Here is a 113853-nt window from a genome sequence, read left to right on the forward strand (position 1 = left end):
CCTACTCGCTGTCCCGGTGGACGGTCGGCTTCGCGCTGCTCGGGGCGATGCTGTTGATCCTGCTCGGCCGGATGATCGCCCGGGCCACGCTGCACGCGCTCCGCCGCCGGGTCGGCCAGGCCGGGCACCGGATGGTGCTGGTCGGCACCCTGCCGGAGTGCCTGGAGGTCTTCACCGCGGTCACCCGCAACCCGGGAGCCGGCCTGGTCCCGGTGGCCATCCACCTCACCGACGGGTACGCCGCCGCCCGGGGCATCGAGACGCCGGTGCCGGTCTACGCCGGCCGGGACGTGCTCGCGCTCGTGCGGGAGGTCGGCGGGGACACCATCGCGGTCTGCGGCTCGGCCAGCGCCGAGCCGGGCGAGCTGCGCCGGATGGCCTGGCAGCTGGAGGGCTCCGGCGTCGACCTGGTGGTCGCTCCCCAGCTCACCGACATCGCGGGCCCCCGGGTGCACATCCGCCCCATCGAGGGCCTGCCGCTGCTGCACGTCGAGGAGCCGACCCTGTCCGGGCCGGCCCTGCTCGCCAAGAGCCTGATGGACCGGGTCGGCGCCGGGCTGGGCCTGCTGCTGCTGGCCCCGCTCTTCGCCGCGGTCGCCATCGCCATCCGGATCTCCGACCGCGGGCCGGTCTTCTTCCGGCAGCCCCGGGTCGGGCACGAGGGCCGGACCTTCCGGGTCTGGAAGTTCCGCACCATGTACGTCGACGCCGAGGAGCGGCTGGCCGGCCTGGTCGACCAGAACGAGACCGACGGCATGCTGTTCAAGATGAAGCAGGATCCCCGGGTCTTCCCGGTGGGCCGCTTCCTGCGCGCCTCCTCGCTGGACGAGCTGCCCCAGCTCATCAACGTGCTCTGGGGCGAGATGTCGCTGGTCGGCCCGCGCCCGCTCCCCGCCGACGACGGCGACTTCCTGGGCGACGTCCGGCGCCGGCTGCTGGTCCGCCCGGGCATGACCGGGCTGTGGCAGGTTTCCGGCCGCTCCGACCTCTCCTGGGACGAGGCGGTCCGGCTCGACCTCTACTACGTCGACAACTGGTCGCTGGCGTACGACCTGAGCATCCTGTGGCGGACCGTCGGGGTGGTGCTCGCCCGCAAGGGCGCCTACTAGGCGGACCGGCCGGAGCGACCGACGCGGGAGGTCACGTTGCTCCAGGAGGAGATCCGCCGGCGCAACCTCGGCACCCTGCTCCGGCACGTCCATCTCGACGGTTCGGTCTCCCGGGCGGCGCTGGCCGAGCGGATGGGCCTGAACCGCAGCACGATCATGGCCCTGACCCTGGAGCTCACCGCCGCGGGACTGGTCCGCGAGGAGGCGCCGACGGACACCGGCCGGACCGGCCGGCCGTCGCTGGTCGTGCGACCGGAGACCACCGGGGTGTACGTGCTGGCGTTCGACGTCGCCGTGGACTGGCTGACCGCCGCGCGCGTCGGGCTGGGCGGCGTCATCCTGGACCGCCGGTGGGCGGCCCGCCCCCGCGCCGGCGCCGACCTCGACCGGGTGGTCGAGGTCCTCGCCGGGTTCGGCCGCCAACTGCACGAGGCGGCGCCGCCGGAGGCGGTGTGTGTCGGGCTCGGCGCGTCGTACTGCGGCATGATCCGGCCGGGCGACGGGATGGTCCGGTTCGGTCCGGACATGGGATGGGTGGACCAGGCGTTCGGTCCGGAACTCGGCCGCCGGCTGGGCCTGGCCCGGCCGGTGCCGGTGGGCAACGAGGCCCATCTCGGGGCGCTCGCCGAGCAGCGACGCGGCGCGGGCCTCGGCTTCCAGAACATGATCTACCTACATGGCGATGTCGGCGTGGGAGGCGGGATCATCGTCGGCGGCAAGCTGCTCGACGGTGACGGCGGCTACGCCTGCGAGCTGGGGCACATGGTGGTCAACCCGCATCACGGGCGGCCCTGCGGGTGCGGCTCCCACGGCTGCCTGGAGGCGGAGGTCGGCGAGCGGGCCCTGCTCGACGCCGCCGGGCGGCCCGCCGACCTGTTCGGCCGCGACGCCCTGCGGGAGGTGGTGTCCGACGCCGGCCGCGGCGATCCGGCAGCTCGCGAGGCGCTGCACCGCATCGGTGACTGGCTCGGAGTCGGCGTGGCCAATCTGATCAACCTCTTCAACCCGGGCATCGTGATCTTCGGCGGAATGCTGCGCGACGTCTACCCCGGCGCGGCGGACCAGGTCCGTACCCGCATCGCCGACAACGTGCTGCCCGTGGCGAAGGAGCGGGTACGGCTGGGCACCTCGGCGCTCGGCGACGACGCCACCCTGGTCGGTGCCGCCGAGCTGGGCTTCGTGGAGCTGCTGGCGGACCCGCTGGGCGGTGTCGTCCCGGCGCTGCCACCCCGCCGCTAGGCGACCGGCGGACGACGCCGGGTTGGCGTAGCGGGCGGCACCGGCCAGGATCTGTGTCGTGGGTGGCAACCTCTCGGCCGTGTTCGGCGTCGTCTCGCTGGTCACCGCGCTGGCCGCGGCGCTCTGGGCGGTGCTGCGGCTGCGCGCCCGCCGGGGCATCGCCACGGCCACCCAGCGGGCCACGTACGAGGTGCTGCACACCGCCGGGCTCGCCGCCGAGCCGCTGCGGGGCGGCCTGAGCGCGGCGGGCGCGGCGAAGGCCGTACGCCATCTGCGGGCACTGGTGGGTGCGGCCGGGCTGGCCCTCACGGACCGGGAGGTCCTGCTCGCCCTCGACGGGCAGGGCGCGCACCACGGCGACCAGCTGCTCGCGGCGGCCCGGAAGGCCGTCGGCGTCGGGCGCTCGACCGTGCTGCGCGAGTCGGAGCTGCACTGCGACCTGGTCGACTGCCCGGTCCGGGGCGCCGTGGTGGCCCCGCTGAGCGCCGACGGCCGGGTGGTCGGGGCGCTGGTGGCGGTGGCCGACGAGCAGCCGGCCCCGGGCCTCGTGCAGGCGACCCTGGAGACCGCGCACTGGGCCGGCGACCAGCTCGCCCTGGCCGAGCTGGACTCCTCCCGGGAGCGCCTGGCCCGGGCCGAGGTACGCGCGCTGCGCGCCCAGATCAGCCCGCACTTCATCTACAACGCGCTGACCGCGATCGGCTCGTTCGTCCGGACCGACCCGGAGCGGGCCCGCGAGCTGATCCTGGAGTTCGCCGAGTTCACGCGGTACTCGTTCCGGGCGCACGGGGAGTTCACCACGCTCGCCGAGGAGCTGCGCTCGATCGACCGCTACCTGACCATCGAGCGGGCCCGCTTCGGCGAGCGGCTCCAGGTGCGCCTGCAGATCGCGCCGGAGGTGCTGCCGGTGACCCTGCCGTTCCTCTGCCTCCAGCCGTTGGTGGAGAACGCGGTCCGCCACGGGTTGTCCCGCAAGCCGGGCACCGGCATGGTGAGCATCGAGGCCCGGGACGCGGGCGCCGAGTGCCACATCACGGTGGAGGACGACGGGGTGGGGATGGATCCGACGACGCTGACCGCCGGCATGGCCGAGGTCTCCGGCGCCGGCAGCGACCCGGCCGACGACCCGGGCCAGCACGTCGGCCTCTCGAACGTCGACGAGCGGCTCCGGTCGGCCTTCGGGGACCGCTTCGGCCTGGTCGTCGAGACCGGCCTGGGCTCGGGTACGAAGGTCAGCATGCGGGTGCCGAAGTTCCACCCCGGGGTACGGGCGACGTCATGAACGCGGCGACCGGGTTTCTCCGCGTGCTGGCGGTCGACGACGAGCCGCCGGCGCTGGACGAGCTGGCGTACCACCTGCGGGCCGATCCCCGGGTGGCCCGGCTGGACACCGCCGGCGACGCTACCGAGGCGCTGCGGGTGCTGCGCGACAGCGACGTGGACGTGGTCTTCCTGGACATCCGGATGCCCGGTCTGGACGGCATGGAGCTGGCCCGGGTGCTCCGCCGGTTCGCCCGGCCGCCGGCGATCGTCTTCGTGACGGCGTACGACGACGGCGCGGTGGACGCCTTCGACCTGGGCGCCACGGACTACGTGCGCAAGCCGGTCCGCGCCGAGCGGCTGGCCGAGTCGCTGCGCCGGGTGATCGGCGCGCGGGTGGTCCCCTCGCACCCGGCGGCGCTTGCGCGGGCCGAGGAGGACCCGACCATCCCGATCGAGCTGGCCGGCACCACCCGGATGCTGCCCCGCTCGGCGGTGCGCTGGGTGGAGGCGCAGGGCGACTACGCCCGGCTGCACACGTCGGACGGTTCGCACCTGGTCCGGGTCTCGCTGGCCACCCTGGCCGAGCGGTGGGCCGACGCCGGGTTCGTCCGGATCCACCGGTCCTACCTGGTGCAGCTCAAGCTGATCGCCGAGCTGCGGCTGGTCAACTCCGGCTACGTGGTGGTGATCGACGGGACCGAGCTGCCGGTGAGCCGCCGGCACACCCGGGAGCTGAAGGACAAGCTGGTCCGCGCGGCCAAGCAGGACTGGAACCGCTGATCAAGAATTCTTTCCGTCGGACGGGAATACGCGCCCGTTGTCGTACGCTGTACGGGACGCCGTACGACAAGTGGAGGCCGCATGTCCGACAGCCGCTACGACGCCGCGACCGAATTCGACCGTCAACTCGACCGCCTGGTGCTGCTCGGCTACCCCGCCCTGGCCGGGCTGACCGAGCACGCCTTCCGTGACCTGCTCGACCCGCTGCGCGGGGCCGCCGTCGAAGGGACGGCAGAGCTGGCCGCACCCACCGACGGGCGGGTGCCGTTCCTGCTGGTGACCACCCGCGAGCTGGTGCCCGTCCAGGAGCGGATCGCGCTGACCACGCTCGCCGGCAAACGGAAGCCCGGCATCCTCGACCGGAACTTCCCCGCCGACGACCTGCCGACATTCGACCCGATCAAGGAGCTGGAGGTGCCGGCCGGGCCGGCGTACCTGCTCTTCGACGTCGACCGGGGCGAGGAGTACCGGAACCAGCCGCCCTCGACCGCCCTGGCCGACATGACCGAGCGGGGCCGGCTGCCGATCACCATCGACGAGGGCCTCGCCTTCGTCACCCTGCACCCGCCGGCACTGGCCAGCAACCGGTGCTTCTCGCTGGTCGGCTCCCGCTGCGGCGACAAGCGGGTGCCGGCGCTCTGGATCAGCCAGGGCGCGCCGAAGCTGGGCTGGTGCTGGTTCGGCAACCCACACACCTGGCTCGGCTCGGCCACCGCCGACCCGGTACGGGTCGGACTGGAGTGAGGAGGTGTCGGCGCGGTCTCCCAGGGCCGCGCCGACACCATCAGAAGATGTCGCCGACCGGCAGCGCCAGCGGGAAGGGCTCGTCGGTCCGGAGGACGTCGGTCGCGGTGAGCACGGCGGCCTCGCGGTAGGCCCCGCCGACCTGCTCCAGCACGGTCAGGGTCTGCTTGCGCGGCTCGACCAGCCAGTAGCAGGGGATGCCGGCCACCCCATACTCGTGCCGCTTCAGGACCAGGTCACGGCCGGCGTTGCCGGGCGAGACGACCTCGACCACGAGGAGGACGTCGGCCGGGGCCAGCGCGGGGCCGCCCCGGTCGAGGGCGTCCTCCCGGGCCACGAAGAGATCCGGGACGAAGTACGACGAGCGCTTCGCGCTGACGCCGATGTCCTGCCCGACGAGCAGGCCGGGTGGGGCCTGCCGGTCGAGGAGGCGGCGGAGGCGGTTGGCGATCGCGCCGTGGAAGACGTCCGCGTGGGGGGACACGAGCAGGCTCCCGTCGAAGATCTCGTAGTCCTGGCCGTCCTCCGGGAGATCCTGGAGGTCGTCCACCGTCCAGGCGCCGCCGCCGGGACGAGCTGGGCTGGTCACCGTCACACCTCCTCTCTACCGGATCACCCTGGCATCCCGCTCCGTCGTCCACAACGAGGCGGACGTCATCCACCGGGTTGTCCACAGGAGTGAAGCGTTATCCACAAGTTGTGCACAGCTCCCTCCCGGTGCCCTTGACATTCCCGCTGATCAGGCGAGACTGCCGTGGATGACCGGAGCGGAGGAGCGGGACGTTCCGGGGCGGCCCGCGCAGGCGGCTCCGGTGCCCGTTCCGCGCGCCCCGCAGCCGGCCCGGACCCGCGTCGTGCTGGCCGAGGTCTCCCGGCCGGCCAGCCGCGCCGACCGCACCCGCTCCGAGCTGACCCAGCAGACCCGGGTGGGCGAGACGCTGGTGCGGGGCCTCATGCGGGCCCAGCTCTCGCTCGCCCTGCGGCTGAGCCTGCTGGTGCTGATCGGGCTGGGCGGCCTGCCGTGGCTCTTCGCCATCGCGCCGTCGGTCGGCCGGGTCACCCTGCTGGGCGTCAACCTGCCCTGGCTGCTGCTCGGGGTGGTCGCCTTCCCGTTCCTCATCGGGGTCGGCTGGGCGTACGTGCGGCTGGCGGAACGGAACGAGCAGGACTTCACCGACCTGGTCCAGCGGCCGGAGCGCTGATGTCCAACGGCTACGTGGTCCCCGCGATCGTGGCGGTCACCCTGGTCACCGTCGGGATCGGCTTCTACGGGCTGCGGCTGGCCCGGACCACCTCCGACTTCCTGGTCGCCTCCCGCGCGATCAGCCCGACCTGGAACGCCGCCGCCATCGGCGGGGAGTACCTGTCGGCGGCGAGCTTCCTGGGCGTGGCCGGGCTGATCCTCAAGTACGGCGTCGACGTGCTCTGGTACCCGGTCGGCTTCGCCGCCGGCTACCTGGCGCTGCTGCTCTTCGTGGCCGCCCCGCTGCGCCGCTCCGGCGCGTTCACCCTGCCCGACTTCTGCGAGGTGCGGCTCGGCTCGCGGCGGCTGCGGAAGCTGGCCACCGTCTTCGTGATCTTCATCGGCTGGCTCTACCTGGTGCCACAGCTCCAGGGCGCCGGGCTGACCCTGGCCACGGTGGCCGGTTCGCCCTACCCGGTGGGGGCGCTGCTGGTCGCCGTGGTGGTCACCGCGAACGTGGCGCTGGGCGGGATGCGGGCGATCACCTTCGTGCAGGCTTTCCAATACTGGTTGAAGCTCACGGCGCTGGCCGTACCCGCGATCTTCCTGGCGTTGCAGTGGCAGGCCGACGCCCGCCCGGCGGTGACCCCGCCCGACGGGCCGATGTTCCGGACCGCGACCACCGTGGTGGTCGAGCACCGCGCGACGCTCACCCTGCCCGACGGCGACATCCGGGAGGTACGCCCCGGCGACCGTCTCGACTTCGCCGCCGGCGACCCGGTGCCGGAGGTCTCCGGCACGGCCACCGACGCCACCGACTGGCTGCTGCCGGACACGGCCGGCGACGACGACCGGGGCCTGTTCGGGACGTACTCGCTGATCCTGGCCACCTTCCTCGGCACCATGGGCCTGCCACACGTGCTGGTGCGCTTCTACACGAACCCCGACGGCGCCGCCGCCCGGCGCACCACGCTGGTGGTGCTCGCCCTGGTCGGCGTGTTCTACCTGCTGCCCACGATCTACGGCGTGCTGGGCCGGATCTACACGCCGCAACTGCTGGTCACCGGGCAGACCGACGCCGTGGTGGTGCTGCTGCCCGGTGCGACGCTGGGCGACGGCACCACCGGCCGGCTGCTCGCCGCGCTGGTGGCCGCGGGCGCGTTCGCGGCCTTCCTCTCCACCTCGTCCGGCCTGCTCACGAGCGTGGCCGGGGTGATCTCCACGGACGTCCTCGGCCGCGGCTCGGTTCGCGGCTTCCGGCTGGCCACGGTGATCGCCGGCGGGGTGCCGGCGGTGCTCGCGCTCAACGTCTCCGGGCTGGACGTCTCCCAGGTGGTGGGGCTGGCCTTCGCGGTGGCCGCGTCGAGTTTCTGCCCGCTGCTGGTCCTCGGCATCTGGTGGCGCGGCCTGACCGACCTGGGCGCCGCCGCCGGGGTGCTGGTGGGCGGCGGCGCCGCGATCGGCGCGGTGCTGCTCACGGTGCTCGGCCCGCCGCTGTCCGGCTGGCCGGCCACGCTCACCACCCAGCCGGCCGCGTGGACGGTGCCGCTCGCGTTCACCGTGATGGTGGCGGTGTCGATGGCCACCCGTCGGCGGCTGCCCCGGGACGTCGGCGTCACGATGCTCCGCCTGCACACCCCGGAGTCGCTGCGCCTCTAGCGGTCGGCCGTACGGCTCAGGGAGGACGGGAAGATCATCCTTCGGCCGGAGCGACCGCTGGTGGCGGCGGGCTACGGTCGGGGGCATGACCGATCAGCACCCGGCGCTGTCCCTCCGTGGCCTGGCCAAGCGGTTCGACACCAAGGTGGCGGTCGCCGGCGTCGACCTCGACGTGCCGACGGGCTCGTTCTACGGGCTGCTCGGCCCGAACGGGGCCGGCAAGACGACCACCCTCTCCATGGCCGTCGGCCTGCTGCGGCCCGACGCCGGACAGGCCCGGGTCCTCGGGTACGACGTCTGGGCCGACCCGGTGCGCGCCAAGGGGCTGCTCGGCGTGATGCCCGACGGGGTACGCCTCTTCGACCGGCTCAGCGGGGCGGAGCTGCTGGCGTACCAGGGTCTGCTGCGCGGCATGGACCCGGCGGTGGTCGACCAGCGGGCGGCGGAGCTGCTCGACGTGCTGGCGCTCAGCGACGCCGGCCGCACCCTGGTGGTCGACTACTCGGCCGGCATGAAGAAGAAGATCGGCCTGGCCTGCGCGCTGCTGCACGGCCCCCGGCTGCTGGTGCTGGACGAGCCGTTCGAGGCCGTCGACCCGGTGTCCGCGGCGCTGATCCGGGACATCCTGCACCGCTACGTCGTGGGCGGCGGCACGGTGGTCTTCTCCAGCCACGTCATGGAGGTGGTCGAGCGGCTCTGCTCGCACGTGGCGATCCTGGCCGACGGCCGGATCAAGCGGGTCGGCACGCTCACCGAGGTGCGCGGCGACCGGTCGCTGGAGGAGGTCTTCGTCGAGGTGGTCGGCGGGCGTACGGCGACGGGCGAGGAGCTGTCGTGGCTGTCCCGGTGACCGCGGCCGAGCGGCCGGCCCGGGCCGTCTCGCCCCGGCACTTCGTCCGTCTCAAGCTGCGGGTGCTGCGCAACAACTTCCGCGGCCAGGCGTGGCGGATCGCGCTGTTCGTGGGCGGCGTGCTGTTCGGGCTCTGGTTCGCCGCCGGGGGCTTCTTCCTGCTCGCCGCGCCCGGCCTGGCCGGCGAGTCCCGGTACGCGCTGATGACCGCCGCGTTCGGCGGCGGTTTGCTGACCCTCGGCTGGCTGCTGCTGCCGCTGGTCTTCTTCGGCGTGGACGAGACCCTGGACCCGGCCCGGTTCGCGCTGCTCCCGCTCTCCCGCCGCACCCTGGTCACCGGGCTGTTCGCGGCCGCCCTGGTCAGCGTCCCGGTGCTGGCGACCCTGGTCACGGTCGCCGGGCTGGTGGTCACCGCCGGCGCGCTGGGCGGCTGGTTCGCCGCGCTGGTCGCGGTGCTCGGGGTGCTCCTCGGCCTGCTGCTCTGCGTGGCCGCCGCGCGCGCGGTGACCAGCGCCTTCGCCACCATGCTCCGCTCCCGCCGGGTACGCGACCTGGCCGCCGTGCTGCTCGCGGTGCTCGCCGCGCTGCTCGGCCCGTTGCAGCTGCTGGTGCTCGGCGCGGTTCAGCAGGCCGACTGGGACCGGTTGACCGGGGTGGCCCGGGTGGTCGGCTGGACCCCGTTCGGGGCGCCCTGGACGGCCGGCGTCGACGTGGCCGAGGGCCGGGCCTGGGCCGCCGTGCTGAAGCTGCTGATCACCGTGGCGGCGATCGGCGTACTCCTTCTCTGGTGGTCGCGGTCGCTGGAGTCGGCCATGGTGGGCGCGGCGAGCGCCGGGCCGGCCCGGGACCGGCGTGGCGCGGCGGCCGCCGGCGCGGTCGGGCAGCTCTTCCCCCGGGCCGTCGGCTGGGCGCGGCGGGACCGGTTCGGCGCGCTGGTCGCCCGGGAGTGCCGCTACTGGTGGCGGGACGCCCGGCGGCGGGCCAACCTGATCACCGTGGCGGTGGTCGGCATCTTCGTGCCGCTGATGGTCAACCTGGGCGGCTCCCGGTTCGCCACCGAGGGCGGGGCCGCGTTCGGTCAGGCCACCGCCGATGCGTCCCCGGTCGTGGTCAGCCTCTCGATGCTCTTCGTCGGGGTGCTCGCCTCGGTGACCCTGGCCAACCAGTTCGGCTTCGACGGCAGCGCGTACGCGGCCAACGTGGTGGCGGGCGTGCCGGGGCGGGTGGAGCTGCGGGCCCGGATGGTCGCGTTCTCGCTCTACGTGGTGCCGATCCTCGGCACGGTCGCCGTGGTGCTGGCCGTCGTGCTCGGGCGACCCGGCTGGCTGGGCCTGATGGCCGGCGGGCTGTTCGCCGCGTACGGCTGCGGGCTGGCGATCAACGCGACGGTCTCGGTGCTCGGCGGCTACGCGCTGCCGGAGACCAGCAACCCGTTCGCCATGAACACCGGCGCCGGGATCGCGAAGAGCCTGTACGCCCTGGTGTCGATGGTGGCCTCGGCGGTGGCGGGGCTACCCGTGGTGGTGGCCGCCGCGCTGCTCGGCGACGTCTGGCTCTGGCTGGCCCTGCCGGTCGGCCTGGCGTACGGGCTGGGCGCCGCGCTGCTCGGCGCGTACCTGGCCGGGGACGTGCTGGACCACCGGCAGCCGGAGCTGCTGGCCGCCGTCACGCCGAGGCGCTGATGCCGGTCGTCGAGGCGGTGACCACCGTGCCGGTCCCCCCGGAGCTGGCCTTCGCGGTGTCGCAGACCGTGGCGCCGGTCCGCTACCGCTGGGACCCGTTCGTCCGCGAGCAGCACTTCGTCGACGGGGCGACCCGCCCCGGCCGGGGCGTGCGCACCTTCACCCGCTCCCGGCACGGCCTCGTGATGGTCAGCGAATACGTCTCCTGGGCACCGCCGACAAACGTGGGCATGAAGATGGTCCGCGGGCCCTGGTTCTTCGAGCGGTTCGGCGGCGGGTGGCGGTTCGCCCCGGGCCCGGAGCCGGGCACGACCCTGGCCACCTGGCGGTACAACTTCCGGTGCCGGCCGGCGTTCCTGCGCCCGGTCGCCGAGCGGATCGGGGTCTGGCTGCTGCGCCGCGACATCCGCCGCCGGATCGCCGGGTACGCCGCGGGCTGCGCCGACCCCGAGGTGCTGGCCGCCGCCCGCCGCTCCCTCGCCGCGTAGTCCGGTCAGGCCGTGCGGCGCATGGCCGCGTAGAGGTGGTGCCCGTCGCCGACGCTTGTCACGTTGACCAGCTCCCAGCCGTAGTTCGACAGGTGCTCGACCGCCTCCATGAGCGGCCGGAACCCGCTGCGTCCCCAGGAGTGCTTCGCGGTGACCACGAGGTGCCGGTGCGGGTAGGCACGCAGGTCGACCTGACCCCCGAGGATGGCGTCGGCGCTGACGACGCGCTCCTGGGCGAGCTGCTGCGGCGAGACGAGAGACATGCCCGGCACGGTACGGCCCTCAGTCGAGCCCGGGCCGCCGCAGGCTCGTGACCAGGGAACGCCAGGCGTCCGGGGTGAAGGCGAGCGTGGGCCCGGACGGGTCCTTGCTGTCCCGCACCAGCACCACCCCGGGCAGGTTGTCCGCCACCTCGACGCAGTTGCCGCCGGAGTCCGTCGATCGCGACGACGTGCGCCAGCGGGGCTCGGCGGTGGTCATGGCGTCACCTTCAACTTCCGGATCAGATCCAGTGAGGCTCCCGTGGACAGCGCTTCGCCGAGGAGGCTATCCCACTTCCGCTCGATCAAGCCGATGGTCCCGGGGTCGTCGATGACGTGTCCCCGCGCGGCATTCTCCAGGTAGAGCACCCGCTCGGAGTCCGGCAACTCGGCCAGCACGAAGCCGCCACCGAGCCCGGCATGCTCGCCGACGGCGAGCGGGACGACATGCAGCCGCACAGCCGGCAGCTCGGCCACCTCCAGCAGGCGCGCGAGCTGAGCATCGAGGACCGCCGGCCCACCGACCGGCCGTCGGACGGCGGTTTCGTCCAGCAGGAACACACAGTGCGGCGGCTCGTCGCGGTGCAGCAGTTGTTGCCGCTCCAGTCGAACGGCCACCAGTTCGTCAACGGTGCCGGGCGGATGCAGGCCGCCGGTCGAGATCACCGCACGGGCGTAGTCCTCGGTCTGCAACAGCCCCGGGACCAGGCACGCCTCGAAGGCGCGGAGCCTGACCGCCTGCTGCTCGTAGCCACGCCACGGCACGAACCATGACGGGCCGCGCTCCTGGTCGGCGGTCTTCAGAAGTTGGGTGAGGAGGCCGCCGGTGCCGAGGGCCTGGTCGGCGGCGACGGCGAACTCCATGGTCGGCCGGCGTCGCCCCGTCTCGATGGCGGCCACCGTGGACGGGCTCCACCTGATCGTGGCCGCCAGCCCTTCCTGGGAGACGTCCGCACCGGCCCGGGCGGCCTTCAACGCCCGGACCCATACCTCGATGTTCATCCTTACGTCCCCGGTAAGTACGTGGTCGCGCTTGGTAGTAAGCCCTGGCATCCTCCCGCGCTGATCCCGCCGAGTCCAGGGTGGAGGGGCGCGGCCCGGCTGGTGGAGGCGACGACCCGGCGGCCGGTCCTGCGGCAGGTCGCCCCGGCCATCCCCCGGCCGGGGCGACCCCTTCCCGGGGAGGTGCTCATGCGGAATGACCGCCGAGATCTTGGACGGAAACGGCCCTTCGAGGGGCCGAATTCGTCCAAGATCTGGAAGGGGCCGGGTCCGGCGCACGTGGCGATGCGGCCGGCGTGGCGGTGCCGGTCGTGCGGGGCGCACTGGCCGTGCCAGCCGGCCCGGCTCGCGCTGCTGGTGGAGTACCGGCACGACCGGACCGCACTGCTGCTCTACCTGGGTGGCCTGATGGCGGAGGCCACCGGGCAGCTTCCCGGCGCCCGGGACCTGCATCGGCGCTTCCTGGGCTGGGTGCGGGGCCGGGGCGGCACAATGTTTCACGTGAATCATGAGCCGGGCGCCGAGATCCACCACACCGACCCGTTCGCCGTGCCGGCCGGGCAACGCTCGCCGGTCCGCCGGCTGCGCGGCCGGCTGGCCGCTCCGGTGACGCTCTGGACCGCGCCCGGCCCGGCGGGGCTGACCGTCTCGTCCACCCTGGTGGCCGAGGGGGAGCCGGACCGGCTGCTCGGTCTGGTCGACCCGGAGTCGGACCTGTGGGCGGCGGTGGAGGAGGCGGGCCGGTTCGCGGTCGCGCCGCTCGGCCCGCAGCACCGGCAGCTCGCCGACCGGTTCGCCGGCCTCTTCCCGTCGCCGGGCGGCCTGTTCGCCCTGGACTCCTGGACCGACACGCCGTACGGGCCGGTGCCCGCGGACGCCGGCGGGTGGGCCGGGTGCCGCCTCGACACCACCCGGGAGTACGGCTGGGGCCTGCTGGTCGAGGCGACCATCGAGGCGGTCGACCTGGCCGAGGACACCGCGCCGCTGCTGCACTACCGCGGCCGCTACCGGGGGCTGACCGACTGACCACCGACCGGTGAGCGGAGTGACCTGGGTCACTCGGCGCAGCCGGACCGCCGTTCGGCGCAGCCGTCGACCGTCGCCGATCCGAGCCTTCCCCGGCGGGGAGCGCGCTCTCTACCGTGCGCGAAAACTCCCCACGCCTGCGAAGGTGGTGATCCACAGATGTCCACGGACACACCCGCGTCCGCACCCGCCGAGTCGGCGGCGGAACGGTACCTCGCCGTCCAGCGGTCGGACGAGTTCGCCGGGTTGCGGCGCGCGCTGCGCGGCTTCGTCTTCCCGATGACCGTCGCGTTCTTCCTGTGGTACGCGCTCTACGTCATCCTCTCCGCGTACGCGCGGGGTTTCATGGGCACGAAGCTGGTCGGCAACATCAACGTCGCCCTGGTCTTCGGCCTGCTCCAGTTCGTCTCCACGTTCGTCATCGCCTGGCTCTACTCGCGGTTCGCCGACCGGAAGATCGACCCGGTGGCCGACCGGCTCCGCGCCGAGGTGGGGGAGGTGACCCATGAACACGGTCCTCGCGGCTGAGGCGGGCGGCACCACGGCCCGCAACCTAACCATCACGCTGTTCCTGGTCTTCGTGGCGATCACGCTGGCGATCACCGTCTGGGCCAGCCGGCAGACCAAGACCGCCACCGACTTCTACGCCGGCGGCCGGTCCTTCTCCGGCTTCCAGAACGGCATGGCGATCGGCGGCGACTACATGTCCGCCGCGTCCTTCCTGGGCATCGCCGGCATCATCGCCCTGTACGGCTACGACGGCTTCCTCTACTCGATCGGCTTCCTGGTCGCCTGGCTGGTGGCGCTGCTGCTCGTCGCCGAACTGCTGCGCAACTCCGGCCGGTACACGATGGCCGACGTGCTGGCCTTCCGGATGCGCCAGCGCCCGGTCCGGACCGCGGCCGCGGTCTCCACCATCACGGTGTCGATCTTCTACCTGCTGGCCCAGATGGTCGGTGCGGGCGCGCTGGTCGCCCTGCTGCTCGGCATCAAGCCGGGCACCACCTTCCTCGGCATGGACGCCGACACCGCGAAGGTCGCCACCATCATCATGGTGGGCGCCCTGATGATCATCTACGTCACCGTGGGCGGCATGAAGGGCACCACGTACGTACAGATCGTCAAGGCGTTCCTGCTCATGACCGGTGCGCTCGTGATGACCCTGCTGGTGCTGGCCAAGTACAAGTTCAACCTGTCCTCGCTGCTCGGCGACGCGGCCGACGCCTCCGGCAAGGGAGCGGCCTTCCTCGAACCCGGGTTGCGCTACGGCGTGGAGACACCCGGCGACGCGCTGAAGACCTTCTACAGCAAGATGGACCTGCTCTCGCTGGGCATCGCGCTGGTGCTCGGCACGGCCGGCCTGCCACACATCCTGATCCGCTTCTACACCGTGCCGACCGCGAAGGCGGCCCGGAAGAGCGTGCTCTGGGCGATCGGCATCATCGGCACCTTCTACCTGCTCACCCTCGCCCTCGGCTTCGGCGCGGCGGCGCTGGTCGGCGGCAAGGCGATCACCGCGCAGGACAAGGCCGGCAACACGGCCGCCCCGCAGCTTGCCGAGGCGCTCGGCAAGGACTTCTTCGGCGGGAACCTGGGCGGGGCGACCCTGCTGGCGATCATCGCGGCGGTGGCCTTCGCCACGATCCTGGCGGTGGTCGCCGGGCTCACCCTGGCCTCGTCGTCCAGCCTGGCGCACGACTTCTACGCCAACGTCATGCGGAACGGTCAGGCGTCCGAGCGGCAGGAGGTGAACGTCGCCCGGATCTCCGCCCTGGTGATCGGCGCGATCTCCATCGTGCTGTCGATCTTCGCGCAGAGCCTCAACGTGGCGTTCCTGGTGGCGCTGGCCTTCGCGGTCGCCGCCTCGGGCAACCTGCCGGCGATCCTCTACAGCCTGTTCTGGAAGCGGTTCAACACCTCCGGGGCGGTCTGGGCCATCTACGGCGGCCTGCTCGCCGCCGTGGTGCTGGTCTTCTTCTCCCCGGTGGTCTCCGGGGCGCCGACGGCCATGTTCCCCGACCACGACTGGCACTGGTTCCCGCTGTCGAACCCGGGCATCATCTCGATCCCGTTCGGCTTCCTCTGCGGCTGGATCGGCACGCTGCTGTCGAAGGAGCACGACGAGGACAAGTACGCCGAACTGGAGGTGCGCTCGCTGACCGGCGCGGGCGCGCACTGACCACACCCCCCACCCCGGTGGGCCGGAGCCGTCGTCGGCTCCGGCCCACCGGCTTGAGTAGGCTGGCCGGCATGAAGGTCGCTCCCCGCTTCGGCTCCGGACATCGCATCCTCGTCACCGGCGGCGCCGGCTTCGTCCCGTCGCACCTGGTCGACCGGCTCATCGAGCGCGACTGCACGGTGGTGGTGCTGGACAACTTCGTCACCGGCTCCAAGGACAACATCGCGCACCTACTCGAGAAGCCGACCTTCTCGCTGATCGAGGCGGACATCTCCGAGGGGCTGCCGACCGACCACCCGGCGATGGCCGAGCGGTTCGACGCGATCCTGCACATGGCCTCCCCGGCCAGCCCCACCGACTTCGAGAAGCTGCCGGTGGAGATCCTGCGGGTCGGCTCGGTGGGCACCCTGCACCTGCTGGAGCGGGCCACCGCCGACGGCGCCCGGTTCCTGATGGCCTCCACCTCCGAGGCGTACGGGGACCCGAAGGAGCACCCGCAGCGCGAGACGTACTGGGGCAACGTCAACCCGATCGGCATCCGGAGCGTCTACGACGAGGCGAAGCGCTTCTCGGAGGCGGCCACCATGGCCTACCACCGCAGCCGGGGCACCGACACCGCGATCGTGCGGATCTTCAACACCTACGGCCCCCGGATGCGGCCGGACGACGGCCGGGCCATCCCGACCTTCATCTCCCAGGCGCTGCGCGGCGAGCCGATCACCGTGCACGGCACCGGCAACCAGACCCGGTCGATCTGCTACGTCGACGACCTGGTGCGGGGCATCCTGCTGCTGCTCGACTCGACCGAGACCGGCCCGATCAACTGCGGCACCGAGCACGAGATGTCGATGCGGCAACTGGCCGAGACGATCGTGTCACTCACCGGAAGCAGCTCCGAGGTGAGCTACATCACCCGCTCCGCCGACGACCCGGAGATGCGCCGCCCCGATCTGACCCTCGCCCGCGAGCTGCTCGGATACGAGCCCGCCGTGGCGCCCGAAGACGGTCTCCGACGCACGATCGAGTACTTCCGCGGCCGGCTAGGGTACTGAGTCCCGCTGGGAGGAGGCTGACACCTCGCTGCGCCTCAGGGCGCGGGTGGCTCGACCGACCTACCCTCGGTTACATGTCAGCGACCTCGTCTGCCGGCGTCCCGTTCCGCGCACCCCTGAGCCGGAGCGCGGGCCGCGCCCAGGTTCCCGGCTCCGGCCGGGGCACCAGCGGGCGTGCCCGCGCGACCGACGCCCGCTGGTACCCCTCGTATGACGAGGAGCCGCGCTCGGGCGGGCCCGGCGGCCCGGGTGGACCGACCGGCCCGGACGGGCCTGGTGGTGGCGGCGGCGGTCCCGGCCGGCGCGGCCCCCGTCCGCGCTGGGGACGGATCGGCCTGGTGGCCGGCGTCGCCGTGCTGGTGCTGGCGCTGCTCGGCGCCACCGGCGCCTGGCTCTACGCCCGCAACCTCAACGGCGACCTGGCCCGCACCGACCCCTTCTCCCAGATCACCGGGGGGCGGCCGGCCAAGCAGGTCGAGGGCGCGTTGAACATCCTGCTGGTGGGCAGCGACTCGCGGGACCCGGACGCCGAGGTGGACGCCGCCGGCAAGTGGCGGGCGGACACGCTGATCGTCATGCACATCCCGGCCGACCACAAGCACGCCTACCTGGTCTCGATCCCGCGTGACCTGTACGTGCCGATCCCGGAGAACGCCGGCGCGTCCTGCGACTCGGGTTCCCGCAACAAGATCAACGCTGCCTTCGCGTTCGGCGGCCTGCCGCTCGCCGTGAAGACCGTGGAGTGCTTCAGCGACGTCCGGATCGACCACGTGATGGCCATCGACTTCGCCGGCTTCAAGGAGGTCACCGACGCCCTCGGCGGGGTGGACCTCAAGGTGGAGCGGACCATCAACTCGATCCACAAGCCGTACCGGACGTTCACCAAGGGCGTGAACCACATGAACGGCGCCGAGGCGCTGGACTGGGTCCGGCAGCGCAAGCAGTTCCCGGACGGCGACTTCGCCCGGATGCGCCACCAGCAGGAGTTCCTCAAGGCGCTCATGGACAAGGCGGCCAGCACCGGGACATTGACCAACCCCAGGAAGCTCAACGATTTCCTCAAGGCGGTCACCGCCGCCGTCACGGTCGACCAGGGATTCTCGTTGACCGACATGGCGCTGCAGTTCCGGAGCCTGCGCGGGGAGAACCTGACCTTCGTCACGAGCCCCAACCTGGGCGGCCAGACCATCGACGGCCAGTCGGTGGTGGTCTCCGACCGGGAGAAGGCGCTGGCGATGTACAAGGCCATCGCCGCGGACACCATGGCCGACTGGCTGAAGGCCAACCAGAAGACGGACACCGACGGGAGCGGCGGCTGACGCCACCCCGCGACGGTGGTGCATCCGGTCGGTGGTCAAGGCTCGTCCCGCAGTGAGCCAACCGCCGACCGGATCCTTTCAATTGGCCGTTCGGCCACAACCCTGAGCCATTGGCCGAGATTGACGGGAATAGCCCTCGCACGAGGTCGCGAGAACGGGAACAGATACGTACAGTGGTCCCGCCCCCGATCACCGAGCTGGAGCACGCATGCCGGTCCAGACCAGCCGTCGCCCTCAGTCACTGGAGCCCGGATCACCCGGGCGGGTTCCCCCGATCATCCCGACGCAGCCCGGCCCCGGCGGCCCCGGCGGCGGGAAGAAGCGCACCAAGCGCAAGGACCCGCTCTGGGCCAAGCTCACGGTGATCTTCGGCGCCGTCCTGATGATGACGAGCGGCCTCGCGATCGTCGGCAGCAAGGCGGTGATCGGCCAGGCGACCAACAGCATCGACCAGGGCAACCTGCTCGGTGAGGCGGGCAAGAGCGACGCCGAGGGCGGCAACAGCCTCGACGGCCCCATCGACATGCTGCTGCTCGGCGTCGACGCCCGGCAGCGCTGGGCCGCCGACGACGTCCGGTCGGACACGATCATCATCCTGCACATCCCGGCCACCCACGACCAGGCCTACCTGATCTCCATCCCCCGGGACACCGAGGCACAGATCCCGGCCTTCGGGAAGAGCGGCTACGGGGGCGGCACCGACAAGATCAATGCCGCCTTCTTCCACGGGGCGCAGAACGGTGGCGGCTGGGAGGGCGGTGCCCAGCTGATGGCCAAGACCATCAAGAACATGACCGGGATCAGCTTCGACGGCGCCGCGATCATCAACTTCGGCGGCTTCAAGAACGTGATCGACGCGCTCGGCACGGTGCGGATCTGCGTGAGTCACGAGGTCAAGTCGCACCACATGTCGATGGTCGACGGCAAGCCCATGTGGAACGCGGACGCGAAGAAGACCGGCAAGTCGTACACCCCGGTGGTCCACAAGAAGGGCTGCAAGGAGATGGAGGGCTGGGAGGCGCTCGACTACGCCCGCCAGCGCTACGGCCTGCCGAACAGCGACTACGACCGCCAGCAGAACCAGCAGCAGCTGATCAAGGCGATGGCGAAGAAGGCCACCGACAAGGGCATGCTGACCAACCCGCTCAAGCTGAACGCGTTGATCAAGGCGGCGGGCAAGGCCTTCATCCTGGACACCGGCGGCGTGCCGATCGCGGACTTCATCTTCACGCTCAAGGGCGTCAGCGGGAACGACCTGGTCACCCTCCGGACCAACGGCGGCACCTACAGCACCGCCGGCAACGGCCGGGAGAAGTTCAACGAGACGACCATGGAGATGTTCCAGGCCGTGAAGAAGGACAAGCTCGCGGACTTCGTGGTGTCGAACCCGAGCGTCCTGTCCACCCGCAAATGACCTGGTGACCTGCCGGTAGCCGGCGAAAGCGGCACCGCCCGGCGGTTCCCCCCGTAGCCTGACGTGAGCGGGTCTCATGTCGCGGCTACGGGGGGAACGTCACGTCCAGGCCAGCACGGAACGCACGCGGGCGGACGCGATCCGCCCGCTGGTCCCGGTTCCTGCTCGGCGCGGGTCTCGCCCTGCTCCTGCTCGCCAGCCTCGGCGTGGCCGGCCTGCACTGGCTCACCAACCGCTACGACCGCACGGTCACCAAGGAACAGCTGCTGGACGCGTCGGCCCGGCAGAGGCGCACCGACCTCTCCGGTCCGCTCAACTACCTGCTGATCGGCTCCGACCACCGGCTCGGCGCGAACCCCGAGGACCAGCGCTCGGACAGCATCCTGATCGTGCACGTGCCGGCCGGGCTGCGGCAGGCGTACCTGATCTCCGTGCCGCGCGACCTGCTGGTCGCCATCCCGGCGGCGCCCGGCTACGGGGGCGGCCAGGACAAGGTCAACGCGGCGTACGAGCACGGCGGCGGGGGCGAGGCCGGGGCCCGGCTGCTCAGCGCCACCCTGACCCGGCTCACCGGGGTGCGCTTCGACGGTGCCGCGCTTGTCGACTTCTCCGGCTTCAAGCAGGTCATCGACCTGCTCGGCGGCATCCGCATGTGCGTCGACACCCCGGTCCGGTCGATCCACACGAAGACCCAGTTCGACCCCGGCTGCCAGCAGATGAACGGCGCCCGGACGCTGGACTACGTGCGGCAGCGCTACGACCTGCCCGGGGGCGACTACGACCGGCAGCGCCACCAGCAGCAGATGCTCCGGGCGGTGCTCGACAAGGCCGGCGAGACCCACCTGCGCAGCGACCCGGTGAAGCTGGACCGGGTGCTCCGGGCGGTGGGCGGCGCGCTGACCCTGGACAGCAACGGCGTACCCCTGGAGGACCTGCTCTTCGCGCTGCGCGGGCTGCCCGCGAACGCCCTGCACGGCGTCCAGGTGCCCTCCTACCCGCAGACCATCGACCAGGTCTCGTACGTGGTGCTCGACAACGGCGGCGGCGGGCTCTTCGACGCGCTGCGCGGCACCCGGATGCCGGAATGGGCGGTCGCCCACCCCCGCTGGGTCAACCAGCTCTGACCGGAGCGGGCCGCTAGGCTTGGTAGCCGTGTTCGGACCCCAGGTTCCCAGCGTGCCCGCGTCGGCCGTGCCCGACGACATCTACCTCCTCGACGTCCGTGAGGACGACGAGTGGGGCGCCGGCCACGCGCCGACCGCCCACCACCTGCCGATGACCGAGTTGCCCGCCCGGATCGCCGAGGTGCCGGACGACCGCGAGGTGGCGGTGATCTGCCGCTCGGGCGGGCGGTCCGCGCAGGTCGTCGCGTACCTGATGCGCAACGGCTGGGACCAGGTGCGCAACGTCGAGGGCGGGATGGGCGACTGGGCCGCCGCCGGCCGTCCCGTGGTCACCGACGACGGGCAGCCGGGCCGGGTCGCCTGAGGCGCGACCCGGCCATGGCCACCCCCCTGGTCTTCGCGCACCGCGGCGCCTCCCACGACCTGCCGGAGCACACGCTCGCCGCCTACCTGCGCGCCCTCGACGAGGGCGCGGACGGGCTGGAGTGCGACGTCCGGCTGACCCGGGACGGGCACCTGGTCTGCGTCCACGACCGCCGGCTGGACCGGACCAGCAACGGTCACGGGCTGGTCAGCGCGCGCACCCTCGCCGAGCTGGAGGCGCTCGACTTCGGCTCGTGGCACCCCGGCGGGTCGGCGGCCGACGGGGACGAACCGCTCGACGCGTCGCACACCCGGCTGCTCACGCTGGAGCGGCTGCTCGACGCGGTGCTCGCCGCCGGGCGGCCGGTCCGGCTGCTCATCGAGACCAAGCACCCCTCCCGCTACGGCCGCGACGTCGAGCGCCGGCTGGTCACCCTGCTGCGCCGGTACGGCCTGGCCGAACCCGGCCCGGACGACCCGGTCCGGGTCACCGTGATGTCCTTCTCCCCGCTGGCCGTACGCCGGATCCGCGACCTCGCGCCGGCGCTGCCCACCGTGCTGCTGCTGGAGGTGCTGCCGCGCTGGCTGCGGCTGGGCCGGCTGCCGTTCGGCACCCGGATCGCCGGGCCGGGGATCGGCCTGGTCCGGGCCCGCCCGCAGCTCGTCCCCGCGCTCCGGGCCGCCGGCAACCAGGTCTACGTCTGGACGGTGAACGAGCCGGCGGACCTGGAGCTGGTGCTGGCCGCCGGGGTGGACGGCGTGATCACCGACCGGCCCGCCCGGGCGTTGGCCCGGTTGGGCCGATGAGCCCCCCGGTCCGACCGGTGGGCGGTCGCCCGGCCAGGGGGTGTCCTCGGGCCGGGCGGCGCGGCACACTCGGGACATGCCGGAGCGAACCGACTTCACCGCCCTCATCGCCGGCCACACCAGCGTGATCAAAATGATCAACTCGGGTGAGTCGGGCCTGCCCGTGCTCACCAGGCTGCTCCGCGAGGTCGAACCGGCCGTCGGCGCGGCCGGCCTGGTGTTCGTGGAGTTCGCCCCCGCCGGCGGCCGGGTGATCGCGGCGACCGGCAGCGCGGAGTTCGTCACCGGCCGCCCGCTGCCGGCCACCGACCCGGCCACCGTCTGCCTGCTCTCCGGGCCGCCCGTCCGCGAGGTCCGGGTCGACGCGATCCCCGGCGCGCTCGCCGACGAGGTCGCCGCGCGCGGGCTGTGCCGGATGATCCTGGCGCGCGCCGAGATCGGCGGACTGACCGTGGGCAGCCTGCACGCCCTCTACCCGGAGGGCGCGCCGCTGGACGCCTCCCAGCGCGCCGTGGTCGGCTACGTGGCCGCCTGCATCGCCCACATGTACGGCGACCAGACCGGCCTGCCGGTGCACGGCGACGGCCCGGTGGTGGCGGCGCTCGCCGACGGCCTGGCGGTGGTCGACCGCGACCACCACGTCCGGCTCTGGAACCCGGCCGCGGCCCAGGTGACCGGCCGGCCGGCCGGCGAGGCGCTGAGCCGGCCGCTGCCGTTCCCGCTCCCCCCGTCCGGCCAGGTGCTCGACCACCGGCTGCCGGACGGCCGCTGGCTGCGGATCACCTCCGGTGAGCTGCCCGGGCCGGGCGCGCTGCGGGTGGTCACCTTCCGCGACATCACCGACCAGCAGCGGCGCGACCACGACCGGGACCTCTTCGTCGCGGTGACCAGCCACGAGCTGCGCACCCCGGTCACCGTGATCAAGGGGTACGCGGACACCCTCACCGACCACTGGGAGTCGCTCAGCGACGACGACCGGCGGCAGGCCGCCCGGATCATCGGGCAGCGCGCCAACGAGCTGGCCCGGCTGGTCGACCGGCTGCTCACCGCCGCCACCGAGAACCGCCCCGGCGGCGAGCCGGCCGCCCCGTTCGACCTGGGCGACGCGCTGCGGGCGGCCGTGCCCGACCTGCCGGCGGACGTCCGCCACCGGATCGTCCTCGACCTGCCGGCCGACCTCCCCAAGGCGCTCGGCGACCGGCACAGCCTGGCCACCGTGCTCACCGAACTGAGCACCAACGCCGGCAAGTACTCGCTGCCGGACACCCCGATCGAGGTCTGCGCCGAGGCCAACGAGCGGACCGTCTCCTTCCGGGTCGCCGACCGGGGCATCGGCATCCGGCCGGAGCACGTGGAGCGGGCGTTCGACCGGTTCTGGCAGGGGGAGTCCGGTGACCGGCGGCGCTACCCGGGGGCCGGTCTGGGGCTCTATCTCGTCCGGCAGATCGTTGAACAACAGAATGGATGGGTATCCCTTCGACCGAGAGCTGGTGGGGGTACGGTCGCAGAGGTGCGGCTGCCACGGGGGTGAACCCGGCCCGCACGGGGGAAGGAACGACGGTGTCGACGGGTTCGGCCGAACGAGCGTGGTGCGTGGTGGTGCCCCACCACGTCACCGGCACGCGCCTGGCCCGGCACCGGCTCGCCGACGAGCTGGCCGACGTCGTACCCCCGACCCTGCTGGCCGACCTGGTCGCGGTCCTCGCCGAGCTGGTCGGCAACGCCGTGCGGCACGCCGACCCGCTGCCCGGGGGCGTGGTCCGGGTGGCCTGGCGGCTGCGGGCGACGGTTGGCGGGCCGGCCGTCCAGCTCCGGGTCACCGACGGCGGTGGCGCCTCCGGCCCGCTGATGCGGGTCGCCGCCCCGGACGCCGCCGACGGGCGCGGCCTGCACATCATCTCCGGCCTGGCGAGCCGCTGGGGGGTCGAGCGGGACGGCCTGGGTCAGAGCGTCTGGGCGGAGTTCGACCCGGCCGCCGTGACCACCCGGCCGGACCTGGTCGTGGCCGGTTGAGCCGACCGGTGAGGCGGGTTGCGCCCACGGCGGTCGGGCCCGGCATCTAGGCTGTGTCGCCGTGAGCAAGCGTCGAAAGAGCCAGCGGCCCGCCGAAGCCACCCCGAAGCGGGAGAAGGTGCGCGACGTCTTCGTGCCCCGACCGTTCGAGGGCCTGGTCGACGAGCCGGAGTGGATCGCCCTGCGCGAGCTGGTGCCGGCCGCCTCCGCGCCGCTGCGGCTGACCCCCGAACTGGTCGAGGAGTACGGCGACCGCCCGGTGACCCTGGCCACCGTGCTGCCGATGGCCGCCCCGGCGATGACCAAGCCGGACGGGCGGGTCTTCATCGGCCTCCAGCGGCACCAGCAGTCCGGCGACGTCTCCCGGGACCTGGCCGACGCGCTGCTCTGCGCGCTGCGGACCGAGCCGGGCGGCCAGGTGAGCGTGCCGCCGCTGCCGGGGCCGGGCCCCCGCCTCCAGGACATCCTGGTGGACGGCCCGCTGGAGATCAGCATGCACGAGGGGTTCGAGTTCTGGCTCGACCCGGGCGCCGCGGACGACCCGAACGTGCAGGCGTCCCTGGAGCGGGCCAACGCGGCGATCTACCCGACCGTGAAGCTGGCCGCGGCGCGGGCCGCGTACTGGTGCCAGGTGCCGGAGAAGGCACACGTGCGCTGGGTCCTGCCGGAGGACGAGGATGTGGCGCTGGACGCGCTGTCCCGGCTGAGCGTGGCCGGCACGCTGACCCTGGGCGACAACACCCGGTTCGCCGGCATGTTCCGGGCGCACGGCCGCCTCGTGCCGGTGTGGGACCTGCCCGAGGACGCGCCGGCCGCCGACTGGGAGGAGCCGGTGACCGGGTTCGCCAAGCGGTACGCCGAGGCGCTGGAGGAGCGGGAGCCGCTGGACGCCGCCGGGCGCCGGGCCCGCCAGGGCCTGCTCGGCCGCCAGCTCACCCTGCGCTGACCCGATCGTCGCCGCGGGCCCCGGTCACCGGCCGGGGCCCGTCGCCGTTCAGCGGCGCAGCGGTTCGCGGACCAGCGGGCAGGACATGCAGCGCGGTCCGCCCCGGCCGGAGCCCAGCTCCGATCCGGCGATGGCGATGACCTCGATGCCGGCCCGCTCCAGCTGGGCGTTGGTCTCCACGTTCCGCTCATAACCGACGCAGAGGCGCGGCGCCAGGGCGAGGGTGTTGTTGCCGTCGTCCCACTGCTCCCGTTCGGCGGTGACCGGGTCGAGACCGGTGTCGATCACCCGCAGCTGGTCGAGGTCCATGGCGTCGGCGGCGGCCCGCAGGAACGGCGCCGGGCCGTCGACCCGCGGATCCTCGCCGTCCGTGCCGGCGATGACCGTGTACGCGGACAGCTCGCTGGCGATGTTCGGGTACATCAGCACGGCGTCGACGTCGACCATCGTGCAGACCGTGTCCAGGTGCATGGTGGCCCGCTCCTGGGCGATCGGCACCACCAGGATGGTGTGCGCGAGCCGGGCGGCGAAGACCTGCCGGGCCAGCCGCTCCGCGCCGGCCGGCGTGGTCCGCTCGCCCACGCCGACGGCGAGCACCCCCGGCGCGAGCAGCAGCACGTCCCCGCCCTCCAGGTGCTCCAGCTCGGGGTGGTAGACGAACTCGGTGCCGACGAATCGCGGGTGGTAGCGGTAGATCGCGTCGGTGAGCGTGGTCTCGCGGCGGCGGGCCGGCATGGCCAGGCTGGTCACACCGACCCGGTCCCCGATCCAGACCGACGAGTCGCGGGTGAAGAGCAGGTTGGGCAGCGGGTCGATGACGAAGTCGTGCCGGTCCATCAGCGTCCAGACCAGACCGCCGGGACGGTCCGGGCCGATCCGCACCTCCTCGTGGGCGAGCCCGGCCACGAACACGTCGGCCAGTGCGGCCGGGTCGAGGTAGGTGAGGTGGTCGGCGACCCGGCGGCGCAGGGTGTCGCCCAGCCGGGGCGAGCGGAGCACCAGGTCGGTCAGCTCGGCCCGCGCGTCCGGCACGGCGAGGGTCTCGGCCAGCAGGGTGGCCAGGTAGAGCACCTCCACCCCGCGGGACCGCAGGGCCGCCGCGAAGGCGTCGTGCTCCTCCTGCGCCCTGCCCACCCATGGGATAGCGTCGAACAGCAGGGAGTCGTTGTTGCGTGGGGTGAGGCGGGCGAGTTCCGGCCCCGGGCGGTGCAGCAGCACCGTGCCGAGCCGAGCGACCTCGCTGTCCACGTAGTGGGTCACCTTCGCAGCGTAGGGCAGGCTTCCGCACCATCCGGGAAAAGAAGTGTGAATGAATATGGCATTCATCCGCACTCATTCCGGCGCTCCAACTTGCCGAGCACCGGGGTGCGCAACGTAGGGTAGTGGAGACATAACTTCGAGAGACCTTTTGCCGGAGGTCGCGATGACTGTCTTTCCCGCTCGCCGAGCCGTACCGACCCGGGCACTGCCGCCCGTCTCGGTGCCGCATCCCCGGGTCGAGTCCACTTCGGTGCTCGAGCCGGCCCGACCCACTCCGCTGGAGTGGGCCCGCCGCCGCCGGGCCGAGCGGGGTGCCCGCAGGTTGGAGGCGGCCGGGGCCCGCGCCCTCGGCCAACTCGACCACCTCGGCCCCGCCTGGCACGTCATCGAGTGGCCCCGCACGGACGCCGCGGACGTGCTCCTCGACCGCACCCAGGACGAGCGGGCCGGTTTCCTCGCCATCGGGCCGAGCGGGCTCTTCGCGGTCACCGTCGCCGACCACGGCCGGGCCCGGGTGCTCGTCGCGGGCGACGTCGTGCAGATCAACGGCAAGCGTCCGCCCTATGTGGCCGAGGCCCGCCGCGACGCCAAGCGGGCCGCCAAGGCCCTCTCCGACGCCGTCGGCCTGCCGATCCCGGTGACCCCCGTGCTGACCTTCGTCGGCTCCGGGGTCATCAGCGTCTACGGCCTGCCCAAGGACTGCCTCATGGCCACCCACCGGGAGCTGGACCGCCTGCTCGTGGCGGGCGGCAACCGGATCAGTCCGGCCACCGCCGAGAAGCTCTCCCGTGTCGCCCAGGCCCCGTCGACGTGGCTCAACGGCACGTACCGTCCAGCCGCCGACTACCGGTGGTACGAGGAGGGCCGAACGGCCGCTGACAAGCGGGCCGCCCGCCGGTAACGTCTCCGGCGACGCCACGCGGTCCGCGGCTCCGCCCCGTTGGTCCGTCGGCCCGCGCCGTCGCCGGCCGCCCGACACCGGGCACCCGTCGCACCGACCCCTGTCCCCGGTCCCCTTCGAGCGCTCGGATATTCGTGCGGCTCCGGTGACCGGACGCAGCGCGGTCGGGCGGCCGCCGAGACGACCGGCTAGCGTGGACAGACCGTCGGTGTACATAGGAGGCGCGGTGGCCCACGTCGAACTCTCGCTCTCGGAAGTGTTCGTGCCCGCGGCGGGGACACCGACCGAGCAGGAGTCCGACAACTTCGGGCAGTGGTCCGGCACGGTCTCCCGGGCCGCCGAGCCCTGCCTGCTCATCGACGCCGACACCACCGTGGTGGCGATCTCCTCGTCCGGCTGCGACCTGCTCTGCCTCGGCGCCCCCGAGGACGTCATCGGCCGGCCGCTGCTGGAGGGCGGCCTGCGCCTGGTCGACTTCACCGCCAGCCCGAGCGAGCTGACCGAGCAGGAGACCGACAAGATCCCGCCGCTGCTCGCGCTGCTCTCCGGCCGGCTGGCCCGGGGCCTGCTCCGGGTCCAGGGGCCCGGCGCCGACGCCGGCACGACGGTGGACGCCATCTCCACGCCGGTGCTCACCGACGGCGAGGTGGCCGGCTCACTCACCTTCTTCTCAGCCGTCTGACCTGCGACGACGTGTGGCGATCGCCGCACCGGGCGGTGCTGGGGCCCCGCCGCGCCGAGGCCGTAGGGTGCCCTCATGCTCGATGTCGCTCTGTTGCCGGGCGAGTACGCCGTGTGCCGCCTGTCGGCCGGCACCGTGCTGCCCCCACGGCTCTGGGGCGCGCTGGCCGGGCGCGACGTGGTGACGGTGAGCTGGACCGCCGACGGCGTCTCGGTGATCTGCCCCGCCGAACGGGCGCCCGCCGGGGCGGACGTGGAGACCGAGTGGCGCTGCCTGCGGCTGGTCGGCCCGCTGGACGCGGCGGTCACCGGCACCCTCGCCGCCCTGGTCGACCCGCTCACCCGGGCCCGGGTCGACGTGGTGGCCTTCTCCACGTACGACACCGACCACGTGCTGGTGCCCACCGTGCGGCTGGCCGAGGCGACCAGCGCGCTGGAGCGCGCCGGGCACCGGGTCCACAAGTGACCTTCACCCGATCGGGTGATCCTCCTACGATGGGCTCGGCCGCCCGGCCGTGACGACGTCCCTCGATGCCGAGGATCGACCCGTGCCCTGCACCCCGCCCCGCCCCGCCCGCCGACACCTCCCGGTGGCGCTGGCCGCCCTGCTCGCCCTCGCCGGCTGCGGGGCGCCGCCCGAGCTGCGCCACCCCACCGCGTCCGCGACCACCGCGCCGACCGCCTCCGCCACCTCCACCGCCAGCCCGACGCCGGCCGCACCGGCGACCCCGACCCGGCCGGCCCGCACGGCACCGCCGCCGGACCCGACCGCCACGCCGTGCCGGTCCGGCCCCTCCGGCGACCGGGTGGTCGCCCTGCTGCGCGGTTCGGCCCGGGTGCTGCCCCGGGACCTCCGGGTCACGGTGCGGAGCGGGCCGCTCTGCGCGGAGGACTGGCAGTACACGGTGCTGGCGGTGAGCGGGCACGAGGAGCTCCAGGTGGTCACCCGGGGCCGGCCCGCCGCGCTGGAGCTGGTGACCGCCGGCACGGACGTGTGCGGCGTGGAGGTACGCGCCGCCGCCCCGTCCGGCATCCGGACCCTGGCCTGCGACGGCACCCCGGGTGCGTAGTCTGGTCGACATGCCGGGAACACCGCCGACCCGCTTCGTCTACCTCGGTCCCGAGGGCACCTTCGCCGAGCAGGCGCTGCGCACCGTCCCCGCCGCCGAGCGGGGTGACCGGACGCCGGCGCGCAGCGTCGGCGAGGCGCTGGACGCCGTACGGGCCGGGGAGGCGGACGCGGCGCTCGTGCCGCTGGAGAACTCCATCGGCGGCGCGGTCGGGGTGACCCTGGACGAGCTGGCCGAGGGGGAGCCGCTGGTGATCACCCGCGAGGTGATCCTGCCGGTCGAGTTCGTGCTCGCCGCCCGCACCGGGATCGCGCTGGCCGAGGTGCGCAGCGTGGCCGCCCACCCGCAGGCGTCCACCCAGTGCCGGGGCTGGCTCCGCGACCACCTGCCCGACGCCACCGTGGTCGACGTGCTCTCCAACGGCGCCGCCGCGGCGGGCGCCGCGAGCGGGGAGTACGACGCCGCCATCTGCGCCCCGATCGGCGCCACCCGGCACCGGCTGACCGTGCTCGCCGACAAGATCGCCGACCACCCGGACGCGGTCACCCGGTTCGCGCTGGTCTCCCGCCCCGGCCCGCCCCCGCCGCCGACCGGCGACGACGTCACCTCGCTGGCCGTCTACATCGCGCACGACCGGGTCGGCGCGCTGCTGTCGGTGCTCACGGAGTTCGCCACCCGCGGGGTGAACCTGAGCCGGATCGAGTCCCGCCCGACCGGCGAGGCGCTCGGCCGGTACGTGTTCTTCCTCGACTGCACCGGGCACGTCGCCGACGTACGCCTCGGCGAGGCGTTGCAGGGGCTGCGCCGGGTCTGCGCCGACGTGCGCTTCCTCGGCTCGTACCCCCGGCACCGCTGGAACCCGGCGGCGAGCGACCGGCCGGTCCCCGCGCCGGCCGGCCTCTCCGACGCCGACTACGCGGACGCGGCGGCCTGGCTGTCCCGGCTGCGCGCCGGCGAGCTGAACTGACGGTGGGCAGGGCGTCCGAACGGGCGCCCCGCCCACCGGACGGTCACTGCAGCAGGCCGCCGAGCAGGCCGCCCTGCTGCTGCTGAGCGCCGCTGCCCTGCACCGGAGGCTCCTCCGAGGGCTGGACCACGACGAAGCCCTGCCCGGCGAAGCTCATCGTGAACGCCTCGCCGGTGCTGCGGCCGAGCAGCGTGCCCAGGCCGAGCTGCTCGGCCCGGTGGTAGCCGGTCTGGAGGTTGGCCGACCAGCAGACCGCGGCCTGCGGGTCGACGTAGGTGGGCTGGTCGACGTTGAGCACGACCGGGGTGCCCTTGGTGGTGATCGCGATCCGGCCGTAGCCGGTGAAGACGCAGTTGAACAGGCCGGACGAGGACGCCATCCCGGCGCCGCCGACCATCTTGATGTCGTACTGCAGGGTGGAGTCGAAGGCCAGCACGCTGGACCCGTTGATCGACAGGGCGTCGCCGGGCTCCAGGTCGATGATGTGCACGTCCTTCGCCAGCTCGGCGAGGAAGACGTCGCCCCGGCCGGACAGCTTCATCAGCGGCACGCCCTCACCGGTGAGCCGCTGCTTGATGAACTTGCCGATGCCGCCGGAGCCGAGCGCCTGGAACTGCACCTGACCCTGGTACGCGACCATGGACCCGACCCGGGCCATGGCCTCGCCGTTCAGCTCGATCTTCAGCATCTTGGAGTTCTGCAGCCGCATGCCCGGCTGCTGGGACTCCTTCTCAAGGTTCTCCGCGGAGAACAGCGCGCTGCGCATGGGTTTCCTCCTGCATCGGGGTGTGCCTGCACCGGAGGTTAGGGGACCCGCGCAACAGCGGGGATCGGCCGAGCGGGGCGCGACGCGGACCCGGTCAGCCCCAGCCGAGGGCGTGCAGTCGGTCGTCGTCGATGCCGAAGTGATGGGCGATCTCGTGCACCACCGTCACCGCCACCTCGTCCACGACGTCGTCCTCGGTGTCGCAGATCGCCAGGATGGGGTTCCGGAAGATGAGGATGCGGTCGGGCAGCACACCGGCGTAGTCCCAGCCCCGCGACGTGAGCGCGTGCCCCTCGTAGAGCCCGAGCAGGTCCTCGCCGGGCGGCGGGTCGTCCTCGACCAGGATGACCACGTTGCTCATCAGCCCGAGCAACTCCTCGGGCACCTCGTCGAGCGCCTCGCCGACGAGCTCCTCGAACCGCTCCCGGCTCATCTGCACGGCCACGCCGCCCGGTCACCCCTTCACGATCGGCACACAGCACGGCAAGGGCGCCCGACGGGGCACCCTCGCCGTGTCGCGCGTGGTCAGGCCAGGCGGGCGTTCAGCGTGATCTGCGCGCCCGGGGAGAGCAGCCGGGAGATCGGGCAGTTCTCCTTGGCCGCCTCGGCCAGCTTGGTGAACTCAGCCTCGTCCAGGCTCGGAGCCTGGCCGACGGTCTCCAGGTCGATCCGGGTCACGGTCATGCCCGCGTCGGTCTTGTCGAAGTGGACCTTGGCGGTGGTCTCCACCGTCGTGTCGGTGGCGCCCGCGTCGGCGAGCTGCTTGGAGAGGGCCATCGAGAAGCAGCTGGCGTGCGCGGCGCCGATCAACTCCTCGGGGTTGGTGCCCTCGCCCTCCTCGAAGCGGGACTTGAAGGAGTAGTTGCCGGTCAGGCCGCCCTTGCCGGTGCGGACGGTGCCGGACCCCTCGGTGAGGTTGCCCTGCCAACGAGCGGAAGCGGTACGGATAGGCATGGCACCGACGCTAACCGAAAGCGGCCCGCCCCGCACCGGGCCGCGCGCTTGCGGTCCCCTGTCACCGGTGCCGGCTGTGTCATGATTCGACGCAGGCCCGCGTACGGGAAGGGTGGCCCATGTCCCAGGATCTCCCCATCCCCCGGCAGGACAACCGGTCCGACGGCACCACAGTGGTGGAGTGGGGCGACGCCGAACCGGCCCCGTCCGGCCGGGTCGGGCGGAGCCTGGCCGGCCTGGGCCGCGACCACCGCCTCCCGCCGGTGCTCACCGGGCTCGGCGCGGTGGCCGCGGTCGCCTCCCTCATCGGGGAGTGGCTGGTGATGACCGTGCCGAACGACGACCCGCCGGCGAACAGCCCGCTCCGGCTGCCGAGCGGGGTGGCGGAGATCGGCGGCTTCGGCGTGGCGTACCTGGTGGGGCTGCTCGGCCTGGCCGCCGCCGTGGCCCTGGCGCTGCGCGGTGCCCCGGCGGTGCGGCAGCACGCCCGGCTCGCCGGCCTCGGCATCGCGGCGGCCCTGCTCGCCGTGCTGACCGCGACCGCCTTCTCGCTCCAGGAGCTGGGCCAGCGCGCCCTCTTCTTCCCCACCGAACAGCGGTTCCAGGTGGAGCACGGGCGGGGCCTGGTCACCGCCTTCCTGGCCACCCTGCTGCTGGCCGCCGCGCTGCACCTGTCCGGCCGGGCCGGCGCCGAGCCGGCCGACCGGGCGGACGAGCCCGGGGCGGAGCCGGCCACCCGGCCTGCGGACGGCCGGCCCGGCCGGGGCCGGCGCCGGGCGACCGAGGACGAGCTGCCATCCGCGCCGGCGGACCTGAGCGTCCAGCCCACGACGCCCTTCGCCCACCCCGAACCGCCCCGCTGATCGGGCGCGGCCGGGGGGCCTCCGGCCGCCTCCGGACCGCCCGGAACCGCCCGCGCGCCGCCGCGCCGGACCGGCCGTCCTGAGGACACCGGACGGCCCCCGCGGGTTGGTGTCCGATTCGCCGAAAAGCCATGGTTGCGACCCGTTCCGCGAGATACGGTTGCTGCCCGCCGTCCGGTGGCCGCGGCACCGAGGACCTGGACGGCCGACGCGACGGCGGCGGGCGAAGGAGGAACCATGACCCGCCCGGGACTGCCCAAGCTGATCGCCACCGACCTCGACGGCACGCTCGTCCGCAGCGACGAGACCGTCTCCGCGTACACCCACGAGGTGCTGGACCGGGTGCGGGCCGCGGGAATCCCGGTGGTCGGCGCCACCGGCCGGGGGCCGCGCCTCACCGAGCTGACCCGCAACGACATCCGCGCCGCCGATTTCCTGGTGATGGCCGGCGGGGGTCGGGTGGTCGACCAGAGCGACCCGGCGGGACCGCTGGTGCTGCGTGACGAACGCCTCCCCGGCGCGGTGCTGGCCCGGCTCCTGGCCGACCTGGAGGCCGCCGTCGGCCCGCTCACCGTGATGGTGGAGGCGTCCGACGAGCACGACGCGCCGCTCTGGGGCGACTACCACCCGAGCTGGCCGTACCAGGACCGGTTCGAGGCGCGCAGCCGCGCCGAGTGCCTGTCCGGCGACGTGCTCAAGGCGTTCGCGCGGACCGCCGACCACCACGTGGACGAGCTGCTGGCGGTGGCCCGCCGGATCGTCCCGGCCGAGCTGGCCACGCTCACCCAGGCGGGGCTCGGCTTCGTCGAGATCTGCCCGCCCGGGGTGGACAAGTCCACCGGGCTCACCGTGGTCGCCGAGCGGCTCGGCGTCGACCCGGCCGAGGTGCTGGTCTTCGGCGACCAGCCGAACGACCTGCCGATGTTCGGCTGGGCCGGCTGGGGCCGGGTGGCGGTGGCCAACGCACACCCGGACGTGCGCGCCGCGGCCGACGAGATCACCCTGCGCAACGACGACGACGGCGTCGCGGTCTACCTGGACCGACTACTGTCCCGGTGATGGGAGAGGCACCTCGGCTCGTCGCGACCGACATCGACGGCACGCTGCTCCGGGACGACCGGACGCTCAGCCCGCATACGGCGGGGGTGCTGGCCCGGATCTCCGCCGCGGGCACGCCGGTCGTGCTGGTCACCGGCCGTCCCATCCGCTGGCTCCAGCTCGTGTACGACCAGCTCGCCGAGCCGCTGCCGGCGATCTGCGCGAACGGCGCCGTCGTGTACGACCCGGTCGCCGACGAGGTGCTCCGCGCCGACCCGCTCGCCCCGGAACTGCTGGCCGAGGTGGCCCGGCGGCTGCGGGCCGCGGTGCCCGACGTGAGCTTCGCCGTGGAGATCGTGGACAGCCGGCAGATGCGGCACGAGGCGCACTACCCGCTGCGCTGGGACGCGGACGCCGAGGCGATCCGCGCCATCGAGTCGCCGGAGGAACTGCTCGCCGTGCCGGCGGTGAAGCTGCTGGCCCGGGCCGGCGAGCAGGACCCCGACTTGTTCGTCCGGGTGGTGGCCGGCGCCCTCCAGGGGCTGGCCGAGGCGACCCACTCGTCGTACAGCGGGCTCGTGGAGATCTCCGCCGCCGGGGTGACCAAGGCGGCCGGCCTGGCCTGGTACGCCGCGCGGCTCGGCATCGACGAGCGCGACGTGCTGGCCTTCGGTGACATGCCGAACGACGTGCCGATGCTGACCTGGGCCGGCCGGGCGGTGGCGGTCGCCAACGCGCACCCGGCCGTCCTGGCGATCGCCGACGAGGTGGCCGGCGCGAACACCGAGGACGGCGTGGCCGCGTACCTGGAGCAGGTCTTCGGGGTGGCCTGACCGGCCGGGCGTGCTGGCCGGCGGGGTGTGCCGGCCGGCCAGCGTTCGCCGGCGTGGGTCAGAGGTACTGGCCGGGGGCGTGGCCCTCGTTGGTCTGCGGCATGCCCGGCATGCCCGGCAGCACCCCGCCCGGGCCGCTGGGCAGCGCCTGCCGGCCGGAGCGCATCTGCTCCAGCTGGACGCGGGCGGCCATCTGCTGGGCGACCAGCGCGGCCTGGATGCCGTGGAACAGCCCCTCCAGCCAGCCCACCAGCTGGGCGTGGGCGATCCGCAGCTCGCCCTCGCTGGGCGCCTGGTCCTCGGTGAAGGGCAGCGAGATCCGCTCCAGCTCCTCGCGCAGCTCGGGGGCGAGGCCCTCCTTCAGCTCGACGATCGAGCGCTCGTGGATCTCGCGCATCCGGTGCCGGCTGGCGTCGTCCAGCGGGGCCGCCTTGACCTCCTCCAGCAGCTGCTTGATCATGCTGCCGATCCGCATCACCTTGGCGGGCTGCTCGACCAGGCGGGTCGGATCCTCCCCCTGGCCCTCGTCGGTCTGGACGGTGCCGACCGGCCGGCCGTCCGGCCCGACCACCACCACGGTGCCGGGGATGCCATCGTTGCCCTGTTCGTCGTCCTGTCCGGCGGAGCGCGCTTCGGTCATGGGACCCATCTTTACCCACCCCCACCACGCGCACGCGCCCGGACCGGCTGCCGGCGCGGAACCACCCGGCCGGGGCGCGCTACCGTCGCCCTCATGCCCGCAGACCCGCGCGACGTGCTGACCCGGCCGGCCCCGCCGCCGGACGCCACCGTCGCCTACGGCGACCACCCGGACCAGTGTGCCGATCTGCGCCGGCCGGCCGGCGACGGACCGCCCCGGCGGCTGGTGGTCGTGGTGCACGGCGGATTCTGGCGGGCCGAGTACGACCGCACCCACACCGGTCCGATGGCGGCGGCGCTGGCCGCGCTCGGCCACCCGGTCGCCCAGGTCGAGTACCGGCGCACCGGCCAGCCGGGCGGGGGCTGGCCGCACACCCTCACCGACGTCCTGGCCGGGGTGGCGGCGCTGCCCGGGCTGGCCGCGGCCGCGCTGCCCGGGCTCGTGGCGGCCGCCCCACCGATCCTGGTCGGTCACTCGGCGGGCGGGCACCTGGCCCTGTACGTGGCCGCGCAGGCCCCGAGCACGGTCGGCGGCGTGCTGGCGCTGGCGCCGGTCGCGGACCTCGCCGAGGCGTACCGGCTGGACCTGGACTCCGGCGCGGTGGCCGCGCTGCTCGGCGGTGGCCCGGCCGAGTTCCCCGACCGGTACGCGGCGAGCGATCCATCGTCGTTGGTGCCGATCCAAACACGCACAGTAGTCATGCACGGGACGCTGGATGAGCAGGTTCCGGTCGCCCTCAGCCGCTCCTGGGTGGCGGCGGCTCGGGCCGTCGGCAGCCCCGCTACGCTGGTTGAGCTGCCCCAATGCGAACATTTCGGGCTGATCGCACCGGACTCTGCCGCCTGGCCGCAGGTGGTCACCGCATTGCGGTCCCTGCACGATGATCTTCAGGGCATTGACGCAGCGTCGCCAAGCAGGTAGAACGCCGAAGGGGCGTTGCACCCTGGCCGCTCCATCGGGAAGGAAATCGGTGTCGCAGATGAACCGCAGGCGGGCGCTACAACTGCTGGCCGCGCTGGGTACCACCGGACTGGCGGCGGGCTGCGGCTCCGGTACCGACACCGCGGAGGAGGCCCAGCCCGGCAGCCCGATCAAGATCGGTCTGATCGTTCCGGGCAGCGGCCCGAACAAGGTCATCGGTGACGAGATCACCAACGGGTTCCAACTCTTCCTCGCCCTCAACGACGGGCAGCTCGGCGGCCACCCGGTGACGGTGGTGCCGGCCGAGGAGGGCGACACCGCGAAGACCGGCCAGGCCGCCGTCGACAAGCTGCTCAAGGAGGGCGTGCTGGCGCTCACCGGCGTGGTCAGCTCCGTCGTGATGTCCGGCATCCGCGACGCCGTGGAGCAGGCGCGGGTGCCGCTGATCGGCTCCAACGCCTCCCCCATCAGCCTCCAGAGCGTCGTCTACATCTGGCGCACCTCGTACGTGCTGAACGAGCCGGGCGAGGCGCTCGGGCAGTACCTGCGGCAGACCCTCGACGCGTCCAGCACCATCGCCATCTTCGGCACCCAGGGCCAGAGCAGCCGGGACGTCATCGACGGCCTCCGGAACGGGTACGAGCAGGCCGGCCGGCGGCTGACCGGGGATCCGATCTTCACCCCCGACTACCCCAACCCCGGCAAGAACGCCTACGCCGACCCGATCATCAAGGCCCTGGGCCGGCGCCCCGCCCCCGACGCGGTCTTCTGCCACTACTCCGGGGTGCAGGCCGTGCAGTTCATCAAGCAGCTCTACGCCCAGGGCTACCGGGGCCCGATCTACGCGCCGGGCTTCCTCACCGAGGGCACCGTGCTCAGCCAGCTCGACGACGGGGAGAAGGGCGAGGAGCGGGCGCTGATCCAGAAGTACGGCATCGAGACCGCGCTGAACTACTCGGCCGACCTCAACAACACGGCCAACCGGGTGTTCGCCTCGGCGTACCGCAAGGCGCACAACGCCTCGCCGACCACCTTCGCGATGGCCTCGTACGACGCCGCGCAGGTGCTGGACAAGGCGATCCGGCTCGTCGGCGGCAACCCGACCCCGCAGCAGGTCAACCTGGCGCTCGGCAAGATCGGCCAGATCGACAGCCCGCGCGGCGCCTGGCAGTTCAACCAGCCGCGTACGCCGCAGCAGAAGTGGTACCTGCGCAAGGTGCAGCTCGACGGCCGGCTGCTCTCCAACGTCGTGATGAGCGAGCTGGCCACGCTCGGCTGATCCTCCCCCGCGTACGCGAAACGGGCGGCCTCCCCTCGGGGAGACCGCCCGTTCCCGTGCGTCAGTGGCGCAGCTCGGCGATGCAGCACTTCACGCTGCCGCCGCCCTTCTTCAGCTCGGCCAGCTCCACCGGAACCGGGTGGTAGCCGGACGCCTTGAGCTTGCCGGCCAGCCGGGTCGCCTCGCTGTTCAGCACCACGTTCAGCCCGTCGCTGACCAGGTTGAGACCGAAGGCCAGGGCGTCCTCGTCGTCGGCGATCACCGCGTCCGGGAAGAGCTGGGTGAGCACCCGCTGGCTGGCCGCCGAGAAGGCGCCCGGGTAGTAGACGACGTTCTCGTCGTCGATCGAGGCGAGCGCCACGTCCAGGTGGTAGAAGCGCGGGTCGACCAGGCGCAGCGAGACCACCGGACGGGCGAGCGCCTCCTGCGCCTCGGCGTGCGCGGCCGTCTCGGTGCGGAAGCCGTGCCCGGCGAGGATCAGCCCGCCGTGCGCCTCCGGCAGGTAGGCGAAGTCGCCCTCGCCCTCGTTGGTCTCGCTCGGCGCGATGAACCGCCAGCCGTTCGCCTCGTAGAACGCCCGGTGCGCGGCGGCCTCGGCGTGCCGCTGCTCGTGCTTGAACTGGGCGCCGTAAACCGTGCCGTCCACCACGAACGCGCCGTTCGCGGCGAAGACCATGTCCGGCAGCCCGCGCTCGGGAGTGAGCAGGTGCACCTCGTGGCCGAGACCGACCAGGGTCTCGCGCAGGCGGTCCCACTGCTTGACCGCCAGCTCGGCGTCGACCGGGGCGGTCACGTCCATCCACGGGTTGATGGCGTACTCGACCGCGAAGTGCTCGGGCGAGCACATGAGATATGTCCGCTTTCGCGGGACTCGCTGCTGGTTCACGGTCACCAAGAGTAGGTACGGTACAACTTTGGTAACAGCCACAACCATTGCTTCCCAGAGGCGGAACGTTGCAGATCGACGCGGTCGACCAGCGAATCATTGCGTTGCTCGTGGCAGATGCCCGCGCCTCGTACGCGGACATCGGCACCCGGGTGTCACTCTCCGCCCCCGCGGTCAAGCGCCGGGTCGACCGGCTCCGGTCGGCGGGGGTCATCCGGGGGTTCACCGCGGTCGTCGACCCGGCCGCCGTCGGGTGGACCACCGAGGCGTTCGTCGAGCTGTTCTGCGCCGGCCGGACCACCCCCGCCCAGATCGGCGCCGCCGCCCGGCGGCACCCCGAGGTGGTCGGGGCGTACACCGTCTCCGGCGAGGCGGACGCGCTCGTGCACCTGCGGGCCGCCGACATCGCGCACCTCGAGGAGGCGCTGGAGCGGCTGCGGGCCGAATCCTTCGTCACCTCGTCGCGCAGCACCATCGTCCTCTCCCGGCTGGTCGAGTCCCCCGGCGTCGGGCCCTCCTCGACTTGACCTCAACCGCACTTCAGGTCGTTGACTGGACCGCGGGTGTGCGACAGGGACAGCGGGGAGGCGACGTGCGGGCGGTGTGGCTACGGGAGTTCGGCGGGCCGGAGGTGCTGGTCCCGGGACCGGCGCCCGATCCGGTGCCCGGTCCGGGGCAGGTGCTCGTCGAGGTGGCGCACGCGAACATCACCTTCGTCGAGACGATGTTCCGGGCGACCGGGTTCGGCCCGTTCGCCGCGACCCTGCCGGTGATCCCCGGTAACGGGGTGGGCGGGACGATCACCGGGGTCGGCCCCGGGGTGGACCCGGCGCTTGTCGGCCGGCGGGTGGTCAGCGCCACCGGCGGCTCCGGCGGGTACGCCGAGCGCGTGGTGGTGGACCAGGGCGCGCCGATCCCCGTACCGGACGGGCTGCCGCTGGACGCGGCCGTGGCGCTGCTCGCGGACGGCCGCACCGCGCTGATGCTGGCCCGGGCGGCCGCGCTGCGGCCCGGCGAGCGGGTGCTGGTCGAGGCGGCGGCCGGCGGGGTGGGCGGCCTGCTCACCCAGCTCGCCACGTCGGCCGGGGCGCGGGTGGTCGCCGCGGCCGGCGGTCCCCGCAAGGTCGCCCTGCTCCGGGGGCGCGGCCTCGACCCGGTGGTCGACTACCGCGAGCCGGACTGGACCGACCGCGTCCGGGCCGCCGTGGGCGGAGTGGACGTGGTCTTCGACGGGGTCGGCGGGCCGCTCGCCCGGGCGGCCTTCGACCTGCTCGACCGGGGCGGGCGGATGCTCAGCTTCGGGCTGGCCAGCGGCGCCTGGGCGGACCTGCCCGAGGAGGAGGCCACCGTCCGTGGGGTGGCCCTGGTCCGCGCCGGCGGCACGCCCGACGAGCTGCGCGCCCTCACCGAACAGGCTCTCGCCGAGGGGGCCGCCGGCCGGCTCCGGCCGCTCATCGGGCAGCGCTTCCCGCTGGACCGGGCCGCCGACGCGCACGCCGCCATCGAGTCCCGGGCCACGGTCGGCAAGACCCTCCTCGACGTCCGCTGACGGGCGGCGTCAGAGGTACATGCCGGTGCGGTGCTCCTGGGGCCGGGCCGGCTTGTCCCCCTCGCCGAAGAAGCGCTTGCCGCCGAACTCCCCGTGCAGCCGGTCGTCCAGCTCGTCGGCCAGCCCGGTCATCACCTGCACGGCGAGCATCAGGTGGGTGGCCTGGAAGTTGCGGCCGAAGACCGGGATCGAGGCCCACACCGTGTCGTCGGCGCAGTAGAGCCGGCCGATCGGCATCCGGTTGGTCAGCTCGGAGAGCTTCACGTAGAGACGCTCGGTCGGCTCGACCTCGGTGAGCACCGGGGAGAAGACGTCGACAAGCGGCGGGTTGTCGCGCACCCGCACGAAGACCATCGCCGAGCCGGCGCGGATGTTGATGTCGCCGTCCGAGTCGACCTGCACCTGGTCGGCCTTGGACTTCAGCATCGTGGAGACGACCGTGCGTACCCGCTCCTCCAGGGCCAGCACGTCGTTCTCCCCGGCCTGGGCGGCAGCGGCGGCCGCCAGCGCCTCGTCGAGGTCGGCCTCCACGTCGCGGTCCGGGCCGAACTCGCTGCGCGCGGTGCCGAGCGGCTCCACCGGCAGCGGCTCCCCCTCGGCGTCGTGCACCAGGTAGACCAGGAAGGCGGGGTGCGGAGCGCCGTAGACGTCGCGCAGGGTCCGGGACAGCACGGCCGACAACCGGGTGGCCTCGTCGGCGACGCAGTCCAGGCCGAACTGCTCGCCGGAGCCCTGCACCACGCCGGGCGGCGACCAGCCGAGCGCGATCATGTCGGCCACCGCGGCCCGGTCCAGCCGGTAGCCCTGCGGCAGGGTGGCGTTGCCGACCGCCCGGGCCGACAGGCTGCCCTCCTCGCCGGCGTCCACGCTCACCGAGTAGACGGCGTCGCCGGTGCCGGAGGCGGTCGGGTCGAGGGTGACCTCCAGGTGCGCGCCGGCGGGCAGGCCGCGCAGCCGTTCGGCCAGCGCCCGGGCGAACTCCCGCCAGGCCTCGGTCACCTTGGCCCGCAGGTCGGCCGTGGTCGGCTCGTCCAGCAGGACCGACTCGTGCTGCTCCGGCATCGCGCCGGCGGGCTCACCAGCCGGCGCCGAGGGGTGGTCTGCCGTCATGATCGCCTCCGTCCGTCCTCGCCACCCTACCCACGGGCGGTGGGGGTCGAATCACCCCGACCGGGATCGGACAGCGGCCCGCGGAGTGCTACCCGGCGGGAGCCGTCCCGTCCAGCTCCACCGGCCAGGTGCCGGCCAACGCGCTGAGCCGGGCGGCCGCCGCGGCCGGATCCGCGCCACGCCCCACGGCCACCCCCAGGAGGTACGCGCTCACCGGCGCCCCCGGCCGCAGCACCTGGTGCGCCACGTCCTTGGCCAGGTCGAGCACGGTCGGCACCGGCACCTCGGCCGGGTCCAGCCCCAGCTCCGCGCAGGCCGCCGTGACCCAGTCGTCCATCACCGTCATCTCGTCCACTCCTCGACCCGGCGTACGTCCTCGTCAGTGTCGCAGTCGAACCAGGGCGGCGGCCCGGACCCGGACCAGGACACCTCCCGCACGGTCGTGCCGGCCAGCAGCCCCCGTACCGGCGCCCCGTCGACGGTGCCGCCGCGCTCGGCGGCCAGCCGGTCGAGGGCGGACCGCAGCGCGCTCACCCGCCACACCGCGCAGAGTTGCTGCCGGCGGCCGTCGCCGTCGACGTAGCAGGCCGTTCCGGCGGTCGAGCCGTCGAGCGCGCGCCGCAACTCGGCCACCGCCGCCGGGGTGAGCAGCGGCAGGTCGGCCGCGAGCAGGGCGACCGTGTCCGTGCCGGGGTCGAGTAGGGCCAGCCCCGCCGCGGTCGCGGCCACCGGACCGCCGCCGGGCGGCTCCTCGCGGGTCACCCGGACCCCCTCGGGCACGGGCCCGGCCGGGCCGACCACGATCCGCGTGCCCGCGTCGGCCACCGCCGCCAGCACCCGGTGCAGCATCGGCCGGCCGCCGACCGGGCGGGCCGGCTTGTCCACCCCGCCCATCCGGCGGGCCGCGCCACCGGAGAGCACCACCGCCGCGTACGCCGTCACCGGGCCACGGTAACCGCGGCGGCGTCGTGCCGGCAGTCGGGATCGCGGGGGCATCGCCACCCGGCAGTCGGGGCCGTGCGCGCCGCCACCCAGGCGGTTGAGACCGCGGCGGCGACGCCACCGGGGCAGTCGGCACCGTGGCGGCGTGCCGTGCCGGCAGTCGGGGCCGTGCGGCGTCGCCGTGCGGGTGTCGCGGGGGGCGGGGCAGGATGGCGGCATGGGACGGGCGACTGACCGACGCGGCGTGCTCCGGATCGACCTCGACGCGGGGGCCGACGGGCGGGCGCGGCTGCGCCGGCAGGACACCCTGGTCGTGGAGGAGCCCCTGGAGATCCGGGTCGGCGCGGCCGGGCCCGGCCGGCGCAGGCCGCTCGCGGTGACCATGCGCACCCCCGGCGACGACCTGGACCTGGCGATCGGCTTCCTGCTCACCGAGGGGCTGATCCGGTCGGCTGACGACGTGCGCACCGCGCAGCTCTGCGCCGGGGCGGAGACCCCGAACACCTACAACGTGGTCGACGTGGTCCTGGCGCCCGGCGTGCCGGAGCCGGCCACCGACCCGGCCCGCAACTTCTACACCACCAGCTCGTGCGGGGTCTGCGGCAAGGCGAGCATCGACTCCGTCCGGACCCGCTCGCGGTTCACGGTGGGCGAGGACCCGCTGGCGGTCAGCGCCGAACTTCTCGCCGCGCTGCCCGACCGGCTGCGCGCGGCCCAGCGCACCTTCGACCGCACCGGCGGCCTGCACGCGGCCGGCCTCTTCACCGCCGACGGCGAGCTGGTCGTGTTGCGCGAGGACGTCGGCCGGCACAACGCGGTGGACAAGGTGGTGGGCTGGGCGGTCCGGGAGGGCCGGCTCCCGCTGGCCGGGCACCTGCTGCTGGTGTCCGGCCGCGCGAGTTTCGAGCTGACCCAGAAGGCGTGGATGGCTGGCGTGCCGCTGCTGGCCGCGGTCTCGGCGCCCAGCACGCTCGCGGCCGACCTGGCCGAGGAGGCCGGGATGACGCTGGTCGGCTTCCTGCGCGGCGGGACCATGAACGTCTACACGGGGGCGCAGCGCGTGCGCGGGTGACCCGGTCACCGGCGGGGACGGCGCTTGCGGCGGCGCAGCACCGGGCCGGCGGTCGCCGGCCAGCCGTCCAGCTCGGCGGGGGACAGCCCGCGGCGGAGCGCGTCGTCGAGGAGCACGGCCAGCGAGTAGCCGGGGTGCGTGGCGAGCACCCGTTCCAGGGCGACGGCGGCCACCGCGCCGTGCCCGGCCCGCCAGGCGGCGAAGGCCAGGAGGCTGCCCGGTGCGGCGATCAGCTCCGGCTCGGAGCGGCGCAGCACGTCGGTCCAGAGGCTGATGTCGGCGTCCCGGCCGTCGGTGCGGGACCAGGCGTGGTCGCGTACGGGGAGGTGGGTGAGGAGCACGGTCAGCCAGGCCACCTCGTCGTCGCCGAGCCGCTCACCGCGCCGGTGCCGGCGGAACGCGGTGCGCACCGCCGCCACCCCCGACGAGCGGACCGGGTCCGAGGTCAGCCCCGTCCCGGCCGCCTCACCGGTCAGCCCGGCCAGTCGGCGGTGGGCCCGGGCGGTGGCCCGGCGCATGGCCACCCGGACCGGCCCGCCGAGCGGGGACACCTGCGCGGCCAGCGCGGCCCGGTCGGGCAGCGCGACCTGACCGGCGAAGACGGCCGCGGCGCTGACCTCGCTGGCCGCCGGGTCGTACGGGGTGCCCTCGGGCGGGCAGCAGACCGGCTCGGCGCAGAGGTAGGACCACCAGCGCCCGTCGGTGACCCGGAGCGCGTCGAGGACGAGCAGGCCGGTCCGGTCCAGCGCCTCGCCGACCGCGTCCACGGCGGCCGTGACCCGGGCGGCCGGACCGTAGCCGATCACGGTGGCCGCGTCGGTGCCCTGCCGGGCGACCACCTCGGCCAGGTGCCGGGCGGCCGGACGCGGGTCGGCGCCCGGCTCGGGCAGGTCACCCCGGGCGGCGAAGACGACCCGCCGGCCGCGTACCGCCACCACCACGACGCTGTCGGCGGGATGGAAGCCGAGCAGGTACGGCACGGCGGCGGCGAGGTCGCCGGGCGAGCGGACGGCGAGGCGGGGACGCTCGGTGGAGTTCATGTCGGGAGCCTGCGGCGGACGGGCGCCACCGCGACAGGCCCTGTGGACGACACGCAGGTTGTCCACAGACACGCAGAGTATCGGCCCAGGTCGGCGAGGAGCGGCACGCCCCGGAGCCGGGCACGGCCCGCGCGGGGTCCGCGGACCGGCTACGTTGCGCTCATGGACCTGGCGTACCTGCGGGCACACCCGGAGCACCTGCCGACCTTCCTCACCCACCAGCGGATCCGGGAGACGCCGGTCTCCGGCGGGGACAGCTGCGCCGCGTCCCGGCTCACCCTGGACGACGGGCACTCGGTCTTCACCAAGACCTGGCCGGAGCAGGCGGAGCGGGCCGTGCCCGAGGGCTTCTTCGCCACCGAGGCGGCCGGGCTGCGCTGGCTGCGCGAGGCGGGCACGGTCGCCGTGCCGGAGGTGGTGGTGGCGCTGCCGGATCTGCTGGCGCTCGACTGGGTCGAGCCCGACGAGCCCACCCCGGAGGCGGCCGAGCTGTTCGGCCGCGAGCTGGCCGGGCTGCACCGGGCCGGGGCGCCCGCCTTCGGCGCCGAGTGGCCGGGGTTCATCGGCCTGCTGCCGCAGGACAACACCCCCGATCCGGGCCCGTGGTCGGAGTGGTTCGCCCGGCGGCGGCTCCTGCCGTACCTGCGGATGTCGGTCGACAACGGCGCGCTCGCCCGCGCGGAGGCCGGCCTGGTCGAGGACCTGGTCGACCGGATCGCCGAGTTCGGCGGCGACGAGCCGCCGGCCCGGATCCACGGCGACCTCTGGCCCGGCAACCTGCTCTGGGCCGCCGACGACCGGGTCTGGCTGGTCGACCCCGCCGCGCACGGCGGCCACCGGGAGACCGACCTGGCCCAGCTCGCCCTCTTCGGCGGCCCGCCGCACCTCGACCGGATCACGGCCGCCTACCGGGAGGCGTGGCCGCTGGCCGACGGCTGGCGGGAGCGGGTGCCGCTGCACCAGCTCCACCTGCTGCTGGTGCACACCGCGCTGTTCGGCGCGGCGTACCGGTCGGCCGTGGACTCCGCCGCCCGCGCCGCGCTGCGCGGCACCGGACGCGCTACGGTCGACGGGTGACCGCCGCGCCGAAGACGACCGACGGGGTCCTCGTCGACCGGTACGGCCGGATCGCCCGGGACCTGCGGGTCTCGCTGACCGACAAGTGCAACCTGCGCTGCACCTACTGCATGCCCGCGGAGGGGCTGCCCTGGCTGGCCGGGCCGCAGCTGCTCGACGACGACGAGATCGTCCGGCTCATCCGGGTGGCGGTGGAGCGGCTCGGCGTCACCGAGGTCCGCTTCACCGGCGGCGAGCCGCTGATCCGACCGGGCCTGGCCCGCATCGTGTCGGCGGTGGCCGCGTTGGAGCCGCGCCCGCGCATCTCGCTGACCACCAACGGCATCGGCCTGGACCGCCTGGCGCCCACCCTGAGCGCGGCCGGGCTGGACCGGGTCAACGTCTCGCTGGACACCCTGGACCCGTCCCGGTTCGCCGAGCTGACCCGGCGGGACCGGCACGGCGACGTGCTGGCCGGGCTGGCCGGCGCGGCGGCGGCCGGGCTGACCCCGGTGAAGATCAACGCCGTGCTGATGCGCGGGGTCAACGACGACGAGGCGCCCGCACTGCTCCGGTTCGCCCTGGCCCACGGCTACGAGCTGCGGTTCATCGAGCAGATGCCGCTGGACGCCCAGCACGGCTGGGACCGGTCCACCATGGTCACCGCCGAGGAGATCCTCGCCGCCCTACGCGCCGAGTTCGCCCTGACCGCCGACCCGGGCGAGCGGGGCGCGGCCCCGGCCGAGACCTGGCTGGTGGACGGCGGGCCGGCGCGGGTCGGGGTGATCGCGAGCGTGACCCGGCCGTTCTGCGGCGACTGCGACCGGACCCGGCTCACCGCGGACGGTCAGGTCCGCAACTGCCTCTTCGCCACGGACGAGTCCGACCTGCGGGGCGCGCTGCGCGCCGGTGCGGACGACGAGGAGCTGGCCCGGCGCTGGCGAGCCGCGACCTGGGGCAAGCGGGCCGGGCACGACATCGACGACCCCACCTTCCTGCAACCCACCCGCCCCATGTCGGCGATCGGAGGCTGACCGGTGCAGCTCACCGTCCGCTATTTCGCCGGCGCGCGGGCCGCGGCCGGCCGCGCCGAGGAGACCGCGCCCGCCGGCCGGTCGCTCGACGAACTCCTCGACGAGCTGACCGAGCGGCACGGCGAGCGGCTGGCCGTGGTGCTGAAGGCGGCGAGTTTCCTGGTCGACGGGTTGGCCTGCCATGATCGTCAGGCACCGCTGCCGGCCGGGGCGACGGTGGACGTGCTGCCGCCCTTCGCGGGCGGCTGAGGAGGCTCCCGTGCTGGCGATGGCGACTTTCGTGGGCTTCGCCGTGCTCGTCACCGCCCTGATCCACCTCTACCTGTGGAAGCGGCTGGTCCGTGACACCACCCGGCCGGGCCGCTGGCGGAAGGCCGGCGGGGTGGCGGCGCTGCTGCTGGCGCTGCTGGTGCCGGCGACCATGGTGGGCACCCGCAACGGCTCGTACTGGCTGGCCTGGCCCGGCTACCTGTGGCTGGCCCTGATGTTCTACCTGCTCGTGCTGCTGCTGGTGCTGGAAGTGCCCGTGGCGGTGACGAAGCTGGTGCTGCGTCGCCGCGAGCGGCCCGCGACCGGCGCGGTCGGGGAGCCGGCCCCGGTGCCGGCGGGCGGCGGCGGCTGGGCGGACACTACCGCCACCGGCCACGTCGCGGAACCGGGGGCGACCGGCCCCACCGCCACGTCGCCCGTCGCGCTCGCGGAGCCGCCCGCCGCGCCTGTGGAGGCGGGGTCGACCGAGCCGCCGGCCGGCGGGGACAGTGGGCCGCGGGACGGCCGCGACCCCGCCGGGGACCGGCCGGACCACGACCCGTCCCGCCGGTTGCTGCTCGCCCGGGGGGCCGCGATCTTCGCCGGGCTCACCGCCGCGGGTGTCACCGGGTACGGCGTACGCACCGCGATGGGGCCGCCCCGACTGGACCGGGTGCGGATCCCGCTGGCCAAGCTGCCCCGCGGCATGGACGGGCTGCGTATCGCCACCGTCTCGGACATCCACCTCGGGCCGCTGCGCGGCCGGGCGCACACCGAGCGGATCGTCGCGATGATCAACCGGCTCGACGCCGACCTGGTGGCGGTCGTCGGTGACCTGGTCGACGGCTCGGTGGCCGAGCTGGGCACGGCCGCGGAACCGCTGCGCGACCTGCGCTCCCGCTACGGGAGCTTCTTCGTCACCGGCAACCACGAGTACTACTCCGGCGTGGAGGAGTGGGTGCGGGAGGTGGACCGGCTCGGCCTGCGGGTGCTCCAGAACGAGCGCCAGGAGATCCGGGCCCGGGGCGGCGTGCTGGACCTGGCCGGGGTCAACGACGTGACCGCCGCCGGCACCGGGCTGGCCGCCCCCGCCGACTACGCCGCCGCCCTCGGCGACCGCGACCCGAGCCGCCCCGTGGTGCTGCTGGCCCACCAGCCGGTGGCCGCGCAGGAGGCGGCGAAGTTCGGCGTGGACCTCCAGCTCTCCGGGCACACCCACGGCGGCCAGATGGTGCCGTTCAACCTGCTGGTGAAGCTCCAGCAGCCGGTGGTCTCCGGGCTGGGCGAGGTGGACGGCACCAAGGTCTACGTGACCAACGGCGCCGGCTTCTGGGGGCCGCCGGTCCGGGTGGGCGCGCCGCCGCAGGTGACCCTGGTCGAGCTGCGCGCCCCATAGCGCGTCCCGGCCGCCGGGTCCAGCACCGCATTGCTCAGGTCACGCGTACGCGTGGCGGCGGGCGGGCAGGGGACCGGCCGTGACAGGATGCGGCGTGCCTCCGTTCAGCGCCGCACCCCCCGGTGGCCTCCCGCCATTCGTCGCGGATCTGCACATCCACTCGAAGTACTCGCGCGCGTGCAGCCGTGACCTCACCCTGCCGAACCTCGGCTGGTGGGCCCGACGCAAGGGCATCGGCGTGCTCGGCACCGGTGACTTCACCCACCCGGCCTGGTACGACCACCTGCGCGAGACCCTGCACCCGGCCGAGCCGGGCCTCTACCGGCTGAGCCCGGAGGCGGAGCGGGACATCGCCCGGCGGCTGCCGCCCCGGCTGGCGAGCGAGGCGGAGGCGGACCCGGTCCGGTTCATGCTCAGCGTGGAGATCTCCACGATCTACAAGCGGGACGACCGGACCCGGAAGGTGCACCACCTCATCTACCTGCCGGACCTGGACGCGGTGGCCCGGTTCAACGCCGCGCTGGGGCGGATCGGCAATCTGGGCTCGGACGGTCGCCCGATCCTCGGGCTGGACTCCCGGGACCTGCTGGAGATCACCCTGGAGGCCAGCCCGGACGGCTACCTGGTGCCGGCGCACATCTGGACGCCCTGGTTCTCCGCGCTCGGCTCGAAGTCCGGCTTCGACGCGATCGCCGACTGCTACGCCGACCTGGCCGAGCACATCTTCGCCGTGGAGACCGGCCTGTCCTCGGACCCGGAGATGAACTGGCGGGTCGCCAGCCTGGACCGCTACCAGCTGGTGTCGAACTCGGACGCGCACTCGCCGCCGGCGCTGGCCCGCGAGGCCACCGTCCTGAACTCGGCCCGCGACTACTTCGCGATCCGCGAGGCGCTGCGCACCGGCGACGGGCTGGCCGGCACCATCGAGTTCTTCCCCGAGGAGGGCAAGTACCACGCCGACGGGCACCGGCTCTGCGGGGTGAACTGGTCCCCGGAGCGCACCCGGGAGGCCGGCGGGCGCTGCCCGGAGTGCGGCAAGCCGCTGACGGTGGGCGTACTGAGCCGGGTGGCGGAGCTGGCCGACCGGCCCGAGGGGCACCGGCCGGCGCACGCCCGGGAGGTGACCCACCTCGTGCCGCTGGCCGAGATCCTCGGCGAGCTCAACCAGGTCGGCGCGCGTTCCAAGAAGGTGGAGGGGAAGCTCCACGAGTTGATCGCCGCGCTCGGCCCGGAGCTGGACATCCTCACCCGTACCCCGCTGGACGAGATCGGCCGGGTCGGCGGCGAACTGCTCGCCGAGGGCATCGGCCGGCTGCGCCGCGGCGAGGTGCGCCGGGTTCCCGGCTACGACGGCGAGTACGGCGTGATCACCCTCTTCGACCCGGCCGAGCTGGGCGCGTCGGCCGGGGGCGCCGGCCAGGACGCGCTCTTCGACGTACCCGTGCCCGCGCAGCGGAAGCCCGCGGAGCCGGCGCCGAAGCCGAAGGCCCGGCGCCCGGCGGCGGCCAGGGCGGAGCCGAAGCGCAAGCCGACCCCGCCGCCCCCGCCACCGATCGCGCCGGCGCCCTCCCCGCACGAGCCGTTCGAGCCGATGCTCGCCGGGATGGAGGAGGTCGGCACCGGCCTGCTGGACCGGCTCGACGCGATGCAGCGGGTGGCGGCCTCCGCGCCGGGCGGTCCGCTGCTCATCGTGGCCGGTCCGGGCACGGGAAAGACCCGCACGCTGACCCACCGGATCGCCTACCTCTGCGCGGAGCTGAACGTCTTCCCGGAGCAGTGCCTGGCGATCACCTTCACCCGGCGGGCCGCCGAGGAGCTGCGGCACCGGCTGGACGGGTTGCTCGGCCCGGTGGCCGAGGACGTCACGGTCGGCACCTTCCACTCGCTGGGCCTGACCATCCTGCGGGAGAACGCGCAGGCGGCCGGGCTGCCGGCTGACCTCCGGATCGCCGACGACGCCGACCGGGCCGCCGCCCGCGCGGAGGCCGGCGACGACGACGAGCGGTACGCCGCGCTGCTGCGCAAGCGGGACCTGGTCGACCTGGACGAGCTGCTCACCCTGCCGGTGGCGCTGCTGAAGGGCGACAAGAAGCTGGTCCGCGAGTACCGCGAGCGCTGGAAGTGGATCTTCGTCGACGAGTACCAGGACGTCGACGCCGTCCAGTACGACCTGCTCCGGCTGCTCAGCCCGGCCGACGGCAACCTCTGCGCGATCGGGGACCCCGACCAGGCGATCTACTCGTTCCGGGGCGCGGACGTCGGCTACTTCCTGCGCTTCTCCCAGGACTTCACCGACGCCCGGCTGGTCCGGCTGAACCGCAACTACCGCTCGTCGGCGCCGATCCTGGCCGCCGCCGTGCAGGCCATCGCGCCGTCGTCGCTGGTCCGCGGCCGCCGGCTCGACCCGGCCCGGCTCGACCCGGAGGCCCCGCTGGTCGGTCGCTACGCCGCGGCCTCCGTCGCGGACGAGGCCGACTTCCTGGTACGCACCATCGACGACCTGGTCGGCGGCCTCTCCCACCGCTCGCTCGACTCGGGCCGGATCGACGGGCGGGCCACGTCGCTGTCCTTCTCCGACATCGCGGTGCTCTACCGCACCGACTCGCAGGCCGCGCCCATCGTGGACGCGCTGGCCAGGGCGAACATCCCGGTGCAGAAGCGCTCGCACGACCGGCTGCGCGACCGGCCGGGCGTGACGGCCATCGCCCGCGAGCTGCGGCACGCCGGCCTCGACGGCTCCCTGCCTGCCCGGGTACGGCTGGCCGGCCAGCTCGTGGCGGAGCGCTTCGCCGTGCCGACCCTCGACGGCTCCGGCGCGGTACGCCCCGAGGACGTCCGCGCCGCGGTCGACCTGCTCACCCCGCTGGCCCGGCGCTGCGGCGACGACCTCGGGCTGTTCCTCGCCCAGCTCGCGACCGGGGCGGAGGTGGACGCCCTCGACCCGCGCGCCGAGGCGGTCACCCTGCTCACCCTGCACGCGGCCAAGGGGCTGGAGTTCCCCGTGGTCTTCCTGGTCGGCGCCGAGGACGGGCTGCTGCCGCTGCGCTGGCCGGGCCAGGAGCCGGACGACGACGCGGTGGCCGAGGAGCGGCGGCTGTTCTTCGTCGGGCTGACCCGGGCCCAGGACCGGCTCTACGTGAGTCACGCCGCCCGGCGCACCCGGCACGGATCCGAGCGCGAGTGCCGCCCCTCCCCGTTCCTCGACGTGATCGACCCGGGGCTGTTCGAGCGCTTCGGCGACACCGAACCCCGCCGCCCCAAGGACCGCCAGCTCCGGCTGATCTGAGCCCTCGACGCCGACTCGCCGAGGTGGTCGGCGTTCCGACCCGCCTGGCCGAGCCGCTTGCGTCCCGACCCGCCTCGCCGAGCCGGCGCGGCCGGATCGGCCCGGGTCACGCGAGCAGGACCGCCAGCCAGGCGCCCGCGAGGATCGCCGGACCGAACGGGAGCGGGGTGTCCCGGCGGACCCGGCGGGCGGCGAGCAGGACGAGGACGACGACCCCGTTCAACAGGTGCGGGAGGAGCAGCCCGAGGCCCAGGGTCGGCCAGCCGAGCCAGCCGAGCGGCAGGCCGAGCGCGGCGGCGAGCTTGACGTCGCCGAAGCCGAGCCGCGAGTGGGGAAGCAGGGCGAGCAGCACGTAGCCGGCGAAGGAGACGGCCGAGCCGGCCAGGGCGGGCAGCAGTCGGCCCGGCGTGCCGGTGACCAGCGCCGCCCCGACCAGACCGGTCCCGCCCGCTCCCGCCGCGGCGGCCACCAGCCGGTCGGGCAGCCGCAGGCAGGCCAGGTCCACGAGACCGAGCGCCAGCCCGACCGCAGCCATCGCCAGGAACGCCGGCAGCGCCGGGTCACCGCCGCGCGCGGCAGCGAGGCCGCCGAACACCGCCGCCCCGGCCAGCGTCGCGCCGAGCTGGTTTCCGCGGCGGCCCGCGCCGGCATCGGACGCCGCGTCCCGACGGCGGGTGGCGGGATCGCCGGGCATGTCGGGCCGGGCGGCCGAAACCCAGAAGTCGACGAAACGACGGGCGAGCGGGACGGCGGCCCGGCCGGCCAGCGCGCCGAGGAGCGCCACACCCGTCACCAGCCCGGCCGACACGGGCCGGAACGTTACCGGCGGGCCACCTCCGGGGCCGCCCCGTCGACGGCTGGTGCCGCGGACCGGCGTGGGCGCTCGGTGCTCACCACCACCGCGACGCCGGCCACGATCACCGCGCCGCCGAGCAGCACCTGCGCGGTCACCGGCTCGGCGACGAACAGCGCGCCGAGCGCCACCGCGACCGCCGGGTTCACGTACGCGTAGGTGGAGACCAGGGAGATCGGGGCGTGGGCCAGCAGCCAGACGTACGCCGTGAAGGCCACCAGCGAGCCCGCCACCATGAGGTAGACCAGCGCCGCCCACGAGCGGCCGGTCACCTCGGCCGGGGAGAAGCCGTGCAACTCGCCCCGGACCGTGGCGATCACGGCGAGCGCCGCCGCGCCGGCGACCATCTCGTAGACCGTGGCCACGAACGGGTCGTCCGGCATCCGGATCCGGCCCGAAAGGTACGAGCCGACCGACCAGCTGACCGCCCCCGCGACAACGGTCAGCGCGCCGACCAGCGGCACGCTCCCCGACCCGCCGCTCGGCAGCACGAGCAGCACGAGACCGGCGAAGCCGAGGGCCACTCCGGCGAAGGTCCACGGCCGGGGCCGGTCGCCGCCGGCCGTCCGCAGCAGCACCACGAGGAGCGGGACGGTGGCCACCAGCAGCGCGGCGATGCCGGAGGGCAGCGCCGTGCCCTCGGGGCCGGACTCGGCGAGCACCACGAGACCGTTGCCGCCGGCCAGCAGCAGCACGCCGACCAGCGCGGCCGAGCCGAGCTGCCGCCGGTCGACGCGGAGCGCGCCGGGCCCCCGGCGCAGCCGCAGCGCCAGGGCGAGCACCGCCGCGGCGGCGGCGAACCGCATGGCGGCGGAGGTGAGCGGCGGCAGGGACTCGACCGCGACCCGGATGCCCAGGTAGGTCGAGCCCCAGAGCACGTAGACGAGGACCAGCGCGGTCCAGATCAGGGCCGGGCGGATCGGGGCGGCGGGGCGGTCGGGTGCGGGCGTCGCACTCGTGGGGCGTGAGCTCATCGGTGGACCACGCTACGGTGACCACGGCGTCGGCGTCCCCCGTTGGTGGCCGGCCTCTCAGCACTGGCGTACGCAGGAGGGCGTTCATGTCGAACTTCGGACCACCGGGCGGCGGCTCCCCCGAGCCGTGGGGTGGGCGGCGCCCCGACGACGGGTACGCTCCACCGGCCGATCCGCGCTACGACCCCGGGTACGGCGGGCAGCCGGGCGGCTGGGGCGAGCCACCGACGCAGCACTACGAGCCGCCCGCCCAGCGTTACGACCAGCCGACCCAGGGCTACGAGCCGGTGCCCGCCTGGAACGCCGGCCCGCCGCCCGCCGCCCCGCCCTACCAGGCCTACCCGGCCGACCCCGGCTACGGCGGGCAGCCGCCGTACGCCGAGCCGACGCCGCCGAAGCGCGGCAAGGGACCGCTGCTCGTGGTGCTGGTCGTGCTGGCGGTGCTGCTGCTCGGCGGCGCCGGCGCGTACTGGGTGCTCGGCCGGGACGACGCGACCCCGACGGGCGGGACGGCGTCCTCCTCCGCGCCGGGCGCCGAGCCGACCGGGGCGGCGAGCGAGCCCGCCGACGCGGCGACCACCCCGCCGGCGCCGGCGTCCTCGACCGACCCGCGGTTCGTGAAGGCGGGCCAGTGCGTCGCCAACGAGGGCGGCTCCGCCCAGCCGAAGCTGGTGATCACCGAGTGCGGCGCGAAGACCTACCAGGTGCTGCGCCGCATCGACGGGTCGACCAGCGGCAAGAAGGACGCCGAGTCGAAGTGCGCCAAGGTCGAGGGCTACACCGACTGGTACTTCTTCGACAGCCAGCTCGACACGCTCGACTTCGTGCTCTGCCTCAAGCGGCGGTAGGACCGGTAGGCAAAACTAGGGCTGTCTAGCGTTCAGGCTAGACAGCCCTAGTTTTGTCTCGACGCCCGACACGCGGTAGTCGCATCTACGCATGTCTAGCCCCGCCGCTAGACGGCCCGATACTGTGCGATTCGTGGATCCGGTCCGCAACCCGTACGCCCCCGGCGCCGGCCAGCGCCCGCCCGAACTCGCCGGGCGGGGGCGGGAACTGGACGTCTTCGACGTGGTGCTGGAGCGGATCGCCCGCGGCCGGCCGGAACGCAGCCTCATGCTCACCGGGCTGCGCGGCGTCGGCAAGACCGTCCTGCTCAACACGCTGCGCTCGCAGGCCATCAACCACCTCTGGGGCACCGGCAAGATCGAGGCCCGGCCGGACCAGTCGCTGCGCCGGCCGGTCGCCGCCGCCCTGCACATGGCGGTCCGCGAGCTGGCCCCCCGGCACCGCGCCCCCGACCGGATCGACGCCTTCCTCGGCGTGCTCAAGGCGTTCGCCCAGCGGGCCGCGCCGGCCGGGCGCGGCGGGGCCGCCCCGAAGCTGCGCGACCGCTGGCAACCCGGCATCGACGTGCCGGCCAGCAGCGGGCGCGCCGACTCCGGGGACATCGAGATCGACCTGGTCGAGCTGCTCACCGACGCCGCCGCGGTGGCCACCGACGTGGGCACCGGCATCGCGATCTTCATCGACGAGATGCAGGACCTCGGCGCGGAGGACGTCTCCGCGCTCTGCGCCGCCTGCCACGAGCTGTCCCAGCTCGGCGCGCCGCTCATCGTGGTGGGCGCCGGGCTGCCGCACCTGCCGGCCGTGCTGAGCGCCGCGAAGTCGTACTCCGAGCGGCTCTTCCGCTACCAACGGATCGACCGGCTGGACCGGATCGCCGCCGACCAGGCGCTCTGCGCCCCGGCCGAGCGGGAGGAGGTCGAGTACGAGCAGAAGGCCCTCGACCTGCTCTATGAGAAGTCCGGCGGCTACCCGTACTTCGTCCAGGCGTACGGGAAGGCCACCTGGGACCACGCGCCCCGCTCGCCCATCACCGCGGCGGACGTGCGGGTCGCCGCGCCCGAGGCGGAGGCCGAGCTGGCGGTGGGCTTCTTCGGCTCCCGGTTCGAACGGGCCACCCCGGCCGAGCGCGAGTACATGCGCGCCATGGCGACGCTCGCGCTCGTGGACGGGGAGGAGAGCGGCCGCGACGACATGGACGCGGCGGTGCCCACCGCGGAGATCGCCCGGGCGCTCGGCCGCAAGCCCGCCAGCCTCTCGCCGGCCCGGGACGCGCTGATCAAGAAGGGGCTCATCTACTCCGGCGAGCGGGGGACGGTCGCCTTCACCGTCCCGCACTTCGGCCGCTACCTGCGCACCCAGCCGGCCTGACCGCCGGTCAGACCTTGGACCAGGGCGGCGGGAAGACCACCTCGCCGGACGGGGGCGGCGGCTCGTCGCTGGTGGACGGCGGCAGCACCAGGGCCTGCCACGGCTCCCCCAGGCCCGACCACGGGCTGGTCAGCCCCAGCCGGTCCGCCCGGCCGAACCCGAACCGGCGGTAGTACGCCGGGTCGCCCAGCACCACCACGAGCCGCTCGCCCAGCTCGGTCGCGGCGTCGAGAGCAGCCTGCACCGCCGCCGCGCCGTGCCCGATCCGCTGCCGGTGCGGGGCGACCGCCACCGGGCCGAGCGCCAGCGCCGGCCAGGTGCCGCCGTCGGTGCGCACCTGCACCCGGGTGAGCAGGGCGTAGCCCACCACCTCGCCGCCGTACTCGGCGACCATGGCCAGCTCCGGGATCCAGGCGTCGCTGCGCCGCAGGTCCTCGACCAGCCCCACCTCGGGCGGGGTGGTCACCTCGGGGCGGGCGAACGCGGCGGCCAGCACCCGGGCGACCGGCGCCTCGTCCGCCGGGTCCTCGGGTCGGAGTCGCAGGGTCGTCACCCGCGCGACCTTACCGCCCGGAGCCGGTCCATCCGCGACGGTCGCTGAAATCGATACGCTCCGGACGTCCACGTCGGCCGATCCCTTTCGAGTGTTGCGGGGGTGGCGGGGGCCGCAACGGGGTATGACTGAGCCATGAAGCCCGTGCGCTCCCTCGCCCGCGTCATGTTGAGCGGCATCTTCGTGGTCAGCGGCGCCCGCAACCTGCGGAACCCGGGACGGCTGGTCCCGGCCGCGCAGCCGATCACCGACAAGGTCACGCCGCTGCTCCAGAACATCAACCCCCGCATCCCCACCGACACCGCGACGCTGGTCCGGGCGAACTCGGCCACCCAACTGGTCGCCGGGCTCATGCTGGCGACCGGCAGGTTCACCCGGCCGGCCGCGCTCGTCCTCGCCGCCACCCTGGTGCCGACCACCGCCGCCGGCCATCCCTTCTGGAGCACCGAGGACCCGGCCGCGCGGAACAACAACCAGATCCACTTCCTGAAGAACCTCGGCCTCTTCGGCGGTCTCCTCCTCGCCGCCGCCGACACCGAGGGCAAGCCGGGGCTCCGTTGGCGCACCGGCCACCGGATCGACCACTCACGCCGCTCGGTGAAGCGCGCGGTCCGGACCGCCCGCCGCGAGGCGAAGATCGCCGTACGCTCGGCGGCCACCGCCCGTCGAATCCCAGGCTGACCTGCATCTATACGGCCACCACCCCCGCAAGGCCACCAATCACCTGAACCGTCCGAGACCCGTTAACCCGGCGGAAATGTCAAAAACACGTGTGGGATCGGACACGGTCGCATAACGCGGGAGGCAGTGACGTGAGGCGCCGTTCTAGGCTCCGTGCTGGACCTGGACGGGCAGGACGATCTTGGTACGGGGGTGGCCACGCCATGCCGACGACAGTCGGTAGACGGACGGACCGCCTCGCTCCCCTCCAGCGCGCGACGCGGGGGATCGACCGCAGGACGGTCACACGGACCGGCATCGTGGCCGCCGTGGCCTACGCCGCCTGGCTCGCCATCGGCGCCTTCGGGCGGCCGTACAACTTCTTCGACATGAAGATCTACCACGGTGCCGTCGTGTACTGGGCGAGCGGCAACGAGCTGTACGACTTCATCGCCCCGTCGACCACCCTGGGCTTCACGTACCCACCCTTCGCCGGCCTGGCCATGCTGCCGATGTCCTGGCTGCCGGTCGACGCCGCCGGCTGCCTCAACGCCCTGGCCAGCATCGCCGCGCTCGCCGTCGTGCTGGCCGCGCTGCTGCGCCCGATCGTCGACCGGCTCGGCTGGTCACTCTGGTTCACCGTCGGCATCGCCACCCCGCTGGCCGCGGCCATCGAGCCGTCCCGGGAGACCCTCGGCTACGGCCAGGTCAACCTGCTGCTCTTCGCGCTGATCATGGCGGACCTGATCGGCCTCCGCTGGCGGGCCCGGCGCGGCACCCACTACGAGACCGCCGACTCGGCGCTGGCCCGGTTCGTCTACAGCGGCGCCTGGGCCGGGGTCGGCATCGGGTTGGCCACCGCGGTCAAGCTCACCCCGGCACTGTTCGTGGGCTATCTCGTGATCACCCGGCAGTGGCGGGCCGCGCTCACCGCGGTCGGCACCGCCGTCGGCGTGACCATCGCGACGTTCGGGCTCGTGGGCGCCGAGTCGCGGACGTACTTCACCAGCGTGCTCTGGCAGACCGAGCGGGTGGGCGCCGCCGACATGACCGCCAACCAGTCGCTCGCCGGCCTGCTGGCCCGGCTCTACGACTCGATCGACACGCCCGGCCTGCTCTGGCTGGCCTTCTCGGTGCTGATGCTGGCCCTCGGGCTGTCCCGGGCGGCCAGTGCCCGCGCCGACGGCGACGAGCTGACCGCGTTCACCCTGGTCGGGCTCACCGCCAACGTGATCAGCCCGATCTCCTGGTCGCACCACCTGGTCTGGGTCATCCCGGCCATCATCGTGCTGGCCGACGCCGCCGTACGCCGCCGCGAGGCCAGCCGCGGCGTGCTGCCCCGGGCCACCGGCACGCCACCGGCCACCGGGGTGCCGGCCCTGCGCCCGCCCATCTGGTACCCGACCCTGACCGGGCTCCGGCACGGAGTCGGCGCGCTCGGGCTCTACCTGCTCTTCCTGATCTCACCGATCTGGCCGTACGAGCACCAGCTCCCCGAGGTGTCGCACTACCAGGACGGCCTGTTCGGCGCGCTCATGGAGAACTCCCTGGCGATCGCCCTGATCGTGCTGGTCGCGGCGCTGCCCTGGCGGCCCGGCGCCGAGCCGGCGTTCTACCACGACCGGCTCGCCCGGACGGCCCAGCTCGCCGCCCGGCGCTGACCGTCAGGGGCAGTTCACCCACTCCTCGGTGCCGTCGGCGAACACCTGCCGCTTCCAGATCGGCAGCCGCGCCTTCACCTCGTCGACAAGCCGCGCGCAGGCCGCGAAGGCCGCCGCCCGGTGCGCCGTGCTGACCGCCGCCACCAGGGCCACGTCGCCGATCTCCAGCGGGCCGATCCGGTGCGACACGGCCACCGCGTACACCTCGGGGTCCGCGGCGACCTCGGCCGCCACCTCGCGCAGCACGGCCTCGGCGGTCGGGTGGCCCTCGTACTCCAGCAGGTCGACCGTGCGGCCGTGGTCGTGGTCGCGGACCACGCCCTGGAACGAGACCACGGCGCCGGCCCGGCGGTCGGCGACCGCCGCCTCGTGCGCGGCCAGGTCCAGCGGCCGGTCGGTCACGGCGCCGAGGACCACACCCACCTTCCCCGGCTCACTCCTCGCGCTCACAGAGTTGCCTTCCGTTCGCGACTGCGGGGCTCGCAACCCCGACTCACTCCTCGCGCTCACCGAGTTGCCTTCCGTTCGCGACTGCGGGGCTCGCAACCCCGGCTCACTCCTCGCGCTCACAGCGCCGCCTTCGTTCGCGACTGCGGGGCTCGCAACCCCGACTCACTCCTCGCGCTCACCGAGTCGCCTTCGTTCGCGACTGCGGCGCTCGCAACCCCGACTCACTCCTCGCGCTCACCACGACCGCTCCCCGGGGGTCAGCGGCAGCGGCACCACCGGCACCCGGTCGCCGGCCGCGCCGCTCGTGCCCGGCCGGATCACCGCGAAGCCGTCCGCGCCGGCCAGGCCGCGCAGCATCGCCGAGCCGACGTGCCGGACCGGGTGCGCGGTGCCCGCGACCCGGTCCCAACGCACCAGCGCGAGGTGGGTGTAATCGCCCCGCCCCGGAACCGGCTCGGCCAACGTGACCTGCGGCAGCACCGGCATCGGCCGACCCTGCAGGCCGGCGAGCAACGGCGCGACCAGCGAGACCAGCGCGACGACCGCGGACTGCGGGTTGCCCGGCAGTCCGGCCACGAAGCGCACCCGGCCGTCGTCGTCGACCAGCCGGGCCAGCAGCATGGGGAAACCCGGCCGGACCGCCACGGTGTTCACCACGTAGTCGGCGCCGAGCGCCTCCAGCGTCGGATGCAGGTGGTCGACCGGGCCGTGCATGGTGCCGCCGGTGGTGCAGACCAGGTCGGCGTCGGCCAGCGCGGCGCGCAGCGCGGCCACGTGGGCGGGCAGGGTGTCGGCCACCGGACCCACCACGTCGGCGGGACGCACCTGGCAGCCGTACCGGCGCAGCCAGGCGGGCACCGACGGGCCGAGCGCGTCGCGGACCCGGCCGGCCCCCGGCGGGCCCGAGGTCAGCAGCTCGTCACCGAAGACCAGCAGCGCGGCCCGGGGCCGGCGGCGGACCCGCAGGGTGTCGTGCCCGCAGGAGGCGGCCAGGCCGAGCACCGCCGGGTCCACCGGCGTGCCGGCGGGCAAGAGCTCCTCCCCGGCGTACGCCTCCTCGCCCGGCTCCCGCCACTCCGGCGCCGGACGCGGCGTGCCGGCCACCCGGTCGTCGGCCGTCCGGGTCGACTCCTCGATCCGCAGGATCGCCGTCGCGCCCTCGGGGACCATCGCGCCGGTGGCGATCTCCACCGTGCTGCCGTCGGCCTCCAGCGGGGGCGGGGTGTGCCCCGCGAGCACCCGGCCGACCACCTTCCACGGGCCTTCCCCGCGCACCGCCCAGCCGTCCACGCTGGAGGTCGGGAAGGCCGGCAGGTCGGTCCGCGGGGTCAGCGGCTCGGCCAGGGTGTGCCCGTCGGCGTCGGCGAGCGGCCGGCTGACCGCCGGGAGCGCGGCGGCGAGACCCACCGCGTACACCCGGGAGCGGGCCTCCTCCCACCCGGCCGGCGGCGGCGCGACGACCTCGGCCGCGGCGGCTGCGGTTTCCGTGCTCATCGACCGAGCCTATCCCCGGGGCGGTCCGCCGACGCTCCAGGGCGCGTGGTCAGTGGTCGCCGCCGCGTAGCTGGTCGACGGTGTGCCGCAGGATCGGCCCGAGCACGGCCAGCCCGTCCTTCGCCCCGCCGCGCGAACCCGGCAGGTTCACCACCAGCATCCGGCCGGCCACCCCGGCCAGCCCGCGGGACAGCGCGGCCGTCGGCACCGCGTCGCGGCTGTACGCCCGGATCGCCTCGGCGATGCCGGGGACCTCGTAGTCGAGCACGGCGCGGGTCACCTCGGGGGTGCGGTCGGTCGGGGTGACGCCCGTGCCGCCGCTGGTCAGCACCACGTCCACGCCCTCGTCGCGGGCCTCCCGCAGCGCCTCACCGACCGGCTCGCCGTCGGGCACGACCACCGGGTCGTCGACCTCGCAGCCCAGCTCCCGCAGGCCGGCGACGAGCAGCGGGCCGCTGGTGTCGGCGTAGACCCCGGCGGCGGCCCGGTTGGAGGCCACGATCACCCGGGCCCGGATCACGGCCGGTCCTCCGGCCGGACCCACTCGCCGGTCTTGCCGCCCTCCTTGCGCAGCACCCGGACGCCGTCCACCGAGGCGGCCGGGTCGACCGCCTTGACCATGTCGACCAGGGCGAGGCCGGCGACGGCCACCGCGGTGAGCGCCTCCATCTCGACCCCCGTCCGGTCGGCGGTCCGCGCCGTGGCGGTGATCTCGACCGTGTCGTCGGTGAGACGCAGGTCGACCGTGACGCCGTGCAGGGCGATCGGGTGGCAGAGCGGGATCAGGTCAGGCGTCCGCTTGGCTCCCATGATCCCGGCGAGCCGGCCGACCGCCAGCGCGTCCCCCTTGGGCAGGCCGTCGCGACGCAGCAGCTCGACCACCTCGGCGGTGGTGCGGAGCCGGCCGGCGGCGACCGCGAGCCGGCCGGACACCGGCTTGGCGGAGACGTCGACCATCCGGGCCGCGCCGGCCGGGTCGACGTGGGTGAGCTGCGCGGGTTCGGTCACGGCGCGAGCCTATCCGTCGGGTACGACCGGGCGCGCGTTCCGGGCCGTCGGCGGGGAGGGGCGTCGCGTCTGGTGCCGATCAGCCGACACGACACCCCTCCCTCACCTGCCCACCGTCGATTCGCTGGGGGGAAATCCGACGGCGGGGGCCTCGTCGACCGGGTCCTTCGTGGAGTGGACCGCCCCCGTTGGTCGACATGCCGGCGACGCTAACGTGCCCGGCGATAAGAAATCGATAAACCGGTTCAGGCCGGGTCCGACACGCCCTCTGCCAGCAGCCGGCGGATCTCGTACTGCTCGGGGACACCCATCCGCTCGAAGATCGCCAGGGCCCGCTGCCGGTACCGGCGCGCTTCCCCCGGCTCGGTGTCCGTCAGGTGCTCGGCGAGGCCGCTGAGGGCCCGGGCCTGCTCATAGGGGTGGGCGATCCGGGTGGCGATGTCGAGCGCCTGGCGGAACATCGCCGCCGACTCCTCCTGCCGCCCCACGACCCGCAGTGTCACGGCCAGTTCGTTGCGGGCCTCGGCCTGGACGTGGCGTTCGCCGGAATCGGCCGCCGCCTCGATCGCGGCGTCGTGATGCCGCAGGGCCTCGTCATGCCGTCCGAGCTGCCGGTAGGTCCCGGCCAGGTCGCTCAGAATCTCGGCTCGGGCGTATCCGTTGCCGGTGCGGTCCCGCAGCGCGAGGGAGGCCCGGAGCAGTCGTTCCGCCTGTGCGTTCTGGCCGAGGCGGTAGCGGACTCCGCCGAGGTGACCGAGCGCGTTGGACATGTGGAACTGGTCCCCCTTGACCCGGGCGACGAAGAGATGCAGCCGGTGAACCGCCATGGACTCGTCGTACCGGCCGAGGAAGCGCAGGGTGAGGCCCAGGTTGGGGAGCACCGGCAGGCTTTCCAGACTGTTGGCCCGCACCGCCGCCTGGTTGATGTCGAGCGCCTCCTGGATGCGGCCGGTGAGCCAGTAGAGGACGCCCAGGTTCACCCGCGCGCGATCCGTGCCCTCGACGTCGCCGAGTTCCGCGCGGATCGACACCACCTCGTGCAGGTGCGCCGACGCCTCCTGGTAAGCGCCGGTGCGCACGCAGGCCGAGGCGAGGTAGTTGTGCATCAGGGCGACGGCGTGCCGATCCCCCGACCGGCGTGCCGCGACCAGTCCCTCGCCATGGGTGGTCGAGATGTCGTCGAAGTAGCTGCGCAGGTAGAAGAAGCGCCAGGCGGCCCGGGCCAACCGCCACGCCAGCGCCTCATGCCCCTCTCGCGCGGCCTGACGGACGAGGGCGTCCAGATTGAGGCGCTGCTCCTCCAGCCACCCCAGGTCGCCGGGAAGCCGTGCCAGGAGCAGATCAGGACGCAGTGGTGGCTTCAGGCGGAGATGCAGGTCGACCAGGCGCTTTTCCTCGATCGAGGCGGACGCCACCACGACCGAATGCAGGAGATGGTCCAAGAGAGCTTCCACCGCCGCTTTCCGCGCCGGTGCCGAATCGGCCTGCACGGACAGTTCGTAGGCGTACTGCCGCATCAGGTCGTGCAGGCGATAGCGCCCGTCGGCGATCTCCTCCACCAGGTGACGGTCGACCAGTTCCTCGATGAGTTCGGCGGCCTGGTCAAGCGGCAGACCGGTGAGCGCGCCCACCATCGCGGTATCGAGATGGTTTCCCGCAGCGAGCCCGAAGGAGCGGAAGACACGCTTGGCGGAGTCACCGAGCGGTTCGTATGACGCGGCGAACGCCTCCACCACGGTCCGCGCCTCCGCCTGCAGCCGGGGGAGGAACGTGGGCTTCCCGGCCAGCCTGCGAACCATGTCGGACATGCTCCAGGCCGGGCGATGGGCCAGGCGGGTGCCGGCCAGCCTGATGGCGAGCGGGAGGCCGCCACAGATGCGGACGACCTCCGACGCGCCGTCCGGGTCGGCCTCGACCCGTCGCTCGCCGACGAGAGCCCTGAGCAGGGCCAGCGCGTCGGGCTCAGGGAGTACGGAGAGCGAGACGGGGGGCCGCTCGGTGAGCGCCAGGAGGCGGCGCCGGCTCGTCACGAGGACCACGGCGCGACCGGAGATGGGCAGCAGCGGCTCGACCTGGGCGCTGTCCGCGGCGTTGTCGAGCACCACCACAACTCTGCGGAGCGCGAGTTCCCGCCGCCACATCTCGATCCGCTCGGGCAGGTCCCCGGGGATCCGACCTGCCGACAGGCCCAACTGGCGGAGCAGGGTGACCAGCGCCGAAGCGGGGTGGACCGGCGCTCCCTCGGCGTGGCCGCCCAGGTCGATGAAGAGCTGCCCACCGGGAAACCGGTCGGCGAGACGCTTGGCCAGGTGAACGGCGAGGGTGGTCTTGCCGCACCCCGCCATGCCGTCGATCACGCGCACTACCGGCCCTGCCTCGTCACCGATGGCGATCTCGTCGAGCATCCGGTCGACGATCTCCCGCCGCCCGACGAAGTCCGTCACCACCCGGGGCAACCAGTTCGCGCCTCGATCGCCATCGGGATTCCATCCGGTCGAACCGGCTACCGGCCGGTCGCCGCCGGCCCTCCGCCTTGTCCGGCGGGCGTCGAGCGCAGCCCGACGCAGCCGTTGCAATTCGGGCCCGGGCGGGACACCGAGCTGCTGGGCGAGCCCGTCGTGGGTGGCCTGGTAGACGGCGAGCGCTCCGCTCAGGTCGTCGCTCCGGATGAGTGCCCGCATGAGCAGAGCCTGCGCGGGTTCCCGCAGGGGATGCCGCGATGCGTGGGCGCGCAGGAGCGGGAGGGCGAGGTCGGCACGATCGGTCCGGAGTCGCAGCTCGCCGAGCAGCTCCACGGCCAGTTGCCGGTCGCGCTCCACCGCCTCTCGCCGCGCCGTCAGGTGCGGGCCCAGCGGCAGTCCGGCGAGCAGCGGACCTGGCCACGCTTCGATCACCTCGGCGAGCAGCGGGACAGCCTCGGCCGGCCTGCCCCGGTCGGCCAGGTTCCGAGCGTCGCGCCAGCCGGCCGCCAGGCGGTTCAGGTCGATCCGGTCCTCGTCGACGACGAGCCGGTAGCCGCCCTGTTCCCGGACGACCGTAACTCGCTCGTCGACAATCGAGTTGAGGCTCCGCCGCAGATTGGCGGCGTAGGTGCGGACGTTGGGTACGGCCGAACGGGGTGGGTCCTCCGGCCACAACTCGTCCACCAACTCGTCCACCGTGACCAGCCGGTCGACGTGTAGGGCGAGCATCGCCAGCACCAACTGCTGCTTGGGAGTTCCGAGTGCCAGACTCTTCCCGCCGAGCCTTACCGCCAGGCCGCCGATGACTCGAATTTCCACGAGGGTCTGCTCCGCTTTGATACGCCTCGTCCAGGCCGAATCGACAGCCTAATTCATGAAACCAATGGTCGGAGCCCCACTGGGGAGCGACCACTTCCCAGCTTCCGATCGCCGGTTCATCCGACTCGCCGACCGAAGCCGACCGAACCACGGTTGAAATGTTTCTCGCATGCGGCAAGGCTGGCAGACAGCGCTCCCACCGCGCCATTCCACATGGCAGTCAGCAACCACGCCGACACGAGAAGATACGACCGGCTCCGCTCCGCACACTCCACGTGGACACAACGTCATATAGCGGTGGCTAGTTACTTATATTGCGCATACCGACATCCATTCTTGGATATCGCCCATCTCCTCCTTTAATCTGCTCTTCACCGAGCAGGCGCCATTACGCGCAGGAGATACCGGAGGAGGTCGAGACGATGCGTAGCACCGAATGGACCTGACAGCTCCTCTGTTCACGTATCCGTTTCCGACCACCCGAAATGCAGAGGAGGGCTGAACAGTGCGTAGCACCGAATGGACCTGACCGGTGTCCCTCGCCCAACCCGAGCGGTAGGCTGCCTGTCATCGCATGGTGAGTGCAAGCGACAGGTGATGCCGGTTGAGCCGAACGGCGGATGGTCGAAGGGCTACCGAAGCGCGCCTGCGTGCGCTCGTGTTCACCTTGGTCGCGTGCGCGGCAGCGGTCGCGCTCGTCGCCCTCTTCGCCACCCGGAACCGGCTCCCGAGTTCCGTCGGCAACATCGTCACCATCACGTCCCTGGTGGTGACGGTCGCGCTGGCCACCGTCATCAAAACCCCCCTACGCATCCGGTCGACCACTCTGGCCTTCGCCTGGGTCGAGACCGCGATCGTGATCGGGCTCGCCGTCGCACCACCCTCCTGGGTGATCCTCGTGACCGGTATCGGGGTCACCTGCGGGTCAGTGACCCGTCTGGCCCCCATCAAGACCGCCTTCGCGGTCGCGAAGCACACCCTGGTGGCCGGAGGCGCCACCGTCGTCGTCCTGCTGATGGGAGACTCCTGGCCACCACGCGATCCGCTGGGCATCGTCCTGTTGCTGGGCATCGTCTACCTGGTCGCGGCACTGCTGGATGACGTGCTCGCGATCCCGGTCATCGCGCTCGCCTCAGGCACGCCGATCTCCCGGCAGTTCCGCAACGACCTCGACCTGCGGGTCGCAGGCTTCGCCCTCCGGTTCCTCGTGGCCGCCTGCACGGTACTCATCCTCCGAGCCGACCCCCGGCTGCTGCTCGCCGTGCCGCCGCTGGTGCTCAGCCTGCACCTGGCCTACTCGACCCGGATCCGCACCCGCACCGAGCAGCACGCCTGGCAGCGACTCGCCCGGGCCACCGACGCGCTCAACGTGGTCGACCTCGACCAGGTGCTGACCACCGCCGTCACCGAGGCCGCCGAACTCTTCTCGGCCGACGAGGTGGAGATCGAGCTGCGCGACCGGCGACGCACGGTCCGCGGCAGCGCCGGCGGCATCGCGTACGACGGGGCGGCCCCCGAGCCCAGCACGGTGGACGGCAGGGTCATGCCGGTCGCGCTGGAGGGACACGACCGGGCGGTGGACCTCGGGGTGCTGCGGCTGCGGTTCGCCGGGCCGGTCGAGCTGTCCGAGCGGGAGCAGTACACCCTGCGTACCTTCGCCTCGGCGCTGTGCACCGCGGTCCGCAACGCGCAGGCGTACGCCGAGCTGGCCCGGATCGCCGACGAGCACGCGTACGCTGCCACCCACGACGCCCTCACCGGGCTCTCCAACCGCCGGCACCTGCTCGACGAGGGCACCGAGCAGCTCACCAACCGGCACGCCGACGGCGTCACCGCCCTGGTGCTGATCGACCTCAACCATTTCAAGGAGGTCAACGACACCCTCGGGCACGGCGCCGGCGACCGCGTGCTGACGCAGGTTGCCGACCGGCTGCGCGACGCGGCCCGCTCCGACGACCTGGTGGCCCGGCTCGGCGGTGACGAGTTCGCCGTCCTGCTGCGCGGCCTGCCCGCCCCGGCGATCGCCGCGCACCGCGCCGAGGCGCTGCTGGCCGCGCTGCACGAGCCGCTCGACCTGGACGGCATGCGGATCAGTGTGGAGGCCAGCGGCGGCATCGCGGTCGCCCCGGCCAGCGGCGGGATGCCCGAGCTGCTGCGCCGCGCCGACGTGGCCATGTACCAGGCCAAGCGGGCCGGCCAGCGCATCGCCACGTACGCCCCGACCCGCGACACCGCCGACCTGGGCCGGCTCACCCTCGGCGGCGAACTGCCCCGGGCGGTCGCCGACCACGAGTTCACCGTCAACTTCCAGCCGATCGTCGACCTGGGCAGCGGCGAGGTGATCGGCGCGGAGGCGCTGGCCCGCTGGCACCACCCGACGCACGGCATGATCGACCCGCTGCGGTTCCTGGAGGCGGTCGAGCGCTCCGGGCTGCTGCCCGCCTTCGCTGAGGCGATCCTCGACCAGGCCCTGATCGCCGCCGGCTCCTGGCGGGACGCCGGCTTCGACCTGCCCGTATCGGTGAACGTGTCGCCGCGCAGTCTCCTCGACGCCCGCTTCCCCGGGGCGGTGCTGGCCCGGCTGCGGGCGCACGACCTGCCGCCGGACCGGCTCGTGCTGGAGCTGACCGAGACCCTGACGCTCAGCCAGCTCGACGTGGTCGACCGGGTGCTCAGCCGGCTGCGCGACTCCGGCGTACGGCTGGCCCTGGACGACTTCGGCACCGGCTACTCCTCCCTCTCCCTGCTCTCCCGGATCCCGGTGCACGAGCTGAAGATCGACCGGAGCTTCGTCACCGCGATGGAGAGCACGGCCGAGGCCGCGGCGGTGATCCGCTCCACCCTCGACCTGGGCCGCAGCCTCGACCTGACCGTGGTGGCCGAGGGCGTGGAGAGCGAGCCGCAGCGGCGGGCCCTCTGGGAGCTGGGCTGCGCCGCCGGGCAGGGCCACCTGTTCGCCCGGCCGCTGCCGTCCGGCACGCTGCTCGCCGCCCTCCAGCGGGGCGCCGGCGGCCGCCCGGGAGCCCTCGCGGCGCCGCTGCACGACGCGGGCGCGGTGATCCGCCTCCCCGGCCGCCGCACCGGCGGCGGCCGCAACCGCACCGCCACCCCCGCTCCCTGACCACGCCGACCCACCAAGATCCGCGGGTCTGCCAGACTGGCCGGCGTGACCGCCGACGCCGACCGGACCGCCCCCGCCTCCCGCCGCTGGCAGGCGGTCGACACGGCCGGCGGCGGCCTCCCCCTCGACCTGGGCCTCTACGCCGTCTCCGCGGTGTTCGCCGCGGTCACCGCCGCCACCTCCACGCTGCTGCCGCACCGGGCCTGGGGCACGCTCGCCACCATCGGGTACGCGCTGGCGGCCCTCGCCGCCGCCGGTCAACTCCTGGCCCGACGCCGGCGCCCCGGCACCCCCCTCGCCGGCCTGCCCGCCCGCTGGGCGGTCACCGGCTTCGCCTGGGCCACCACCGCCCTCCTGCCGGTCGTCGCGCAGAGCATCCAGCGGGCCGGTGGGCGGACCGACCGGGCGCAGGAGGAGGTGGTCGTGGTCGAACACGCCGGGGCGCGGCTCGCCGAGCACGGCACCCCCTACCTCGGGCACGACGCGATCGCCGCCCTGCCCCCCGGCGAGCAACTGCTCGGCTACACCCCCTACCAGCCCGGGATGGCGCTGTTCGGGCTGCCCCGGGCCGCTGCCGACGCCTGGTGGACCGACGCGCGGGTCTGGTTCGCCCTGGTCACCGCGCTGGCACTGGCCGCCGCCGTAATCACCCTGCGGACCACCGCCGGCCCCGCCGCACCCCGGCGGAACGCCGCCGTCCTGCGCGCCGTGCAGGCCGCGACCGTCCTGCCGATCTGCGCGCTCACCCTGGCCACCGGTGGCGACGACCTGCCCGTACTCGCGCTCTGCCTGCTCGCCCTGGCCCTCGCCGCCGCCGGCCGGCCCGGCCGCGCGGGCCTCGCGGTCGGCGCGGCCGGCGCGCTGAAGCTCTTCGCCTGGCCCGTGGCCGTCGTGCTGGTCTGCTGGGCCGTCACCCGCCGGGCGGGCCTGCGCACCGCCCTGGGCGCCCTCGGCCTGCCGGTCCTCGCGCTCCTCCCCGTGCTGCTGGTCGACCGCGACGCCCTGGTGGAGAACGTGGTGCGCTTCCCGCTCGGGCACGGGCTGGTGACCAGCCCCGCGCAGTCCCCGTTTCCCGGCCACCTGATCGCGACCACGCTGCCCGCCGGTCGGCTGATCGCCGCCGCGCTGCTCGCCGCCGTCGCGGTGGCGATCGCCGTCCGGCTGCTGCGCCGCCCGCCGCGCACCGCCGCCGCCGCCGCGCTGATCTGCGGGTACGGGCTGCTCGCCGCGATCCTGCTGATGCCCTCGACCCGATTCGGCTACCTGCTCTACCCCCTCGCCCTGCTGGTCATCGCCCCCGCCCTGGCGCTCGCCGAGCGCCGCCCCGACGTCGCACCCTGACCGGCTTTCCGGGGAACTGGCCGGCACGGCCCGGCCGGAGGGCGTAGACCTGAGGCATGACCACCTACCGCGACCGGGCCGAGGCGGGACGGATGCTCGCCGACCGGCTCGGCGACCTCGCCGGCCGACCCGACGTCATCGTCCTCGGGCTGGTCCGCGGCGGCGTACCCGTCGCCCGGGTGATCGCCGAACGGCTCGGCGCGCCACTGGACGTGCTCGTGGTCCGCAAGCTCGGCGTGCCCTGGGCCCCCGAGGTGGCGTACGGGGCGCTCGGCCCCGGCGGGGTGCAGGTCCTCAACGACATGGTCGCCGGCCGGATCGGGGAGGACGAGCGGGCCGAGGTACGCCGGAACGAACAGACCGAACTCGACCGCCGCGAACGGCTCTACCGGGGCGGCCGCCCGCAGCTCGACCTGACCGGACGCACCGCCGTCATCGTCGACGACGGACTGGCCACCGGCGCCACCGCCCGCGCCGCCGTGCAGGTCGCCCGGCACCTGGGCGCCGCCCGCGTGGTGGTGGCCGTCCCGGTCGGCTCCGACCAGGCGTACGAGATGCTCGCCGCCGAAGCCGACCAGGTGGTCTGCGCCCAGATCCCACCCGACTTCGCCGCGGTCGGGGCGTACTACGACGACTTCCACGAGGTCTCCGACGACGAGGTGACGCAGGCGCTCACCGCCACCGCGTGATTTCACCGGGTACCTTCGGTGTCATGCAGCTCACCTGTCCCAAATGCCACGGAGAGATGCGCCAGTACGAGCGCAGCGGAGTAGTCATCGACCAGTGCGGCGAATGCCGCGGCATCTTCCTCGACCGCGGCGAGCTCGAGAAGCTGTTCGAGGCCGAGGCGAACTGGAACCAGCAGCACGGCGCGCGGCAGGCCGCCCCGGCCGGCGGCGGCTACACCCCGCCCCCTCCGCCCCCGCCCGCAGCGGCTCCGCACCAGCCCGGCTACGGCGCCGTCCCCCCGCCCCCTCCGCCGCCGCCCGGCCACGGCTACCCGCAGCCGGCCTACGGTCAGCAGCACTACGGCTACCACGGCCACTACCGCCGGAAGAAGAAGCACCACGGCTTCCTCGGCGAACTGTTCGACTGACCGCCGCCGCGCCGGGCCGGCGACCCACCGGCCCGGCGTCGCCGTCGTGCCGACTCCGCCACGCCGTGGCAGGCTGCACGACATGACCGCGATCCGGCAGCACGAGGCGCTGGCGCAGGCGTATGACGGCATCACCGCCGTCGTGACCCCACTGGACGACGCCGCCCTGCAACGACCCACCCGCTGCCGGGGCTGGCTCGTCGCCGACCTGCTCTTCCACGTGCTCTGCGACGCGCAACGGGCACTGGTCGCCCTCGCCAGCCCCGCACCCGGCCCGGCCGACGTCGACGACGTCAGCTACTGGCGCGCGTTCACCCCAGGCGACGACGACGCGAGCGTGAAGCACGCCTGGTGGGCCCGACGCTCGGCCGCCGCCTTCGACCGGCCCAGCGGCGTGGTGCGCATCTGGTCCGACACCGCGCCCGCCGCCGCGCGGGCGGCCGCCGCCGCGGACCCCGATGGGTACGTGACCACGCAGGGGCACGTCCTACGCGTACCCGATCTCCTCGCCACCCTGACCACCGAGGCGGTGATCCACCACCTGGACCTGGTCGTGGACCTGCCCGACGCCCCGCTCCCCGCCGCGGCGCCCACGCGGGTGGCGGTGGCCACCGTGGACGGACTGCTCAGCGACGACGCGGTCCGGCCGGTCGGCTGGGACGACCGGGACTACCTGCTCAAGGCCACCGGCCGGGTGCCGCTCACCGACCGCGACCGGCTCGAACTGGGCGAGGCCGCCGGCTGGTTCCCGCTGCTCGGCTGACGGCCCGTCCGGCACGGCTCAGACGATGGCCATGTCGACGAAGCGCGACAGGTGCAGCTGCGCGGCCACGGTCACCGTGTCGGTCGGGCCATTTCTGTGCTTGGCAACAATGAAATCCGCCTCGCCCGCCCGCGGCGACTCCTTGTCGTAGTAGTCGTCGCGGTGCAGCAGCAGGACGACGTCGGCGTCCTGCTCGATCGAGCCCGATTCACGCAGATCGGACAGCTGGGGTCGCTTGTCGGTGCGCTGCTCCGGGCCACGGTTCAGCTGGCTCACCGCGATCACCGGGCACTCGACCTCCTTGGCCAGCAGCTTCAGGCCACGGGACAGGTCCGCGACCTCCTGCTGCCGGCTCTCGGTGCGCTTCGGCGAGGTCATCAGCTGGAGGTAGTCGACCACGATCAGCTTGAGGTCGTGCTTCTGCTTGAGCCGCCGGGCCTTGGCCCGGATCTCCATGAGGTTCATGCTCGGCGTGTCGTCGACGAAGAGCGGCGCCTCGCTGATCTCGCCCATGCAGCGGGCCAGCTTGGTCCAGTCGTCGTCGGAGAGCTGGCCGCTGCGCAGCACGTGCAGCGGCACGCGCGCCTCGGCCGAGAGGAGTCGCATGACGATCTCGACCTTGCTCATTTCCAGCGAGAAGATCGCCGACGCCTGATTGAAGCGGATAGCGGCATTTCGGGCAAAGTCCATAGATGCGGTCGATTTGCCCAGGCCAGGCCGGCCGGCCACGATGATGAGCTGACCCGGGTGCAGGCCGTTGAGCAGGCGGTCGAGGTCGCTGAACCCGGTGGGCACACCGCTCATCACCCCGCCCTGGGCGCCCACCGCCTCGATCTCGTCGAGCGTCGGCTGGAGCATGTCGGCCAGGACGGCGAAATCCTCGTTGACCCGCTTCTCGGTCACCTCGTAGACGGCCTGCTGGGCGAGGTCGACGATGTCGTCGACGTCCCGGCTGCCGCCCTGGCCGGTGCCGTAGCCCAGCTGGACGATCCGGGTGCCGGCCTCGACCAGCCGGCGCAGCACCGCCCGCTCACCGACGATGCGGGCGTAGTACGCCGCGTTGGCCGCGGTGGGGACGCTGGCGATCAGCGTGTGCAGGTAGGGCGCGCCACCGATCCGGGCCAGGTCGCCGGAGTCGGCGAGCGCGGCGGCCACGGTGATCGGGTCGGCGGGCTCGCCCCGGCCGTAGATGTCGAGGATCGCGTCGAAGATGGTGGCGTGCACCGGGCGGTAGAAGTCGTTCGACTTGAGGATCTCGACGACGTCCGCGATGGCGTCCTTGGACAGCAGCATGCCGCCGAGGACGCACTGCTCGGCGGCCACGTCCTGGGGCGGGGTCTTCTCGAACTGGCCGTCCCGCTGCGCGGGTGCGGGCTGTTGCCCCCCGGCCCGCTCCGAGCGCGTCTCGTCGGTGACCGACACGGGTCCCCCCTTGCTGCGTCGGATCGGTTCCAGCTCTACCGCCGGGGTGTGACAACTTCCGACGACCCTCCGGTCGATCGGGGGCCATCGCCCGGACGGTCGGGGGACCACGATACGGAACCCGAGGTCAGCCGCTCAACAGCACCGGTGGACGAGCCTCGGGACAACCTGTGGACACCGGTGGACAGGCATGTGCGCAGGGTGTGCACAGGGTGTGGATAAGTGATGGGGAATTCTGGGCATCACGGCGCTGACCTGCGTTTTTACGATCCCCACCCTGTGGACGGAAGATTTCGGGTCGAGCCTTGGCGACGTTCGTCCCGTACTATCTCTGCGAACGGCTACACCTGGACAGCGGATTGCACTTTCGGTTGAGAAGGGTCACGCTCCGGCCGTGAGACACCGGGACTGGGGAAGCGGGGAGGACAGCCCGCGCGAGCGCCGGCCGAGTTCCTCCTGGGACGCTTCCGCCGATCCGCTCCCGGTCGAGTCACCCGCCTCCGAGGGCTACCGCACACCGAGCCGCCGACGCGCCGTCGAGCGCGGCCAGGGCGAGCCGGTCGACAGCTATCTTCCCCGGTGGGCGCTGGAGTCCGGGATCCGCCGGGCGGACGGCGGGGGCCGGCACGCCGCTCCGGACGACGGTGCCGACGTCGAGCCGCCGTACCCCCCGGGTGGGGGCTGGCGGGCGGACGCCGGCTGGCGCCGCGAGGACGACCGCCGCGACCTGCGGGCCATCGGCGCGGGCCCGGTGTCGGAGCACACCGCCGAGTGGACCCTGGAGACCCCGCAGGATCAGGGGTACGTCGGGAGCCGGCGGGCCGACGGGATCGAGGGCGAGCCGGTCTCCGGGGTGGTCCCGCGGAGCCGGCCGCGCCGCGCGGCGACCCGGCGACCGCAGGTGACCTGGTCGGGCCTGGAGGAGGCGCCCGAGTCGGGTGACGACGGTGACCGGTGGGCGGCCGAGCGGCCGACGCGGCGGAGCCGGCGCCCGGCGGATTCGTGGTCGCGTCCGGCGATGGATCCGTGGGAGCGGGGCCGGGCGGTCGAGCCGGATCCGGCGGAGCAGCCGGCGGTCGACCCGTGGGACGCGTCGGGTGTGCACGCGTGGGGCCGTCCCGCCGCCGGCCGGTGGGAGCAGGCCGGAAGCCGCTGGGACCGGACGGAGCAGACGGGCGAGTGGGACCGGTTCGCGGACACCGGCCAGTGGGACCGGCACGCCGACACGGGCCAGTGGGACCGGGTCCGGGAGACCGGGGCCTGGGACCGGTACGCGGAGGTCGACGCGTGGGACCGGACGGCGCCGCCGGTGCCGGCCCGGGAGGGCTGGGCGTCGCCGGAGCAGGCCGAGGGGTTCTGGTCGGGGACGCGGCTGGCGGGTGACGATCCCCGCTGGACGGAGACCCCGCCGTCGGCCCCTCGGTCGCCGATGGTCGCCTACCCGGCGCCGCGCCGCCGGCCGGTGGAGCCGGTGGGTGCGGGACGGGCCGGGGCGTCGACGCTGCGGCAGCGGGTGGAGACCATCGGCGGCGGGTCGTGGAGCCGCCGGCTGGAGGACGACCTGCTCGACCCGGATCCGGGTGGGCCGCTGCGGCCGTTGGTCTACACGGCCGCGTGCTACCTGGTGCCGGCCCTGCTGCTCTTCGTCGGGCTGTTGTTCCTCGACGGTCAGCCGCCGGCGGGGTGCGTCACCGACATCACCGGAGGCGGTTGTGACTCGCCGCGGGCGCACGCCGTCGCCTCGTTGGCGGCGGGCGCGCCGCGGTTCGGGCTGGCGCTGCTGAGCAGTCTCGTGGTGGCGGTGGTGCTGCGCCGGGTGGGCACGACCTGGCGGTCGGCGACGGTGGCGCTGGCGGCTGCCGTGGTGGGTGGTGGCCTGTCCACCGTGATCATCAGCGCGGTGACGGGCCAGCCGATCGGGTGACGCGGCGACCGGCGTCGTCGCCTGGACATGCGGAAGGGCCCGCACCGGATGTCGGTGCGGGCCCTTCCGTCGTGCTGTTCGGGCGTCAGCCCTTGACCACGTTCAGGTCGAACTTGGCGGTCACCTCGGGGTGCAGCCGGATGCTGACCGGGTAGGCGCCGAGCGACTTGATGTGGCTGGGCAGCTCCAGCCGACGACGGTCCAGGGTCGGGCCGCCGGCCGCCTTGACGGCGTCGACGATCTCGGCCGAGGTGACCGAGCCGAAGAGCCGGCCGCCGTCGCCGGCGCGGGCCTTCAGGTTGACCTTCAGACCCTCGATCTGACCCTTGACCTCCTTGGCGTGGTCGAGGTCGCGGATCTCCCGGGCCGCGCGGGCCCGCTTGATGACCGTGACCTGCTTTTCCGCGCCCTTGGTCCAGGCGATCGCGAAGCCCTGCGGAAGCAGGTAGTTACGGCCGTAGCCGTCCTTCACCTCGACGATGTCGCCCGGGGCACCGAGGCCGGACACCTCCTGAGTCAGGATGATCTTCATGTCGGTGCCTCCTCTCAGCGGGCCGTGGCCGTGTACGGCAGGAGCGCCATCTCGCGGGCGTTCTTGACCGCACGGGCGATCTGCCGCTGCTGCTGCGAGGTCACGCCGGTCACCCGCCGAGCGCGGATCTTGCCGCGGTCGGAGATGAACTTGCGCAGCAGCGCGGTGTCCTTGTAGTCGATGTAGGTGATCCCGTCCTTGTCGAGCGGGTTCACCTTCTTCTTCGGCTTGCGAAGTGCCGCAGCCTTGGCCATTGCTCTTGCTCCTGGTTTGCGATCGCGGGCGCTCGGCGCCATTAGAACGGGGGCTCCTCGTCGAAGTTGCCGCCCGAACCACCGCGCGAGGGGGCCGGGGCAGCCGAAGCCCAGGGGTCGTCGAAGTTGCCTCCGCCGCCACCCTGGCCACCACCACCACCGAAGCCGCCGCCGCCACCGCCGCTCGAGCGGGACATCTTCTGCACCTTCGCCGTGGCGTAGCGCAGGGACGGGCCGATCTCGTCGACCTCCAGCTCGATGACGGTGCGCTTCTCACCCTCACGGGTCTCGTACGACCGCTGACGCAGCCGGCCGGACACGATCACCCGGGCGCCGCGCTGCAGCGACTCGGCGACGTTCTCGGCGGCCTGCCGCCAGACCGTGCACGAGAGGAACAGCGGCTCGCCGTCCTTCCACTCGCCGGACGCCTTGTCCATGAAGCGGGGCGTCGAGGCGACCCGGAACTTGGCGACCGCCGCCCCGGAGGGGGTGAACCGCAACTCGGGGTCATCGGTCAGGTTGCCGATGACCGTGATGGTGGTGTCTCCTGCCATGACCATCTCCTCGCGCACTCATCTCTGTGCCGTACAGGCTCTCAGAGCCCTCCGACAGCGTCGATGAGGCTTGATCCGGACGTGCCGGGTCTAGATGCTCAGCGCATCTCCGGGCGGATGACCTTGGTGCGCAGCACCGACTCGTTGAGTCGGAGCTGACGGTCCAGCTCAGCCACGGCCTCCGGCGACGCCTGGAGGTCGATGACGGCGTAGATGCCCTCGGCCTTCTTGTTGATCTCGTACGCGAGGCGCCGGCGGCCCCACACGTCGGTCTTCTCCACCGAGCCACCCGCGGTCCGGATCACGTTCAGGTACGTGTCGAGCGACGGGGCGACGGTGCGCTCCTCGAGGCTGGGGTCGAGGATCACCATGACTTCGTAATGACGCAAGACGTGCTCACCTCCTGTGGGCTAAGCGGCCACGGTCCTTCCGTGGCAGGAGGTCGTGCGTCGCTGCCCGTGCCGGTGCCGGGGGAACCCGGCCGGACGCGGACAACCGGACCAGGATACCCGGTCCGGACGATCATGCCCGGGCCGGTCGTCCACGGCGTCCGGGCGCGGCGACAGGGGCCCACCTCCGGCTCGCGTACCGGAAGGTGGACCCCTGTCCACAGGGCCGCGGGGCGTCCCGTCCGCATTCCTTGGGTGGGACCTGGGGAGGAACGACCACACCGATGAGGTTGGATCGAGGACGCCCCGCGGAGCTTTATCGTGTTGTTACCTGGTCTGACCATACAACGGCTCTCGTCACCTCTTGGGGGAAATGGAGGAATTCGCCCCCAGCTGGCTTCGCGGACGAGCCGTCGGGTCTGACGAGCCGGATCCCGCCCCGTCGTGCCGGGCCGCACGGCGGGGCGTCCCGTTGCCGGGGGCCTCCCCTTCACCCGTACGCGCTGTGGACCCGCGTCCGGGCGGAGCGTCGACCGTCGATCCCACCTCGGACAACGACCGCCGGGCCGGGTGGTGACGCGATCCGTTCTCCGCAACCCCCGCGTGCGCGAGCCCCGTGCGTCGGAGGCGCGACGTAGGCTGCCCTGCATGCGAATCGGAGCCCACGTCGATCCGACCGACCCGCTGGCCGAGGCGGCCGCCCGGGACGCCCAGGCGGTGCAGTTCTTCCTCGCCGATCCCCAGGGCTGGAAGGCCCCGAAGCCGCGGGAGGACGCCGAGCGCCTGCGCGCGGCCGACGTCGACCTCTACGTGCACGCGCCGTACGTCATCAACGTGGCCACGCTGAACAACCGGATCCGCATCCCGAGCCGCAAGCTGCTGCTCGGCCACGCCGCCGCCGCGGCGGCGGTCGGCGCCAGGGGGCTGATCGTGCACGGCGGCCACGTCAACGCCGGTGACGACCTCGCCGTCGGCTTCGACAACTGGCGCAAGACCTTCGCGTACGCGGCGGACTCCGGAGGGTTCCCGCTCCCCATCCTGATCGAGAACACCGCCGGCGGCGACAACGCGTGCGCCCGGCACCTGGACGCGCTGGCCCGGCTCTGGGACGCGCTCGGCGACTACGAGGTGGGCTTCTGCCTCGACACCTGCCACGCCCACGCCGGGGGTGAGGAGCTGCTGGGGCTGGTCGACCGGGTGAAGGCGATCACGGGGCGGATCGACCTGATCCACGCGAACAACTCCAAGGGCACGTTCAACTCCGGGCAGGACCGGCACGACAACCTGACCGGCGGGACGATCGACCCGGAGCTGGTGGTCGCGGTGATCCGGGCGGCGGGCGCGCCGGTGATCGTGGAAACCCCCGGCGGCGCCGAGGGCCAGGCCGCCGACATCGCCTTCCTGCGCGGACAGCTGGGCGCCGCGGCATGACCACCGAGCAGTCCGACGCGGCCGGCAGCGCCTCGCGACCGGCCACCGGCGACACCCCGCCCGACGCGACTCCGGACGCCGGAGGCGGCACCGACACGGAAGCCCCGGCCGGCGGGGACGGCGGCACCGACACGGACGGCGCGGACCGCGCGGGGGTGGACAAGGCCGGAACCAACGGCAGGGCCGGCACCGGGGGCAAGGCCAGCCGCGACGACAAAGGCGGAACCGACAGCCGCGCCGAGGCCAGCAGGGCCGAGATCGCGAGCGCCGGAACCGGGAGCAAGGCCGAGACGGGCGACGAGGCCGAGGCGGCCCGGTCCGGGACCGGTGACAAGGCGAAGGCCGGCGACGCGGCCGAACGCGGCGAGAAGGGCGGGGAGGACGCCGGCGACCCCTGGACCGCGTTCGGTCCGGCCCCCGACCCGGTGCTCACCCGGCCGCGCCGGGCGGTGCGCGCCGTGGGCCGGTTCGTGGCGCACGAGTGGACCCTGGCCGCCGTGGCCTCGCTGGCGCTGGCCGTGCTGATGACCTGGCCCACGCTGCGCTACCCGCGCTACACCCTGCCGCAGGACTACTGGGACCCGAGCCTCCAGTCCTGGCAGCTGGCCTGGTCCGGGCACATCCTGCTGACCGACCCGGGGCAGCTGTGGAGCTCGAACACGTTCTTCCCGGAGCCGTGGAGCTTCGCCTTCTCCGACACCCTGCTCGGGTACGCCCCGGCCGGCATGATCGGGGTCGGCCCCGAGGACGCCCTGCTGCGCTACAACATCCTGTTCGTGCTGGCCCACGCGCTCGCCACGTTCGGGGCGTACGCGCTGGCGCGGCAGCTCGGCGCGGGCCGGATCGGCGGCGCGGTGGCCGGGGCGAGCTACGCGTACGCCCCGTGGCTGCTGGCCCAGGCCGGGCACCTGCACATCCTCTCCAACGGCGGCATCCCGCTGGCGCTGGCCATGCTGGCCCGGGGCCACGGCTGGTCGCTGCGGCACGGCTACCGGCCGCGGCGCCGGCACGCCGGCTGGGCGTTCGCCGGCTGGCTGGTGGCCGCCTGGCAACTCAGCCTCGGCTTCGGCATCGGGCTGCCGTTCGCGTACCTGCTGGCCGGTGTGGCGCTGGTCTCCGCGGTCGTCTGGTTCGTGCGGCGGCGCCGGGTGAAGCGCCCGTTCGGCCGGCGACTGTTCCTGGCCGACCTGCTCGGCGGGCTGGTCTTCGCCGCGGTGGGCGCTGCCCTGGCCGTGCCCTACTTCAAGGTGGCGGAGCTGCACCCGAACGCGGCGCGGACGCTGGGCGAGATCCAGCTCTACTCGCCGCCGGCCAGCGGGTTCTTCACCGCTCCCGCCGAGTCGCGGATCTGGGGTGAGCTGCACGAGGGGGCCCGGGCCGCGCTGCCCTGGCACCCGGAGATGACGTTGCTGCCGGGCTTCGTGCTCTACGCGCTGGCCGCCGGCGGGCTGTTCTTCTCGGTCTGGCGGGTCCGCCACCGGCTCTTCCTGCTGGCCGGGGTGCTGGTCACGATGGCGCTGGCCATGGGCACCCGGTTCCTCGACGGCCGGTTCACCTACGTGCCGCTCTTCGAGCACCTGCCGGGCTGGAACGGGCTGCGGACGCCGGGCCGGATGATGCTCTGGACCAGCCTCCTGCTCGGCCTGCTCGCGGCCGGCGCGGTCACCGCATTCTGCGCCCGGGTCCGCGAGCTCGCCGCCGAGCGGGTCCCGCCGTGGCCGGGCCCGTGGCTGCGGCTGGCCACCCTGGTGCCGCTGCTGCTGGTCCTGGTGGAGGGGTTGAACGTCACCCCGCACCCGGTGGTGCCGCGGCAGCCGGCGGTGATGCGCACCGTGGACGGCCCGATGCTGGTGCTGCCGAGCAGCCAGAACCTGGACCAGCCGGTGATGCTCTGGTCGACCGACCGGTTCCAGCGGATGGTCAACGGCGGCAGCGGGTTCACCCCGAACTCCCAGGCCCAGGCACGTGAGGTCACGGTCAGCTTCCCCGACTTCGCCAGTGTCGACTACCTGCGCCGGCGGGGCGTGAAGACCGTGGTGGTGCTCCGCGACCGGCTGGGCGGCACCCCGTGGGAGGGGATGCTCGACCGGCCGGTCGACGGGCTGGGCGTGACCCGGGAAGAGGTCGGCGACGCGGTGGTCTACCGCCTCTGACCGGGGTCCCGGTCAGGCGGTGACCGGCTCGGCGGGACGGTCGACGGCGGCGGGGCGGTGCCGCCAGCGCTGGTACCAGGGCGCGTCCTCGGCGCCGTCGAGCACCCCGCCGTCCGGGTCGTCGGCGTAGGTGCTCCGGACCGCGTCCCGCTCGGGGCGCAGGATGTCCCGGATCACGAAGCCGCAGAGCACCGCCACGGTGATCAGGCGCAGGCTGGCGGCCAGCACGAAGACGCCCTCGGGGAAGACCGGCCGGGTGGTGGCCGCCCCGAGCAGCTCGCCGTAGAAGGCGGCGAAGTAGCAGACCTCGGCGACCTGCCAGGCCAGGAAGGCGCCCCAGCGCGGCCGGGCGAGCACCGCGAGCGGGAGGAGCCAGAGCACGAACTGCTGGGACCAGACCTTGCTGAAGATCAGGAAGACGGCGACCACCAGGAAGGCCAGCTGGGCGAGCCGGGGCCGGCGCGGTGCGAGCAGCGCCAGCGCGGCGACGCCGGCGCAGGCCAGCCCGAAGAGCAGGTACGACAGCCAGTTGAGGGTGGAGATGTGCACGTTCAGCCACTCGAAGGGCCCGAGGTCGCCGGGCGCGGAGGGGCTGACCCGGCCGTCGAGGTAGCGGCCGATGTACCAGAGCGTGCCCCAGTCGATCGGCCGGGTGGTGTTCAGCTCGAAGAACCGGCCCCAGCTCTCGGGGTAGGGGATCGCCACCGGCAGGTTCACCACCACCACGGTCAGGGCGGCGGCGCCCACGGACACGGCGGCGTGCAGGATGCGGCCGGCGCGGATCGCGAGCACCAGGATCGGCCCGAGGATGAACAGTGGCCACATCTTCGCGGCGCCGCCGAGCCCGATCAGCACCCCGGCCAGACCGGCGAGCAGGACACCCGCCAGGTCGAGTCGGGTGCGCGCCCAGGCCCACAGCCCGAAGGCGGCCAGCCCCACGGCGAGCAGGTCCCAGTTGACGGTGGCGGTGAGCACCAGGGCCGGTGAGAGCGCGAAGAGGGCCGCGTCCCAGGGTCGTCGGCGCCGCAGGCTGAGGATCACGGCGACGGTGGCGACGGCGAGTGCGCTGAGCACCAGCGCGTTGAGGTTGTAGAACCACTGCCCCTGGTTGATGCCGGGGTTGTCGACGCCGAGGGCGTGCACCGGCAGGCCGAGCGCGCCCATGAAGTAGCCGGTCAGCACCGGGTACTCCACCGGGTGGTCGGCGTAGGGGACCTTGCCCTCGTTGAGCCCCTCGGCGTAGTAGAGGGCCAGCACGTCGGTGTAGCACATGCGGGTGTACTGGACGTTGTTCTGCCAGGCGCCGTCCTGGCAGGGCGACTTCTGCACCCAGTGCAGGGCCAGCGTCAGGCAGACCAGGGCCAGCACGATCCGCGCCGCGGTCCAGAACCGGCCCTCCCGGCCGGCGGGCCGGTCCAGGGCGACGGCGTGGTCACCCAGCGGGCCGCCGATCAGCCCGGCGGCGCCGCGGACGAAGCCGTCCGAGCGGGACGGGTGGTCCACCACGGCTCCAGGTCGCCCCGCGGCCGCGGACGCGCCGAGCTGGAGTTGCCGGTCGGACCCGTTCTCGTCGATGCCTGCGGTCGACTCGGTGCTCATGGAGAGGCATCCTGCCGTACGCCGGCCCCCGCCGTCGCGCCTCGCGCGCAGAAATTCCGGTACGCGGAACGCCGACGGCGGCCGGACCAGGTGGTCCGGCCGCCGTCGTCAGGCCGTGGGCGTCAGTAGGTCTGCCGGGTCGGTGGTGTGCTCGGCAGCAGGCCGCCACCGCCACCACCGGGGCCGCCGGGGCCACCGCCGCCCGGGCCACCGCCGCCGGGGGTGCCACCGCCGGGGGTGCCGCCCGGACAGAACAGGCCCAGGGGGTCGCAGCCCGGCTGCTGGCCCGGCTGCGTCGGGTCCGGCGGCGGCGGCGTGCCGTTGCCGGCGTCGTCCTTGCCGACGTTCGCGGCGGGCGGGAAGTCCAGCTTCTCCTTGCCCTTGAGCGCGTCGTTCATGAAGCGTTGGAAGATGGCGCCCGGCATCCTGGCACCGCTGATCTTGTTGCCGTCCTTGTCCTCGATCGCCTTGCGGGCGCCCTTGTTGCCGACCCAGACGGCGGTGGCGAGCTGCGGCGTGTAGCCGATCATCCAGGCGTCACCGTTGTCGGTGGTCTTCGCGTTGAGCTCCCAGGTGCCGGTCTTCTCGGCGACCTTCCGACCGTCGTCGAGCGGACGGTGCGACGACTTCTCCGGGTACTGCTCCAGCACCGAGGTGACGTCGGCGACGATGTCCTTCGGGATACGCTGCTGCCCCTTCACCGTCGGCCCCTTGGCCAGGTCCCACTTGCCGGTGGTCGGGTTCTGCTTCTCGACCCTCTTGATGAAGTGCGCCTTGTGGTAGACGCCCTGGTTGGCGAAGGTGGCGACGCCGTTGGCGTGGTCGAGCACGGTGATGGGGTACTGACCGTAGCCGACGACGTGGAAGAACGGGTCCGGGGCCACGTCCTTCGGGTTCTTCTTGGTGAGGTCGTACGCCTGGGCGGGGTTGGTGTCGGTGCGCCACATGGTGGTGACGCCGGCCTGCTTGGCCATGTCGACCACCTTGTCCGGGCCGATCTGCTCGGTGATGTAGTAGAACGGCACGTTCAGCGACTTCAGCGTCGACTGCTCAAGGGTGCAGGAGTCACCACAGGAGACCTTGTCGGCACCGGCGTTGCTGACCTTGAACTCCATCCCCTTCGGGGTGAACGCCGAACCCTTCCAGCGCGACTTGAGGGAGATGCCCTCCTTGAGGGCCGCCGCCAGGGTGTAGATCTTGAAGCTCGAGCCCGGCGAGTGGCCGCCACTGACGACGCCGTTGTCGACGTTCTTGCCGGCGTAGTCGGTGCCGGTGCCGTTGTCGCCGCCGTAGTAGGCGCGCACCTCGCCGCTGCTCGGGTCGATCGACACCAGGGCCGCCATCAGGTTCGAGGGCTGCTTGTCGAGCTCCGAGCCCTTCTTGGCCCGCTGGGCCGCCTCGAGCGCCGCCGCCTGGATCTTCGTGTCGATGGTGGTGGTGACGCGGTAGCCGCCCCGGCTCAGCGCCTTCGAGCAGAGCGGCTTGTTCAGCGTGACCTCGGCCTCGTTGTCGGTGCAGAGGTTCATCTCGCGCATCTCCTGCGCGACATAGTTGACCACGTTGCCGTACGGGGTGTCGATGCCGAAACCGCCGCCGTTGTTCTTCGTGGGCTTCTGGAGCGTCTTGGTCGGGTACTCGGTGGGGTGCTTCGGCATGTTCGGCGCGTCGAGCCACTTCTCGGTGATCATGCCGTTGATGACGTAGTTCCACCGGTCCAGCGCGGCCTCTGGGTTGATCGCCGGGTCGTAGCCCTTGTGCGTCGTGCTCGGCTCGGGCTGCTTGATGAGCGCGGCGAGCACGGCCGCCTCCGCCACGGTCAGCTTGGAGACGTCCTTCTTGAAGTACGTCTGCGCCGCCGCCTGGACGCCGTACGCGCCGCGGCCGAAGTAGATCACGTTCAGGTAGTGCTGCATGATCGTGCGCTTGTCGTACTTGTCGTTCAGCTTGGAGGCGAGGATCGCCTCCTTCACCTTGCGGCCGTACGTGTCCTGGTTCAGGTTGTCGAACGCGTTGCGGGCGTACTGCTGGGTGATCGTCGAGGCGCCCTGCTTGTCGCCGCCGCTGATGTTGTTCCAGGCGGCCCGGGCGATGCCCTTGTAGTCCACACCCGAGTGCCGGTAGAAGTTCCGGTCCTCCGCCGCGGCGACGGCGTGCTGCACCCACTCCGGGATCTGCTCGATGGTGACGAGCTGCCGGTTCTGGTCACCGACCTTGGCGATGGTGGTCTTGCCGGTGCGGTCGTAGATGGTGGTCGACAGCGGCGGGATGGTGTCCTCGGGCAGCAGCACCTTCTGCGAGTACCACGTGAAGCCGACCACGCCCATTCCGGCCAGCATGACGAACACGGCGAACCCGGCGATGAGCATGTTGATCCGCCGGCGCTTCTTCGCCCGGGCCGCAGCCGCCGGGTCGTTCCCGCGCCCGCCGCGACCACCCCGGCCGGGACCGGTCGGGCCGCCCGGGCCACCGGGGCCGCCACCGGCCATGCCGGGCACGCCGGCGCGGGCCACCGCGGCGCGCCCGCCCACGGCCGCCGAGCCGACGCTCGCCCGCCCGGCGCCGCCCACGCTCGCCGCGCCGACCGAGGCACGCCCGGCGGGGCCGGCCGGGGACACCGGCACGGAGGCCCGCCCGGCGCCGGCCCGGCCCTGGGCGCCGCCCGGCGCCGGCGAGACCGGCACCGACGCCCGGCCCGCACCGGCCCGACCCACGGAGGCCGAGCCCGCGGCGCCGCGGGGTGCCGGGGCCGCGCCGCCGACCGAGGCCCGGCCACCGGACGCGGAGCCGCGCGGCGTCACGGAGGCCCGGGCCGAGGCAGCGCCCTCGGACCCGGAGGACCAGCCGTTCCCGTGCGGGTCGCCGTTCGGGCCCGGGGTCTGGGCCCGCCCACGCGAAGAACTGGGATCGCCGTAGTTCATTCCTCACACCCTGCCGGTCGCGGTGGGGCGCGGACGCGCCGCCACCGGGTTGCCGTGAGATGGAACACGAGACGCTACACCCCGTGCGTGCCGGGGCGCAGGCGTCAAATCCGACCTATTCGGACCATTCAGACCTAGCAGCTGTCGGTCGTCCCGCCCAGGGATCGGGCCGGGATCGATCGGGACAGCCGGGTTCACCGTTGGGCCTCTCGCCTTCGCCGGGGGGTGGAGCCGCTCGCGGTCTCCTGCTCCGCCGCATCCTCCGTGCCGCCGGCCAGACCGTCCCGGCCGAGCAGGAACTGCTCGACGAGATGGTTCCAGTCACAGCCGGGGCACACCTCCACCACGAACACCTGGAACTCACGCAGGGTCATGGCCAGGACGGGCAACTCCGCCCGCGTACGCGCCTGGCCGGCCGACTGCTTGAGTTCGTCCCCGTAAATGTAGTGGACGTGGATGAGGTTCTCACTGCGGCAGATCGGGCAGCGCTGGTCGGTGGGCTCGCCGTGGAAGCGGGCCGCGTTCTTCAGGTACGGCGAGGCGTCGCAGACGTCGTACGTGCCGATCCGCCCGGCGAGGAGTTCACGCAGCACCGCTCGCTTCTGGAGCGAGTAGTCGACCACCTGGCGCTGCGTACGCATGCGGGAAAGGGTACGCGGTCCGGCGGGGCGAGGCGACCACCGTCACGATCCGTGACGACAGAACCTCGTAATCGGGGGTTTGCCCTGATCATGCGTCTCCGCTAACGTGCGATGTATCGGTTCGATACATCGCGGCGGTTACCGCTCCGCGCCGGGGGTAAGAAGGGATGGCCCGTGCTCGAACTAGCCATCCTGGGCCTCCTGCAGGAGGCTCCGATGCACGGCTACGAGCTGCGCAAGGAGTTGACCGCCAAGCTCGGCGCGATCCGGGCGGCGATCAGCTACGGCTCGCTCTACCCCACCCTGCGTCGGCTGCAGGCGGCGGGATGGATCACCGAAGCCGCCGAGACACCCGCGACCGCCGAGGAGGTTCCCGCGCTGACCAGCCGACGTGGTCGGGTGGTCTACACCATTACCGCGGAGGGCAAGGAACGCTTCGCCCAGCTCATAGCGCAGGCTGGACCCGAGACGTACGACGACACGGGCTTCGGCGTGCACTTCGCGTTCTTCGCCCGGACCGACCAGGCCACCCGGCTCCGGATCCTGGAAGGTCGTCGCCGGAAGATCGAGGAGCGTCGCGAAGGCCTTCGTGACGTGCTCGGCCGGGCAGCCGAGCGGCTCGACGCGTACACCCTGGAACTGCAACGCCACGGGCTCGACGCCTGTGAGCGCGAGGTCCGCTGGCTGGAGGAGCTCATCGCCAACGAGCGCTCCGGCCGAGCCCCGACGGTCCCCCAACCCGGGACGACCGGCGGCCGAGGAGAAAACGACAGCCCGCCCCCGCCTGGAGAGTCCAGGACGAAGCGGCCGTGATGAAGAAGAAGGAGGCAGACGTTATGGGCTCCGTCCGCGTCGCCATCGTCGGTGTGGGTAACTGCGCCTCGTCCCTCGTGCAGGGCGTGGAGTACTACCGGAACGCCGACCCGAACGACCGCGTCCCGGGTCTCATGCACGTCACCTTCGGCGACTACCACGTCTCCGACGTGAAGTTCGTCGCGGCGTTCGACGTGGACGCCAAGAAGGTGGGCATGGACCTCGCCGAGGCCATCGTGGCCAGCGAAAACAACACCATCAAGCTGTGCGACGTGCCGCCGACCGGCGTCACCGTGCAGCGCGGCCCGACCTTCGACGGTCTCGGCCAGTACTACCGCGAGATCATCGAGGAGTCGGACGCCGAGCCGGTCGACGTGGCCCAGGCGCTGCGCGACGCGCAGGTCGACGTGGTCGTCTCCTACCTGCCGGTGGGCTCCGAGCAGGCCGACAAGTTCTACGCCCAGGCCGCGATCGACGCGGGCTGCGCGTTCGTGAACGCCCTGCCGGTCTTCATCGCCTCCGACCCGGAGTGGGCCAAGAAGTTCGAGGACGCGGGCCTGCCGATCGTCGGTGACGACATCAAGAGCCAGGTCGGCGCCACCATCGTGCACCGCGCCCTGGCGAAGCTGTTCGAGGACCGCGGGGTCGAGCTGCTGCGCACGTACCAGCTCAACTTCGGCGGCAACATGGACTTCATGAACATGCTGGAGCGCAACCGCCTGGTCTCGAAGAAGATCTCGAAGACCCAGTCGGTGACCTCCCAGATCCCGCACGAGATGCAGAAGAGCGACGTGCACATCGGCCCGTCCGACCACGTGCCGTGGCTGGACGACCGCAAGTGGGCGTACATCCGCCTGGAGGGCCGCTCCTTCGGTGACACCCCGCTCAACGCCGAGCTCAAGCTCGAGGTGTGGGACTCCCCGAACTCGGCCGGTGTCATCATCGACGCCGTCCGGGCCGCGAAGATCGCGCTGGACCGGAAGATCGGTGGCCCGATCCTCTCCGCGTCCTCGTACTTCATGAAGTCCCCGCCGAAGCAGTACGCCGACCACGACGCGCACGCCGCCGTCGAGGCGTTCATCGCCGGCGAGATCGAGCGCTGACGCGCTGATCCAGTACTGAAGGAAGGCCGGGTCCGCACGGACCCGGCCTTCCTTTTCGGTGTACGTCAGGACCAGGCGTGCCGCAGCGCCACGGCGGCTTCCAACTCCAGCAGGGTCACCTTGCGCGGCAGCCCGCCGCCGAAGCCCACCAGCTTGCCGCCCGCCCCGACGATCCGGTGGCAGGGCACGATCACGGGTATCGGGTTGCGGTTGCAGGCCACCCCGACCGTCCGGGCCGCCCCCGGATCGCCGACCGCCTTCGCCACCTCGCCGTAGGTCTTCGTCTCCCCGTACGGGATGCGGGTCATCTCCCGCCACACCGCGCGCTCGAACTCCGAGCCGCGCGGCGCCACCACCGGCACGGTGAACCCGGTCAGCTCACCGGCGAAGTACGCCCGCAACTCGGCCACCGCCAGCCGGGCGACCTCGTCGCCGGGTTCCTCGGTCGCCGACGCCACCCGGCCGAAGTGCGCCCCGCGGACGGCGTCCGCGTCGGTGCCGACGGAGAACTCCCCGATCGGCGAGTCGAGCACGGTCCAACGCATGTCGCCCATTGTCCCGCGCCATGAGGCAAAGTTCCTCCCGCCCCGGGCGTCTGAGCTACGGAGGTGGGCGGTGGCAGAGGTCGACGGGGAGTTCACCGCGTTCGTCAACGAACGGGGCGCGGCCCTGCTGCGCGTCGCGTACGCGCTCGCCGGGAACCAGCACGCGGCGGAGGACCTGCTCCAGAACGCGCTGGCGAAGGCGTACGCCCGCTGGCCCCGCATCCGCGGCGACGCCGAGCCGTACGTGAAACGGATCCTCTACCACGACCAGGTCTCCGGCTGGCGGCGCCGGGCGCGACGCCCGGAGGTGCCGCTGGCGGAGCTGCCGGAGCGGGCGGTGACGGGCGAGGACAGCGACCTGCGGCTGCTCCTGCGGGACGCGCTGCGGGCGCTGCCGCCCCGGCAGCGGGCCGTGCTGACCCTGCGCTACCTGGAGGACCTGAGCGTCGAACAGACCGCGGCGCTGCTCGGCTGCCGGACCGGCACGGTGGCCAGCCAGAGCGCCAAGGCGCTGGCCAAGCTGCGCCAGCTGGTGCCGGGGCTGGACGAGCGGACCAGCCGAGCGGAGGTGACCCGATGAGCACGTCGCTGGACGAGACCCTCCGGGCGGCCGTACGCGAGCTGGCGGACCATGTCGGCCCCGCGCCGGACCTGGCCGCTCGGGCGCTCGGTCGGGGTCGCCGCCTGCGCCGCCGGCGGCGGGTGGCCGCGGCCGGTGCCGCGCTGGTCGCGGTCGTCGCCGTGACCCTGCCGTTCGTGCTGCTGCGGCCCGCTGCGGCCCCGCCTCCCGCCACGCCGCCCGCGACCGCCACGCCGCCCGCGACCGCCACGCCGTCGCCGACGCTGCTGCCCCCGCCCGGGCCCGACTGGACGGCGAAGCCACTCGTGCTACCCGGTGGCTGGGTGGTGACCAGGGCGCAGGCCAGCGGCGGATCCGGCAACGGCTTCCTGCTGGATCGCGGCCGTGGACGCTACTTCGCGACCGACCGCTACGACGGCATCTTCCCGGCGCCGACCGGCGCCCTCGTCGCGGTCCGGGACGACGACCGCCCCCGGGAGATCGGCCTGTTCGACCTGGCCAGCGGAAAGACCCGCTGGTACGTGGTGGGCCGGGCGCTCTCCGTCCCACGCTGGTCGCCGGACGGCCGCCGGCTGCTCTTCACCACGACCCAGCTCGACAACGAGGGCTTCATCGTGATGGAGGTCGACGGCACGAAGCACGCCCACCGGGTGGATCGGGGGGCGTACTTCTGCACCGACTACTGCGACTTCACCTGGACGCGCGACGGTCGGGAGGTCGCGCTGCCGCAGACGGGTGGGGGAGGCCACAACGAGGCCGTCCGGGACAAGCGGCGGGGCGTGCAGTTCTTCTCCGCCGACGACGGCCGGCCCACCCGGCTGCTCCCCGTGCCGGGGGATCCGGCCGGCCCGTGGGCCTGGTCACCCGACGGAACTCTGGTGGTGGTCCGGGGTCAGCAGGAGCCGCAGCTGGTCGAAACGGCGACCGGCCGGGTGGTGAACCCGTTGCCGAGCGCCGAGGTGGTCTGGCTCTCCGACGACCGGCTGCTGTACCGCCAACCGCTCGGGACGGGTGACTTCGTCCTCGCCGACATCGCCGGCCGGGAACTGGTCCGTCAGCCACTGCCGAAGCAGCTGATCGATCTTGAGGTGAGTGTCGCTCCCCGCTGACCGTTCAGCGGTCGTTGATGTTGCACGGCATCGATACCGTGCAGGTCGTGGCCACGGGGACGCTCATCTTCCTGATCATCGGCGGGGCCGGGGTCGGCGTGCTGACGCTCGCCCTGCTCGGGTCGGGCGTGCTCCACCTCGGCCATCCGGACGTCGACGGGCCGGTGTCGCTGGAGGCGGTCGCCGGGTTCACCGGGGCGTTCGGCTTCGGCGCCGCGATCGTCAACGAGCTGCTCGGTGGGCGTACCCCCGGAATGATCGCGGCGGCGGTGGCCGGCGGCGCGCTCGCCGCCGTGCCCACCGGCTGGCTGGCGGCCCGGCTCAGCCGCGCGGCCCGGAACATGCGCACGGACCCCACGCCGACCCGGGACCACCTGGTCGGCGCGATCGGCCTGGTGGTGACCCCGGTCCCCGCCGGCGGCTACGGCGAGGTCCGGGTACGCCTCGCCGGCCAGCCGGTCAAACTCAACGCCCGCGCCGACCATCCCATCCCGGTCGGCGCCCGGATCTTCGTGGTCGAAGCGCTCAGCGAGACCAGCGTGCACGTCGAGACCTACTGATTCCCCCAGCACAGACGGGAACTCCCATGCCCCTGCTCGTCGCCATCGGCGGCGCGGTCCTCCTCGCCGTCGTCCTCGTCCTCTTCGTGCTCTCCCGGATCAAGGTGGCCGGCCCGAACGAGGCGTTCATCGTCACCGGCCGCAAGGGCCGGACCACCCAGACCGCCGACGGCGGACGCTCCACCGACATGTCGGGGCAGAAGGTCGTGCTCGGCGCGTCCGTCTTCGTGCTGCCGGTGGTGCAGAAGCTCCAGTCCCTCGACCTGTCCAGCCGGCGCATCGACGTCGGCATCAAGGGCGCCGTGAGCAAGCAGGGCATCCGCACCGACCTGCACGGCGTGGCGATCGTCAAGGTCGGCGGCACCGAGGACGCCATCCGCGCGGCCGCCCAGCGGTTCCTGCACCAGCAGGACGAGATCGAGGACTTCACCCGGGAGGTGCTGGCCGGCGCGCTGCGCTCGATCGTCGGCCGGCTCACCGTCGAGGAGGTCATCCGGGACCGGGCCGCGTTCGCCAGCGCGGTCGCCGAGGAGGCCGAGCACTCGATGACCAACCAGGGACTGGTGCTGGACACCTTCCAGCTGCAGGACATCCTGGCCGAGGGGTCCTACCTGTCCGACCTGGGCCGGCCCGAGGCCGCCCGGGTGCTCAAGGACGCGGCCATCGCCGAGGCGCGGGCCCGGCAGCAGGCCGAGCAGGAGCGGCTGCTCGCCGAGGAGGCGATCGCCGAGGCGAACCGGAACCTGTCGCTCAAGCAGGCCGCCATCCAGGCCGAGATCGACGCGGCCAAGGCGCGGTCGGCGGCGGCCGGCCCGCTCGCCCAGGCCGAGCGCGACCAGGCGATCCTCTCCGAGCAGCAGAAGGTGGCCGAGCGCAACGCCGAGCTGAAGCAGCGTCAGCTCGACACCGAGGTGCGCAAGCCGGCCGACGCGGCCCGCTACAAGGTCGAGCAGGAGGCCGAGGCGTCCCGCAACGCGGCGGTGCTCAACGCGGACGCGCAGCGGCAGGCCACCATCGCCGCCGCCCAGGCCGCCGCCGAGCAGGCCCGGCTCACCGGTGAGGGCGAGCGGGCCCGGCGGGCCGCGCTGGCCGAGGCGAACGCCATCGAGGGCGCCAAGGAGGGTGAGGCCGAGCAGCGCAGGCGTTCCGCGATCGCCGAGGCGGTCGAGCGCGAGGGCCAGGCCGAGGCCGCGGCCATCCTGGCCAGGGGCCAGGCCGAGGCCGACGCGATGGCCCGCAAGGCCGAGGCGTTCGCCGCGTACGGCGAGGCCGCGGTGCTGGACCTGCTGGTCAAGGTGCTGCCGCAGGTGGTCGAGGCGGCGAGCGCCCCGATCGGCGCCATCGACAAGATGACCGTCATCTCCACCGACGGCGCCTCGTCGCTGACCAAGTCGGTCGCCGGCAACGTGGCGCAGGGCCTCCAGCTCGGCAGCGACCTGACCGGCATCGACCTGGCCGGGCTGCTCGCCAAGCTCGGCGGCGCGGCCGGCGGCGGCAACGGCCGTACCGCGGTGGACGGCAGCACCGTGGAGCACTGACCCCGAACAACACGACAGCGCCCGCCGGATCCCCCTCCCGGGGAACTCCGGCGGGCGCCGTCGTGTGGGCCGGTCAGATGACCGCGACGACGAACTTCTCGCCGATGCCGAGGCCCAGGGTCTCGCTGTTCCAGTCGACGGTACGGCTGGAGATGAGCTGGCTGGCTCCGGTGCTGCCGGCCGTGACCGCCTGCCCGTCGACGTACGCCCGCAGGTAGATCGAGCCGTCCGGGTTGTAGTCGAGGAAGTCGAACGTCTCCCACGGACCGATCGAGGCGGACCGGGCGATCAGCGGCTTCGCGCCCGCGCTCTCGGCGGCCACGAACTTGCCGTTGACCAGCGCCTTGAGGCCGAAGAAGCCGTCACCGACGCTGACGATCTCGAACTTCTCCCAGGCCCCGACGGTGGCGGACCGGGCGATCAGCGGCAGGCTGCCGCCGCTCTCCGCGGTGACGAACTTCCCGTTGGCCAGCGACTTGATGCCGACGACGGGTGCCGCCGCGTCGAAGTCGAACTTCTCGGCCGTGCCGATCGCGGTCTTGCTGGCGATGAGCGGGGAGGTGGTGCTCGGCGCGGTGACGTACCGGCCGTTGATGGCCGCCTTCAGGCTGATCGTGCCGTCGGTGTTGTCGACGATCTGGAACTTCTCCCAGGCGCCGATCGCGGCGGCGCGGGCGATCAGCGGCTTCGCGCCCGCGCTCTCCGCGGTCACGAACTTGTTGTTGATCCGGGCGCGCAGCCCGACCAGGCCGCTGCCGGCGTCGACCACGTCGTACTTCTCCCACGCCCCGACGCTGGTGCCCCGGGCGATCAGCGGCTTGGTGCCCGCGGTCTCCGCGGTCACGTAGCGGCCGTTGACCCGGGCCTTCAGCCCGTACGAGGCGCGGGCGGTCGGGACCGTGCCGACGTGCAGGAGCCGGTCCAGCGAGCCCATGGTGTCGTGCACCGCGCCGCCCACGCCGGTGGTGACGACGGAGTCGCGCACCTGCTGCGGGGTCCAGGCCGGGTGCGCCTCCAGCAGCAGCGCGGCGGCGCCCGCCACGTGCGGGGAGGCCATCGAGGTGCCGTTCATCGCCACCGAGCCGCTGGTCGTGCCCATGGCGGCGGAGACGATGCCGGTGCCCGGCGCGAAGGTGTCCAGGCAGCGACCGTAGTTGGAGAACCAGGCCCGGAAGTCGACGCTGTCGGTGGCGCCCACCGTGATGGCCGCCGGCACGTTCGCCGGGGAGACGCCGCACGCGTCCTGCATGCTGTTGCCGGCCGCGACGGCGTACGTGACGCCGGCCGAGATGGAGCGGTTGACCGCGTCGTTGACGGCCTGGTCGGTGCCGCCGAAGCCGAGGCTCATGTTCGCCACGGCCGGCTTCACGGCGTTGGTGGTGACCCAGTCGATGCCGGCCAGCACCTGCTCGGTGGTGCCGCTGCCCTCGCAGTCCAGCACCCGTACGCCGACGAGCTTGACGTCCTTGGCCACGCCGTACTTCGTGCCGCCGATGGTGCCGGCCACGTGCGTGCCGTGTCCGTCGCAGTCCTGCGCGACGTTGTCCTGCTCGACGGCGTCGTAGCCGTAGCTGGCCCGCCCGCCGAAGTCCTGGTGGTCGATGTCGATGCCGGTGTCGATGACGTACGCGGTCACCCCGGCCCCGGTGGCCGGGTAGGTGTAGACGCCGTCGGCCTTCGCCGTGGTCTGGTCGATCCGGTCCAGGCCCCAGGACGGCGTGCCGCTCTGGCTGCCGGTGGCCGACCAGCGCTGGACCGGCTGGACGTACGCGACGTCGGGGTCGGCCGCGAGTTTCTCCGCCTGCCGGCGGTTCATGCTGGCCGAGTAGCCGTGCAGCGCCTTGCTGAACACCCGGCGGACCGACCCGCCGTGCTCGTCGGTGAGCGCCGAGGCGCTGGCCCGCACCTCGGCGGGCGTGGCCTTGCCGTCGGAGAGGACGACGATGTAGCGGTCCGGCACAGCGCCGGCCGAGTCGGCGCCCCGGACCCCGGCCCGGGGCGGGTCGGTCGGGTCGGCCAGGGCCGGGCCGCCGGTGGCGGCACAGAAGATCGATGTTGCCGAGGTGAGGGCGAGCCCCACCAGCGCAGATCGGCGCAGCGCGCCGTGGCGTGTCACGAAGTGTTCTCCCCGTTTCCAGCGACCGTCCGGATGGGACGGGCGGATGCGATCAGAACAGCCTCACCCTCGAATCGGGAGGCCGGTGATGACCAACATCATGGGGGACACATCGACCGTGGCGCGTCAACCGTTCGGTCGACACGCCGGCGTATCGTCGTCAGCCGTCAGCCGACGACGCCCTGCTCCCGGGCCCAGCGCAGCAGCTCGGCCTCGGCCTCGTCCCGCTCCAGCGGGCCGCGTTCCAGCCGCAACTCCTTGAGGTGCTGCCAGGCCCGCCCGACGACCGGGCCCGGCGGCACGCCGAGCAGCTCCATGATCGCGTTGCCGTCGAGGTCGGGACGGACCCGCGCCAGGTCCTCCTCGGCGGCGATCCGGGCGATCCGCTCCTCCAGCGCGTCGTAGTCGGCGGCGAGCTGGGACGCCTTGCGCCGGTTGCGGGTGGTGCAGTCGGAGCGGGTCAGCTTGTGCAGGCGGGACAGCAGGTCACCGGCGTCGGTGACGTAGCGGCGGACCGCCGAGTCCGTCCACTCGCCCCGGCCGTAGCCGTAGAAGCGCAGGTGCAGGCCGACCAGCTTGACCACCTGCGAGGTCACGTCCTTGGGGTAGCGCAGCGCCTTCATCCGGGCCTTGGTCAGCCGGGCGCTGACCACCTCGTGGTGGTGGAAGCTGACCCGGCCGTCCGGGCCGACCGCCTTGGTGGCCGGCTTGCCTACGTCGTGCATCAGCGCGGCCATCCGCAGCACGAAGTCGCAGCCGTCCTCCTCCATCGACATGGCGTTGCTGACGACGGTCAGCGTGTGCTCGTAGACGTCCTTGTGCTGGGCGTGCTCGTCGATCTCCAGCTTCAGCCCGGTCAGCTCCGGCAGGAAGCGGTCGGCCAGCCCGGTGTCGACCAGCAGCCGCAGCCCGGTGATCGGGTCGGCCCCGCAGAGCAGTTTCGTGAACTCGTCCCGGATCCGCTCGGCGGTGATCCGGTCCAGGTCGGCGGCCATCCGGGTCATCGCCTCGCCGACGTCCGGGTGCACCGTGAAACGCAGCTGGGCGGCGAACCGGGCCGCGCGCAGCATCCGCAGGGGGTCGTCCCGGAACGACTCCTGCGGCGTGCCGGGAGTACGGATGATCTTCGCGGCCAGGTCGGCCAGGCCGCCGTACGGGTCGGTGAACCGGTGGTCGGGAACGCTGACCGCCATCGCGTTGACGGTGAAGTCCCGGCGCTTCAGATCGTCGACCAGGTTGGTCCCGTACTCGACGATCGGGTTCCGGCTGACCTGGTCGTACGCCTCCGCGCGGAAGGTGGTGACCTCCAGCCGGAGCCCGTCGCGCTGGCAGCCGATGGTGCCGAACTCCCGCCCGGTCTCCCAGATCGACTCGGCCCAGCCCTTGATGATCCGGATGGTCTGGTCCGGGTGGGCGTCGGTGCAGAAGTCCAGATCGTCACCGAGGCGGCCGAGCAGGGCGTCGCGGACCGAACCGCCCACCAGGTGCAGTTCGTGACCGGCCTGCGCGAAACGCCGGCCCAGCTCGTCGGCGACGGGCGAGACGCGGAGCAGTTCGGCGACGGCGTTGCGCTGCGCGGCGGTCAGCTCGCGGCGTTCGGCGGCGTGGGAGGCGGAGACTTCGGACATGGGACCGCCAGCCTATCGGGCCGGGACCGCATCTCCTGCGCCGGGCGCGGGTAACGGGCCGAGGTTGACTAAGGTCTCGGTTGGGCGGGGCCGGCGAGGCCCGGCTCCGACGTACCCCTTGGAGGCTGGCAGATGAGCGGCGGGCTCTACCGCAGCGCGAACTCGCACGGCGGCGGCCTGCCGCCGGACGACGGCGCCACCTTCATCTCGGCGGAGCCGCTGAACCAGCCGGGCGTCGAGGCGACCGCGCCGCCCCAGGAGGTCGTCGCGGAGACCAGCGCCGCGGCGAACAGCGCCGTGATGGCGATCGGCAGCCTGGTCAGCCGGGGCACCGGCTTCGTTCGGAACCTGATGGTCGGCGCCGCGCTGGGCAACCTGGTCGGCAACGTCTTCACCACCGCCCAGTTCCTGCCCAACCAGGTCTACGAGTTCCTGCTCGGCGGCGTGCTCACCAGCGTGCTGATCCCGGTGCTGGTCCGCCGCCGCAAGACCGACCCGGACCGGGGTGAGGCGTACTCCCAGCGGCTGCTGACCCTGGCGGTGATCGCCCTGGCCGCCACCGCGCTGATCGCGATGGCCGGCGCGTCGGTCCTGACCGCGCTCTACGCCAGCGGCAAGGACGAGAGCTACACGAACCTCGTCACCGAGCTGTCGTACCTGATGCTGCCGATGCTGTTCTTCACCGGCCTGAGCGCGCTGATCGCCGCGGTGCTGAACACCCGGGGGCACTTCGCCGCCCCGATGTGGGCGCCGATCCTCAACAACCTCGTGGTGATCGGCGCCTTCGGCCTCTACATCCTGATCTACGGCGCGAAGGCGATCCGGCCGGAGGACATGGGCTGGGGGCAGATCCTGCTTGTCGGCGGGGGCGCCCTGCTCGGCGTGGCGGTCCAGGCGGCCGGCCTGCTGCCGGCGCTGCGCAAGGTCGGCTTCCGGTGGAAGCTGCGCTTCGACTTCCGCGAGCTGGGGCTCCGCGAGCTGGCCCAGCTCGGCGCCTGGATGTTCTGCTACGTCGCGGTCAACCAGCTCGGCCTCTTCGTGGTGGTCAACCTGCTCACCCGGGCGGCGGGCGAGGACAGCGCCGGCCTGCTTATCTACAACAACGTGTTCCTGCTGCTGATGATGGCGCACGGCATCATCGCCGTCTCGATCATCACGGCGCTGATGCCCCGGATGAGCGCGGCCGCCGCCGACGGCCGGTTCCACGACGTCACCGCCGACCTGTCCCGGGGCACCCGGATGGTCACCGCGGTGCTCGCACCGATCGCGGTCTGCTACGCGGTGCTGGCCGGCCCGATCTCGGTGGTGGTCTTCCGGTACGGCGCCTTCACCGGCGACAACGCGGTGGCCACCTCGACCGTGCTGCTGGTGGCGGCGATCGGCCTGGTGCCCTTCGCGATCAGCCAGCTCTTCACCTTCGCCTTCTACGCGCTGCCGGACACCCGCACCCCGGCGCTGATCAACATCCCGGTGGTGGCCCTGCGGGTGCTCCTCCAGGTCGGTCTCTACCTGGCGTTCTCGGCCACCTTCGCGGCGGCCGGCATGATGCTCGGCAACGCAATCTCGTACGTGGCCGCGGCGGTCGTCTCGGCGCTGCTGCTGCGGCCGCGGGTGGGTCGGATCGGGCTGGGCGGGATCATGCGGACCATGGGCCGGGTGGTGATCGCCGCGCTGGGCGCGGCCCTGGTCGGCCTCCTGGTGGTGAAGCTGCTCCCCGGCGATCCGGCGCACCTGAGCTGGCTGGCCGCCGCCGTCCAGCTCGTGATCGGTGGCGCGGTGATCGGCGTGACGTACCTCGGGCTGGCCATGGCGCTGCGGATCGGCGAGATCACCGAGGTGGTCGGGATGGTCCGGCGCCGGCTCGGGCGCTGACCTCGACCGGCGCCGATGACGGATGGTGAACGAGGATCACCAGCCTGGGGATACGGCTGTGGATAACCCCGGGTTCCGCCGCCCAATGGGCCTCTCGGCCTGTGGACAACCAACCGTACGGCTGAGGGTGGCCAGGCCGGGGCAGGGGAAACCCGGGCCGGGTCCCGGCGGCCGCCACACCGGTGCGCCCCTGCGCCGACTACTTGCCGTCAACCTCTAGATTGAGCGTGCATGTCCCAGCGACCTGGCCGGACGCGGCCGATCCCGGCGGTCGCTGGTGTCCCAACGGCTCCGGCGGGAAGATGACATGTCGGAGAACCGGGCATCCCGGGTAAGGTCGCTCTCGACGGGCACGGCAGGTGCCGACGCGGGCGTCGACACCCGTCTGCCGGTTCCATCCAAGGCAGAGCGGGAAGCCACATGCCCAGCAGCACGGGTCCATCGATCGACACGATCACCGAGGGAGGACGGGTGACCCAGGTCGGCGAGGGTCAGGAGGCGGAGGAGACCTCTCCTCCGGTCGTGACCTTCGGTGCTCCCACGGCCGGTGAGGTCCTTGCCGAGCGGTACGAGCTGGTCGAGCACATCAACAACGACAGCGCGGGCCGGCTCGTCTGGCGCGGGGTCGACGTGGTGCTGCGCCGTCCCGTCGCGGTGGTCCTCCGCTATCCGGGTGGCGACTCCGCCACCGAGATGCTCCAGGCGGCCGTCGCCGCCAGCCGGGTGATCCACCCCAACCTGGTCGGCGTCTACGACGCGATCGACGAGGACGACCGGGCCTACGTGGTCCGCGAGTGGGTGGACGGCCAGTCGCTGCGCGAGCTGGTCGCCGCCGACGGTCCGCTGGACCCGGCCCGGGCCACCGCCATCGGCAGCGCGGTCGCCAGCGCCCTCGCCGCCGTGCACGCCACCGACATGGTGCACGGCAACGTCCACCCCGGCACCGTGATGATCAGCGACGACGCCCGCGTGGTCCTGGCCGACGCGCGGACCGACGGGGCGGACAGCCAGGAGAACGACCTGCGGGCGGTCGGCGGGGTGCTCTACTTCGCCCTGACCGGGCACTGGCCGCACGGCGAGGCCCCGCTGCACGGTGCCACCGCCGGCCACGGCCGCGCCGCCCTCCCCGACGCGGTCCGGGACGCCGGCGGCGCCATCGCCGCGCCCCGCCAGGTGCGCGCCGGGGTGCCGGCGTACCTCGACGACCTCACCATGGACCTGCTCGATCCGGAGATCGCCCCGCCCTCGTCGGACGTGCTGTCGGCCGAGCTCAACCGGCTCGACATCCCGGCCGACGAGCACTTCCTGGAGCAGGCCGGTCCGCTGCGCTTCACCGCCGACCCCGAGGACGAGCCCTCGCCGCTGGCCGCGGCCGGCGGCCGCAAGGTCGCCCTGGGCATCGCCGGGCTGCTGGCGGTGGCCCTGGTCGGGCTGCTCATCGGGATCAGCGCCCTCGGCGACGACAAGGACCCGAACAAGGAGCCGGTCGCTCAGCCGACCAGCAGCGCGCCTGCCAGCGGCGGCACCAGCGCACCGGCCGCGCCGGTCCGCAAGCTGAACATCCAGGACGTCCGGATCATCGACCCGGAGAGCAGGGACCGCGCCGAGGTGCGGAACGCCGAGAAGGTGATCGACGGCGACCCGAACGAGGGCTGGGAGACCGCCAGCTACCGGAACAACGGCAAGTTCGGCGGCCTCAAGAAGGGCATGGGGATCTGGATCGACCTCGGTGCCCCGCACACGGTCAAGTCGATCAAGGCGACCCTGTCGTCCACCGGCGCCTCCGCCGAGCTGCGCGCGGGCAAGAAGGACGATTTCCAGTCCAACTCCACGGGGGACAAGAACCTCGTCGCCGCCTACACCGAGCGGATCGGGCAGCCGTTCGAGGAGCACGACGGCACCACGATGGTCTTCGACGGGTTCAACCCGGAGGAGAAGTACCAGTACCTCCTCTTCTGGATCACCGAGCTGCCGGAGAAGGAGGGCGGCGGCGGTTGGAAGCTCGGCGTCCAGGAACTGACGGTCGAGGGCTCGTGAGCCGCTCGCCGCACCCGCTGCACCGCCTCCGTCGGACGTGGTGATGGCGGGTCGCGGTGGGCGCACGCCCGGGCCGGCGACCGGGAACGGCCCGCCAGCCGGGGTGTCCGACCTCGACCTGCTGCGGGCGCACGTCGCCGGTGACCGGGACGCCTTCGCCGAGCTGTTCCACCGGCACCGCGACCGGCTCTGGGCGGTGGCCCTGCGCACGGTCGGCGACCGTGAGGAGGCGGCCGACGCCCTCCAGGACGCGTTGCTGTCGGCGCACCGCGCCGCGGCCCGGTTCCGGGGCGACTCGGCCGTCACCACCTGGCTGCACCGGATCGTGGTCAACGCCTGCCTGGACCGGATCCGGCGGCGCCAGACGCACGCCACGGTCCCCCTGCCGGACGGTGTGCACACGGACGGGGAGCCCGGCCGGCACACCGGCGGGGTGGAGCCGGCCGCACCGGCCCGGGACCACGACACCGTCCTGGTGGTCCGGCAGGCCCTCGCCGCGCTGCCGGCCGAGCAGCGCGCCGCGCTGGTCCTCGTGGACGTGCAGGGCTACCCGGTGGCCGAGGTGGCCCGCATGCTCGGGGTCGCCGAGGGGACGGTGAAGAGCCGGTGCGCGCGGGGGCGGGCCCGGCTGGCCGTGCTGTTGGGGCACCTGCGGACCGGCTCCGACGAGCCGGCGGACGTGCCCCGGGTCACCGGCGGGAACCCGCGGCCGCCCCAGGGCGTCGGATCCACGTCGGGGTCGTCCCGGCGGGACGCCAGCCAGGAGGAGACGTGACTTCCCGGGAGTTCAGCGAGGTCGACCACGACCTGCTCGCCGACTACCTCGGCGGTGCGCTGGACGGCACCCCGGAGCAGGCCACCGTCGCCCGGCTGGTCGAACAGGACCCGGCCTGGGCCGAGGCGTACGCCGCCCTGGCCCGGGCGGTCGAACTGGTCCACGCCGACCTGGCCGCATGGGCCGCCGAGCCCGCCCCGGAGCTGCCGCCCACCGTGGCGGACCGGATCGACGCGGCGCTCGCCGGCGCCGGCCCGTTCTCCACCCCCGACGCCTCCCAGGCCGCCGTGCCCGCGCAACCCAGCCGGGGTACGCATCCGGCAGGCGGCACGGGTCGCCCGGGCCGGAACAGCGGACCGGGGCGCCGTTCGCGCCGCTGGGCCCGGCTCGCCGGTCCGGTCGCGCTGGCCGCCGCCTCGGTGACCGCTGTCGGGTTCGGGGTCAGCCACCTGCTCGACGCGGGGGCCGGCCGGATCACCGCGGGGGGCGACAACGCGGGGAGCCGGGCCGATGGGGAGGCCGCGCCACTGGCCGCCGCGCCGTTCCGCACCACCGGGCCGGCCCGGCACAGCGGCACCGACTACACACCCGAGGGGCTCACCCAGCCGCTTGCCGTGTTCGGTGCGCCCTCACCCTCGGTGGGCGTCGGCAAGGGGGACACCTCGGGGAGCGAGGACGAGCACCGGGTCGGCGTCGGCGCGACGCTGGACCGGCTCGCCGCCCCGGAGGCGCTGGCCTCCTGCCTGTCCGCGATCGGCGGCGAGCACGCGGCCGGCCCGCTCACCGTCGACCTGGTCGACTACGCCCGGTTCCGGGGCAGCCCGGCGCTGGTGGTCACCTTCACGGACGCGGGCGGCGCACGGTGGGCGTGGGTGAGCGGACCCGAGTGCGGGGTTCCCGGATCCGGCGCGGACACCCGGTTCACCACGCGAGTAGGGTGAGGTCACGGTCACCCGGGCGTGTCCCGCCACGTGACGTGACCCACCGGATGACCGACTCGGGAATCCCCGCTTCGTACGATGACGTTCTGCAAGTCAGGCGCCGGCGCCGTTGAGCCGTCGGCACTCGGGATCGACATCGGTGCGCGCCGGTGACGAACACACACTTCGGGAGACGGCAGTGGACGAGGTCCGCAACCTGATCATCATCGGCTCCGGGCCGGCCGGTTACACGGCGGCGGTCTACGCCGCGCGCGCCAACCTCAACCCGCTGGTCATCGAGGGCGTGCAGTCCGGTGGCGCGCTGATGACCACCACCGAGGTGGAGAACTTCCCCGGGTTCGCGGACGGCATCCTCGGCCCCGAGCTGATGGACAACATGCGCAAGCAGGCCGAGCGGTTCGGTGCCGAGTTCCTCACCGACGACGTGACCCGGGTCGAGCTCAAGGACACCGGCGAGACCGGCTCCGACGCGGTCAGCACCGTCTGGGTGGGCGAGACCGCCTACCGGGCCAAGGCCGTCATCCTCTCCACCGGCTCGGCCTGGCGCCCGCTGGGCGTGCCGGGCGAGCAGGAGTACCTGGGCCACGGCGTGTCGTCCTGCGCCACCTGTGACGGCTTCTTCTTCCGCAACCAGCACATCGTGGTGGTCGGCGGCGGCGACTCGGCGATGGAGGAGGCCAGCTTCCTCACCCGGTTCGCCGAGTCGGTGACGATCATCCACCGCCGCGACTCGTTCCGCGCCAGCAAGATCATGGCCGCCCGCGCCCTCGGCAACGACAAGATCAAGGTCGAGTGGAACAGCGTGATCGAGGAGATCCTCGGCGAGGACGGCAAGGTCAGCGGCGTACGGGTGCGCAACGTGCACACCGGCGGGAGCAAGGTGCTCGACGTCACCGGCGTCTTCGTGGCGATCGGCCACGACCCGCGCAGTGAGCTGTTCCGCGGCCAGGTGGAACTCGACGACGAGGGGTACGTGAAGGTGCAGGCGCCCAGCACCCGGACGAGCATCCCGGGTGTCTTCGCCGCCGGTGACGTGGTCGACCACACCTACCGGCAGGCGATCACGGCGGCCGGCACGGGGTGTGCCGCCGCCCTGGACGCCGAGCGCTTCATCGCCACCCTGCAAGGCTGAAAGATTCACGAAAAGGTCCCGGAGGAGGGTTCATAGTGGGAGCAACCAAGGCGGTCACCGACGCGAGCTTCGCGAGCGACGTGCTGAAGTCCGACAAGCCGGTTCTGGTCGACTTCTGGGCGGAATGGTGCGGTCCGTGCCGCAAGGTCTCGCCGCTGCTGGAGGAGATCGCGGGCGAGATGGCTGACCAGGTCACCATCGTCAAGCTCAACATCGACGAGAACCCCGAGACGGCGCGCACCTACCGGGTGATGTCCGTGCCGACCCTGACCATCTTCAAGAACGGCGAGCCGGTGCAGTCCATCGCCGGCGCCAAGCCGAAGGGCGAGCTGGTCAAGCTCATCGAGTCGGCGCTCTGAGCCGACGCCCGACACCGCCGGAACCCCCGTCCACCCGACCTTGGGTGACGGGGGTTCCGCCTTTCCTGACCTGCCCCGAACCCGGGCCGGTCGGTGACCGGCCACGGTACGCTCCGTTAGGCGTTCGGCGGCGGGAAGCACCCCCGTCGGGTTGTCCGGCCAGCCAGCGTCCGTGCAGAGGGGGTCGTCGTGCGTCCCATCCGACCCGGTGACCGGGGACCCGCCGTGGCCGAGATCCGCACCGTACTCACCGGCCTGGAACTGCTGCCGGCCGGCGGCGGGGGCGACGAGTTCGACCCGGAGACCGAACGCGCGGTCCGGGCGTTCCAGCAGTCCCGCGGCCTCAGCGTGGACGGGCGGGTCGGCGCGGAGACCTGGCAGGCGCTCGACGCCGCCCGCTGGCGGTTCGGCGCGCGCACCCTCTACCACGCGGTCCCCGAGCCGCTAATCGGCGAGGACGTCCGGTCGCTCCAGGAACGGCTCCTGGAGATGGGGTACGACGTGGGCCGCGCCGACGCCATCTACGGCGTCCGCACCTCCCGCGCCGTCGCGCAGTTCCAGCGGGAGATGGGGCTGAAACCGGACGGGGCGTGCGGTCCACACACCATCAACGCGCTGCGCCGCCTCGGCCGCAAGGTGGTCGGCGGACGGCCGCAGTGGCTCCGCGAGTCCGACGCCATCCGGCAGGCCGGGCCCACCCTGGTCGGGCGGACCGTGGTGATCGACCCGGGGCACGGCGGCACCGACCCGGGCGTGGTCGTGCCCGACGGCCCGCTGCGCTGGACCGAGGCGGACATCGTGCACGACCTGGCCAGCCGCCTGGAGGGGCGGCTCGCCGCGGCCGGCGTACGGGTGCAGCTCACCCGCGGCCCGTCCCCGCGGACCTGCCTGCCGGACGCGGACCGCGCCCAACTGGCCAACTCCCTCGGCGCGGACGTCTTCATCTCGCTGCACACCGACGGGCACGCCAACCCCGAGGCCAACGGGGTCGCCACCTACCACTACGGCACCGACAACGGCGTCACCTCGGCCACCGGGGAGCGACTGGCCGGGCTGGTGCAGCGGGAGATCGTGGCCCGCACCGGGCTGCGGGACTGCCGTACCCACGCCAAGGCGTGGGACCTGCTGCGGCTGACCCGGATGCCTGCGGTCCGCGTCGAGGTGGGCTACCTGACCTCGCCGGCCGACCGGGGCCGGCTCGTGGACCCCCGGTTCCGGGACCGGGTGGTCGAGGCCATCGTCGCCGCCGTGCAGCGGATGTACTTCCCGATCGAGCGGGACGTGCCCACCGGCTCGATCGACGTGAGCGAGCTGCGGGCGGTGGTGGCCGCCGGCACGGTGGTGGACTGAGACCGCCGGCCGGTCAGCTGGTCGAGCGGGTGGCCGGAGCCGGCCGGACCGGGCGGAGCAGCGTCTCCGGGCTCATCGACCCGAGCAGCTTCTCCAGCGCGTACTCGACGTCGGACTTCCAGCTCAGCGCGGTGCGCAACTCCAGCCGCAGCCGGGGGTAGCGCGGGTGCGGGCGGACCGTCTTGAAGCCCACCGACAGGAAGAAGTCGGCCGGTGCGAGGCAGGCCCGGGTCGGGTCGTCCCCGTCGTCACCGAACTTCGCGTCGCCGAACGCCTCGATCGCCTTGATGCCGCGCTTGGTGAGATCACGGGCGACTCCCTGGACCAGCATCCGGCCCAGGCCGCCGCCCGCGAAGGCGGGCACCACGTGGGCCGTCATGAGCAGCGCGGCGTCCGCGGAGACCGGCGAGGTGGGGAAGGCCATCGAGCGCGGGACGTACGCCGGCGGGGCGTACATGACGAAACCGGCGGGCATGCCGTCGACGTACGCGAGCTTGCCGCAGGAACCCCACTCCAGGAGCGTCTGGGAGACCCAGGCCTCCTTCTCCAGCCCCGGATCGCCGGCGGCGCACGCGCGCTCGGCGGAGACCGGGTCCAGCTCCCAGTAGACGCACTGCCGGCAGGAGCGGGGCAGGTCCTCCAGCGTGTCCAGGGTCAGACTGACCAGACGTCGCGACATGAGCACCCCACCCATAGGCTCGCCAGCGGGGACCACCGCGGTCACCCGCCGCCTTCCTGCCCCCGACGAGCGATCGTACGCCCCCACCCGACGCTACGGGAGTGGACGCGCGAACGCCCACCCGAGCCGGGGAGCGGGCCGGTCCGGGATGTGGACGTACCCACATGGTGGGCCCGGTCCTGGACGGCGGCGACTACGATCGACCAACCGGCGTCCCGCGCGCCGCCATGGTTGCCGGCATCGCGGGTACCACACCGGGCGGCAGCCCCGCCGACACCCGATCGAGGTGATGTCATGACCGGCACGACGCTCGACGACTACACCGACCGGTACGCCCGGCGGGTCCGGGGGATGACGGCCTCCGAGATCCGGGCACTCTTCGCGGTGGCCAGCCGGCCGGAGGTGGTCTCGCTCGCCGGTGGGGCGCCCTACATCGCGGCGCTGCCGCTCGACGCGGTCGGCGAGATGCTCGGCCGGCTCGGCGCCGAGCACGGCGCCACCACCCTCCAGTACGGCATCGGCCAGGGCACCCCGGAGCTGCGCGAGCGGATCTGCGAGGTGATGGCGCTCTCCGGGATCGACGCGTCCTGCGGCGCCTCGCCCGAGGACGTGGTGGTCACCGTCGGCGGCCAGCAGGCGCTCGACCTGGTGGCCCGGCTCTTCCTGGACCCGGGGGACGTGGTGCTCGCCGAGGGGCCGACGTACGTCGGCGCACTCGGGGTGTTCCAGGCCGCCCAGGCCCAGGTGGCGCACGTGCCGATGGACGACGAGGGGCTGATCCCGGAGGCGCTGGAGACGGCAATCGCCGACCTGGCCCGGGCCGGCCGGCGGGTGAAGTTCCTCTACACCATCCCGACCTACCAGAACCCGACCGGCGTGACGCTGAGCGAGGAACGGCGCGAGCGGGTGCTCGACATCTGCGAGCGCGCCGGACTGCTGGTGGTGGAGGACGACCCGTACGGTCAGCTCGGTTTCGAGGGCGAGGCGCCCGCGCCGCTGCGGGCCCGACGCCGCGACGGTGTCTTCTACCTGAGCACCTTCTCCAAGACGTTCGCGCCCGGCCTGCGGGTCGGCTGGATCCTCGCCCCGCACGCCGTCCGCGACAAGCTGGTCATCGCCAGCGAGGCGCAGATCCTCTGCCCGAGCGGCTACGCGCAGGCCGCCGTCTCGACGTACCTCGGCACCATGCCCTGGCGGCAGCAGCTCAAGGTCTACCGGGAGGTCTACCGGGAGCGCCGGGACGCCATGCTCGACGCGCTCGCGGACCTGATGCCGGAGGGCACCACCTGGACCACCCCGGCCGGCGGCCTCTTCGTCTGGGCGACCCTGCCCGACGGCCTGGACTCCAAGGCGATGATGCCGCGGGCGATCGCCGCCCGGGTCGCGTACGTGCCGGGCACCGGCTTCTACGCCGACGGGACCGGCAGCGGCAACATGCGGCTCAACTTCTCCTTCCCGGCGCCGGAGCGGATCCGGGAGGGCGTCCGCCGGCTGGCCGGCGTGATGGAGCAGGAGATCGCCATGCGCAAGGTCTTCGGGGCGGTCGGCGGCGCGGGTCCGCGGCGCCGGCAGGGCGGCTCGGACGCGCCCGGCCCCGACTTGGCATGATTCCCGCATGGCCGTCAGCCCTGCCGCACACACTCCCGTGACCGGACCCGCCACCGACGAACTGCACGTGCTGGTGCTCGCCGGCGGACTCTCCTACGAGCGGGACGTCTCGCTCCGGTCCGGCCGGCGGGTGCTCGACGCGCTGCGCGCGGTCGGCGTGGAGGCCGAATTGCGGGACGCCGACGTGGCGCTGCTGCCCGCCCTCGCCGCCGACCCGCCGGACGCCGTGGTGATCGCCCTGCACGGCGCCACGGGCGAGGACGGCTCGCTGCGCGGCGTGCTCGACCTCTGCGACGTGCCCTACGTCGGCTGCGACGCCCGCGCGTCCCGGCTCGCCTGGGACAAGCCCTCCGCCAAGGCGGTGCTGCGCGAGGCCGGCATCCCCACGCCCGACTGGGTGGCGCTGCCGCACGACCGGTTCTCCGAGCTCGGCGCGGTGGCCGTCCTGGACCGGATCGCCGACCGGCTCGGCCTGCCCCTGATGGTCAAGCCCGCGCAGGGCGGCTCCGGGCTGGGCGCCGCCGTGGTCCGGGACGCCGCGTCGCTGCCGGCCGCCATGGTCGGCTGTTTCGCGTACGACCAGACGGCGCTGGTCGAGCGCTACGTGCCCGGGATGGACGTGGCGGTCTCCGTGCTCGACCTGGGCGAGGGCCCGCAGGCGCTTCCGCCGGTCGAGATCGTGCCCCGCAACGGCGTCTACGACTACGCGGCCCGCTACACCGCCGGCCGCACCACCTGGCACGCACCGGCCCGGCTCGATCCCGAGACGACCGAACGGGTGGCCGAGGTGGCGCTCGCCGCCCACACCGCGCTCGGGCTGCGCGACCTCTCCCGGGTCGACCTGATCGTCGACGCGGAGGGCCAGCCGCACGTGCTGGAGGTCAACGTCTCCCCGGGGATGACCGAAACCTCGCTGCTGCCGCTGGCCGTCCAGGCGGCCGGGCTGGACTTCGGGCGGGCGCTCGGCACTCTGGTCACCCGCGCCGCCGCCCGCCGCCCCTGACGTCAGGCTGACCCGGCCGCTTACCTCGGCGCCTGGGTCTGCCGCGGCTCCTCGGCCTCCTCGGGCTTCTCCGCTGCGCCCGCCCGCGCCGGTTCCTCGGGCTTTTCCGCGGAGCCCGCGTTCGCTGGCTCCTGGGTCGCGGGCGGCTCCGCGGCTTCGGCCTCGGGGATCTCGTCCGCCGCCTCGATCACGGAGGCGGTCTCCTCCTCGGGCTCCGCGGCCGCCTCGCCAGCCGACTGCGCGGCGAGGCTCGACGGCGCCTGCCACTGAATGCGGGGCGGCTCGGCGAGAGGACGGCCACCGAACTCGGCGAGCCACGCGGCGACCATGGCCAGGTTCTCCCGCCACTGCGCCTCGGAGATCGGCGGCAGGATCGAGTCCCACAGGGACAGGAACGTGCCCCGCAGTTGCAGCCGCCCGTACGGCCGCGCCAGGAACCACATGTGCAGGTGCGCCGACCCGTCACCCCAGCGGTTGACGTGCACCCGGGCCACGCCGTCCAGCGAGCGGATGGCCCGCTCCAGGCGCACGGTCATCACGCCCAACTCGGCGGCGAGCAGGTTGGGCAGGTCGCCGAGATCAAGGTGCGACCGGGACTCCAGGATCAACACCATCGGGAGGCCGGTGGGTCGGTCCATGGCCCGGACCCGCCACCGCTCACCCACCCAGATGTACGCCTCGTCCGGCGCATTGCAGGCGGTGCATTCCCGGTGCCCCTCGCCGCGGCGGGGAGGCTCGACCGGTACCGGCTCGTCGAGCTGCTTGACGTGGAGATCGCCCTCGAAGGGAAAGGAGGGCCACTGGGTGAAGTCCGGGACTGAGGGAGGGGTGTCCTGCACGACGCTGACCCTAACCGAGTTGGCGACGCCTGTCCCTACCTGACCGCCGGGCAGGCGAGCGTTCCTCGTCGATCCACAACGGGTTGTCCACCACGTTGTCCACAGGGTGCTGAGATCACCACCACACCGCGTCATCCACTGCTCAGCAAGGGTTTTCGCGCGCTGTTTCACGTGAAACGGCGAGGGCCTGTGGAAAACTGCTGTGGATAACGAGGGTGGGCTGTCCACGGGTTCCGGGGCGCCTCGGTCCTTCCTTCCTAACGAGCGAGCCGGCCATCCGCACCGGCCTGTTTTCCGGCTCTCCGGCTTCTCCGCGAGGAGGTTGTCCGGAGGGATCGGAGGGCGGCTGTGCGGGCTTGTTTCACGTGAAACGGCCCTCCTGCGGCGGGCTCATGGAGGCACCGGGCCGCCGTCAGGCGATGTCCTTCGCGGCCCGGATGCGGCCGACCCACGGTCGGAGGCGATCAAGCTTCGCTCGTCTCGGTCCTCTCGAACCGCTCTGGTTGGTGCGCCGCCGCCGTGACGGCTTGCACCGAGCCGGCGAATTCGTTGTCCGATCGGCCTCGGCTCCCAACAGGCTTCGCTGTCCGACCGCCCGTTGCTCGACCGACCTCGCTGTCCGATCGCCCCGCCGCCCAGTCGCCCTGCCCGATCGGCCTCGCCGCCCGATCGGCCTCGCCGCCCGATCGGCCTCGCCGCCCGATCGGCCTCGCCGCCCGATCGGCCTCACCGCCCGATCGGCCTCACCGCTCGGCCGAACCACTCCTCGGCGGACCCACTCTTCGACCGACTCGCTCCTCGACCGACCGACTCCTTGCCCGACCGACTCCTGGGCCGACCCGCTCCTCGACCGACCACTCCTCGGCGGACCGGGGCGGGGCTCCCGCGCAGACATCTTCCGTAGGGCTTGATCCGACCTCGTCCGGTGCTGGACTGAAGGACGGGCCTCTTTCGAGCGGCAGGGCGAGGGCGGAAAGTCAGAGCAGTCCTCGGTCAGGCACCCGCGGACATCCCGCCGGGCGAGCCACGGGGTCGACCGCGCCCATGACGCGGACTTCCTAGCTTCGCGTGAGCGAGCAGCCGGCCCCATCCGGTCACCGTCCGGGCGTTTAGGGCCCCGCGCGCAGCCCTGGGCAGGAGGGCCGTCCGGGCCGTCCGTCGGTCGATGGACGGGTGGGTCCGGCCGTTTCACGTGAAACAGAGAAGTGGCGGCGCGCTCCTGGGGCAGAACCGGGCCGCTCCGCTATCCCTGCCGAGATGCCTCTTCCGCTCATCAACACGAAGCCGGCCCCATCCCGAGCGGAGACGCGACCCACAGTTCACCGTGCGACTCGGGGGGTGCTCGGACCCGGAGCGGCCAGGGACCGGGACGTCATCTCTACCGCGAACGAAAGGGGACCAGGGCACTGCTGTGACATGGGAGCCGCCGCCGCGCCCGTCCAGTGCCTCAGAGCCGGCTCCAGATCGGGCGGACCCCCCGCCACGCCACGGCGGACGGCAGAGGGCTTCAGAAGGTCACACAGCCCTCGCGACGAACGGTCTGTGAGACAGGAGGCGATTCCCCGGAGCAGCGCCCAACGACGACCGGAGCGATGAGGCACGAGTCAACGGACGACATCGTCAAGAGGGCTCGCGGTGGATTGCCGGCTCAGGGTGAGGACACCGGGCCTCGGCGAGACCATGGGGCGAGGGCACCGCCGGGCAAGGGGTACCGCCCTGGGGCAACGTGCCGACGGGGAGGCAGCGGTGCCGCCGCCATTGCGTTGCTGTTCGCATTGAGGTGCTGCCGGCATTGAGGTGCCGCCGGAAACACGGCGCCACCGGGGAGGCAGTGCCGACGGGAGCTGGCGGTGCCGGGGAGGCAGTACCGACGGGAGCTGGCGGTGCGGGGGAGGCAGTGCCGACGGGAGCTGGCGGTGCCGGGGAGGCAGTGCCGACGGGAGCTGGCGGTGCCGCCCGGCGAGGGCTCTATCGAGCAGGCGCGCCACCGGGCGATGGCGCCGCCGGGCAGGACGCACGGGCAACGCGCCGCCGGGCAGCGCGCCACCGGTGGAAGAACAGGTGGAGGCCGAGCGGCAGGAGTGCCGTCCCAGGCGAAAGCCACCGCTAGGACGAAGGCCGCCGCCGGGACGCAGGCCATCGTCGGGACCCAGGCGCCGCCGGGACCAAGGCCGGCGCCGGGAGCAAGGCCGGCGCCAGCGCAAGGGGTATCGCTGCGGCAAGGGGTAGCGCCGAGCCTGGAGGAGGCGACGGGCATGGGAGTGACCAGTGCCGACCGCAGACAGAATTCGGCGCGCGGGGCAACCGACGGCTGCAGACGGAACCAGCGGAATGGGAAGGGCCGCCACGGGGCGACCGGCGGGAGCTGGCTGTTCGATGAGCCACCGACCCGCCCGCCGACCCGGAACGCGGCACCTGTGCGACCGGCGGTGAGGAGCGGCGGGAACGACCGGCGCCGAGTTCCTCCGTGGAACTGAGTTCTCGCGTCCGTCACCGTTTCACGTGAAACGCACCCCGCCCGCGCCCGCCCCCCGAAGCGGCATCGGCCGCACCGCTTGCCGCCCGCTCAACAACCCGCCGGCGCTAACAGATGGGCCTCAGACGCAGCGCTCGTCCCGCCGGGAAACGGCGACGGGGTGCAGCAGAGGCGAGAACCCTCGCCCGGCCCCTGCACCTTGGCGCGCCCGCGCCTCCACAGTTGGCGCCCAGCAGCCCGAACCCCGGCACCATCCCGGAAAGAACCCGCCCGCTAGCTCCGAGGTGGCCGGCGAGCCCTCCAAATGACTCGGCCGCGTCGCCCCCGCAGGGACCACGCGGCCGAGACCGACTGGGACGTACTCACTCCCCGGGCTGCTCCTCCTGGCCCACCCCGATGATCCCGACGATCCGCTCCAGGTCGTCGACCGTCGCGAACTCGATCGTGATCTTCCCCTTGCTCCGGCCGATGTCGACCTTCACCCGGGTGTCGAAGCGGTCGGAGAGCCGATCGGCGAGGTCCGTCAGCGCGGGCGCGTGCGCCTTCGGCCGGCGCTTCGCGGCCGGGGTCTTCGCCGGACCGTCGGCCAGCGCCAGGGCGACGAGTTCCTCGGTGGCGCGTACGGAGATGCCCTCGGCGACGATGCGCTTGGCGAGCTGCTCCTGCGCGTCGGCGTCGTCGAGGCTCAGCAGGGCGCGGGCGTGACCGGCGGAGAGCACCCCGGCGGCGACCCGGCGCTGCACCTGGGCGGGCAGGTTCATCAGCCGGATGGTGTTGGAGATCTGCGGCCGGCTCCGGCCGATCCGGCGGGCCAGTTCCTCGTGCGTCGCGCCGAACTCCTCCAGCAGCTGCTGGTACGCGGCCGCCTCTTCCAGCGGGTTGAGGTTGGCCCGGTGGATGTTCTCCAGCAGCGCGTCCCGGAGCATCGCGTCGTCCTTGGTGTCCCGGACGATGGCGGGGATGCTCTCCCGGCCGACCGCCTGGGCGGCACGCCAGCGCCGCTCGCCCATGACGAGTTCGTACTTCTCGCTGTCGAGCTGGCGGACCACGATCGGCTGGAGGAAACCCACCTCCTGGATCGAGGTCTTCAGCTCCTCCAGCGCCTCCTCGTCGAAGACGTGCCGCGGCTGCTTCGGGTTCGGCACGATGCTGTCGACCGGGATCTCGGCGAAGCGGGCTCCCGGGACCGGGCTCAGTTGCGGCTCCGGCTCCGCGGCCGGGGCGGCAGGAGTGGTCACCTCGCCGGCGCCGACGGCTCCGGTCATCGTCGCCGCCGCACCGCCGGAGGGAGTGGCCGGGACGGCTGCCGCCGTACCGTTCTCGGTTTCGGCGGCTGCCGGGGCGCTGCCCGGCACGGGCCCGGTGGGGATGAGGGCACCGAGCCCTCGGCCCAGTCCGCCGCGAGGACGGTTCTTCATGCGACGCCTCCCAGCGACTTCTCCGCACTACGCATTCCGGCTCACCGGCTCCATGACGCCTCGCTCGGCGATTTCCTGAGCGGCCTCGAAGTAGCTCGTGGCCCCCCGCGAACCGGGATCGTAGGTCATCACGGACTGCCCGTAGCTGGGCGCCTCGGAGACCCGTACGTTCCGGGGGATCACGGCCTGGAGCACCTTGTCCCCGAAGTGGTTCCGGACGTCCTGCTCCACCGCGTCGGCCAACCGGGTACGCCGGTCGTACATGGTGAGCAGGATGGTGGAGACCTCGAGCTTCGGGTTGAGGTGCTGCCGGACCAGGTTGATGTTCTGGATCAGCTGGTTGAGACCCTCCAGCGCGTAGTACTCGCACTGGATGGGGATCAGCACCTCCTGCGCGGCGACCAGCGCGTTGACGGTCAGCAGGCCGAGCGACGGCGGGCAGTCGATGAAGACGTAGTCGAAGTGCCCCGGGTACGCGGCGATGGCCCGGGCCAGCCGGGACTCCCGGGCGACCACGGAGACCAGTTCGATCTCGGCGCCCGCCAGGTCGATGGTGGCCGGTACGCACCACAGGTTCGGGATGCCGTCGACGGCCTGCGCCACCTCCTCCAGCGGCACGCTGTCGATGAGGCAGTCGTAAACGTCCGGCACCCCGGTGTGGTGCGGCACGTTGAGCCCCGTGGAGGCGTTCCCCTGCGGGTCGAGGTCGACCACCAGTACCCGGTTGCCGTGCAGGGCGAGTGCCACCGCCAGGTTCACCGTGGTCGTGGTCTTACCCACGCCGCCCTTCTGGTTGGCGACGCACATCACCCGGGTCCGTTCGGGGCGGGGCATGGTGACCTCACCACTGGGATTCAGGATCTGCACGGCGCGCATAGCCTCCATAGCCAACGGTGGGTCATCCTCTTCGCGCGTCGGGGTTTCACGTGAAACGTACGTGCTCGCGGGGGGTTCGTCGTCGTAGCCGGCGGCGGGTGGCGTGTCGGTAGGGGCGGCCACGCCAGCGGCCACGTCCGGGGCGGCTTCCGGAGTGGGCTGCTGCGGCACGGCCACCACCGGCGGCTGCGGTTCGTAGCGCGCGGGGACCGCCGCGTTCCCGCGTACCGGGGCCGGACGAGGGGTGGGCGCGTTCGCCGGGCCACCGTTCGGGTCGTGCGGGTCCCGGGCCAGCGGCACGTTCGCCGGTACGGAAGACGTCGGCCGCACCGCACCCGTCGACGGCGCCTCCCGGCGCACCACCGGATCGCAGTCCGGAGGACGCGTGGACGGGTCGTCGGGCTCACCGCTCGCCGGCCAGCCCTGATAGGTGGTTTCACGTGAAACGGGGCCGGTGGCGGAGGGCTGCCCTCCGGGCCCGGTCACCCGTCGATCGTCGTACCTGCCGTCGTCATGCACCTGTCATCCCTGCCCGCTCCGGATGGTCGGTCCGCACCCCGTCAATCAGCCCCCGCGCTCACCGCGCGGCGTCAAAGGCCCGGCGGGAACGGTCGGGTTCGGGTGCCGCCCGGCACCGCCGCTCCACACTATCGACGCGCGGCCAGCCTACGGCCGACGGGCGCAGCGGGTCCACGTCGGGTTCTGATCGATGAGCTCACGCCCACCCGGTCCAACGACCGGGTGGGCGCCCGGAAGGCCTTACCGCGTCAGCGGTCCCGACCGTGGGAGCCGCGGCGGCGACCACCTCGCGAGCGCTTCGGCCCCTTCTTTTTGGCCGGGCCGACCACCCGTTCGCGGACCACCTCGATCACCGTGGCAGGCGGATCGATCACGTCGGCCCCGCACCGGTGCAACTCCGGCTCGCCGCCGCCGAGTCGGGTCACCGCGGGGGCGTGCTCGGCGATCTCCTCGGCGGCGGAGGCGCCCTTGAGCGCCACCAACCGGCCGCCGGGCACCGTCAGCGGAAGGCACCAGGCAGCGAGCCGGTCCAGCGCCGCCACGGCGCGCGCGGTCACGATGTCGGCGCTCAGCGGCTCCCGGTCGCGCGACCCCGTGGCGGCCTCCTCGGCACGCCCGCGGAACACCCGGACCGATCGGGTCAGCCCGAGGTGCTGCACCGCCTCGATCAGGAAGGAGGTCCGCCGGGCGAGCGGCTCGACAAGGGTCACCGTGAGGTCGGGGCGCGCGATGGCCAGCACCAGACCGGGCAGGCCCGCTCCGGACCCGACGTCGATGACGCTGGCCCCTTCCGGGATGCGCTCGGCCATCGCCGCACAGTTGAGCAGGTGACGGTCCCAGAGCCGAGGCGTCTCGCGGGGGCCGATCAGGCCGCGCACCACCCCGTCCGTGGCCAGCAGTTCGGCGTACGCGGCGGCCAGGTCGAGCCGGTCGCCGAAGAGGGTACGGGCCGCGTCCGCCAACTCGGGCGGCAACGTCGCCCCCGCTGGGGACGGCTGCTCACCGGCGGACCGGTCCGCACCGTCCACAAGGGACTGCCCCGCCGCGGCGCTCCGGTCACCGGAAGCCGGCACGGCGGCGGCGGTCGGCTCGGCGAACACCGGGTCGACGGGACCGGCCGTCCCGGCCGGCTCCGGCCTCGTGGACCCGCCCGGCGGCGGGGGCTCGCTGAAGAGGGCCGGCGTCACCTCGGCGGCCGGGTCCGCCGCGACGACCGGCTCCGGGCTGCGCTCGCCGGAGAAGGTGGGGTCCGCCGGGGTGGCGGGCCCCGCCGGCACCGCCGGGTCGGCCGGGACCTCGCCGGCGGAGAAGACGGGGTCGACGGCCGGGTCGGGGTGGACAGGGGACGGCCCGGGCGGCGCGCCGCCCGGGCCGGTCACGGCACCCGCCGTCGTCTTGTCGGAAGCCACCCGGTCAGTCCGCCACCGGCCGGACCACGATCCGGCGGTTCGGCTCGACGCCCTCGGACTCGCTCTCCACGCCGCTCATCGCGTTGACCACGTCGTGCACGCACTTGCGCTCGAAGGCGGACATCGGCTCCAGGCGGACGGGCTCGCCGTACTCCTTGACCTTCTCCACCGCGTTCTTGGCGACGGCGGCCAGCTCCTTACGCCGGGCGGCGCGGTAGCCGCCGACATCGAGCAGCAGGCGGCTCGGCGAACCGGTCTGCCGGAACACCGCGAGCCGGGCCAGCTCCTGCAGCGCCTCCAGGGTGGCGCCGCGCTGACCGACCAGGTTCTGCAGGCGCCCGCCGACCACCTCGACGACCGGGCGGCCGCCGGAGACCAGCTCGTCGATGTCGCCGTCGTAGTCGAGGATGTCGAGCAGGCCCTCGACGTAGTCGGCGGCGATCTCGCTCTGCCGGAACAGGTCGCTGTCGGCGGGGGCCTTCTTCTCCCGGGCCTCGCCCTGGGTCTCCTCGGCCTCCTCGGTGGTGGCGGCCGGCGCGCTCTCCTCGTCCAGGGACTCGTCGGCGCTGGGGATGCTGGTGTCGGTCACGGTCTCATCTCCGTACTCGCTCGGCCGGACCGTCGGGTCCGCTGGTCTCCCGGGGCCGGCGGGAGGTTTCGCCGGTGCCCTCGGGCACGTCTGTACGGGCCAGTTTCGCCCGTGACCGCGCTCCGCGCGGCGGTTCCGGCCCGGCGCCGACCTCTCGGTGGCAGCTCGGGGGCCGGAACGGGCCGCCACCGGGTCTCCGGCGGCGGCCCGGTGGGCTCAGCCCTGTCGCTTGGCGGGGCGGCTGCCGCTCTTCTTCGGGTTGACCGGCTTGGCGCCGGGCTTCGGGCCGGCGACCTTGGGGGCGGCGGCCGGGGCCTTGACGGCCGGCTGGGCGGTCTTGCGGCCGAGCAGGCCACCGGTCTTGGCCGGCTGGGCGTTCTTGCCGGCCGTCGCCT

107 protein-coding genes (2 of these 107 cut by a window edge) are annotated in these 113853 nt (G+C 73.4%); 67 read left to right on the top strand and 40 right to left on the bottom strand.

Annotation, left to right across the window (positions count from 1 at the left end):
* The 5 genes from NLX85_RS30775 to NLX85_RS30795 form a co-directional block, all read left to right on the top strand.
* Positions 1 to 1109, top strand: partial view of a sugar transferase gene (locus NLX85_RS30775; RefSeq protein ID WP_254341404.1) — the 3' portion only. It extends 400 nt beyond the left edge of the window; only the last 1109 of its 1509 coding nucleotides appear in the window; its start codon lies off the left edge, out of view; the stop codon is at positions 1107 to 1109.
* Positions 1110 to 1145: 36 nt separating this feature from the next.
* Positions 1146 to 2348 carry an ROK family transcriptional regulator gene (locus NLX85_RS30780; RefSeq protein WP_254341117.1) on the top strand — a complete coding sequence of 401 codons (1203 nt, stop codon included), beginning with the start codon at positions 1146 to 1148 and terminating at the stop codon, positions 2346 to 2348.
* A 58-nt stretch (positions 2349 to 2406) separates the two neighbouring features.
* Positions 2407 to 3630: a sensor histidine kinase gene (locus NLX85_RS30785; RefSeq protein WP_254341118.1), complete on the top strand. Its 1224-nt coding sequence runs from the start codon at positions 2407 to 2409 to the stop codon at positions 3628 to 3630.
* Positions 3627 to 4391, top strand: coding sequence for a LytTR family DNA-binding domain-containing protein (locus NLX85_RS30790; protein ID WP_091316510.1), 765 nt, complete (start codon positions 3627 to 3629; stop codon positions 4389 to 4391). The genes NLX85_RS30785 and NLX85_RS30790 overlap by 4 nt, the downstream gene beginning before the upstream one ends.
* A gap of 81 nt (positions 4392 to 4472) precedes the next feature.
* Entirely contained in the window at positions 4473 to 5135 is a 663-nt protein-coding gene (locus tag NLX85_RS30795) for a DUF5701 family protein (RefSeq protein WP_254341119.1), read from the top strand.
* Positions 5136 to 5175: 40 nt separating this feature from the next.
* Here NLX85_RS30795 and NLX85_RS30800 read toward each other — a convergent pair whose 3' ends face one another.
* Positions 5176 to 5724: a Uma2 family endonuclease gene (locus NLX85_RS30800; protein ID WP_254341120.1), complete on the bottom strand. Its 549-nt coding sequence runs from the start codon at positions 5722 to 5724 to the stop codon at positions 5176 to 5178.
* A gap of 169 nt (positions 5725 to 5893) precedes the next feature.
* Here NLX85_RS30800 and NLX85_RS30805 point away from each other — a divergent pair, with 169 nt between their 5' ends.
* From NLX85_RS30805 to NLX85_RS30825, 5 genes are all read left to right on the top strand, one after another.
* Complete coding sequence (locus NLX85_RS30805; protein WP_254341121.1) at positions 5894 to 6337, top strand: hypothetical protein; 444 nt, start codon at positions 5894 to 5896, stop codon at positions 6335 to 6337.
* Entirely contained in the window at positions 6337 to 7977 is a 1641-nt protein-coding gene (locus NLX85_RS30810; RefSeq protein WP_254341122.1) for a cation acetate symporter, read from the top strand. The genes NLX85_RS30805 and NLX85_RS30810 overlap by 1 nt, the downstream gene beginning before the upstream one ends.
* Positions 7978 to 8062: 85 nt before the next feature.
* Positions 8063 to 8827 (top strand): ABC transporter ATP-binding protein, encoded by a 765-nt coding sequence (locus tag NLX85_RS30815; protein ID WP_254341123.1) that lies wholly within the window; start codon positions 8063 to 8065, stop codon positions 8825 to 8827.
* Complete coding sequence (locus tag NLX85_RS30820; protein ID WP_254341124.1) at positions 8812 to 10509, top strand: ABC transporter permease; 1698 nt, start codon at positions 8812 to 8814, stop codon at positions 10507 to 10509. Before NLX85_RS30815 ends, NLX85_RS30820 begins: the two co-directional genes overlap by 16 nt.
* Positions 10509 to 10997 carry an SRPBCC family protein gene (locus NLX85_RS30825; RefSeq protein WP_254341125.1) on the top strand — a complete coding sequence of 163 codons (489 nt, stop codon included), beginning with the start codon at positions 10509 to 10511 and terminating at the stop codon, positions 10995 to 10997. The genes NLX85_RS30820 and NLX85_RS30825 overlap by 1 nt, the downstream gene beginning before the upstream one ends.
* A 5-nt stretch (positions 10998 to 11002) precedes the next feature.
* Here NLX85_RS30825 and NLX85_RS30830 read toward each other — a convergent pair whose 3' ends face one another.
* Genes NLX85_RS30830 through NLX85_RS30840 form a run of 3 tightly spaced genes read right to left on the bottom strand, consistent with a single transcriptional unit; the run spans position 11003 to position 12259 of the window.
* Positions 11003 to 11260 carry a hypothetical protein gene (locus NLX85_RS30830; RefSeq protein ID WP_254341126.1) on the bottom strand — a complete coding sequence of 86 codons (258 nt, stop codon included), beginning with the start codon at positions 11258 to 11260 and terminating at the stop codon, positions 11003 to 11005.
* 19 nt (positions 11261 to 11279) lie between these two features.
* Complete coding sequence (locus NLX85_RS30835) at positions 11280 to 11477, bottom strand: DUF397 domain-containing protein (protein WP_254341128.1); 198 nt, start codon at positions 11475 to 11477, stop codon at positions 11280 to 11282.
* A complete protein-coding gene (locus tag NLX85_RS30840) occupies positions 11474 to 12259 on the bottom strand; it encodes a helix-turn-helix transcriptional regulator (RefSeq protein WP_254341130.1) in 786 nt (261 codons plus the stop codon). The genes NLX85_RS30835 and NLX85_RS30840 overlap by 4 nt, the downstream gene beginning before the upstream one ends.
* A gap of 357 nt (positions 12260 to 12616) precedes the next feature.
* Between NLX85_RS30840 and NLX85_RS30845 the strand changes: the two genes are divergently transcribed.
* The 12 genes from NLX85_RS30845 to NLX85_RS30900 all read left to right on the top strand — a co-directional run bounded on the left by NLX85_RS30845 (position 12617) and on the right by NLX85_RS30900 (position 24502).
* Positions 12617 to 13285, top strand: a complete 669-nt coding sequence (locus tag NLX85_RS30845) for a flavin reductase family protein (protein WP_254341406.1) — start codon at positions 12617 to 12619, stop codon at positions 13283 to 13285.
* A 159-nt stretch (positions 13286 to 13444) separates the two neighbouring features.
* Positions 13445 to 13813, top strand: a complete 369-nt coding sequence (locus NLX85_RS30850) for a DUF485 domain-containing protein (RefSeq protein WP_091316479.1) — start codon at positions 13445 to 13447, stop codon at positions 13811 to 13813.
* Positions 13791 to 15464: a cation acetate symporter gene (locus NLX85_RS30855; protein ID WP_254341133.1), complete on the top strand. Its 1674-nt coding sequence runs from the start codon at positions 13791 to 13793 to the stop codon at positions 15462 to 15464. Before NLX85_RS30850 ends, NLX85_RS30855 begins: the two co-directional genes overlap by 23 nt.
* A gap of 71 nt (positions 15465 to 15535) precedes the next feature.
* Complete coding sequence (locus NLX85_RS30860; protein ID WP_254341135.1) at positions 15536 to 16516, top strand: NAD-dependent epimerase/dehydratase family protein; 981 nt, start codon at positions 15536 to 15538, stop codon at positions 16514 to 16516.
* Positions 16517 to 16590: 74 nt separating this feature from the next.
* A complete protein-coding gene (locus tag NLX85_RS30865; protein WP_254341137.1) occupies positions 16591 to 17835 on the top strand; it encodes an LCP family protein in 1245 nt (414 codons plus the stop codon).
* A 208-nt stretch (positions 17836 to 18043) separates the two neighbouring features.
* On the top strand, positions 18044 to 19249 hold the full coding sequence (locus tag NLX85_RS30870; RefSeq protein ID WP_254341139.1) for an LCP family protein: 1206 nt from the start codon (positions 18044 to 18046) through the stop codon (positions 19247 to 19249).
* Between the two features lie 206 nt (positions 19250 to 19455).
* Positions 19456 to 20373 (top strand): LCP family protein, encoded by a 918-nt coding sequence (locus tag NLX85_RS30875; protein ID WP_254341141.1) that lies wholly within the window; start codon positions 19456 to 19458, stop codon positions 20371 to 20373.
* A 28-nt stretch (positions 20374 to 20401) separates the two neighbouring features.
* Complete coding sequence (locus NLX85_RS30880; RefSeq protein ID WP_091316463.1) at positions 20402 to 20737, top strand: rhodanese-like domain-containing protein; 336 nt, start codon at positions 20402 to 20404, stop codon at positions 20735 to 20737.
* A 14-nt stretch (positions 20738 to 20751) separates the two neighbouring features.
* Entirely contained in the window at positions 20752 to 21543 is a 792-nt protein-coding gene (locus NLX85_RS30885; protein ID WP_254341143.1) for a glycerophosphodiester phosphodiesterase family protein, read from the top strand.
* 76 nt (positions 21544 to 21619) lie between these two features.
* Positions 21620 to 23074 carry a PAS domain-containing sensor histidine kinase gene (locus NLX85_RS30890; protein ID WP_254341145.1) on the top strand — a complete coding sequence of 485 codons (1455 nt, stop codon included), beginning with the start codon at positions 21620 to 21622 and terminating at the stop codon, positions 23072 to 23074.
* Positions 23075 to 23136: 62 nt separating this feature from the next.
* Complete coding sequence (locus NLX85_RS30895) at positions 23137 to 23556, top strand: ATP-binding protein (protein WP_254341408.1); 420 nt, start codon at positions 23137 to 23139, stop codon at positions 23554 to 23556.
* Positions 23557 to 23617: 61 nt separating this feature from the next.
* Positions 23618 to 24502 carry a DUF5926 family protein gene (locus NLX85_RS30900; protein ID WP_254341146.1) on the top strand — a complete coding sequence of 295 codons (885 nt, stop codon included), beginning with the start codon at positions 23618 to 23620 and terminating at the stop codon, positions 24500 to 24502.
* 48 nt (positions 24503 to 24550) lie between these two features.
* Here the strand turns inward: NLX85_RS30900 and NLX85_RS30905 are convergent, their stop codons facing one another.
* The gene (locus NLX85_RS30905; protein ID WP_254341148.1) at positions 24551 to 25762 is read right to left on the bottom strand and encodes an arginine deiminase; all 1212 of its coding nucleotides are present in this window, start codon (positions 25760 to 25762) and stop codon (positions 24551 to 24553) included.
* 163 nt (positions 25763 to 25925) lie between these two features.
* Between NLX85_RS30905 and NLX85_RS30910 the strand changes: the two genes are divergently transcribed.
* From NLX85_RS30910 to pheA, 5 genes are all read left to right on the top strand, one after another.
* Positions 25926 to 26663, top strand: coding sequence for a hypothetical protein (locus NLX85_RS30910; RefSeq protein ID WP_091316449.1), 738 nt, complete (start codon positions 25926 to 25928; stop codon positions 26661 to 26663).
* Positions 26664 to 26889: 226 nt separating this feature from the next.
* Positions 26890 to 27345, top strand: coding sequence for a hypothetical protein (locus NLX85_RS30915; protein WP_254341150.1), 456 nt, complete (start codon positions 26890 to 26892; stop codon positions 27343 to 27345).
* Positions 27346 to 27420: 75 nt separating this feature from the next.
* Positions 27421 to 27810, top strand: coding sequence for an ACT domain-containing protein (locus tag NLX85_RS30920; RefSeq protein WP_254341151.1), 390 nt, complete (start codon positions 27421 to 27423; stop codon positions 27808 to 27810).
* Positions 27811 to 27892: 82 nt separating this feature from the next.
* Entirely contained in the window at positions 27893 to 28414 is a 522-nt protein-coding gene (locus NLX85_RS30925) for a hypothetical protein (RefSeq protein ID WP_254341154.1), read from the top strand.
* Between the two features lie 10 nt (positions 28415 to 28424).
* Entirely contained in the window at positions 28425 to 29381 is a 957-nt protein-coding gene (gene pheA, locus NLX85_RS30930) for a prephenate dehydratase (protein WP_254341155.1), read from the top strand.
* Between the two features lie 43 nt (positions 29382 to 29424).
* Here pheA and NLX85_RS30935 read toward each other — a convergent pair whose 3' ends face one another.
* The 3 genes from NLX85_RS30935 to NLX85_RS30945 all read right to left on the bottom strand — a co-directional run bounded on the left by NLX85_RS30935 (position 29425) and on the right by NLX85_RS30945 (position 31101).
* Complete coding sequence (locus NLX85_RS30935) at positions 29425 to 30147, bottom strand: AIM24 family protein (protein ID WP_212839030.1); 723 nt, start codon at positions 30145 to 30147, stop codon at positions 29425 to 29427.
* 94 nt (positions 30148 to 30241) lie between these two features.
* Positions 30242 to 30586, bottom strand: a complete 345-nt coding sequence (locus NLX85_RS30940) for a metallopeptidase family protein (RefSeq protein WP_189197572.1) — start codon at positions 30584 to 30586, stop codon at positions 30242 to 30244.
* 86 nt (positions 30587 to 30672) lie between these two features.
* Entirely contained in the window at positions 30673 to 31101 is a 429-nt protein-coding gene (locus NLX85_RS30945; protein ID WP_254341157.1) for an OsmC family protein, read from the bottom strand.
* A gap of 119 nt (positions 31102 to 31220) precedes the next feature.
* On the opposite strand from NLX85_RS30945, the gene NLX85_RS30950 reads away from it, so the two are divergent.
* The 3 genes from NLX85_RS30950 (at position 31221) to NLX85_RS30960 (ending at position 33835) form a co-directional block, all read left to right on the top strand.
* Positions 31221 to 31964 carry a hypothetical protein gene (locus tag NLX85_RS30950; RefSeq protein ID WP_254341159.1) on the top strand — a complete coding sequence of 248 codons (744 nt, stop codon included), beginning with the start codon at positions 31221 to 31223 and terminating at the stop codon, positions 31962 to 31964.
* A 237-nt stretch (positions 31965 to 32201) separates the two neighbouring features.
* Entirely contained in the window at positions 32202 to 33023 is an 822-nt protein-coding gene (locus tag NLX85_RS30955; RefSeq protein WP_254341161.1) for an HAD family hydrolase, read from the top strand.
* Complete coding sequence (locus NLX85_RS30960; protein ID WP_254341163.1) at positions 33023 to 33835, top strand: HAD family hydrolase; 813 nt, start codon at positions 33023 to 33025, stop codon at positions 33833 to 33835. Before NLX85_RS30955 ends, NLX85_RS30960 begins: the two co-directional genes overlap by 1 nt.
* 58 nt (positions 33836 to 33893) lie before the next feature.
* Here NLX85_RS30960 and NLX85_RS30965 read toward each other — a convergent pair whose 3' ends face one another.
* Complete coding sequence (locus tag NLX85_RS30965; RefSeq protein WP_091316424.1) at positions 33894 to 34484, bottom strand: bacterial proteasome activator family protein; 591 nt, start codon at positions 34482 to 34484, stop codon at positions 33894 to 33896.
* An 84-nt stretch (positions 34485 to 34568) separates the two neighbouring features.
* Between NLX85_RS30965 and NLX85_RS30970 the strand changes: the two genes are divergently transcribed.
* A complete protein-coding gene (locus NLX85_RS30970) occupies positions 34569 to 35396 on the top strand; it encodes a S9 family peptidase (protein ID WP_254341165.1) in 828 nt (275 codons plus the stop codon).
* A gap of 49 nt (positions 35397 to 35445) precedes the next feature.
* A complete protein-coding gene (locus NLX85_RS30975) occupies positions 35446 to 36675 on the top strand; it encodes an ABC transporter substrate-binding protein (protein ID WP_254341167.1) in 1230 nt (409 codons plus the stop codon).
* Between the two features lie 61 nt (positions 36676 to 36736).
* On the opposite strand, the gene ddaH is transcribed toward NLX85_RS30975, so the two are convergent.
* Positions 36737 to 37570, bottom strand: a complete 834-nt coding sequence (gene ddaH, locus NLX85_RS30980) for a dimethylargininase (protein ID WP_374628682.1) — start codon at positions 37568 to 37570, stop codon at positions 36737 to 36739.
* Positions 37571 to 37629: 59 nt separating this feature from the next.
* Here ddaH and NLX85_RS30985 point away from each other — a divergent pair, with 59 nt between their 5' ends.
* Both NLX85_RS30985 and NLX85_RS30990 read left to right on the top strand, forming a co-directional pair.
* Positions 37630 to 38088: an Lrp/AsnC family transcriptional regulator gene (locus NLX85_RS30985; protein ID WP_148429080.1), complete on the top strand. Its 459-nt coding sequence runs from the start codon at positions 37630 to 37632 to the stop codon at positions 38086 to 38088.
* 65 nt (positions 38089 to 38153) lie between these two features.
* Entirely contained in the window at positions 38154 to 39110 is a 957-nt protein-coding gene (locus NLX85_RS30990) for a zinc-binding dehydrogenase (RefSeq protein WP_254341169.1), read from the top strand.
* Between the two features lie 9 nt (positions 39111 to 39119).
* Here NLX85_RS30990 and NLX85_RS30995 read toward each other — a convergent pair whose 3' ends face one another.
* From NLX85_RS30995 to NLX85_RS31005, 3 genes are all read right to left on the bottom strand, one after another.
* Entirely contained in the window at positions 39120 to 40220 is a 1101-nt protein-coding gene (locus NLX85_RS30995; RefSeq protein WP_254341171.1) for a YbjN domain-containing protein, read from the bottom strand.
* Positions 40221 to 40308: 88 nt separating this feature from the next.
* Positions 40309 to 40566 (bottom strand): DUF6457 domain-containing protein, encoded by a 258-nt coding sequence (locus NLX85_RS31000; protein WP_254341173.1) that lies wholly within the window; start codon positions 40564 to 40566, stop codon positions 40309 to 40311.
* Positions 40563 to 41162, bottom strand: a complete 600-nt coding sequence (locus tag NLX85_RS31005) for a molybdenum cofactor guanylyltransferase (protein WP_254341174.1) — start codon at positions 41160 to 41162, stop codon at positions 40563 to 40565. Before NLX85_RS31005 ends, NLX85_RS31000 begins: the two co-directional genes overlap by 4 nt.
* A gap of 217 nt (positions 41163 to 41379) precedes the next feature.
* On the opposite strand from NLX85_RS31005, the gene fdhD reads away from it, so the two are divergent.
* A complete protein-coding gene (gene fdhD, locus NLX85_RS31010; RefSeq protein WP_254341179.1) occupies positions 41380 to 42234 on the top strand; it encodes a formate dehydrogenase accessory sulfurtransferase FdhD in 855 nt (284 codons plus the stop codon).
* A 5-nt stretch (positions 42235 to 42239) separates the two neighbouring features.
* Here fdhD and NLX85_RS31015 read toward each other — a convergent pair whose 3' ends face one another.
* The gene (locus NLX85_RS31015) at positions 42240 to 43274 is read right to left on the bottom strand and encodes a DUF4192 domain-containing protein (protein ID WP_254341180.1); all 1035 of its coding nucleotides are present in this window, start codon (positions 43272 to 43274) and stop codon (positions 42240 to 42242) included.
* A gap of 162 nt (positions 43275 to 43436) precedes the next feature.
* Here NLX85_RS31015 and NLX85_RS31020 point away from each other — a divergent pair, with 162 nt between their 5' ends.
* From NLX85_RS31020 to NLX85_RS31040, 5 genes are all read left to right on the top strand, one after another.
* Positions 43437 to 44351 carry a fructosamine kinase family protein gene (locus tag NLX85_RS31020; protein ID WP_254341181.1) on the top strand — a complete coding sequence of 305 codons (915 nt, stop codon included), beginning with the start codon at positions 43437 to 43439 and terminating at the stop codon, positions 44349 to 44351.
* A complete protein-coding gene (gene moaA, locus NLX85_RS31025) occupies positions 44348 to 45364 on the top strand; it encodes a GTP 3',8-cyclase MoaA (RefSeq protein WP_254341182.1) in 1017 nt (338 codons plus the stop codon). The genes NLX85_RS31020 and moaA overlap by 4 nt, the downstream gene beginning before the upstream one ends.
* A gap of 3 nt (positions 45365 to 45367) precedes the next feature.
* Entirely contained in the window at positions 45368 to 45613 is a 246-nt protein-coding gene (locus tag NLX85_RS31030) for a MoaD/ThiS family protein (RefSeq protein ID WP_107079563.1), read from the top strand.
* A gap of 19 nt (positions 45614 to 45632) precedes the next feature.
* Positions 45633 to 47009 (top strand): metallophosphoesterase, encoded by a 1377-nt coding sequence (locus tag NLX85_RS31035; protein ID WP_254341184.1) that lies wholly within the window; start codon positions 45633 to 45635, stop codon positions 47007 to 47009.
* Between the two features lie 94 nt (positions 47010 to 47103).
* Complete coding sequence (locus NLX85_RS31040) at positions 47104 to 50295, top strand: UvrD-helicase domain-containing protein (RefSeq protein WP_254341187.1); 3192 nt, start codon at positions 47104 to 47106, stop codon at positions 50293 to 50295.
* A gap of 106 nt (positions 50296 to 50401) precedes the next feature.
* Here NLX85_RS31040 and NLX85_RS31045 read toward each other — a convergent pair whose 3' ends face one another.
* Entirely contained in the window at positions 50402 to 51103 is a 702-nt protein-coding gene (locus tag NLX85_RS31045; RefSeq protein WP_254341189.1) for a prepilin peptidase, read from the bottom strand.
* An 11-nt stretch (positions 51104 to 51114) separates the two neighbouring features.
* Positions 51115 to 52122, bottom strand: a complete 1008-nt coding sequence (locus NLX85_RS31050; RefSeq protein WP_254341191.1) for an EamA family transporter — start codon at positions 52120 to 52122, stop codon at positions 51115 to 51117.
* A gap of 287 nt (positions 52123 to 52409) precedes the next feature.
* On the opposite strand from NLX85_RS31050, the gene NLX85_RS33595 reads away from it, so the two are divergent.
* Both NLX85_RS33595 and NLX85_RS31060 read left to right on the top strand, forming a co-directional pair.
* The gene (locus NLX85_RS33595; protein ID WP_374628728.1) at positions 52410 to 52970 is read left to right on the top strand and encodes a hypothetical protein; all 561 of its coding nucleotides are present in this window, start codon (positions 52410 to 52412) and stop codon (positions 52968 to 52970) included.
* A 133-nt stretch (positions 52971 to 53103) separates the two neighbouring features.
* Positions 53104 to 54339, top strand: coding sequence for an AAA family ATPase (locus NLX85_RS31060; RefSeq protein WP_254341193.1), 1236 nt, complete (start codon positions 53104 to 53106; stop codon positions 54337 to 54339).
* A gap of 7 nt (positions 54340 to 54346) precedes the next feature.
* On the opposite strand, the gene NLX85_RS31065 is transcribed toward NLX85_RS31060, so the two are convergent.
* Positions 54347 to 54892 (bottom strand): GNAT family N-acetyltransferase, encoded by a 546-nt coding sequence (locus NLX85_RS31065; RefSeq protein WP_254341195.1) that lies wholly within the window; start codon positions 54890 to 54892, stop codon positions 54347 to 54349.
* A 135-nt stretch (positions 54893 to 55027) separates the two neighbouring features.
* On the opposite strand from NLX85_RS31065, the gene NLX85_RS31070 reads away from it, so the two are divergent.
* Positions 55028 to 55573 carry a DoxX family protein gene (locus tag NLX85_RS31070; protein WP_254341196.1) on the top strand — a complete coding sequence of 182 codons (546 nt, stop codon included), beginning with the start codon at positions 55028 to 55030 and terminating at the stop codon, positions 55571 to 55573.
* A gap of 203 nt (positions 55574 to 55776) precedes the next feature.
* Positions 55777 to 57213, top strand: coding sequence for a glycosyltransferase 87 family protein (locus NLX85_RS31075; RefSeq protein WP_254341198.1), 1437 nt, complete (start codon positions 55777 to 55779; stop codon positions 57211 to 57213).
* A 3-nt stretch (positions 57214 to 57216) separates the two neighbouring features.
* On the opposite strand, the gene NLX85_RS31080 is transcribed toward NLX85_RS31075, so the two are convergent.
* The 5 genes from NLX85_RS31080 to NLX85_RS31100 form a co-directional block, all read right to left on the bottom strand.
* Entirely contained in the window at positions 57217 to 57636 is a 420-nt protein-coding gene (locus NLX85_RS31080; protein ID WP_091316373.1) for a molybdenum cofactor biosynthesis protein MoaE, read from the bottom strand.
* Positions 57637 to 57897: 261 nt separating this feature from the next.
* Positions 57898 to 59157, bottom strand: a complete 1260-nt coding sequence (locus NLX85_RS31085) for a molybdopterin molybdotransferase MoeA (protein WP_254341200.1) — start codon at positions 59155 to 59157, stop codon at positions 57898 to 57900.
* Positions 59158 to 59206: 49 nt separating this feature from the next.
* Positions 59207 to 59677 (bottom strand): molybdenum cofactor synthesis domain-containing protein, encoded by a 471-nt coding sequence (locus NLX85_RS31090; RefSeq protein WP_254341202.1) that lies wholly within the window; start codon positions 59675 to 59677, stop codon positions 59207 to 59209.
* Entirely contained in the window at positions 59674 to 60165 is a 492-nt protein-coding gene (gene moaC / locus NLX85_RS31095) for a cyclic pyranopterin monophosphate synthase MoaC (RefSeq protein ID WP_254341205.1), read from the bottom strand. The genes NLX85_RS31090 and moaC overlap by 4 nt, the downstream gene beginning before the upstream one ends.
* 245 nt (positions 60166 to 60410) lie before the next feature.
* Positions 60411 to 63446, bottom strand: coding sequence for a tetratricopeptide repeat protein (locus tag NLX85_RS31100; RefSeq protein ID WP_254341207.1), 3036 nt, complete (start codon positions 63444 to 63446; stop codon positions 60411 to 60413).
* A 667-nt stretch (positions 63447 to 64113) separates the two neighbouring features.
* On the opposite strand from NLX85_RS31100, the gene NLX85_RS31105 reads away from it, so the two are divergent.
* The 5 genes from NLX85_RS31105 (at position 64114) to NLX85_RS31125 (ending at position 69767) form a co-directional block, all read left to right on the top strand.
* A complete protein-coding gene (locus tag NLX85_RS31105) occupies positions 64114 to 66567 on the top strand; it encodes a bifunctional diguanylate cyclase/phosphodiesterase (RefSeq protein ID WP_254341412.1) in 2454 nt (817 codons plus the stop codon).
* Positions 66568 to 66612: 45 nt separating this feature from the next.
* Positions 66613 to 67908 carry a glycosyltransferase 87 family protein gene (locus NLX85_RS31110; protein WP_254341208.1) on the top strand — a complete coding sequence of 432 codons (1296 nt, stop codon included), beginning with the start codon at positions 66613 to 66615 and terminating at the stop codon, positions 67906 to 67908.
* Positions 67909 to 67964: 56 nt separating this feature from the next.
* A complete protein-coding gene (locus NLX85_RS31115) occupies positions 67965 to 68597 on the top strand; it encodes a phosphoribosyltransferase (RefSeq protein WP_254341210.1) in 633 nt (210 codons plus the stop codon).
* 23 nt (positions 68598 to 68620) lie between these two features.
* The gene (locus NLX85_RS31120; RefSeq protein ID WP_254341212.1) at positions 68621 to 69004 is read left to right on the top strand and encodes a zf-TFIIB domain-containing protein; all 384 of its coding nucleotides are present in this window, start codon (positions 68621 to 68623) and stop codon (positions 69002 to 69004) included.
* An 82-nt stretch (positions 69005 to 69086) separates the two neighbouring features.
* Complete coding sequence (locus tag NLX85_RS31125) at positions 69087 to 69767, top strand: maleylpyruvate isomerase N-terminal domain-containing protein (RefSeq protein WP_254341216.1); 681 nt, start codon at positions 69087 to 69089, stop codon at positions 69765 to 69767.
* 18 nt (positions 69768 to 69785) lie between these two features.
* Here the strand turns inward: NLX85_RS31125 and dnaB are convergent, their stop codons facing one another.
* The gene (gene dnaB, locus NLX85_RS31130; protein ID WP_254341217.1) at positions 69786 to 71189 is read right to left on the bottom strand and encodes a replicative DNA helicase; all 1404 of its coding nucleotides are present in this window, start codon (positions 71187 to 71189) and stop codon (positions 69786 to 69788) included.
* Positions 71190 to 71583: 394 nt separating this feature from the next.
* Between dnaB and NLX85_RS31135 the strand changes: the two genes are divergently transcribed.
* Positions 71584 to 73113 (top strand): hypothetical protein, encoded by a 1530-nt coding sequence (locus NLX85_RS31135; protein WP_254341423.1) that lies wholly within the window; start codon positions 71584 to 71586, stop codon positions 73111 to 73113.
* Between the two features lie 85 nt (positions 73114 to 73198).
* On the opposite strand, the gene rplI is transcribed toward NLX85_RS31135, so the two are convergent.
* From rplI to rpsF, 4 genes are all read right to left on the bottom strand, one after another.
* Positions 73199 to 73645: a 50S ribosomal protein L9 gene (gene rplI, locus NLX85_RS31140; RefSeq protein ID WP_254341218.1), complete on the bottom strand. Its 447-nt coding sequence runs from the start codon at positions 73643 to 73645 to the stop codon at positions 73199 to 73201.
* A 14-nt stretch (positions 73646 to 73659) separates the two neighbouring features.
* Entirely contained in the window at positions 73660 to 73899 is a 240-nt protein-coding gene (gene rpsR / locus NLX85_RS31145) for a 30S ribosomal protein S18 (protein ID WP_007073789.1), read from the bottom strand.
* A gap of 41 nt (positions 73900 to 73940) precedes the next feature.
* Positions 73941 to 74471 (bottom strand): single-stranded DNA-binding protein, encoded by a 531-nt coding sequence (locus tag NLX85_RS31150; protein ID WP_254341219.1) that lies wholly within the window; start codon positions 74469 to 74471, stop codon positions 73941 to 73943.
* Positions 74472 to 74551: 80 nt separating this feature from the next.
* Positions 74552 to 74842, bottom strand: a complete 291-nt coding sequence (gene rpsF, locus NLX85_RS31155; RefSeq protein WP_046563719.1) for a 30S ribosomal protein S6 — start codon at positions 74840 to 74842, stop codon at positions 74552 to 74554.
* A 648-nt stretch (positions 74843 to 75490) separates the two neighbouring features.
* Here rpsF and NLX85_RS31160 point away from each other — a divergent pair.
* Positions 75491 to 76273 carry a deoxyribonuclease IV gene (locus NLX85_RS31160; RefSeq protein WP_254341221.1) on the top strand — a complete coding sequence of 261 codons (783 nt, stop codon included), beginning with the start codon at positions 75491 to 75493 and terminating at the stop codon, positions 76271 to 76273.
* Positions 76270 to 78426: a hypothetical protein gene (locus NLX85_RS31165; protein WP_254341223.1), complete on the top strand. Its 2157-nt coding sequence runs from the start codon at positions 76270 to 76272 to the stop codon at positions 78424 to 78426. Before NLX85_RS31160 ends, NLX85_RS31165 begins: the two co-directional genes overlap by 4 nt.
* A gap of 12 nt (positions 78427 to 78438) precedes the next feature.
* Here NLX85_RS31165 and NLX85_RS31170 read toward each other — a convergent pair whose 3' ends face one another.
* From NLX85_RS31170 to NLX85_RS31180, 3 genes are all read right to left on the bottom strand, one after another.
* Positions 78439 to 80025 (bottom strand): glycosyltransferase family 87 protein, encoded by a 1587-nt coding sequence (locus NLX85_RS31170; RefSeq protein ID WP_254341227.1) that lies wholly within the window; start codon positions 80023 to 80025, stop codon positions 78439 to 78441.
* Between the two features lie 122 nt (positions 80026 to 80147).
* A complete protein-coding gene (locus NLX85_RS31175; RefSeq protein WP_254341228.1) occupies positions 80148 to 82943 on the bottom strand; it encodes a transglycosylase domain-containing protein in 2796 nt (931 codons plus the stop codon).
* Positions 82944 to 83137: 194 nt separating this feature from the next.
* Positions 83138 to 83584: a DUF5318 domain-containing protein gene (locus tag NLX85_RS31180; RefSeq protein WP_254341229.1), complete on the bottom strand. Its 447-nt coding sequence runs from the start codon at positions 83582 to 83584 to the stop codon at positions 83138 to 83140.
* A gap of 174 nt (positions 83585 to 83758) precedes the next feature.
* Here NLX85_RS31180 and NLX85_RS31185 point away from each other — a divergent pair, with 174 nt between their 5' ends.
* Together NLX85_RS31185 and NLX85_RS31190 are read left to right on the top strand one after the other, a co-directional pair.
* Positions 83759 to 84397, top strand: a complete 639-nt coding sequence (locus tag NLX85_RS31185; RefSeq protein ID WP_148429149.1) for a PadR family transcriptional regulator — start codon at positions 83759 to 83761, stop codon at positions 84395 to 84397.
* 23 nt (positions 84398 to 84420) lie between these two features.
* Positions 84421 to 85500 (top strand): inositol-3-phosphate synthase, encoded by a 1080-nt coding sequence (locus NLX85_RS31190; RefSeq protein ID WP_254341232.1) that lies wholly within the window; start codon positions 84421 to 84423, stop codon positions 85498 to 85500.
* A 65-nt stretch (positions 85501 to 85565) separates the two neighbouring features.
* On the opposite strand, the gene NLX85_RS31195 is transcribed toward NLX85_RS31190, so the two are convergent.
* The gene (locus tag NLX85_RS31195; RefSeq protein ID WP_254341234.1) at positions 85566 to 86045 is read right to left on the bottom strand and encodes a methylated-DNA--[protein]-cysteine S-methyltransferase; all 480 of its coding nucleotides are present in this window, start codon (positions 86043 to 86045) and stop codon (positions 85566 to 85568) included.
* A 70-nt stretch (positions 86046 to 86115) separates the two neighbouring features.
* Here NLX85_RS31195 and NLX85_RS31200 point away from each other — a divergent pair, with 70 nt between their 5' ends.
* Genes NLX85_RS31200 through NLX85_RS31215 form a run of 4 tightly spaced genes read left to right on the top strand, consistent with a single transcriptional unit; the run spans position 86116 to position 89832 of the window.
* Positions 86116 to 86625 carry a SigE family RNA polymerase sigma factor gene (locus tag NLX85_RS31200; RefSeq protein ID WP_254341236.1) on the top strand — a complete coding sequence of 170 codons (510 nt, stop codon included), beginning with the start codon at positions 86116 to 86118 and terminating at the stop codon, positions 86623 to 86625.
* On the top strand, positions 86622 to 87734 hold the full coding sequence (locus tag NLX85_RS31205) for a hypothetical protein (RefSeq protein ID WP_254341237.1): 1113 nt from the start codon (positions 86622 to 86624) through the stop codon (positions 87732 to 87734). The genes NLX85_RS31200 and NLX85_RS31205 overlap by 4 nt, the downstream gene beginning before the upstream one ends.
* Positions 87735 to 87751: 17 nt before the next feature.
* Entirely contained in the window at positions 87752 to 88294 is a 543-nt protein-coding gene (locus NLX85_RS31210; protein WP_254341239.1) for an NfeD family protein, read from the top strand.
* Positions 88295 to 88320: 26 nt separating this feature from the next.
* Entirely contained in the window at positions 88321 to 89832 is a 1512-nt protein-coding gene (locus NLX85_RS31215) for a flotillin family protein (protein ID WP_254341241.1), read from the top strand.
* Positions 89833 to 89905: 73 nt separating this feature from the next.
* Here the strand turns inward: NLX85_RS31215 and NLX85_RS31220 are convergent, their stop codons facing one another.
* A complete protein-coding gene (locus NLX85_RS31220) occupies positions 89906 to 91948 on the bottom strand; it encodes a S8 family serine peptidase (RefSeq protein WP_254341243.1) in 2043 nt (680 codons plus the stop codon).
* A gap of 167 nt (positions 91949 to 92115) precedes the next feature.
* Entirely contained in the window at positions 92116 to 93576 is a 1461-nt protein-coding gene (locus tag NLX85_RS31225) for a CCA tRNA nucleotidyltransferase (RefSeq protein WP_254341245.1), read from the bottom strand.
* A gap of 132 nt (positions 93577 to 93708) precedes the next feature.
* Here NLX85_RS31225 and murJ point away from each other — a divergent pair, with 132 nt between their 5' ends.
* The 7 genes from murJ (at position 93709) to NLX85_RS31260 (ending at position 102042) form a co-directional block, all read left to right on the top strand.
* A complete protein-coding gene (gene murJ, locus NLX85_RS31230) occupies positions 93709 to 95448 on the top strand; it encodes a murein biosynthesis integral membrane protein MurJ (RefSeq protein WP_254341247.1) in 1740 nt (579 codons plus the stop codon).
* Between the two features lie 420 nt (positions 95449 to 95868).
* Positions 95869 to 97485, top strand: a complete 1617-nt coding sequence (locus NLX85_RS31235) for a protein kinase family protein (protein WP_254341249.1) — start codon at positions 95869 to 95871, stop codon at positions 97483 to 97485.
* Positions 97486 to 97528: 43 nt separating this feature from the next.
* Complete coding sequence (gene sigM, locus NLX85_RS31240; RefSeq protein WP_254341251.1) at positions 97529 to 98260, top strand: RNA polymerase sigma factor SigM; 732 nt, start codon at positions 97529 to 97531, stop codon at positions 98258 to 98260.
* A complete protein-coding gene (locus NLX85_RS31245; RefSeq protein ID WP_254341253.1) occupies positions 98257 to 99201 on the top strand; it encodes a hypothetical protein in 945 nt (314 codons plus the stop codon). Before sigM ends, NLX85_RS31245 begins: the two co-directional genes overlap by 4 nt.
* 178 nt (positions 99202 to 99379) lie before the next feature.
* Positions 99380 to 100333 carry a thioredoxin-disulfide reductase gene (gene trxB / locus NLX85_RS31250; RefSeq protein WP_254341255.1) on the top strand — a complete coding sequence of 318 codons (954 nt, stop codon included), beginning with the start codon at positions 99380 to 99382 and terminating at the stop codon, positions 100331 to 100333.
* Between the two features lie 35 nt (positions 100334 to 100368).
* Positions 100369 to 100692, top strand: coding sequence for a thioredoxin (gene trxA / locus NLX85_RS31255; RefSeq protein WP_154229253.1), 324 nt, complete (start codon positions 100369 to 100371; stop codon positions 100690 to 100692).
* A 189-nt stretch (positions 100693 to 100881) separates the two neighbouring features.
* Positions 100882 to 102042 (top strand): N-acetylmuramoyl-L-alanine amidase, encoded by a 1161-nt coding sequence (locus NLX85_RS31260; protein ID WP_254341257.1) that lies wholly within the window; start codon positions 100882 to 100884, stop codon positions 102040 to 102042.
* A 13-nt stretch (positions 102043 to 102055) separates the two neighbouring features.
* Here NLX85_RS31260 and NLX85_RS31265 read toward each other — a convergent pair whose 3' ends face one another.
* On the bottom strand, positions 102056 to 102721 hold the full coding sequence (locus tag NLX85_RS31265; RefSeq protein WP_091316295.1) for a GNAT family N-acetyltransferase: 666 nt from the start codon (positions 102719 to 102721) through the stop codon (positions 102056 to 102058).
* Between the two features lie 294 nt (positions 102722 to 103015).
* Between NLX85_RS31265 and NLX85_RS31270 the strand changes: the two genes are divergently transcribed.
* Both NLX85_RS31270 and NLX85_RS31275 read left to right on the top strand, forming a co-directional pair.
* Positions 103016 to 104329, top strand: coding sequence for a PLP-dependent aminotransferase family protein (locus NLX85_RS31270; protein WP_254341259.1), 1314 nt, complete (start codon positions 103016 to 103018; stop codon positions 104327 to 104329).
* Positions 104330 to 104336: 7 nt separating this feature from the next.
* Complete coding sequence (locus tag NLX85_RS31275; protein WP_254341261.1) at positions 104337 to 105332, top strand: D-alanine--D-alanine ligase; 996 nt, start codon at positions 104337 to 104339, stop codon at positions 105330 to 105332.
* A 20-nt stretch (positions 105333 to 105352) separates the two neighbouring features.
* On the opposite strand, the gene NLX85_RS31280 is transcribed toward NLX85_RS31275, so the two are convergent.
* The 6 genes from NLX85_RS31280 to yidC form a co-directional block, all read right to left on the bottom strand.
* Positions 105353 to 106171 (bottom strand): hypothetical protein, encoded by an 819-nt coding sequence (locus NLX85_RS31280; protein ID WP_254341263.1) that lies wholly within the window; start codon positions 106169 to 106171, stop codon positions 105353 to 105355.
* A 2838-nt stretch (positions 106172 to 109009) separates the two neighbouring features.
* Positions 109010 to 110065: a ParB/RepB/Spo0J family partition protein gene (locus NLX85_RS31285; RefSeq protein WP_254341265.1), complete on the bottom strand. Its 1056-nt coding sequence runs from the start codon at positions 110063 to 110065 to the stop codon at positions 109010 to 109012.
* A gap of 27 nt (positions 110066 to 110092) precedes the next feature.
* Positions 110093 to 111460, bottom strand: a complete 1368-nt coding sequence (locus tag NLX85_RS31290; RefSeq protein ID WP_308210877.1) for an AAA family ATPase — start codon at positions 111458 to 111460, stop codon at positions 110093 to 110095.
* Between the two features lie 248 nt (positions 111461 to 111708).
* Positions 111709 to 112488, bottom strand: coding sequence for a 16S rRNA (guanine(527)-N(7))-methyltransferase RsmG (gene rsmG / locus NLX85_RS31295; RefSeq protein ID WP_254341416.1), 780 nt, complete (start codon positions 112486 to 112488; stop codon positions 111709 to 111711).
* A gap of 385 nt (positions 112489 to 112873) precedes the next feature.
* Complete coding sequence (locus tag NLX85_RS31300) at positions 112874 to 113458, bottom strand: R3H domain-containing nucleic acid-binding protein (RefSeq protein ID WP_254341267.1); 585 nt, start codon at positions 113456 to 113458, stop codon at positions 112874 to 112876.
* A gap of 216 nt (positions 113459 to 113674) precedes the next feature.
* Positions 113675 to 113853: the 3' end of a membrane protein insertase YidC gene (gene yidC / locus NLX85_RS31305; RefSeq protein WP_254341269.1), read on the bottom strand. It continues 820 nt past the right edge of the window; 179 of the gene's 999 nt are visible here — the last part of the coding sequence; the start codon falls outside the window, past its right edge — the gene reads right to left on this strand; it ends in the stop codon at positions 113675 to 113677.

This window comes from Micromonospora sp. A3M-1-15 (genome assembly GCF_024213425.1).
Lineage (GTDB): Bacteria > Actinomycetota > Actinomycetes > Mycobacteriales > Micromonosporaceae > Micromonospora > Micromonospora chersina.

What these genes read in the sequence shown, in the direction of transcription:
- NLX85_RS30790 (WP_091316510.1), top strand. Translation starts at nt 3,627, where the DNA reads ATGAACGCGGCGACCGGGTTTCTCCGCGTGCTGGCGGTCGACGACGAG.
- NLX85_RS30795 (WP_254341119.1), top strand. Translation starts at nt 4,473, where the DNA reads ATGTCCGACAGCCGCTACGACGCCGCGACCGAATTCGACCGTCAACTC.
- NLX85_RS30805 (WP_254341121.1), top strand. Translation starts at nt 5,894, where the DNA reads ATGACCGGAGCGGAGGAGCGGGACGTTCCGGGGCGGCCCGCGCAGGCG.
- NLX85_RS30810 (WP_254341122.1), top strand. Translation starts at nt 6,337, where the DNA reads ATGTCCAACGGCTACGTGGTCCCCGCGATCGTGGCGGTCACCCTGGTC.
- NLX85_RS30815 (WP_254341123.1), top strand. Translation starts at nt 8,063, where the DNA reads ATGACCGATCAGCACCCGGCGCTGTCCCTCCGTGGCCTGGCCAAGCGG.
- NLX85_RS30825 (WP_254341125.1), top strand. Translation starts at nt 10,509, where the DNA reads ATGCCGGTCGTCGAGGCGGTGACCACCGTGCCGGTCCCCCCGGAGCTG.
- NLX85_RS30830 (WP_254341126.1), bottom strand. Translation starts at nt 11,260, where the DNA reads ATGTCTCTCGTCTCGCCGCAGCAGCTCGCCCAGGAGCGCGTCGTCAGC.
- NLX85_RS30835 (WP_254341128.1), bottom strand. Translation starts at nt 11,477, where the DNA reads ATGACCACCGCCGAGCCCCGCTGGCGCACGTCGTCGCGATCGACGGAC.
- NLX85_RS30840 (WP_254341130.1), bottom strand. Translation starts at nt 12,259, where the DNA reads ATGAACATCGAGGTATGGGTCCGGGCGTTGAAGGCCGCCCGGGCCGGT.
- NLX85_RS30850 (WP_091316479.1), top strand. Translation starts at nt 13,445, where the DNA reads ATGTCCACGGACACACCCGCGTCCGCACCCGCCGAGTCGGCGGCGGAA.
- NLX85_RS30855 (WP_254341133.1), top strand. Translation starts at nt 13,791, where the DNA reads ATGAACACGGTCCTCGCGGCTGAGGCGGGCGGCACCACGGCCCGCAAC.
- NLX85_RS30860 (WP_254341135.1), top strand. Translation starts at nt 15,536, where the DNA reads ATGAAGGTCGCTCCCCGCTTCGGCTCCGGACATCGCATCCTCGTCACC.
- NLX85_RS30865 (WP_254341137.1), top strand. Translation starts at nt 16,591, where the DNA reads ATGTCAGCGACCTCGTCTGCCGGCGTCCCGTTCCGCGCACCCCTGAGC.
- NLX85_RS30870 (WP_254341139.1), top strand. Translation starts at nt 18,044, where the DNA reads ATGCCGGTCCAGACCAGCCGTCGCCCTCAGTCACTGGAGCCCGGATCA.
- NLX85_RS30885 (WP_254341143.1), top strand. Translation starts at nt 20,752, where the DNA reads ATGGCCACCCCCCTGGTCTTCGCGCACCGCGGCGCCTCCCACGACCTG.
- NLX85_RS30890 (WP_254341145.1), top strand. Translation starts at nt 21,620, where the DNA reads ATGCCGGAGCGAACCGACTTCACCGCCCTCATCGCCGGCCACACCAGC.
- NLX85_RS30910 (WP_091316449.1), top strand. Translation starts at nt 25,926, where the DNA reads ATGACTGTCTTTCCCGCTCGCCGAGCCGTACCGACCCGGGCACTGCCG.
- NLX85_RS30920 (WP_254341151.1), top strand. Translation starts at nt 27,421, where the DNA reads ATGCTCGATGTCGCTCTGTTGCCGGGCGAGTACGCCGTGTGCCGCCTG.
- pheA (WP_254341155.1), top strand. Translation starts at nt 28,425, where the DNA reads ATGCCGGGAACACCGCCGACCCGCTTCGTCTACCTCGGTCCCGAGGGC.
- NLX85_RS30935 (WP_212839030.1), bottom strand. Translation starts at nt 30,147, where the DNA reads ATGCGCAGCGCGCTGTTCTCCGCGGAGAACCTTGAGAAGGAGTCCCAG.
- NLX85_RS30945 (WP_254341157.1), bottom strand. Translation starts at nt 31,101, where the DNA reads ATGCCTATCCGTACCGCTTCCGCTCGTTGGCAGGGCAACCTCACCGAG.
- NLX85_RS30950 (WP_254341159.1), top strand. Translation starts at nt 31,221, where the DNA reads ATGTCCCAGGATCTCCCCATCCCCCGGCAGGACAACCGGTCCGACGGC.
- NLX85_RS30955 (WP_254341161.1), top strand. Translation starts at nt 32,202, where the DNA reads ATGACCCGCCCGGGACTGCCCAAGCTGATCGCCACCGACCTCGACGGC.
- NLX85_RS30960 (WP_254341163.1), top strand. Translation starts at nt 33,023, where the DNA reads ATGGGAGAGGCACCTCGGCTCGTCGCGACCGACATCGACGGCACGCTG.
- NLX85_RS30965 (WP_091316424.1), bottom strand. Translation starts at nt 34,484, where the DNA reads ATGGGTCCCATGACCGAAGCGCGCTCCGCCGGACAGGACGACGAACAG.
- NLX85_RS30970 (WP_254341165.1), top strand. Translation starts at nt 34,569, where the DNA reads ATGCCCGCAGACCCGCGCGACGTGCTGACCCGGCCGGCCCCGCCGCCG.
- NLX85_RS30995 (WP_254341171.1), bottom strand. Translation starts at nt 40,220, where the DNA reads ATGACGGCAGACCACCCCTCGGCGCCGGCTGGTGAGCCCGCCGGCGCG.
- NLX85_RS31000 (WP_254341173.1), bottom strand. Translation starts at nt 40,566, where the DNA reads ATGACGGTGATGGACGACTGGGTCACGGCGGCCTGCGCGGAGCTGGGG.
- fdhD (WP_254341179.1), top strand. Translation starts at nt 41,380, where the DNA reads ATGGGACGGGCGACTGACCGACGCGGCGTGCTCCGGATCGACCTCGAC.
- NLX85_RS31015 (WP_254341180.1), bottom strand. Translation starts at nt 43,274, where the DNA reads ATGAACTCCACCGAGCGTCCCCGCCTCGCCGTCCGCTCGCCCGGCGAC.
- NLX85_RS31020 (WP_254341181.1), top strand. Translation starts at nt 43,437, where the DNA reads ATGGACCTGGCGTACCTGCGGGCACACCCGGAGCACCTGCCGACCTTC.
- NLX85_RS31035 (WP_254341184.1), top strand. Translation starts at nt 45,633, where the DNA reads ATGGCGACTTTCGTGGGCTTCGCCGTGCTCGTCACCGCCCTGATCCAC.
- NLX85_RS31050 (WP_254341191.1), bottom strand. Translation starts at nt 52,122, where the DNA reads ATGAGCTCACGCCCCACGAGTGCGACGCCCGCACCCGACCGCCCCGCC.
- NLX85_RS31070 (WP_254341196.1), top strand. Translation starts at nt 55,028, where the DNA reads ATGAAGCCCGTGCGCTCCCTCGCCCGCGTCATGTTGAGCGGCATCTTC.
- NLX85_RS31075 (WP_254341198.1), top strand. Translation starts at nt 55,777, where the DNA reads ATGCCGACGACAGTCGGTAGACGGACGGACCGCCTCGCTCCCCTCCAG.
- NLX85_RS31085 (WP_254341200.1), bottom strand. Translation starts at nt 59,157, where the DNA reads ATGAGCACGGAAACCGCAGCCGCCGCGGCCGAGGTCGTCGCGCCGCCG.
- NLX85_RS31115 (WP_254341210.1), top strand. Translation starts at nt 67,965, where the DNA reads ATGACCACCTACCGCGACCGGGCCGAGGCGGGACGGATGCTCGCCGAC.
- NLX85_RS31120 (WP_254341212.1), top strand. Translation starts at nt 68,621, where the DNA reads ATGCAGCTCACCTGTCCCAAATGCCACGGAGAGATGCGCCAGTACGAG.
- NLX85_RS31125 (WP_254341216.1), top strand. Translation starts at nt 69,087, where the DNA reads ATGACCGCGATCCGGCAGCACGAGGCGCTGGCGCAGGCGTATGACGGC.
- rplI (WP_254341218.1), bottom strand. Translation starts at nt 73,645, where the DNA reads ATGAAGATCATCCTGACTCAGGAGGTGTCCGGCCTCGGTGCCCCGGGC.
- rpsR (WP_007073789.1), bottom strand. Translation starts at nt 73,899, where the DNA reads ATGGCCAAGGCTGCGGCACTTCGCAAGCCGAAGAAGAAGGTGAACCCG.
- NLX85_RS31160 (WP_254341221.1), top strand. Translation starts at nt 75,491, where the DNA reads ATGCGAATCGGAGCCCACGTCGATCCGACCGACCCGCTGGCCGAGGCG.
- NLX85_RS31165 (WP_254341223.1), top strand. Translation starts at nt 76,270, where the DNA reads ATGACCACCGAGCAGTCCGACGCGGCCGGCAGCGCCTCGCGACCGGCC.
- NLX85_RS31170 (WP_254341227.1), bottom strand. Translation starts at nt 80,025, where the DNA reads ATGAGCACCGAGTCGACCGCAGGCATCGACGAGAACGGGTCCGACCGG.
- NLX85_RS31175 (WP_254341228.1), bottom strand. Translation starts at nt 82,943, where the DNA reads ATGAACTACGGCGATCCCAGTTCTTCGCGTGGGCGGGCCCAGACCCCG.
- NLX85_RS31180 (WP_254341229.1), bottom strand. Translation starts at nt 83,584, where the DNA reads ATGCGTACGCAGCGCCAGGTGGTCGACTACTCGCTCCAGAAGCGAGCG.
- NLX85_RS31190 (WP_254341232.1), top strand. Translation starts at nt 84,421, where the DNA reads ATGGGCTCCGTCCGCGTCGCCATCGTCGGTGTGGGTAACTGCGCCTCG.
- NLX85_RS31195 (WP_254341234.1), bottom strand. Translation starts at nt 86,045, where the DNA reads ATGCGTTGGACCGTGCTCGACTCGCCGATCGGGGAGTTCTCCGTCGGC.
- NLX85_RS31205 (WP_254341237.1), top strand. Translation starts at nt 86,622, where the DNA reads ATGAGCACGTCGCTGGACGAGACCCTCCGGGCGGCCGTACGCGAGCTG.
- NLX85_RS31210 (WP_254341239.1), top strand. Translation starts at nt 87,752, where the DNA reads ATGTTGCACGGCATCGATACCGTGCAGGTCGTGGCCACGGGGACGCTC.
- NLX85_RS31215 (WP_254341241.1), top strand. Translation starts at nt 88,321, where the DNA reads ATGCCCCTGCTCGTCGCCATCGGCGGCGCGGTCCTCCTCGCCGTCGTC.
- NLX85_RS31225 (WP_254341245.1), bottom strand. Translation starts at nt 93,576, where the DNA reads ATGTCCGAAGTCTCCGCCTCCCACGCCGCCGAACGCCGCGAGCTGACC.
- murJ (WP_254341247.1), top strand. Translation starts at nt 93,709, where the DNA reads ATGAGCGGCGGGCTCTACCGCAGCGCGAACTCGCACGGCGGCGGCCTG.
- NLX85_RS31235 (WP_254341249.1), top strand. Translation starts at nt 95,869, where the DNA reads ATGCCCAGCAGCACGGGTCCATCGATCGACACGATCACCGAGGGAGGA.
- sigM (WP_254341251.1), top strand. Translation starts at nt 97,529, where the DNA reads ATGGCGGGTCGCGGTGGGCGCACGCCCGGGCCGGCGACCGGGAACGGC.
- NLX85_RS31265 (WP_091316295.1), bottom strand. Translation starts at nt 102,721, where the DNA reads ATGTCGCGACGTCTGGTCAGTCTGACCCTGGACACGCTGGAGGACCTG.
- NLX85_RS31270 (WP_254341259.1), top strand. Translation starts at nt 103,016, where the DNA reads ATGACCGGCACGACGCTCGACGACTACACCGACCGGTACGCCCGGCGG.
- NLX85_RS31275 (WP_254341261.1), top strand. Translation starts at nt 104,337, where the DNA reads ATGGCCGTCAGCCCTGCCGCACACACTCCCGTGACCGGACCCGCCACC.
- NLX85_RS31285 (WP_254341265.1), bottom strand. Translation starts at nt 110,065, where the DNA reads ATGAAGAACCGTCCTCGCGGCGGACTGGGCCGAGGGCTCGGTGCCCTC.